The following is a 115,343-nucleotide window of genomic DNA, read 5'->3' on the forward strand; positions in this document are numbered from 1 at the left end:
AGGTAATATGTCCCTTTCTTGGCAAGCGCAAGCGCCTGCAGATCCCCCGTCAGGTGGAAAATAACTCCATAAGCATAAGTTTGACGCGACTTCATACGGGTATACTCACGATTAAAGCTCGGAGTGATCCAGCCCTTGTTCAATTCATTACAAGGCTGAACCGTATTTAATATCGTGCCATTGTCACAACGAAATGTCGGAAAATTACCTACAGGCGCTCCCTGTGCGCTGTCCATCATCCAATACGGTGCTAACCCGTCTGTAACGTGATTGAGCCAGTCTGCACCCAATGGAAGATCTTGCGCTGCATAACCCGATAAGCTGAAGGTTGCCAGCATGATGCCGAGAAGGTTTCTTCGCATAATAATAACTTAATCTTTTGAATTTTAGCTATTATAAGCAACTATATGCTCACACATTGCCAACACAGTCACATCCATTTGAATTAGTGACGATGCATAAGACCGTCCCCTTTACCGACTAAATTAATAAAGAGACACATCGACAAGATAAGGCAGGGATAGCGTAATTATTAAGACGATATAAATAGCTTAAAAGTATTTTTGAGTTATTCAAATTCAATAAGAAAAGTATTAAGTACTATAATCCATAAAGACCTCACCAAATAAGGTTCATAAAAATCCAACAGACACACTTACCGACCATAATATGAAACTATCGACTTATATTGAGAGAGTGAGAAAATAAAACGAAAACTATCTTTTTAGTTACAATATCAATTCTGACTTTGGTCGGCTGTGGTGGGAGTAATAATAGTCAAGGTGAAAGCTCAAGTGGCGGCCGACCAATATCTCCATTAGTCCCGCCATCACCCAAACCGCCTACAGCGCCAGTTCTTCCCGAAAAACCAGAAGAACACTGTAGTATCAACAATATATATCGAGAACAGAAACAAGAAAACCCACAGTTAATTCAGTACCTTACCACTATGACTGTGAATAAATGCAATAATATTGACCATGAAAAAATGACACTACCAAGAGTAAATACTGACTCGAGTATTAATAACGCGTATGAACTGAACTATTATTCAGCAGTCTCCGAGTATGACACTTCAGGCCAACCAAAAGTATATAGTGGTTATTCAATGTTTCGCACGTATAGAAATGGAGGCGACTCGTTTGGTGCAGAGATCTGGCCTATGAAAATGACAACGTCTACCAAGACCGAGATTCCAGCAGATGCACTATCACTCGGGGCGAGTAAGTGTGAGTTTTCTGCAAACCTTGATTTGGAAGCTTTAGTTATAAACGGGCAATTTAATAGTTTTAGAAATACCAAAAGAGGTGGTTTAGCGTCTTTTATATGTTTCGATGATAACAACCAAACGATATATTCTGTAAATGGGGAGATTTATTTTACTAGTGCGGGGGAATACGATACAGCTCATCCTAGCTATAATGAAATTTTGGCAACTAATTGGAGTCTGTACGGTTTTCAAGCATTTCGCAACAAATTTGCCAATGCTAATTTATTCGCATCTCCATCGGAATAAAAGGAAAGCTTTATCTAGGTTATTTTTGGTTATTGGCAGCAACTCATTTTTCTCCGCCAAAATATAAACTATCTATAATCCTTAACGATGTTAGTGAATATAAAAATAAGGGCTAGCAACCTAGCCCTTTAATCATTAATGATTCGCTACGTAATGTTCTACCTGAGCACGATAGTCAGCCTTTAGTGCATCGCTGATAAAGCTGCCATTAATCGCATTAATGGTGAACAGTGCCAGTTCTTGCTTGCTCATCGGGTGGGCATGGCTGACCGCTAAGAAGTTATCTGTCATGTAACCGCCAAAGTAAGCAGGATCGTCAGAGTTAATAGTAACTGCTACGCCTTTTCGAAGAAGTTCGGCGATATTATGCTGTTCCATTCCATCAAACACGCGCAGTTTAATGTTAGAAAGCGGGCATACTGTTAGTGGCATTTTACTGTCAATTAATGCATCGAGTAACAGCTCATCCTCTACACAACGAACCCCGTGATCAACACGGCTAACACCAAGCATTTCTACAGCATCCACAATGTTTTGCGCAGGGCCTTCTTCGCCAGCGTGTGCAACCGTCAGCAAACCTGCTTCTTTGGCTTGTTGGAATACTCGCTTAAACTTTGCTGGCGGGTGACCTTGCTCGGAAGAGTCCAGTCCTACCCCAATGATTTTATCTTGGTGATTCAAAATCGATTGTAAGGTTTCTATCGCGCTTTCCTCTGAAAGATGGCGTAAGAAACACGCAATAATTTGCGAGGTAATGCTTAGCTGCTCGTGTCCGTCTTGCATCGCGCGGTGAATGCCATTGATAACGGTGTCGAAAGGAATACCACGATCTGTGTGCGTTTGCGGATCAAAGAAGATTTCAGTATGGATAACGTTATCGGCTTTGGACTTTTCTAAATATGCCCAAGTCAGATCGTAAAAATCTTGCTCGGTACGCAGCGCGTTTGCACCTTGATAATAGATATCTAAAAAAGACTGTAAATCTTCAAACTCGTAAGCTTTGCGAAGGGCTTGTGGGGATTGATATGGAATATCGATGTTATTTCGTTTTGCTAATTCAAACAGCAATTCTGGCTCTAGTGAACCTTCGATATGTAAGTGCAGCTCTACCTTTGGAAGACCCTGAATAAATGCGTTCATATTCTCATCCATCTTTTCTTATGGTTATTGTGGATACAATTACTCTAAGAATAGGCACAGATTTGAAAAAATGAACGCCATTACAAAGAGTAAGATCCACTGCGATCTCAACTCTTCGTAATCAGCACTTTGAGGGAGCTGGTAGAGACCCCCAAACCATATCATTGGGGTTATACGAAGCAAACGTCAGTGATTATACGCCAAAAGAGCCGATTGACTAGCTCCAATGTGTTCTATTTTATTGGAGTGAGATTATTTGAGAGATGACTAGGATGCAGGTTAATGATGGGATCTTATTAGATGCGACCTGGGGATTAGAAAAGCGCTGTTACGGTCGCTGTATACATATAGATAGTGAAATATTTTCATCGAAAACCGGATACATAGCGCATCATGAAAGATGCCCTCTTTCATGATATAACAATTTAAGCTATTGTATTTAAAGTCATTTATAATAAAACATCGCCTTATGAATCAATTTGATAAAAACAAAATAATTACCCTCGATATTCAAGATCCACAACAAATCAACGCTGCTCTAATTCAATATCAAACGCTCCTCAATACTGACCAAGCTTTTAATAATCAACAGTTTGACGTGGAGTTCACACTTAACAGTTCTAACGAACAGCGCCGCTTACAGCCCAGCGATGCGGGACAGAACCTTGGGCTACTAAAGTCCGCGCTAGATAAAGGTCAAGAAGGTGGTTCTCACTACTATGACCATGAGATCACCGACACCACTGAAACCTATATCTCGGAGGTGATCCTATTTGCTGCCGCACTCCAATATCCTGAAATTAAAGACACTATTGTCGATACCGCTAAAGCCATTGTTGCTTATACTCGCCGCATGAACGATACCAGTGAAATGTGGATTGATGACATGCGTGTATTTGGTGTCGAAGCGCTGTATATGCTGGCAAGCTCCGATCTGCAATACACTTACCTTCTGGGGCAGTTTTTCATCCCCTATTGGGACGATGAACATGCCACCCAATATGAAAGCTATCTTGCTTCATTATTAACAAAGCACGGCTGGCAGCCCACACTTATTAAAGCCTTTATTTGGTGTGACAACCCTACTTTTAGAACTGGGATGTTCAAGGATGATCCCTATAGCGATGCCGTCACCTATCAGCCTTTAGGTGAATACTTAAAGGAAAACCCAGATCAATACGACAGCTTTAAGCAGATGGTGATTGAGCGTTTTCAGGCCAAGCCCGTATTGTTGTCTAGCATAGATACCACAGAAGAAGAGGATGAAGATTTTAGCCACCATCATCCAGTATTATGGCTGTATCAGAGTCTCTTCTCACACTCTGATTTTTACGACGAAGATGAAACGCTAGATGCCTTTGTGCAGCAAGCATTCATGGCCAGTACGCTGGAAGATGAAGCTTACGATCTAGAAGCCCATATTCGAAGCCAAGTGACAGATACCTTGGTGAAAGCCTCTGAAAATGCGCTAAAAGAACGTGCAGAGTATCTCGCCTATCTCGCCCGTGACGAGCGTCAATACGAACTCAATTTTGGCACCCAGGTACTCAAACCGCTCATTCTCGCCATGCCGCAAGGTGAACAACTTTGGTGTTATATCGAAAACGGCGAAGACCGCAGTGCATTAGATGCCTTAGAAGAAGTTGAGCTAATTCCGCTCGCCAAGGCGCATGCACCTGAAATGTCAGCTCAAATTGAAGATCACTTGTGCAGCTTTGAATATAACAACCAAGGCGTTACCGAAGAATTAAATAGTATTCTAGATTTAGTCCGTGGGGATCTACTAACAGATCACTTTGGTGAAGAGTCGACCATTGAACATGAAAATGGCTTGATCACGACCTTAACTGTCACCGCAGACAACGATAAAGGTCGACTGGAAGCACGTCGCCAACAATACCTGCGTGTCATCGATGTCTTTTATCACGCGCTAGGTAAACGTGAACTTCGCAAGTACATGATGGAATCACTCACAGAAGGTGATGAAGAGTCCCTACTGTCACGTCAAGACTACTACCGTCGCTATAGCCAACTACCAGCACCTGAAGCAACCACGTCAGATGCTGACAATGAACCTCTCGAACCTGCGCTATCGCGTGATGTACAGTCTATCTTCAGTAGCTTCACCGATAACGATGAGATGCTGTACAGCAAACATTTTAAGCATGTCGATAAGGTACTGCGTACCTCTCGCGAACTCTGTCGTCCTACGCACTGGCCTGAACCTCACATGGGCTTTATGGCGCTGGCAAGTTACCAGCTTCACCACGATTTCAATGAAAACCTAGGCGATGATATTACCGAGGCACTATTTCACTACGTAAACGAACACAATGTTTGGGAAATGGCCGCTTCGCACATAATAAAAGAAGCCTTCATTCAAGGGGCGTACTACTGCCCTGAAGATAAAGGGCTAAGCGAAACAGATGTTGCTCGCATTAAAGCCTATTTTATGGCTGACAAACCAACTGAGAGCCAAGAAAGTCTATTGGCACTGCTTGAACCACAATTATTCCGCGATGATTGCTGCCGCCGCAGTAATATCTACCTGAATAAATACAGCGAATACCAATCAGGCTACAAGTTATTCCAAGACCACGATGAAGACTTCCAGCGCTTCACCTTGATTGCATTCTGGCTACGTCAGCTGCCATTGCCTTTACGTGCACAAGCCGATCGCCTATGGCAATTTATCATTACCCTTGCCCCTGTTCGTACCGCACGGAATATCTTGCGCGCCTACTCAGATGATTCGTGGGATATAGAATTTGAGAACATACTTGATGATATCAACATCCAAGAACAACTCGAAAAAGCAGGGATTAACAAGGGAATACTCAGTGCTTATGAAATGAATCGTCAATTCCATGATACCAAGCGTTTTAAACATTGGATCGATGTATATAGCGAAATAACCAGCACTGAAACCAGCATGTTCGGCAGCATAGATCGTAAGAAAGCCGAAGCCATGCGTGACGGCTTACAATACATCAACGAACACACCAAAATTGAGTTCTTGCACCATGCATCGCTCAAGTACCCTGAGATCCCACTTGATATCAACCACGACTTCAAACGTGCACTCAAAATCATGGTACAGCTGAATATTCAGTCTTGGGAACAAGCGTTGGCCTGCGAGTTTGGCAAAGGCTGCTTATTCATAGGTGATGGCGATAAGACACCAGCGAAACTGCGACTACCTATCATCGCAGATCAAGATACGGTTCACGACCAACCTTGTCATATGGATGGCATGAGTTGGATGGCACTCACCGTGGTGCAAAAACGCCGTAACGAACAAGGCGACGATCACCATGTCATTTTGATGGCTGACCATGAAGTTCCCCTTGAGGCCTACCTTGAATCACTACCTCGCGGGCCATTGCTGATTTTCGCAGAAGATGCCGATAGCCAAGCGCTACTTACCCGTATCGCTGAACTACAAAATACTAAGGCAAGAATCGAACATATCGTCGAGCAAACCTTAGAATACCTAGCAGGCGAAGTCGATTTCGACAGTATAGCTTCACTTTATGCAGCGCAGCTGTCAGACGAATATTTCAGCCCTAACGCTGAAGAATACACCATGTACGGTTTGAACCAATTCATCTGGACGATGGACCAAGTGCGCCGTGATCGTTTCGCCAAGTTACTGTTCAACCATAACTACCGTGGCTTTAAAATTATTGAAGGAAACTATGAAAAACCATGGTTACACCATCAGCTCAGCCAAGAAGATATTGACTTTGACACCTACCTTGAACGTATTCGTGAATATGACAACGAAGCAACAGAAACTGGACTGCGTTTCTTACTAAATTGGCTAATAGAACTGGAAGTAAACCCAGCCCACCTTACGCTATTTTGTATTAAACACGCCAACTTCGAAGCGTGTTGTGAATTTATTCACGACCATGCCCGCGGTGATTTGAGCCGAAGAAACTCAAATCTAGCAAGTTTCAAAAAAACCTTGGCCTATCTACATGCAGGTCGACGCGCACAACTACCTGAGATTTTAAGCCAAGCAAGCGATGCCGCTATCTTGATGGAACCTCTCACTAAAGATCGTTCGCGCGCAGTAAAAGAAGCCGTGGCAAATTACAGCCCTGTATAACGCGATAGCTTCATTTAAAACGCCCTTGGCTTAATCAAAACCAAGGGCGTTTTTTATTTCTTCACGGTTTCGGAAAGACCAAGACGAGACGACTTTACCTCACCCACTCTTTACTAAGTCTCACCCTAATCCCATTGATATTAAAACTGCCCGCTTCGCCTAGCCCGCGACCGTCATCATCGCCATTGGTTAAGACATTGTAGTTAGATTCAAAAACATCCCCTAAACGGTTGTACCCTAGCTCGGGATACCACCAGCTTAAATCCGCGACGACCACATTCAGTGCCAGATCAGAGTCTAACTTCAGCTGCTGGTAAATCGCTTGACCACTCTCGGCTTCTATTCGTACGCTGTCACCCTCAATAAGCCCAAGCGACAAGGCCGTCTCTGGGTGAACGCGTACTAATGGATTGGGGTGGGCATCACGCAGCGCAGCGATTTGGCGGCCATGAGAGAACATGTAATGTTTTGATTTTGCCGTGGTAAGAAGCAAAGGATAGCGCTTATTACTCGCAATTCGCATGGGCTTAAATGCGGGTAATGGATCCGCACCTATCTGCACCAATGTCTTGCTATACAGCTCAACTTTACGGCTAGGCGTTGGAAAGCCATGATGCAAATATTTACGATACTGCTTAACAGGTGGCGTGGGATCCAACCGTTGTTTTGCTTTCAGCGCAGTAAAATCCACACCACTTGGCTGCAAGAATAGGTTCCAATACGCATCATCTTGAAAGTATTTAAATGGGTCTTGCTCTAACAGCCTGTCATACTTCGTTTCAAAGACACCCAACGCCTCACCGATAGCTGCAATAATCTGATGATCGGGTTTCGCATCACCCACTTGTCCCAACTTAGGTTGATAACGAATGGCGCCATCGTTACCTTGTGTTAAACCTTCGTATTCCATAAAACTTGCCGCAGGAAAAACGATATCAGCCATCATCGCTGTTGGCGTCATAAATAGCTCTGACACGGCTAGAAAGTCTAATGCTTTAAGCGCCTGATGCACTTTATGTGTATCTGGCCAGCTTAGTAATGGATTCGCACCAACCACAAATCCTGCTTTCACTGGGTTTTGCTCATCATGCAAAATGGCATCCGTGATCCCTTGATTCGTCGCTCGGAAATATTCAGGGATAACAGGTGTTCCTGCGCTTTGATCCCGCTCAACTTGTGACAGGGTGCTGACTTCTTGATCATCGTAAGGCCAGCGACCGGTTATCAATGAAGTATCTTGATTGTGAAATTGGCCGCCAGGCACATCTAAGTTACCCGTGATAGCCATCAACATGGCGATAACTCGGTTCACTTGAAAACTGTCACTGTTATGATCGAGTGCATTACCGCTCACGATCACCGCAGGTTTAGCTTGCGCATAGGCCCGCGTTGCTGCCTGAATTTGGCCTATCTCTAACTGTGCATCTTGTGCCAATCGATCAAATGAATAACGATTAAGCTGCTGTTGAAGCCATTCAAAACCTATGCACCAATTAGCGACAAAGTCATGATCATAAAGATCTTCTTCAATAATGACTTTAAGCATCGCCAGTCCTAGAGACAGATCAGCTCCCGGTGCAATACGTAGCCAAAGATCGGACTGCTGAGCATGCTTCGTTTTTTGCGGATCAATACAGATAGAGCGAGCGCCCGCTTTGAGTGCTCGCTTTAAGGTTTTGACCTCACTAAAACGCGTGTGGTACTTGTTAACGCCCCAAAACATAATGCACTGTGTTTGGTCGTTAATATCATGGCTTGGGTTATACCCTAACGTATATTCACGACCCAGTTTGGTCGGAGCCCAGCAGACAGTTTCAGGGCCGACAATATTGGCAGTATGCATCCCATTAGCAAGCCGCAATAACTGAGTATTAATAAAGTCTTTCGAATGCCCGTAAGCCAGAAAGACACTGTTATCGCCCCACTGCTGCTGAGTCTGCGCTAATCGCTCAGCCGTATAGTTTATCGCTTGTTGCCAACTCACCGCTTGCCAATGCCCATCTCCTCGCTGACCGATTCGCATTAATGGCTGTGTTAGGCGATCAGGGTGATTCATGATTGCTAACGCATTGTGCCCTTTACGGCATAACTGTCCTTGTGACACGGGGTCATCAATATCACCCATGATTTTCTGACACCCATCCAAAGACTCGATGATTTTTAACTGGCAGCCGCCACCACAAAGCGCACAACTGGTCATTGTGACTTTTTCATCTTGTTGCTGATTAAGCGTGCTAGGCTCCGTAGCTAATGAATTCAACATAGTCGCCTCCAATCAGTTCGTGATGTCTTTAGGCACACTGTAGCCCTGTGCAGGTTCATACTTAATAAGCGTACGTCCCATACCAACGAGCAACAGAGAGACAATGGGTGTAAGCCACACATACACGGCATAAGGCGCATAAACCAACGGACTAACCCCTAGCGTCGCCGTCATAAATGCCCCAGCAGTTGTCCACGGCAATAACATACCTGACGTCATCGAACCTTCACTAAGCAGGCGACTGAGCATTTCTGGCTTAAAGCCACGTTGGGCATATACCTCTTTGTAAAGGGAGCCATTGAGGATCATCGATAAGTAGACTTCACTGGTTGTGACATTCCCCAGCACGCAGGTACACAAAGTGGTGAACACCAAACTGACATTACTTTTCAGCTTGGGAAGGATCTTCTCAAGCATCACAGTAAGAAAATGCGCCTTCTCAAGTAAACCGCCCATACAAAGGGCAATAAACGCCAGCGAGAAGGTCCACATCATGCTTTGAATACCACCACGGACTAGCAGCGTATCAGCCAGTTCATAACCCGTTGCATGAGTGAAACCGTAGTTAAGAGCCGCAAAAATGTCGTGTAGGCTATTGCCTTGTACAACAGCTGCAACCACACCACCGACGATGATGCCGCAGAACAAAGCGACTTGAGAGGGAATTTTAGCGAAGGTCATCGCCAAGGTGATCACAATAGGTGCTAGCACCAAGAAATTCATGTCGAAGGTTTGGCTGAGTACATGCTGTAATTCGATAATATGTTCAGTGCCGCCCGTTTCAGAGCCTGCATAATATGCGCCCATAAAGTAATAAGCGGCAGCAGATAATACCAATACGATACGGTTAACTTTACTGACTGCTTTTAAGTGATCACTGACTGTGGTTCCTGCTGTCGCCGACGATAAAATCGTGACATCAGAAAGTGGCGATAAATTAACACCAAACACACCACCTGAAATGATCATCCCTGCAATCACAGGTAAAGGCACACCTAAGCTGATACCCATGCCAATTAGCGCGACACCTATGGTTGAAGCTGCGCCCCAGTTGGTGCCCGTAGCATAGGTGATACCACAACAGACCAAAAAGCCAGCAGGTAAAAAGAGTGCGGGAGAAACAATATCTAAACCATAATAGATCAAGGCAGGAATTGTACCCGCAAGAATCCAGATACCGATGATCATGCCGATAAGCAGAAAGGCAAACATAGCCCCCGTTGCATTTTTTAAACTATTGCCCATGATCTCAATTTGCTGATCGAGGTTATAACCACACCGCCAGCAAAGTAACATAGTGAGAACCACAGAAATAATCAGCAAGATATGAACATCGAGATGAAAAACCATGATGCCAATAATCAAGGATACAGTGATGAATGAAAGCAGAAATACGGCTTCGCCAAAAGATGGGAGGCGGACACCTTCTCTTTTATCGATAAGTGATGAACGATTTTCCACGGTCATTTCCTTTGATGAAAAGTTGGAAAATCAATTCTAAAGAGCAAGGAAACAATAACCGTGACTTAAGGTGTTGTTTTTGAAGACTTTATATTGAAACCTCTATTTTGTTATACAAATCACTGAATATCGCCTCAAAAATCAGTTTATTAACAATATCGCCCTCAAAACAATCACACTAAGTTAAATCAATAACAACTTCACTCTGGCTACAAAGTCTATTCCCCCTCAGTTTAATTACGGCAATTTATCGTAAAACTTGTAAAGTCAAAAAAAACACCGCTAGTAGAAACGGTGTTTGATTCATTTGCTTGCGCAATAAATTAGTTTGCTTGAGGCTGTTCGTCATCCTCTAAGCCATCAGCATATCCCTTCGGTGGTGGTGTCCAACCACGTTCCGAGCGGCTGTGCTTATCACTTCGATCAATTTTCATTTCTTCCGCCATCACTTCTTCAAGGCGAATAAATAAATCACGGTAGTTATTATCAAAACGGTCACCTTCGGAATCATCTTCCCACACGGCATACAGCTTGTCTGATTTACGATCTTCAACACGCTTGTAAGTCGCTTTTTGCTGCTCAACGAAGAAAGGATGCAAGCCGAGCGACTTCATCGCATGTCCGCCAATTTCTAGCGCTGAATGGTACGTTTCTGATTCAATAATATCGGCTCCCGCTTGGCGCAAGAGATAACCATGACCACGGTCGAAAGAGCGGGTAATAATCTTAACGTCTGGATAGGTATGCTTAACGTATTTGACCAATTCAACGCTGTGCTCGTGATCATCAATCGCAACCACCAGCGCAGCTGCATGTTCAATGCCTGCTGTATGCAGTAAATCTGGTCGGGTTGCATCACCATAGTAGGCTTTCGTTCCAATTTGGCGCACCATATCTACTTGATTGGCTTGATGATCCAGCACTACGGTTTTCACTCCATTGGAAACCAATAAGCGATTAACAATCTGACCAAAACGACCGATACCTGCAATAATCACAGTGCCTTGATCATCAATCACATCGGTTTCGCGATCATTCGATGTTTTTTCAAACCGCGGTAAGATCACTTTATCAAACAAGATAAATAACCCCGGCGTTAAGAACATAGACAGCGCCACTACCAACGACAAGGTCTGCGCGACGTCAGCAGGAATAACATGATTTTGCAGCGAGAAACTCAGCAACACAAAACCAAACTCACCCGCTTGTGCCAAACTCAGGGTAAATAACCATCGGTCACTGCCTTTGATCTTAAAGATCAATGCAAGGCTATAGAGCACTAATGCTTTTATCAGCATCACGCCAAGTGTCAGCCCAATAATCAAACCAAAATCATCAAACAATACGCCGAAATTAATCCCCGCACCAACGGTGATAAAGAACAAACCAAGCAGTAAGCCTTTAAAAGGGTCGATGTTAGATTCCAGTTCATGACGAAACTCACTGTTCGCCAATACCACGCCCGCAAGGAAGGTTCCCAATGCAGGCGATAAACCCACTAAGCTCATTAGCGCAGCAATGCCAATCACTAACATTAAAGCGGTGGCGGTAAAGATTTCACGCAAGCCAGAACTAGCCACAAAACGGAACAGTGGCCGGCTCAGATAATGACCGCCAATCACGACCACTATGATAGACCCCGTGATCACTAAGCCATATGCCCAACCAGGTAGACCTGCGACTAAACTGAGCTCTTCATGATGCTGTGCCGCTGCGCCAATCGCTGATTGCGCCTGAGCAACCAAATCAGGTAAGGCCAGTAACGGAATAAACGCCAACATAGGAATAACGGCAATATCTTGGAACAAGAGTACTGAGAAGGCATTCTGGCCGCCTTCCGTTTTCGTTAATCCTTTTTCATTAAAGGTTTGCAGTACGATTGCGGTAGAAGAAAGCGCGAAAATAAGACCGATCGTTAATGCGATTGTCCAAGGTTGCTCAAAGTACAAGGCAAGCCCAAACACAACCGCAGTGGTTCCCCCCACTTGCAGGCCACCAAGCCCCATTAAGCGATTACGCATCGCCCATAGCATCTTGGGTTCTAATTCTAGCCCTACTAAGAACAGCATCATCACCACGCCGAACTCGGCAAAGTGCTGAATGGTTGTGGTCTCTTCACCAACTAAGCCAATAATGGGCCCAATCACCACACCCGCAATCAGGTAACCCAGTACAGAGCCTAAGCCCAATCGTTTCGCTATTGGCACGGCGATAACAGCGGCAGCTAGGTAGATAAAAGCTTGCAGAAAGATACTGGTCATTTCACCGCCTCCATCATACGAGGATCATCATTTAAATAATGATTTAACTTTTCGAGCTGAGATGCACGTTCACGATCTAAATCTCCAGCAACCAACAGCTGTAGCAAATGACGCCATTCAGCAAGGTGGTTATCAATACGATTTTCTTCTAATGCGGTACGTGAACCAAACAAAGCTAAAGGAGGCAAGTAATACATGCCTGTTAGGCTCGCCATTTGCTCCAATGGGTACAATAATTGGCGAATCGTAAAATGGTTATACCCTTCGGCACGGTATGCATCTACTTTGGCACCCGCAGTAAGCGAACAGAAGAATGTCTTGTCTACTAACGCATCCCCACCAGTTCCGTAAGCAAAGGTATATTCCAACACAAGATCTTGCCACTCTTTCAAAATTGCAGGGGTTGAATACCAATAGAGTGGGAACTGAAAGATGATTACATCGTGCTCACGTAAGCGCTTTTGTTCTCTATCGATGTTGATATTGAACGTAGGGTACTCAGCATACAAATCGACAGTTGTTACGCCACTGACTTTCTTCGCCACGTCAAAAAGGGGAAGATTAACCTCAGAACGATGCTGAGAAGGATGTGCGAAAAGCACCAATACCTTTTGGGTCATAATATCCCTTATTATGTTGCAGAAATGCCTATCAAAATTGCTAGGCCTAAAGCCTAAAGCCTAAACCAAAATATGAGTCCAATAATCACATATATGGTAAGTGATAACTATAGGACTTAATGGGGGCTGAAATAAAAAAGCCTCAGTGCGATAACACTGAGGCCGAGAGCTCGTTCACAAAGCAAATAACTTAACGTTGGAACTGTTTCATCAAACGGCTCAAGCCTTCTAAACGCTCAACCAAGCACTGGGTACTTTCTACGGCTCTGTCACTCACCGAAGAAGTCGCAAAGGACAGCTCGTTAATTTGCTCAACATTACGGCCAATATCGTCAGACACACCAGCCTGTTCTTCAACCGCCGCCGCTATTTGATGGCTATTGTCTGTCACGCGATTCAGCATGTCGTTAATTTGGCTTAATTGATCGCCCGTTTCTAAAGCTTGGACTCGACACTGCTCTGATAAGTCGCCACCGCGCTCGACTGCATTCACTGCTTGCGCAGCCGTCTGCTGAAGATTCGTAATCATGGCCTGAATTTCTTCTGTCGATGTTTGGGTTTTCTGCGCTAACGAGCGAACCTCATCCGCCACAACCGCAAAGCCACGTCCAGCTTCTCCCGCCCTTGCCGCTTCAATAGCAGCATTAAGTGCCAATAAGTTAGTTTGATCTGCAATTGAGCCAATCACATCTAAGATGCTTTCAATCTGACGGCTACTGTCTGATAGCGCATTAATCACTTGTTTAGAGTTATCCAATTCGCTATGCAGTGCTTGCACTGAGTCAATCGTCTCTTGCACACGTTGCTGGCCGCCTTCCGACATAGATTGCGCTTGCGAAGTAAGCTCTGATGCTTGCGCTGCACTTTCAGCAACTTCTCGGATCGATATCGACATCTGCCCCATCGCCACCCCAACTTGCTCAGTGGCTTGTGTTTGACGAGCTAAATTAGTTTTAATCTCTTGGGAGTTCGCGCGCTCATCTTCTGCGGAAATCAAAATATCAGCAGAGGTTTCACTCGCACGACCAACAATGGCGCGTAGTTCTGCTTGGCGCATACGCAGCGCTAATTCAACAGCGGAGTAATCATCTTTACGGCCAGTATAAACCGCTTCCATCAACGGGTTGTCGTAGGCTTTGGCTGCCAATTCATTAATCGCGGCTTGGCGCTGACCCATCTTGCCTGACAAGCCAAGCGCTAACGATGAGATTGCTAGTAAACCAACAGAAACTAAATTGAAATCAGAAGCAAACATTTGGTAAGCCGCTAGTCCCATAGTCGCGATAAGTAAGCTATTTAAAATATAACCTTGGCGCAAACGAGGGCGCGTTGCCACACCTGCTTTTTGATTATGCTTTATCTTGCTATAGATCTCAGAAGCACGATTAATCTCATCACGCGATGGTCGGCTTCGAACCGATTGGTACTCTACAACCCGCCCTTTATCATCAGTAATCGGTGTCACAAAAGCAGAAACCCAGTAATGGTCACCATTTTTACAGCTGTTCTTTACGACTCCCATCCAACTTTTACCAGACTGGACGTATTGCCATAATTGAGCAAACGCGGCCTTAGGCATATCTGGATGACGAACCAAATTATGAGGTTCCCCATACATGTCTTCAGCTTGATAACCTGCGACATCGCAAAAATGCTGGTTGGTATACGTGATATGGCTTTGGGGATCTGTCGTAGAAATAAGGTTAAGCGACGAGGAATACTCGCGCTCTTTACCATGAGAGTGGGTGTCTTGAAGTGGCGTTGTTTGATGCATTACCAGCCCTTGGGTATATAATATTCTTGCAAGCAGATCTGGCTCACCTGCGATTCATAGCAGATAAAAAAACATAAGCAACAACCTGCACACAAAAAGAGAAACTGTGACGTTACTCCAGCTTTATATACTAAACACAAGTAAAAACAAGTCACTAATGGTGCAAATTAAGTTTGGAGAATTTGATTGACTCAATATCAACCATCTTATTTATACATTAAAACAGCATGTGAATAAACTGCGCATGCTCTTGAGATTTTGTATCTACAACGTAAGCAATTATAAACAATGGTTAACGTCAAACACAATTAGATCACATCAGATTTAATGACTATTGGCTCAGCATTCTCAGACTTGTTTAGTAGCGCTTTTAACTGAGGGATATGTGGCAACATCGCGTCATAGCCTGCAGACATTGCCGCTTCACGCTCTTGTCGGTTACCAAAATTCACTAAACTATCATCCCAAGGTGTAGGCCTTACAATAATGTCTGCACTATTTGTTTCTTTTCTTGAAGCATCGCAGCTTTGCAGCCAGTAAGTATTTGCAATAACCTTAGCGGCGCTGTCTGTCAGCGGTGGCGGTTGGCTACAAAATACATCTATACCAATCACAATATCGGCCTTCATTTGGCGAGCAGCGTAAACAGGCACTGGTGATAACACACCGCCATCAACTAAAATATCGTTATTGTTTTGAACAGGAACAAATACGCCAGGTACACTCGACGACGTTTGCACTGCTCGGCCCACATCACCATGAGTAAACATCACACTACGCTTAGTTGTTAAATTAGTCGCGACGATCCCTGTTGGTATTGGTAAGTCAGCCACATCATCATAACTAATTTGCTTATTTAGCCACTTGGCCAATGCGCGCCCTTTGATTAAGCCTTGTTTAGATACATTAAAATCCGCAATTTCATGTTCAGCAAATGAATACATAATCTGTTCAATTTCATCGTACTCCTTGCTGCTGTATAGCACAGCGGCTATCGAACCGACGGAAGTACCAGTGACGATATCAGCTTTAATACCCGCTTCATCAAGAGCTTTCATTACGCCTAGATGCATCATGCCGCGAGCAGCACCACCGCCAAATGCAATCGCTAAGCGTGGTCGTTGTGCCTTATCGTAGCTAGTGCCCACTATACTGTCAGATTGTTGTACCTCTGAAGGCGGCACAATATCTTTTGTTGTGAGCGCATCGTAATAATTTGTGGTCCCACACCCGCTTAAACCAACGGCAAAACTTGTAGCCAAAAACCACCTTTTTGCTGAACGGTAAGATGGTTTAAATGGTGCACATCGCTTGGCTCGCTGGTTATTTGTCATTATTCTGCCTTAAAAGGATTAAATCTTGCTCGTCTTGTTGCTGTGCAAAATCAGCAATTTTTTGAAAATGAATGTGTTCTATGCGCTGTTCCCACAATGCGGGAGGGACATGCGAGAACGTCTCAGCATACCCATCATCAACTTCCAGTACTAAGCGTGCGACGTCGTCAAGCTTCACACCCTCTACTTCGCTTGGCAGTGATAATGGTGTGGGGGAAGCTTGAGTAACTAACGGCGATAATTCGGATGACGCTAGCAAAACCGTATCGCTACCGATAGCGGTCTCATTAACCAAGCCCTTATCTAAACCGCTTTCCAAACCATTCTCTAAACCAATAACATGCGGAGTTTGATGATCGCCCATCGTATAATGACGTTTCAAAATCATATACTTGCTTGGAATCGATTCTGTTGAATCCCACCAATGGCCGTCAACCAAAGCTAACGCTTGTTTAGCTTGATCCGTATTTACCGCCCCTAGCTGTTGCAAGCTAGCGGCAATCCACAATGTTAAGTTCTGATTGTATTCGGTTTCGTTCAGCATTCTGTGCTGCTCGATCAGTGCAAGAGTTAACTTTGCCCCTAGCATGTTAGAGTACAAATCTTCAGGCGAATAAGCCGAAATAGTTTCAGGCCATTGCGAGAAGCTGCTGTAACCGTGCCACTGAGCAATTTCATGTGATTCTGCTTTGAAGTAAGCAATACGCGCTGCCATATTGGCCGCTATATGCCACTTTTGTGATTGACTGAAGCTTGATACATCAAATGCTTTCATTTCCACATAACGTGGACCTAATTCGGCAGGTAACTCAATACGGTGTTCAGTCCCTAAATTAGCCAACATCTCAAAGAACAGTCCGATAGTGTCATCGGCACTGTCCCGTACATGGGCTAAATCAATAAAGCCCCCTTGTCGGGTATATAACAAGCCATTATTTTCGCTACCCGCAACACCAGATGCCGAAGCCGAGGCAGGCGTGTAGTGATAAATGCCACTCGCAAATTTATGTGGACCCATTTCATCGACGCTAATTACGTTATTTAAACGAAAAAATGGGATTGGCAGTGGTCCAACTTGCACCTTTTGCATATCACCAAACGCGCAGCAAGGGCGGACATTATCCGGTACCGACAAATCTGGTAACTGCGATGTTGCAATTAGCCACTCCTCGTGGCGAAATTCTTCTCCCGATAACATGGCTTGAACATGATGCTCAGAGGGCATCAAATGAATTTGCCACGCTTCTTCTGTTGCACAGCCATTGAGCGATTGGATAAAAGTGAAGATCAGCAGTGACTTAACGCTAAGATTTATCATTGTTGATTAAAATGCTTCATTTATTGCAAAGTAAAAACCGCTTTCGCCGTTGCCAAATCCCATATCCAAACGAAGATTTACACGCTGCTTAATTTCAAATCGATAGCCAACCCCAACAGTCGTTAGCCATTTTTCTTGCCCTAGTTCACTAAGTTGATCTGACAATGTGCCAGCACCGACCCAGTAAACCATACCGTGTCGACCACCAATTGGCTGACGATATTCAACTTGAGATATCATCATATTACGATCACGATAATGGCCTTGCTCATAACCACGAAGCGCACTCCCACCACCCAGTAATGCCATTTGGTCCCAACTTACATCACCAAAATTTGCTTCAAGTAAGGCTTGCCATGCAATGACACCGTCTAATAAATCCGGGGAGTAATAATCACTGTAATTGACCGCCACGCGATCAAACTCATGATCGGAACCCAGTGAAGCACTGAAGTGGGTATAGTCTAACTTCACCAAACGCCCTTGCGAGGCATTTAAAGCAAAATCACGCGAGTCGTAGGCTAAAGACATGGTTACACCGGCACTGAATTGCTGATCAGGGAAGCCTGCCTGCGATTGTCCAACCCATGGCTTTTGTGGATCTTCAATTTCAGCATCTGATGCTTCATTTTTTGAAAATTCAATCCCTAAACCAACATAAGTGTACTGCATGACTTGTAACAGACCCTTAACGGAAGCTGCATAAGTTCTACGGGTATAATCGACACGATCGTTATTCAGACCCGCATTCATACCTACGCCATAAAAAACGTCGGGGGAATCCATGAGCTCTGCGTCGATAAATAATCGATATTTGTCATGGGCAAGATAGTTAGTGTTACTAAATGAAAGGCCGTAAGCACCATTAATCGAACCAAATCCATTAATAGTGACTGAACTAGGCTGTGTCACTGTATCGGCAAGATCAGGTTTATATAACCCCACCGCCGATACACCGATACCAAACTTTTTTTCTGGCGTGTAAAACGGCCCAGGCATGACACTCCAATCAACCCCTTTATCAGGGTTAAACTGGCCATCAGCACCAAGTTCAAGCAACATCTGGTTCAACCAAGCTTGATAGCGTTCGTAGGTTGTCAGTTCTTTCTCTTCAGCGTAGACAGATAATGAGCAGGTCGCCGCGAGGAGTAATGCGAGTGTGTGTTTCATAGTTCACTCACCTAAAATCGTCGGCCAAGGGCGAAAAATAAAGATTCACGCGCACCAAATCCAGCCTCGATTAGTACATCCCAATCACGGTTGAACGCGTACTGCATACCCACAACATTATTCCAGTTACTACTGGCATGCTGGCTTACTTCAAAACCTGCATTCTCATTACCCGCATCTTTGGCAATCTTATCAGCTGCAGCAACAACGACAGATGGCAAACCTAAACTCGCAATATCACCAACTAAGAACTGATCAACTTTTTGATACATAACACCAGTGAAAACGCGCAATTCACGGCCACCGTCGTACTCCCAGCGATAACCCACACGCGGTGCGGCAACGAAAGTACGAATATCGCCCTCAATGGCAGAAATACTGGTGTAGGTGTAGTTCATATCCAGCAAGGCAAACCAGTTGCCCACACCACCCGCTAGCGTTGTACCTATACCGTATGTACCACCATCCATTTCCAGATTGAACATAGTATTTTCAGGCAACTTATCACCGACGGCATTAATTACACCGCACAGTAAATTGGGGCCATCAAATTTACTGCTATCACAACTAACAGAGTTGATCTTCGCTTTACTCTCACCTTGGGTATAGCCAATGATGCCATAGACATTCATGAACGGAAAAACCCATACATCAGCACGAACGGTAATGTTCGATCCGGTAAAAGTGGCATTTTTAGCATCAATATCAATAGCTTCAAGCATTGGGGCCCCTGTTAATTCAATACTATCAACAGTAACTGGGTTGCTCATGTCCATGTAAGAAACAGAGATGCCATAAGGCTTTGGCAAGGTATAGCCCAATTTTTCAGCTTCGTTACCCCAAATAGGGAAAAAGGAATCTTGTGCGAAAGTCGTTGGGGAGGCTAACAAAGCGAACAGCAAGGCAACAGCGGGTGTTTTCAAAATTTTATCTCAACAAAAATAACATTCACCTTCATATACAGCTTTTTATTGTGGTATAAGGTGTTGTTTTTACAAGTTATTATATACGTGAACATGTTCACTCTCGCTCGTCATATACCAAGCGATGCGGATTAGAATTCAGCAGATTAATTAATCAAAATAACGCAAGTGGAAAGTAGGCTAAGGGGCAGTTCAACATTTAATTGAACGCTTGTCGATTAAAAAAAAGAGTATGGCCTTCAACTTATTCAGTAAACGAATAATACAGCCAGTTTCATGGTTTGACCAGTACGTAATTATTTGCTTTGCAAAAAAATGTAGTGTAACAATTTGATAAATAATAAAAAAGCCCACTATTATATTGTGGGCTTGAATGTTTTCAATTGTTACGATTTATTTCTTGAATGATAAGAACACTGTTGAAAGTGGAGGTAAATCAATAACAATGGAATTGTCTAATCCATGAGAACTAACAACTTGTGTTGGCGTCACAGCATTAACGGCAACACCACTACCCCAATACTCTTCGCTGTCAGTGTTAATTAGCAATTCATATTGACCCGCTTGCGGTACACCTAAGGTGTAGCCTAAACGAGGCACTGGCGTAAAGTTTGAAATAACTAAGACTTTATCGCCATTCAATGCAAAACGTTCATGGGCTAGAATACTTTGTTCAGCATCATCCATTAGGCGCCACTCAAAACCTTCTGGTGAACAATCTTGCTCATGCAGTGCAGGAACTGAGGTATACATCTTGTTTAGATCACGAACCAAAGCTTGCGTGCCACTATGACGTGGGTACTCTAACCAATGCCACTCTAGTTGGCCTTCATGTGCCCATTCAGCACTTTGAGCAATTTCAGTGCCCATGAAGTTTAGTTTCTTGCCTGGCTGACCATACATGTAGCCCAAATAAGCACGTAAGTTGGCTGTTTTCTGCCATTCATCGCCCGGCATTTTGTCCAGTAGTGAACCTTTACCGTATACCACTTCATCGTGGGATAAAGACAGCACATAGTTTTCACTAAACGCATAGACAAGTGGGAATGTAATAGTATCGTGATGATACTTACGGTTCACAGGCTCTTCTTGCATGTACGATAAGCTGTCATGCATCCAGCCCATATTCCATTTAAATCCAAAACCTAAACCGCCCATATCTGTTGGTTTTGACACCCCAGGGAACGCGGTAGATTCTTCTGCTATGGTCATGGCGTTTGGATAATGACGGTAAACTTCTTCGTTCATCCAACGTAATAAGCTAATAGCGTCGTAGTTCTCGTTACCACCGTCGTGGTTCGGGATCCATTGATCATGCTCACGCGAGTAATCGAGGTACAGCATAGATGCAACAGCATCCACACGTAAGCCATCAATGTGGTAATGCTCAAACCAAAACAATGCATTAGACACTAAGAAACGACGAACATGATCACGGCCGTAATCATAAATGTAACTTTGCCAATCTTGGTGCCAGCCACGACGAGGATCAGACTCATTATACAAGTCTGTACCATCAAACTTGGCTAAACCATGATCATCCGATGGGAAGTGCGCAGGCACCCAATCAAGAACGATACCTATACCCGCTTGGTGGCATTGATCAACAAAGTATTTGAAATCATCTGGCGAACCGAAACGACTTGTTGGTGAAAATAAGCCAATTGGTTGGTAGCCCCATGAACCATAAAATGGATGCTCAGAAACAGGCATCAATTCAATGTGGGTGTAGCCCATTTCGACAATGTATGGAAGCAAGGTTTCAGCTAATTCACGATAAGTTAGAAACTCACCTTGATCGTTACGACGCCAAGAACCTGCATGCAACTCATAAAAAGACAATGCTTCTTGGTGCTTTGCAGTAACAGGACGTTGTTGCCACTGCTTATCTTGCCATTGGTAGCGTGATTGGTCGTAAACTTCAGAAGAAAAAGATGGGTACTGTTCCGATGCATAACCCCAAGGATCGGCTTTATGCGGCAAACCATTACCTTGGCTGTCTTTCAATTCAAATTTATAGCGTGTGCCTTCTTCAAGGCCAGGGATGAACAGCCCCCACAAGCCATCATCAAGACGTTGTAATGGATGACGACGGCCATCCCACGCATTGAATTCACCCACAACACTTACCGCAGAGGCATGTGGTGCAAATACCAAAAAGCGAACGCCAGAAACAGGCATGTTAGCCTGCTGTAGGGTAATAAGCTGTGCACCCATCTCGCAATGCATTTGCGAAGGCGTCTTCAGCGCATCTCCTGCTGGCAAGATAGAGTGAAATTGGTAAGGGTCGTGAATAGTTTGCTCACCCTGAGGCCAGCAAATATGTAGTTGATAATAAGCAGTGGTTAAATCCACATCACCCTCTAAGATGAAGCCACTATCAGCTTCACGGGTTAATGGGTATTTCTCGCCGTTTTGTAGCTCGACGGTTACGCTTTCAGCTCCTGGTATCCATACCCTTAAGGCTATACCGTTTACATCATACTGTGGGCCGAGAAACGAAAACGGGTCTGAGAATGCAGCTCTTTCGAGCTGCAAATATTCCTTATCACTGCGGGTCACTTGGGTGGTGTCCAACGCATTACTCCTGATTAGTGTTTGGACTAGCTTTTGCTCGTGTTTCTGTTAAACGACGAGTCAGGTCAATGATATCCTGGCGGGTAAATAGATCGTCCAAAGTAGTAGAAAGCTTACGACGCCAGTTTGGATATTCATTCACCGTTCCTGGAATATTGACTGGTTTATCCATTTCCAACCAGTCTTCCAGTTGTAGGCTTAGCAATGCACTTGAGCTCGATGCAAGGTGAAGTTGCATGCCTTCACTTAACGAACGGTCCATCGGTACATATGCAGCATTATGCCCTACACCTTGTGGAAGGTAACCGTGCCAGCTCAAACTATCAAGGATTTTTTGCTTACTTTCAGCTCGGCTGTCAAATAAGCCATTAAGTTGTTCTTCATCAGGGTATAAACCCAGTTCTGCACCCATTTTAAGGTCATCACAATGCCAGAAACCACGAAGGGTTGGCATGTCATGTGTACACAATGTTGCCATTGATTGACTAGGGTAATGACTTGGTGAGTAATAACCACCATCTTCAGATGTTTCGAAGAAAAATACCTTGTAAGAATGAATGCCAGCATCTGAAAGTTGACCAACAATCTCATCAGGCACTGTACCTAGATCTTCACCGATGACAGTACATTGGTAGCGATGTGATTCTAGCGCAAGGATCGACATCATATCTTCAACGGGGTAATACATATACGCCCCTTCCGTTGCCGATTCACCTTTCGGAATCCACCATAGACGCAATAAACCCAGTACGTGGTCAATACGCAATGCACCACAGTTACGCATATTGGCACGCAGTAGCTGTACAAACGGTTCGTAAGACATTTCTTGGAGTACTTGTGGGTTTAGTGGTGGTAAGCCCCAGTTTTGACCTAGAGGACCTAAGATATCTGGCGGCGCACCAATACTAACATCTTGGCAAAGCGCACCATTATCTGCCCATGTCTCGGCACCTGAATCACACACACCTACCGCTAAATCACGGTAAAGGCCCATGGCCATGCCTTTTTCTTCTGCCAGTTCGTTCACTTCTGCTAATTGACTATCCGCCAACCATTGCAGATACATAAACAACTGAACATCTTTACCATTTTCTTTGATAAACGTTTTAACTTCAGCATTATCAAAATGACGTAATTCTTCAGGGAATACAGGCCAGCCCCACGTATTATCATCTTGTTTTTTCAAATGCGCATGTAACGCATCGAAAGCGGCTTGATGAAGTAAGCTTTCGCCGCCATCTTCAACAAACTTCAAAAAATTGTCGGCACGCGCCGTTTTTTTACTTATATGACGCTCAACAAAAGTGTCGAACAACAATGGAAGTACTGCCATTTTCAAGCAAGAAACTTCACTGTAATTCACCCAATTGGTTTCGCGAGCTTCCACTAAACGCTGTTGGAATTCAGGGCTGCCAACAAGCTGCTGAGCTTCATCACACTGTGCAAACTCGGCAACAGAGCTAACATCAATGTACATTAGGTTTAACCAACGACGTGATGATGGGCTATACGGACTCGCGCCTTCTGGGTTCGCAGGGAACAAAGAATGGATCGGGTTTAAACCAACAAAATCACCGCCACGTGCAGCAATATCAGCTACCAGTTGTTTTAAATCGCCAAAGTCACCAATACCCCAGTTATGGTTAGTACGTACGGAGTAAAGCTGAACACTGGTACCCCAAAGCTTCTTCTCATTAACAAGCGCTTCCTGCTTATAACAAGACATTGGCGTAACAATCAAAGTCATTTCAAACGGTGATTTACGGCGTTTACGGAACAGTTCAAGTTTGTGGTAACCCCATGCAAGATCGTCGGGTAAAGCAAACGTTAGCTCCCCACCATCTTCACGGTCATCTTTCACTAACTGAGACTGTAACCAGCCTTCCATCACCTCACCTTGTTCTGTAGTTAGGCGCCAGCTAAAATCGCTTACGCGTGCGCTAGCACCTAGCTGCAAAGCAATGTGCATTGCTTCACCACTTCGTACTACTTTCACAGGTGCAAGTACATCTGGACGGTGTTTCTTGCGTGCTGACTCGAGCAATGCTTCGTCATTCTTGGTGTCGTAACCTAAAGCCATTAGTAAGCGTCGAATGGTTTCGTCTTTTACTTTGGCTTCATCACCCCAGGCGCTGACGTAGCTGTCGGCAATTCCCACCATTTCAGCAACTTGTTTTAATGCTTGATTGTCTTTCATCGTTATCTCCGTTAGCGGCCCTTGGGCCGCTACGATGTTTATTTTTGCTGATAAAAAGGTTTTTAAACCGGGCTGTTAATCACCGTATGCGATTAACGTTTAACCGCTTTTAATTTCCAGATGTTGTTTACGTAATCACGAATACTACGGTCTGAGCTGAACTTACCAACCAGTGCTGTGTTCAGAATTGCTTTACGTGCCCATGTTGCTTGGTCACGGTATTCCGCATCAATGCGAGCTTGCGCTTTTACGTAGTCAGCAAAGTCAGCTAATACTAGGTACTGATCGCCACCTTCAAGTAGGTTTTGACGAATCGCAGCCAGTTGACCTGGGTTACCCGGAGTAAACTCATCTGTATCCAATACATCTAACGCTGCACGTAGCAGGCTGTCTGCATGGTAGTAACGGTAAGGGTCGTAACCCTCTTCTTTTAGTTTCAATACTTCGTCTACTAGTAAGCCGAAGATAAAGATATTTTCATCGCCCACTTCTTCGCGGATCTCAACATTGGCACCATCCATCGTACCGACAGTTAATGCACCGTTCAGCGCCATCTTCATGTTACCTGTGCCTGATGCTTCTAGGCCGGCAGTTGAAATCTGCTCTGACACATCTGCTGCAGGAATAATGATTTCAGCAAGGCTTACACGGTAATCAGGAATGAATACCACTTTTAGTTTTCCGCCAAGGCGTGGGTCGTTGTTTACTTTTTCTGCCACTTTGTTGATGGCAAAAATGATGTCTTTCGCTAATGCATAACCCGGTGCTGCTTTCGCTGCAAAGATAAATACACGTGGGTGCATATCAAATGTCGGATCGTTCACTAAGCGGTGATATAGCGCTAAGATGTGTAGCAAGTTCAAGTGCTGACGTTTGTACTCGTGCAGACGTTTGATTTGCACATCGAAGATAGCATTGGTATCAAGCTCGATATCCATGTTATCCAGAACCCAGTCAGCCAGACGTTGCTTATTATCTTTTTTCACTGCCATGTAGCGTTTTTGGAAAGCTTTATCTTCCGCAAACTTAGCTAAACCAGACAGTTTATCGAGGTTAGCAGGCCAATCTTTACCTACTTTCTCATTAACCAATTCCGTTAAACCCGGGTTACAGAACTTCAACCAACGGCGAGGTGTTACACCATTCGTTACGTTCTGTAGGCGGCCAGGGAATAACTCGTTGAATTCAGGGAATAGATCGCGCTTAACCAACTCAGAGTGAAGTGCTGCTACACCGTTAACTGCGTAAGTACTCACTACACATAAGTTCGCCATGCGTACCATGCGTTGTGGGCCTTCTTGAATAATAGAAAGCTTACGTTTTACTTCGTTATTACCAGGCCATTTTGCTTCAACTTCCAGCATAAAGCGGTGGTTGATTTCAAAAATGATTTCCATGTGACGTGGCAGCATGTCTGCGATCAGTTTCTCGCTCCATGTTTCTAACGCTTCAGGTAGTAGCGTATGGTTGGTATATGCAAAAACTTTCGAAGAAATTGCCCATGCCGCATCCCAACCTAATTGGTGCTCATCAATCAAGATGCGCATGAGTTCAGGAATAGCAATTGTTGGGTGAGTATCGTTTAGCTGAATGGTTTCTAGTTTCGCAAGATCTTCAATGCTATGACCCGCCGCCGCGTGACGACGAAGGATGTCCGCTACTGAACATGCACAGTGGAAGTACTGTTGCATTAGGCGTAGCATTTTACCTTGGTCATGATTGTCATTCGGGTAAAGGACTTTTGTTACGTTACCCGCTTCTAGTTGACCGTATTGTGCACCTACGTAATCACCGTCGTTAAAACGCTGTAGGTTAAACGGTGCAGGTGAACGACATTCCCACAGACGCAGTGGGTAAACACTCTTGTTGTCATAACCTACGATTGGAAGATCCCATGCAACACCTTCTAGGTTCATTGCAGGTACCCAACGACGTTGAGCTTCACCTTTTTCGTTAGCCTGCGTTTCTACATGGCCAAATAAACCAACAGATTGCGCTAATTCAGGGCGTACCACTTCCCAAGGGTAACCTTCAATTCCACGCCATGCGTCAGGTGTTTCAACTTGATGGCCATCTTCAAATGATTGACGGAATAGACCGTACTCATAGTGCAGGCCGTAACCTACAGCTGGAAATTCTTGTGCTGCCAGTGAATCCATGAAACACGCAGCCAAGCGGCCAAGGCCACCATTACCGAGTGCTGGATCGCGTTCTTCTTCTAGCAGATCAGTTAAATTAAGACCTAGTTCTTCAACGGCTGCACTGACTTCGTCGTACAAACCCATGCTGATTAAGTTATTGCCTGTTAGACGACCAATTAGAAATTCTAAAGAAAGGTAATTAACGCTACGTACATTTTGTTCAGCAACGTGCTTTTCAGTTTCAAGCAGGCTACCAGTGCTGATTTCAGCTAATGCTTTACCTACAGCTAAGTACCAGCTACGTGCATCAGCCGTTTCTTTGGTTTTCGCGTACGTCGTCAGTAAATGCTTCTCTACTGAAGCTTTAAATAATGCTTTATCAAATTGTTGTGCTTGACCACGTGTTGTCATGGTTCATTCTCTCTCTAAGATTATCTCAACTGGAATCTATGCTGCCTGTTATCCCTAACGAAAGCATCCTCCTGAATTTTGGGACTAGAGGGAGGAGGAGGAGGGGCGTAGGTCAGTTAAGTACGTACTTTTTGTGACTCAAACCAAAGTTCAGGGGGGAGAGAGCATCATCCAATGAAAATTAATGCAATATGATTCACACTTTAATCTCTAATTTTCACGTGCAGCGGGATGATGATTATTCTAATTGAATTGGAATATTTGTGATTTGGTTCATAAATCAAGGGATGAGAAAGCGATGTTCTGGTTACATTGCCCTTTTGCTAGGTAAAGTATTGGGGAAGATCAAATGCCGCACTATTCATTTAAGGCATGATTTTAAGGCCAAATGAGCATAACAAGACCAAGGAAGTGAAAGGTCGTTACGTCACTTTCCCCAATAACAAGAATTATATTGTGGTCATATTCAGAGTCGAAACAACGGATTAGACAAAAGAACTATGTGGATACCATCGAAACTAACGCGCCCGGCGCGCCTTCATAATGCCATTCTCCGTCCTCGCTTGCTGGATCGTCTTAATCAAGCACCGTTTTACCGTCTGGTACTTTTCCGCTCTCCAGCGGGCTACGGTAAAACCACTATGGCAGCACAATGGCTAAACGATCACCCACATACTGGGTGGTTGAACATTGATGAAAGCGATAACGATACATTTCGATTCGCGAACTACTTCTTACAATCCATAAACAAAGCCACTAATGGCGCCTGTTTAAAAACACAAGCAATGGCTGAACGCCGTCAATTTGCTTGCTTATCGACGCTATTTAGCGAGCTTTTCGGCGAAATTGCCGAATATAACGCCCAAACATATTTAGTATTAGATGACTACCATGTCATCAACAATGAAGACATTCATGACGGTATGCGTTTCTTCCTTAAGCACATGCCGGACTGCCTCACCCTTGTCGTCACGAGCCGAACGCAACCACCACTGAGTACCGCTAACCTACGTGTGCGTGATTTATTGATTGAAGTAGACAACGAGCACTTAGCCTTCGATCAAGAAGAAACCCAACGCTTCTTCCAAAAGCGTGTCAGTGAAGAAATTGAACTCACAGTACTAAATTCATTGCGCGAGCAAGTTGAAGGTTGGCCATCAGCACTACAGCTGATCGCCCTTCATGCCCAACAAAAACCGAATCACTTAGCAGAATCTGCCGAATCAATGGCAAGCTTTAATCGGGGCCACTTGTGGGATTACCTTGCGGAAGAAGTATTTGATCAACTCGATCGCGATACTCAGCAATTCTTATTGCAATGCTCAGTATTAGATATTTTCAATGCGCAGTTAGTGACTGACTTAACAGGCCGTAATGATGCACTGGCAATGCTAGAGTCACTGAACCGTTTCGGTTTATTCCTTAACACGCTTGAAAGTAACGATAACTGGTATCGCTTCCATAATTTGTTTGCAGAATTCCTTCGCCATCAGCGTTATTCCCAGATTCCGCAACAACAATCAGAACTGCATACACAAGCAGCTTACGCTTGGCTAAAACAAAAAAGCCCGCAACAAGCGCTGATCCATGCGCTAAAGAGTGAGAATCAAGATCTGATTGTTGAAGTACTGACAGACTACGGCTGGAACATGTACCATCACGGAGAGTTGAAATTACTAGAGGACTCTATTGCTTCCTTAACAACGGACAAACTATTCTCTTCCCCTCGCCTTGCTCTCCTTCGCGCATGGCTGGCACAAAGCCAACACCGTTATAACGATGTGGGTGATCTGATTAATGAAACCAAAGCACAATTAAGTAAGCACAGCATCGAATTAGATGATGCGCTGCAAGGTGAATTTAACGCACTGCTAGCACAAGTTGCGATTAACCAAAGTAAGCCTGAAGATGCGCTACTTTTATCTGAGCAAGCATTAGGGCAGCTACCTTCTACCACTTACCGTAGCCGCATTGTAGCGACCTCGGTTGTAGGCGAAGTCCACCACTGCCTCGGTAATCTCAGCCGTGCATTGCCGATGATGCAACAAACAGAGAAAATGGCACGTCAGTACCATGTTTACCATCAAGCACTTTGGGCGCTACTGCAACAGAGCGAGATTCTGGTGGCCCAAGGTTACATTCAATCGGCTTATGAACTATTAGATCAAGCCTTCAAGCTGGTAAAAGAGCAACACCTTCAACAAGTGCCACTGCATGAGTTCTTGCTACGCTTACGTGCACAGATCCTATGGTGTTGGAACCGCTTAGAAGAAGCTGAAGAATGTGCCCATAAAAGCCTAGAAGTGTTAGCACCTTTTGATGAAACCAAATCATTGCACGCCTATTCCATGCTGGCACGTATTGCGATCACTCGGGGTGAACTCGATAAAGGCGCACGCTATTTAGACCTGTGTAACTGCCTGGTAGAGCGTTCTGAATACCATATTGACTGGCGAGCAAATGCTGATTTTGCCAACATTCTTTACTGGCAAGCAAAAGACGATAATCAAAGCTTGGCTGATTGGCTAAAACAGGCGGAGCGTCCTGAAGGTGGGTGTAACCACTTCCAGCAGCTACAATGGCGCAATATTGCCCGAACGCACTTGACGCTCGGCGAGTATGACCAAGCGCATGAAATTTTACTTTCCCTGCAAGAAGATGCGGGAAAGTACAATTTAGTCACAGACAAAAATCGAAATCTTGTGGTACAAGCGGTATTAAGTAAACGTCAGGGGGAACGTGATACTGCACTTTTATACCTTAAAGAAGCATTACAACTGACCAATAGTACTGGCATGATTGGTAACTTCTTATGCGAAGCGAATACCATCTGCGACCTACTAAAAGAGTTAGTCGATACGCGCCAATTAAGTGAGCTTGAACTTCATCGTGCACAACAACTGCTACGTGAAATGACGAGTAAAGAACGAAACCGTTCCGTTCATTTTGATGAAAGCTTTGTCGATAAACTACTGACACTCCCCGATGTACCGGAGTTAGTACGCACTAGCCCACTAACACAGCGTGAATGGCAAGTTCTAGGCTTAATATATACGGGTTATAGCAATGAACAAATTGCATCTGAGCTAGATGTTGCATCGACAACCATCAAAACTCATATCCGTAATTTGTACCAAAAATTGAATATCGCCAATCGCCAACAAGCTATTGAAACCGCTGAACGTTTACTTGGATTGATGGGGGTTTAACTCCCCCCCCCTTCTTGCACCACAAACTAGGTTAAGGATAACCACTTGATAGAATGGGCTACTGATCGCCTTTGGTACTACGACATGCCGCTCAACGTGAGCGGCATTCCTGTGGGTGCCCGTATGACCGTTATTCGGCTCAACAATAAAAAACTGCTTATTCATTCTCCGATACAGCTCACGACTAAATTACAGTTAGCACTGAGCAAATTGGGGCAAATACATGCCATTGTTACCCCCAATATTAATCATCACCTTTTTCTGTCTGAATGGTGGCTTGCCTACCCTGACGCTTACTTTTTTGCCCCTCCAGGGTTACAACAAAAGCGCTCTGATTTGATTTTTGATGATGCCCTGAGCGCGACAACGCCTGCATTGTGGCGTAATCAGCTATTACAAACGCTGATTAGGGGGAGCGACAAAATGGAGGAAGTGGTGTTTTGTGATCCACAATCGCACACCCTAATTGTGGGTGATACCTTAGCTTGGATGAAAGACTGCACCAACCCACTTTCAATAGGCTTAGCTTTACTCAATGGCTGCTATCAACAACCAGCAATGCCACTCTATTGGCGGTTATCTTTTCATGACAAAACGCGGTTGCGTCAGTCACTGCAAGAGATCTTAACCTGGCCATTTGACCGCATCATTCTTGCTCACGGCCGAGTCATCCCTGAAAACGGCAAACAGTATTTTGCCGATGCTTTTGCATGGGCTCTTAAGCCAACAACGGCAACCCATTAACTGCCAGTGTCAGGCACAGATAAGGCGTATAAACCTCATTACAAATGAAGCGCTGAACATAAAAATAGCGGGCTTATTTGCCCGCTATCAACTTCACAATGCGAAGTTTCTCTCCCGAATAAAATGACCCAGAGCTAATACAAAATCGTTATGACATAGGACCAATTAAGGTTGGATTGGTTTTAATACCGCTCCACTCATACCAGCCGCCATCATAAACGCTGATATCTTTCCAGCCCATCACATAGGCATAGAAGAAGGTTTCTGACGCCCGCCACCCCGTACCACAATAAAAAGACACTTTCTGATTACGATCGATTTCCCATTGATGCCAGAAATGTTCAATCTCGTCAGCGCTTTTCATGGTCTCATCGGGGTTACGAAAATCCTCAAGGCTATTAGCATCACTGCCACCATGTCCCCATTTTGCACCCGGTATACGCCCTTTTGGCTTAATATAGCTATAACCACTGATTTTGCCTAAGTACTCATCCCAAGTACGAATACTGACTAACGAATTCGTTTTTGGTGAGCCATCAAGAATGGCTTTCGCCTCAGCGATATCAATGATCAATTCAGGATTAGCAGGAATATCTCGGCCAAAATCTGCCACTTTCTCTGCGGTTTGCAACATAGGCTCTGACGTGAAGCCAGCACCAACCCATGCCGTCCAACCACCATTCAGTAGGCGTACATCTTCAACACCTGCGTACATCATAATACTCGCAGCACGCGCGGCCGCCATATTATTGCGCCCATACAAAATCACGGTAGTGTCGTAACGAATACCTAAATCTTGCAGCAAGGCCGTGAGTTGCTCGTTACTAACACGATTCCAAAGCGGCTTTGTTTCTATATTATTGGTATTTAAATACTGTGCTGTAGGTATATGTGAAACAAGGTATTTTGTCGGCGGTCCCCAAGCAACCTCAACCAGTTTATAGTCGGTTTGAGGAGCATAAAGTGGTTGCTGTCCATCAATGACTTGTTTGAGCCACTCAGGTCCAACAAGCTGCTGAAATTTGGGTAACGCAGTAAGTGAGCCAGAATAATTTGAGAGCGGCTCTTCAATTACAGATACCGATGTAAATCCTTGGTCAGCCAAGGCTGTCACCATTTTTTTGCTAGCCGCTTGGTCGCAATACAAATAGGTAGGCTTATCTGCATTTAGCTGTTTTTCCACCAGTAGTTGGTTAAGCGCCGAGGCGTCAATTCTGTCCAACCACTGGGCATCAAAATTGACCGCATTAGGGTAATGACCGCCTAGCTTTGAGCCCGCTTCTGGCCATCCGTTATAAAAATTACTCGAGCGACAATCAATCACTTGCTTCGCTTCATCAAGGGTTTCAGATAACTGATCAAACGTCATTGCTTGAAGCCCAAAACTAGAAAAAACAATAACGGATATCAGCGCTTTCCTCATTGTATTCATCAGCCAACCTTACTTTACTTATTATCACTCTGCCTGAGTGATATAAATTGAAAACCTTGCTAATTATAATGAAACAAAGCACATATTATGGCGATCAGCCTCTCAACTTCATAGCAAGCAAAACTTTAAGCCTAAACATGAGACATAAGCGAGATTAAGTATTGATTACTAGTTCTTGGTTGCTGGTTGTTGGTTGTTGAAAAATCGACGAAATAATGAGGGATAAGCGAAATATCGATAAAACGGAGGGAGATAGAAAAGAGCACTACTCACCTTAGGCTTTCATGCTCAATAAATCATTTTTAAGTTGTGACGCTAGCTAAGAAACTCCGTTTCAACTAGACGTGCTTTGGCTGCATCCAAATCTTCTTTTGCCACTAAGATAATAGGACCAGTACACCCCATACCTGTGCGAGCAAAGATCTTCACTTGCCACAGTGCTTGGCATGCATCTTCGATTTCTAAAATATCAATGCCACCAATATCTGTGTCAGTCACCTTTTCAGGTGGTGCAATTACAGCTTCAGTTGTTTCTACTTGCGTTTTTGGCTGGCAGTATTTTGCTAAAGTACTGTTTAAGCCTGATAAGGTTGCTGCTTCCCATTCCTCGTCAACGCGCTTCATCACCTCTCCTTTTGCTGCATCTGCGCATAATCTCATGGCACCAGCCACAACAGGTGCACCCGATGCTCGAGAGATAATGTTCACTAGCTTCCCTGCCGTACCTTCACCCAACCCAGGTCCATAACCGAAGCCAGAAGCTTCATAGCTACCACCTGTAGTGAACGAAGAAAACATTTTCATCAGCAAATTGCCAGTTAGACTATCTGTCACCATCACATCAGGCGTACCTTGCAGCAAATCATTACCGCGCATGGCAATCCCGCCATCGGCACGTCCTGATTCTGCAAAGTGAATGTCATAACCCGCTTGTTGAAGTTCACGTAATCCACGCTCACATAACGCTGCACCGTCAATATTCAGCACACCCACAGTCGGTTGCTCAATACCCGTCGCTTTTGCTAATGCAATACCATACAAGGTATTTTTGAGCATCGCCGCTTGGCGGTTGGTATCTGTAGTCCCAGTCGTAGACGCAATGATCATCTCGCGTCCAGTGCTCGGAGTTACTACTTTACCCATGGTGCTCACACCAAGAGGGAAGGCATAATGCAAAGTGACACAACCGTCGATTTGCTTCTGCTCAAACAAGCTTTCCATCACTTGGTGACATTGGTTTAAATCCTCTGCAGGGTGGCATTCAAAACCACACTCAGGATCATTACATCCAATTAGCACAGGTTCGATGTCGCTGTGCTGTCTTGCAACTAACTGAGCACCTCGAAGCAGTTCTTGTGGGCCGTGTTCGCTGCCGATCAGCGTGAGAGCAATTCGGGTTTTCTTGCCAAATTGTCCACTTAGCAGGCCATCCGCCATTGCTGAAAACGTGTCGGATAGTTGTTGATTGATATTCGCCATCGCAACCTCCGATTACTTCTCGCTCTTCGCGTTTAGCAAGTTCTCAGCCACATCGCGCATTGCTTGCGCCACAACCTGTTTCACTTGATTCTCATCAAACACTTCATCTTGCTTGCCGCTGTTCTTCTGAACCACGAAGCTCAAACCATCAAACAAGTTAGTCATACGCCCTAAGAACAAGCTGCCTTTACCCACCATCATGAAGTTTTTAATTTCATCATTAAGGATCATGTCACGGCCAAAGCCAAGGAAAGGAACGCCTGATGGAATGTGCCCTTGCGTTGGTGCAAAGCCCGTCATGCCATGTTTTTCAACAAACGCTGGCAACTGAGTGCGTTCCATCTGCCCTTCTTTCACCGCTAGCGCTGCAATCATTTTGTAGTTTGATTCCGGCACATTACCCGCGCCCGCAGGTTTAGTGATCTCTGGGTTTTGCATCTCCACCGAGTACTTGTCGATGTCTGTCATCTTCATGCCTGCAGCTTTAAGTGGCGCAGCAATCAGCGCAGTCATAACCGCTTGAGGCGATGAACCCGTACCAATTTGGTGACGACCGATGATGTCAGAGTTAATTTCTGGACTAACACCGTCATTTTCAGTCACCATGCAAGCAAAGCCCGCAATGCAATCTTCTAACACTGGCATGTTATTTTTAACATGGTCACGGCCGTTCATACCGAGTTTCGCTACTGCGCCACCCGCGACAACCATCACATTCTTAAATATGCCAGACTTAACCAAAGCAGAAGCTAGCATCATGGCATGCGCTGGTGCCGCACAGAAACCACGAACGTCCGAACCTGTCGCGCTATTACAGCCAATAGATTCACCGATGGCTTTTGCAAAGTTGCCACCACCACGCTGGTTAATGTCACCACATGCTTCTTCAGAACACTCAATCAAGTAATCGACTTTATCGAGATCAATCCCCTGCTGTTTAAGGTGCATTGCCGCCATAACGCCAGATGCTTTAGTGCAGAGGTTTTCTAGCATGATATGCGCAGATAAGTTTTCATCTTCATCGTGCGCGGCTTTCACACAACCGACAATTTCACCATTCATCATCAAAACTTCAGCATGATGATGCTCAAGCAAAGCTAAGATTTGATCTTTTGTGATGATCTGGTGACCAGCAAGCAGATCAACGTCATCGCCATACAACGAATGATGCGCCACTTGCCCGTGGTAAGTATCGATAAACTCTTGAGTCAGTTGCACCAAATTGAACACATCAACGTGGTTCAACATGGCATAAAATTGGGCTTGGTTATAAATTTCACCAAATTTACCTTGGTTGGCATTGTGTTCTTTATTTTCAAACCAAGGTTGAGGAATATCAGAGAGTTGTTGCGGTGTTAGGTTACCGATGTAACACTGGTTGGCAGGATAAGAGACAACGTCTTCATATGGACGAAGGTGGTCTTTTAGCTGCTGAAAATAAGGGTCTGAAGGATCTTTTGCCCGCGCTTGTACTTGTACTGAACCGTGTTGAATCAATACATCTGGGGTGTGGGCGAGCACGTAGCTCACACCTTTAATTACTGCGTATCCCATTGTTACTCCTGCATCCGAGCCGGATAAAAGGTTCGAACCTGCCTAAACAAACAGATCCGAACCAGCATTGAGATATACTTATGCTAATGCAGTTTCGCTGCGGTATTGTTGCATTTCCGCTTTGATAGCATCGACATCAAGTACCATTTCCATCATTCCAACTTGCTCTTCATAGACAGTTGGATCAACGGCATTTTTAACTTCGTCTTCCACCACGTGATAACAAGAAAGTCCTAACTGGACTCCCGCCAATGGTCCTGCAAAAGTCGGATCACCTGTGGTGACAGTTTCACATGCTAGGCCAGAAGCTTCTGCTTCTGCGCCGCCAAGAATCACAACGAGATTCTCTGCGCCTTTTTCCTCAGCAAGTGTTTTAATCCGCTTTTGATTTTCCAGATCCATTGCGCCAGCGCTTGTTCAGACGAAACATTCTGTAGTAGAGAAAGCAACGTGAGCACCTGTAGTCTTCATGCAAGCTTCGATTGCCTGACCAGGTACGCCATCGCGGTCTCCAAGAATGATCACTGTTTTATTAGCGAACACAATCTTTCTCCCGATTAAACATACTTTCCGAATTGCTCACGATACTCTTTGACCTCTGCCACGATGGCATCGACATCAAGTACCATTTCCATCATGCTTATCTGTTCGTCATAGACGCCAGCATCCACATTTTCTTTAATTTCCGGCTCAACCACATGATAACAAGAGAGTCCTAACTGGACTCCGGCTAATGGACCGGCAAAAGTAGGATCGCCGTTAGTAACGGTTTCACACGCTAGGCCAGAAGCTTCTGCTTCCGCGCCACCAAGTACGACTACCAGATTCTCTGGGCCAAACTCGTCAGCAAAACCTTTGATCCTCTTTTGATTTTCCAGATCCATAGCACCTGCGCTGGTTCAGACGAAACACTCAGTTGTAGAGAAAAGAACATGCGCACCAGCAGATTTGATACAAGCTTCAATTGCTTGTCCTGGTACACCGTCTCTGTCTCCCAAGATAATAACTTTCTTATCTTTGAGCATTGTTCACTCCAAGGGTACAGATTACTACGATCATGCTTATCAGCTTATGGACGACCACGTACTGAGTTCACATGGATTTTATAAAGCACTTTCTTTCTTACCCTGCTTTCATCGAAAGCCATGTAGAGAAAGCGAGGCTTATATTTGCGCCAACAGGCCGTTGCCTATTAAATACAAATTCATTGGGTGTAAATCAGTTACACCTACTTATACTTTTATGCTGTTTCAGCGATGTAGCTTTCTACTTTGTTCGCAACATCTTCCATTTCTAGCTCTTCGCCAGAAAGGTGTTCAATCTTTTCACCATTTTTGTAGAAAACAAATGAAGGAAGACCCATCACTTTCTGCGCCATCGCCAAGCGACGGTTACCTTGAATATTCAGTTTGCAGAATTTGATCTCGCTGCCATATTTTTCAGCTAATTCCATTACTTCTGGCATCAGTTCAATACAGCGACCACAACTTTCGCTCCAGAAATCAACCAGTACAACGCCATCTACTTTCACTTCAGCATCAAAGTTATCTTTATTTAGTTCGATCATTGCGTTTTCCTTAATACAGAGTATCTAACTCAGCAATATCCTTAACATTCACTCGCTTGGCTTCCTGCCCAGCGTCAAATCGGATCACAACTGGCACATCTGAAACCGAGAAACGGTTCGCAATATTTTGGCTTTTATAGGTATCTATAGTGACAACACGCTGATCTGGCTTATCTTTGCAATCTTGTTCTAGCTGATTAATCACAGCTAAACTTTCTTTGCTTAGTGGATTCCAGAACGCCACCATTGCCGTACCGCCAAACTCAGACACAGATTTGCGCCAGTTTTCTTCTTCTTCGATATAACGGTCTGCCGCGACTGCCGCAATTGCGCCATCACCGGCTGCGGTGACTACCTGACGAAGGAATTTATCAACGACATCACCCACAGCAAAAATACCGGGAACATTGGTTTCTTGTTTTTCATTGGTGATGACATAACCTTGTGGGCTTAATGCCACTTGGCCTTTAATGAAATCTGTTTTTGGCACTGTGCCAACAAACATAAAGACACCATCAGCAGACAGCTCTGTGATCTCTCCTGTTTTTAGATGCTTAAGCTTCACACCGCTAACAAGTTCATCACCGCAGATTTCTTCAACCACAGAGTTCCAAACAAACTCGATTTTATCGTTAGCAAATGCTTGCTCTTGGGCTGTGCGATCAGCATCAAGAATGCCTTGATCATGCAGCACGATCATGGTGACTTTATTAACAAACTTGGTGAGGAATACAGATTCTTCAACCGCTGTATTACCGGATCCTACAACGACAACATCAAGCTCTTCGTAAAAATCAGCATCGCAAGTTGCGCAGTATGAAACACCTTTACCACGGAACTCTAATTCACCCGTGATACCTAGAATGCGCGGTGTAGCACCCGTTGCAACTATGATGCTCTTGGTCTGATAAATTTCGCCTTTGCTCGTTGTTAGCGTCTTAATAAAGCCATCATTAGCAATTGTGATTTCAGACACGAGTCCGCGAGCAAACTCCACACCAAACTTATTACAGTGTTCACGGAACATATCCATAAGTTGTGGACCTGTCGCTTCCACAATACCTGGGTAGTTTTCCATTTCACTGGTTGTCGCGGCTTGGCCGCCTGTATTTCGCTTATCTTCAATGATCAGGGTTTTCATTTTGCCACGAGCAGCATAAACCCCGGCTGACATACCACCAGCACCGCCACCAATTATGATGACATCGTATAGTTCAGACATATAATTCACCGATTGCTATTTCACGACTACATGCCCTTTCACCCAAAAAGGAATAATAAGGACATATCAAAACAAATCAGTTCTGCGACAGCTTCTCTAATAAGGTGGCAAGTATTTATAACTGTGAACCAAATCACTTAGACTTTAATAAGCTGTTAGTTTGACTCTGAATAGCAAAATATAGCTATCTACTACCCAGATATAATCTCTTCTGCTTTTAACTTGTAAGTGATTATAATTAGTAATGTTTATTTTTTTGTGAGCAAAGCCTAATTACAGCATAAAACTCTTCACGATATAAAAATATGATACTTAAATCATAAACCAACGATAACTATAGTTATGTATCTTTAGCTTTAAAGAACCAAATTGAATATCAAGCACTATATTTTGACTATCATAAGAAATATTTACGCCTATAGTCATCAATTTCACCGTCACTTAATATAAAAAAGACAATCTGTAAAGAAGGAGTCATTAAAAAAACCAACTATTTAGATTAATATTAATATCCCTCACTGCCATTAGTAAAATTAATGACTAACTATAAAATATCTATTCTTTAATGATTTTATATTTTACAACATTAACTGTATCAATCTCTTCGTCTTATTTTATGCGCTTGAATCAAATAATAACCTTGTGTTTTGTTTACTTTATTTACTTACACTTTTTTACAACCCTATTGATACCAATTGGTTTTCATGAAAAATATCAGTAAACAATCACCTAGATTGATTTTCATTGCCAAGCCTATAAATAATAAAGATTTAGATTTTTAATTTACAAAACACTCAATTAACCAGTGTTTAATTTTGTAATTTTATACCAATAAGCAGATCGCTCTCACAAACGCACGTATATTCAGAATGATAATCTCCGCTACGAATCATCATTAACAAATGCGGAGTAAGGCAATGGAAACGCTTAAGTTCACTAATGGTTGGCTCGATCTCGATAAAAAGAGAATTGATGAAATAAACCTTTTCAATGAAGGTTATAAACACTTTTTAGATCAAGGGAAATCAGAAAGGCAGTGTGTGACTGTCTCAATTGCTCAAGCAGAACTGCACGGCTTCCGTCCTATTTCTGAATTTGAACAATTAGTTGCTGGCGATAAAGTGTATTTCATAAACCGCCACAAAAATGTGGTACTGGCTATTATTGGTCAACGCCCAATCAGTGAAGGAATTCGCTATGTTGTTTCTCACATAGACTCACCAAGATTAGACTTAAAACCTTCACCAATCCACGAGAAATGCGAGCTCGCACTGATGCGAACTCACTACTATGGTGGCATTAAAAAATACCAATGGGCATCTCGTCCTTTAGCGTTGCACGGTATCGTTGTGACTAAATCAGGCCGTAAAGTAGATATTGCAATTGGTGAAGATGACAGCGATCCCGTTTTCACTATTCCAGACTTGCTTCCACACCTAGATCGCAAAGTACAGCGTGAGCGCAAAGCGGATGAAGTACTTAAAGGTGAAGAGCTTCAAATCGTTGTAGGCTCAATACCTATGACCTTTGATGATGACAAAATTAAAGATACCGTCAAGCATCATGTCTTAACCAAGCTATTTGAAAAATATGAAATCAGCGAGCCTGATTTTATCTCAGCTGAACTGATGCTAGTACCAGCAGGTAAAGCACGCGATGTGGGCTTCGACCACGGCATTATTGGTGGCTACGGACAAGATGATCGCATTTGTGCTTACACTTCACTCGAAGCTATTTTCGATATCGATACACCAGAGCAAACCGCAGTGTGCTTCTTAGTAGATAAAGAAGAAATTGGTTCAACGGGTGCCACAGGCCTTGAATCACGTTACTTAGAATTCTTCACCGGTGAACTACTCGTTCGTCAAGCCGGCGGCCAATACAACGACCAAATGCTCCGTCGCTGTCTATGGCAATCGTACGCATTATCTTCAGATGTCAATGCGGGACTTAACCCTCTATTTGAATCAGTTCACGACGTACAAAACGCCTCAAAACTGGGCTATGGCCTGGTATTGACCAAGTACACAGGTCATGGCGGCAAAGTCGCATCCAATGATGCTGATGCAGAATATGTTGCCGCACTTCGTCGTATTTTCGATGACACTGAAATCAAGTGGCAGACTGGATTATTAGGAAAAGTTGACGAAGGCGGCGGCGGTACAGTGGCTAAATACCTTGCGCACTATGGCATTAATACCATAGATGCAGGGGCTGCGATTCTATCTATGCACTCTCCGTTCGAACTGTCTTCTAAGTTCGATGTGCATGAACTCTACCGAGCTTACAAAGCTTTCTACCTGCAGGCGCTATAACCTTAGCATCATGGAGATACGATCATGAAAAAGCGTCATCCGTTAACCTTTTACATTCTCTGTTCATGCCAGTTTTGGTGGGCTCTGTCCTTCTATAGCCTATGGGCAATCTTGCCTGTGTTCTTAGGTGACGAACTGGGTATCGACCAGAAGACCTCGTTCGCTACTTTTGGGGCATTTGCCGCTTTAGGTGCTGCCATGTTGTTTGTCGGTGGTTGGTTAGCCGATAAAATCTTAGGGGCCAAACGTACTTTGGTATGGGGCTTTGCCTTCCAAGGGATTGGCTATTTTATCATTGCTTATTCAGCAATAACCGCTCAACCACACTTTGTGTTTGTTGGTTTAGGTACAGTTGCAGTGGGTCGAGGCATAGGCAGTGTTGCTCCACCAACCATTATTGCTTCCGCTTATGAGAAAAATGACCCTCGTCTTGATGGCGCATACACCCTGTTCTACATGGTCAATAACATTGGTGCGTTCATTGCTCAATTAGGCGCACCGATCATGGCTTATAGCATTGGTTGGACATCTGCGTTTATTTTGTCTGGCATAGGCATGGCCGTTAACGTGATCACTTACTTCTTATTGAATAAGAAAATCACAGACGCCACCGAAGCCGACAAACGTGCGATTCCATTTAAGACCAATTCGCTGTTTTTGTGTGGCGCACTGATTGCCGTTGCAACGGCCAGTTACTTGCTAACGAACCTACCATTTGCACAACTAGCCCTCGCTATTGCTGCCTTGGTTATCCTTTTCTTGATCACCAAGGAAATGAAGAAAGAACAACCAACTAGCCGCAAGCGCATGATTGTTGGACTTGTTTTGATGGGGCAAGCACTGGCATTCTTTGTTCTGTACAACCAAATGCCAACGTCGCTCAATTTCTTTGCTATCAACAACGTCGAAGCTGAGATATTTGGCATAGCCATTAACCCCGTTTCTTATCAGTCATTTAATCCATTATGGGTTATTTTCCTTAGCCCTGTGCTAGCCCATATCTACACGACACTAGGGGAAAAAGGTAAGGACCTCTCCATGCCGGGTAAGTTTGCTCTCGGTATGCTGATCTGTGCTTCAGCCTTTGCCTGTGCTGGTTTCTCTCAATACTTTGGTGATGAAAATGGCATGCTCAATCCGTTCTGGATTGCTGCACCGCACTTCTTGTTTGCCATAGGTGAACTGTTGATTTCTGCACTAGGTTTATCAGCGATTGCGAAGCTTTTCCCAAGTCGGATCCGTGGCTTTATCTACGGGGCCTGGAACATGACACTAGCTTTAGCGTCGGTCGCAGGGGCTTGGGTCGCAGGGTTATCCTCGAGTGGCGATGTCGAAATGACACCGGTAGAAAGCTTGGCGTCTTACGGTAACTACTTCTACATGCTTGCCATTGCATCTGCTGTTGTCGGCGTTGTATGTGTCTACCTTGCACCACGTCTTAACAAGCTGATTGAAACCGATGTCGATGAAGACATTGAGCATAAAGACGCTCAAACAGCGTCATAAAAAATCTTGGGTTCAATGAATCATTGAACCCGAGTCTTCAAAGGAAATAATAATAAAAACAGTACAATAAAAAGCCGCATACTGACCCTATGCGGCTTCGTTATATTTATAATGCTGGTATCTACTCGTTATCTTGCTTCATTAAAAGCAAATCACTTTATCGGCCTGCAGTGTCCACATAGACAAATCGTCCAGCGTACCAATTTCAGCACCTTCTATCAGTGGAAGATCGCTGATCCCTCTGGCGTTACAACAGGTTTTGCAGAGCTTCACTTCTGCACCTTGTGCGATTAGGATTTCCAACATTTGTTGAACGTGATACCCCTCACCTGGAGACTGTTTTGGTAGCGCGCAACTCACCGAGTCTGACATCAAAAAGACGTTGATTTTCGTCTTAACTTCTTGCTCATTGAGGTTAATTGCCAGTCTTAAGCCATTAAACGAACGCTCTGAACCGTATGGCGCATCATTTAATACAAATAGCAATGTTTGTTCATTAACCATTATTCTAGAGTCCTTCTTTAATGCAAATAGAGATGGTATGAAATATCTTTAACGAAGGTGTTATTGGCTATTGTACCTGTGTTTTTCATCGCAAAACTTGCAATACATCAAACAGCTTAAATGGAAGACCTTATTTTCAATCACTTAATTTAACAAAATAATAAACCATTACTCACTGACACTTATTTAACCAATTTACCTTACTGGTTATCTATCATTTAAAAACACGAGATAAGCCATAAAAATGCACCGCCAGAAGGCTTATAATTAAGGCGTAGCATTGTGCCGATTAAATATCATCAAGGAACATCATGAGAGCTGATAGATTAGAGATCATTACTAACAACCCAAGTATAAAAGTTGATAACAGTGCGATAACGATTATTCGTAAGAATACGGTTAATGATGTTTTAACTTTCACAAGGGACCAAGTCCACCTCGGGTATAAAGTTGTTTCACACCCTCTTGCTGGTAGTGTGAAGCCACACGAAACACCTTATCGAAGCATTGTCATTTACCGCGATAATAATTTAGACATGGATTCACTCAATACTATTGAACAAACAATAGAAAGATACCAAGTGCTCTGTAAGGCTAAGCCTGAATTTCTCAACCTTACCAGTGAAAACATTGAACAAGACTTCCCTAAAAAACAAAGTTCAGACTTTAAATTTATAGACTGCCAATTAATTAAGTCATGCCTGAGCGCTATCAACGCCAGCCTATAAATTATTAACACGCAACTCTCATACCCAAGTTAGTTTTATGCGCTTGGGTATTTTTATTCCCGTTAATAACAATCGATGCTAATAAAAAAGCCAGCTGTAAAATAGCTGGCTTCTTTTTTTAGCGTGTATTAAATCTAAAATACAGTTTGTTCATCAATCTTGGTTTGTAGTGCGATTACCGCTTTTTCTACCAATTGACGACGCGTAAATTTCTCTTCGCGTGGCTGCATTTTTGGATCACCCAGTGGATGAGGGATCGCAATAGTAGGAATAATACGGTTTGCACCTACTGTTTTAGAGATAGGAACAACAGTCGCCATATGAACTACAGGCATTACTTTTTCAATTTCTTTAACCATCGTTGCGCCGCAACGTGTGCAAGTGCCTCAAGTGGAGGTGAATATTGCTGCGGTTACACCAGCTTTCTGTAGCTTCATCGCAATCTCTGCACCATATTCTTTCGCTTTCGCTACCGCAGTACCATTACCGACTGTGGTGTAGAAAATGTCGTGCAGACTACCGATCACGCCTTCGCGTTCCATGTCACGTAGTACATCAACTGGCAGTACGCGGTTCGGGTCTAGGTTACAAGCAACTGGGTCATAACCACCGTGCGCGGTTTCATGGCTTGCTTCGGTAAGTGTTTCTAGCCCTTCAATGCTGTACTCGCCGTACTTAGATGCACTTGATGACTCGATGTGGTCTGGGTTACCTTTTGGTACAACACCACCAGAGGTCACTAAAGCAATCTTCGCAGTGCTCATCATCTCAACAGGTGGTTGAGGATCAACACGGTCGAATACTGGCATTGGATATTCAGTTGTAAACTCGCCAGCTAATTTATTAATCAGCAAGTCAACAGCACGTTCAGAACCACGCTTATCAGCGAAGAAGTTAACACGAATACCGCGTGGCATGTAGCCCGCTTCTTCAGGCGAACCAAGCTCACCATTAGTTTCGATATAGCGGTTAACCAAGCCAACCATTGCAGGTACAGCTTTACGCATACTTGCAGCACTGTTTCCTGTCTCTACCATGTAAGCGTATTGGCGGAATAATTCGTAACCAGGGTTTTCAACGTACATGCCAGAAATGGTTGTGATACCCATTTTATGCGCCACTTTCGCGACTGTACCACAAGCCATACCGTAGCGACCGGCGTTAAACGCAGGGCCTGCAATAATAAGATCTGGCTGAACTTGCGCAAGGATCTCTTCCAAGCTGTGGCAGCATAAGCTTTCATTTTCGTTGAAGTATGAATCGCCACAAATAATGGTATGGGAGATCTCAGCTTTGTCTTTCAGCATAGTGCCAAATTGCGCACCAACACCGACAGTGCCTTCAACCACTTCCATTGGAATGTGAGCCATTTCTTCACCACCCTTTTGGGCAAAGAACTGGTTGAGATAATAAACGACTTTCAATGTCATGTGTGTATCCTCGCTTAGCTGGCTTTTGTAGTGAGCTTATGGAAACCAAGCTCACAAGTTGCACCGATGATGGCTTGAAGTTCAACCGTGATTGAACCATCGTCATGCAAGCTGCCGTTGAAACCACCCGCAACAACATCTGCGTAGCGGTCATAACCGATTACTTTATCCATCGCTGGTAGCGTCACTAACTGGTTAGCATTACCGTTGGTAACCACAGCGTCTGCGCTCTTATGGGAATCCGCTAGCGATTGGCTTTCACCGTTTTGACCTGCGTATTCATCCGTCAGCAAAACAGTTTGAATGCCTGCTGCTTCAAGTTTTGAACAGTTCATGATTAAGTCAGCATCTGGGTTACCAAAGCCTTCTTCACTCACGATTGCAGCATCCCAACCCATTTGCTTCGCAAGTTTCACAACGAAGTTAGATGAACGCTCTTTATCACGCAGTGTGACGTTTTCATTAGTAACGATAACGCCCATGAAGTTGTACTTAGAACCGTGGTGACGGTATAAATCATAAATAACAGGGCTATTTTGGTGGATATAACTCGTGTTCTTGTCACAAGCAGATACACAGTTACCACTAATAATCGCACCATCCATCACTTCTGTTGGGTACATCAGTGTTGGAAGAATACCTTTAACATCAACACCATAATAATAAGTGTCATGCAATAGGCCTTGGCTTTGCAGCATATATACATAACCTACTTTTGGTAAGTTAGGGTACTCAGCTGCTTGCTCTAGCAGTGGCTTAGTCTCGTAAGTTTGAATTTCGTCTGGCTTAATATCTCGCGCCAATTCACCAATCCAACGACCCGCTTCTAAGCCAACCATACGTACCAAACCTTCATGATCGTATTGGTTACAGCTTTCATCAACTTCACATTGAATAACAAGATTCAAGGTTGATGAGAACGGAGTGTAATCCGCACCCGGACCACTCATATCGACGATGCCTTCTTGGAAACCAACGATTTCACCCGTTGTTACCACCGCCATACCTTTTAAGACATGGGTACGGCCTTCGCCAACCATCTCTTCTTCACCCAAATGTCGCCCAGGGAAAATATTACCGCCACCGCTTACTTTTACGCGAGGTTCAATGGCATCCTTTACTGGCATGATACGAATACTATCGCCGGGTTTAGCGATAGACAGCTCGATTGAGCGGATACGGTGATCCAATTCAGACAAGTGGCCAATTAAAGCCTGCTGATCAATAACCACAGTGTTTTCTTTCACTTCGCTTACTGGGCCAAATGCCAGATCACGAACATGGATGTTGCCTAGTTCGAGTTTCATGTGTTTCTCCAAACAAGCGTCAGTTGGGAGGATTTTTCTAGGAAGGTGAACGATTTAGCAAGGTAACCAGCCTCTTCCGAAGCTGGTCCACCTGATTAAACCGAATCCTAACTAACCTTTAAGCCAGTTCCTTCTTCGGCAAACCCGACAACCCAACAGGGTTCTTCATTACAGCTAAATTCTGTTAGTAACGCGTCCAAACAATCTCTTGGTACAGCAGCAAGTAGCCCGCCGGATGTTTCCGGACAACACAACTTACGCTGCCAACTTTCATCAAGGGCTTCTGCAAAGTCGATTTCATCGCGGTAAGCGTCGAGATTACGTTTAGCACCGCCAGGAAATAATCCTTGGGCTGCGTAATCTTCGGCTTCAGGCAAGAAAGGAACCTGTTCAGCCTTGAAGTGCATACAAATGTTACTTTTTTCGGCCATCTCATGGGCATGGCCCAATAAGGAATAGCCTGTCACATCTGTACATGCTCGCACTGGATAGTTGGCAAAAATTTCTGCAGCTTTACGGTTAAGCTTTTTCATATTGTCAGTAGAGGCTTTTATTGCCGCCTGACTTGCTTTACCACGTTTCTGTGCTGTCGAAATTAAACCTGTACCAATAGGTTTGGTTAAAACCAAAACATCACCGTTTTCTACAGCGGCCTTGGTTTGTACTTTAGAAGGATGGATCATGCCCATTACGGATAAGCCAAATTTTGGCTCGCTATCTTCAATCGTGTGACCGCCAACTAATACTGCACCAGCTTCACGGACTTTTTCCGCACCGCCTTTCAGAATTTGGCCAACCACGTCTTGAGGAAGATCCGGTGGAACACAAAAAATATTCATCGCCAATGTCACTTGCCCGCCCATGGCGTAGACATCACTGAGCGCATTCGCAGCAGCAATCGCACCAAAGTCGTACGGGTCATCCACAATTGGAGTGAAAAAATCCAATGTTTGGATAACAGCAACATCATCGTTGATTTTATAAACGGCAGCGTCATCACTTACCGTCAACCCAACCATCAAATTGGGATACGCTTGTTCGGGAAATAGGGGTGAAATGGACTGCAGAACCTGCGCCATGGCCTTAGGGCCTATTTTTGCTGCTCACCCCGCTTTTTTGGTCATCTGCGTCAGACGTACTTCTTCTGTCATCTCTAGATCCTTTACAGTGGACGGTAAGAGCACAATTCACATTTAATACTGTGCTCACGCTATATCTAAAAAGCGTTATAGTAGAAGCCGTGATCATCGATCACCTTTCCCCCTATATGATCTCTTCAGATCCTCTTGCTTTCAGTTTGATCTACGTCCTATATAAAGCGATACATTACACCACTAGGTTTAGTTCGTATTTCAAACTAAAAACGACATTCAGGTACACTTCTATGTATCAACTATGCCCTTCATGCAGCTATTAGTCTGATGACTCTATTAAGGGAGTCACTATAACCAATAACTTTTAACTAAAAAATTAAACTCTTGTTTCGTTTAGTTAAAAGCACTTAATTACATTAAGACATTATTTATGTATGCGTTCTTTTTTAAATAAAAGTTAATCTGTTTTATTTTTTGATTTAGCGTAAACCTCAAGTTGAATTCGATTATAAATCTCAAAGAATTAAATATTGTGATCTAAATCTGAAACAGAGCATAACTCGTATTTAATGTTTTAAAAGACAACTCATCACTCAAATTTCATATGCCATCGTTAAAAAACCGACCAAGATGTTAATTTAAAATAAACTCAAACTCACAATTTTAACAATAAACCAATAAGTGGCATTTGCTATTACCATACAGTCACCTACAATCATAGTTATCCATTAAGTCGTAGTAGCAAACGGTACTTTCTGCTCGTATTTTACTCACAAGCCTATCCCTATACTCCTTTCGGATTAATAAGTCTGTTAACTCAGTTACTTAATAGTAGTTAAGTTGCATAATTTTGTCAGTTTGGAGAAAACATCACAAAACACTCGCAAACCACTTTTAAGTCATTAAATTTTCTGATTATATTAGCACATCAAAACGCGGAAGCGGATGGGGTCTGGTGGCCCTCCCGGTCTTCAAAACCGATGTGAGCTGAATAGGCTTTGGTAGGTTCGATTCCTGCTCCTTCCGCCAATCAATTTAGAACCTTGAATCTATTTACACCATTCGGATTAGATTTATTTATATCAAGATATAAAATAAATAATGTTGGTAGAGGTATGATTCTTCTTGTCTTGTCATATTAGTTTCATTTAACTAGCCTCTATTAACAGATTCCAAATTGGAAACAATTTTAATAGGCTGTCAAATTACTTCTATGAAAAAAATATGACCGCCTATTTTAAACTTAGTCATCGCTGAGGTTATATATGGCAGTCAGTATTTTATCTTCAATCCCGCAAATAGAAAAAATCCTTCAGAAAGCATTTATTTCATCTTACATTGACCGACTAAGTCGTCCTATCGTGACCGATATTATTCGTGATGAAGTTAAAAGCTATAAAAAATATATCCTTAGTGCCTCAACTAGTGCTGAATTTTCGCTTGAGCAGCTTTACGATAATATCGAACATGCCTGTTGGGTGATGAATCAACAGCGCCTTCAGCGTGTGATTAACGGTACGGGTGTCATTGTTCATACCAACCTTGGTCGCTCTCCTATTAATGCTGAACTGTGGCAAAGCGTTGAAGACGTCAATACCCATTACAACAACCTTGAAATCGATCTATCAACCGGAAAACGCGGCAAACGAAAAGGAATTATTCAAACCCTGATGACACACCTTGTCAAAGGCGAAGATACCCTTGTCGTGAATAACAATGCCTCTTCTGTTTACCTTATACTGCACGAGCTGACACAAGGTAAAGAAGTGATAGTCTCGCGAGGTGAACAAATCCAGATTGGTGGCGGCTTTAGAATTCCCGATATTTTAGCGTTATCTGGCGCAAAACTGGTCGAAGTAGGCACAACCAATATCACCACAAATCAAGACTATCTTGATGCGATCACAGAAAACACCGCAATGGTTTTGATGATCCATACATCGAATTTCAAAATTCGTGGTTTCACCGAATCGGCTGACATCAAAGAACTTGCGAAAGAGTTACCGCCACACGTTATTTTAGCGGTTGATCAAGGTTCTGGTACAACCGTGGAAGATATGCCTGATGAACCAACCGTTGCCAGTTACATTCACGCTGGCGCAGATATCGTGTGTTTTTCTGGTGATAAAATTTTAGGTGGGCCACAAGCAGGATTAATCACAGGCGAACAATCGCTCATTCAGCGATTAGAGAAAAACCCGATGATGCGTGCATTTCGTCCGAGTCGCATTGTGTATTCTTTACTTGAAGAGCTAGCAGTAAGAAAGCTGAACCAACTTGAAAGTGGTTCAGGTGTTGCTGAAACCAAAAGCACCATGGCTGAAAAAAATCTCAAAGAACGTGCAGATCAACTGGCCGAAGGCTTTAACGATCGCGTACAAGTGATACGCTCAGAAATGACGGTGGGCGGAGGTTCATTACCCGATCAATCCACGCCATCATGGTCTGTTGAGCTTATACCTCAAAACACTAAATATGCCCGTTCACCTGAAAAACTTCTTAATCTTATGCGAGGCTGGCCGCTGCCAGTCATTGGTGTCATTAAGCATGACAAAGTGCAGCTAAATTTAGCCACCATTGACGACTCAGAAATTGCTTACCTCCGAAATCAACTTACGGAGGCCTTACAATGAGCTACGTCGTAGGCACTGCAGGACATGTCGATCATGGTAAATCGGCGCTGATAAAAGCATTAACAGGTATAGACACCGCCCACCTCCCGCAAGAAAAAAAGCGAGGCATGACCATAGACCTTGGTTTTGCTTACTTTAAACATCATGACGGCACACCCGTTGGTGTCATTGATGTACCCGGCCACGAGCGCTTTATCCGCAACATGGTTGCAGGGGTGTGGAGCTTAGATATGGTGCTATTTGTGGTCGCAGCCGATGAAGGCTGGATGCAAATGTCGACCGATCACTTAAAAGTCATCACATCGATGGGGATCGAAAACGTCACTCTTGTCATATCTAAATCCGACTTAGTTGACGCTGATATGCTGGCATTAGTCGAAGAAGAAGCGCTAGAGCAGTTTCTTGAAATAGCAGGTTTTATTCCTGACTCTGTCGTTGTTTCATCGCACACAAAAAAAGGCATAGATGGCCTTCGCCAGCATATTTGTAATCGGCTAGATAACAAAATAGAAGAAGCCGAGCTAACGTTTAATACCCACCAGCAACAAGCACATCTCTATATCGATCGTATTTTCACCGTGAATGGTTTAGGTACCACTGTGACAGGTAGCCTATGTGGCGGTGAATTCCACGTAGGCCAAAAGCTCACGCTGCAACCCTCCGGCGAAAAAGTACAAGTGAAGAGCCTGCAATCTTACCACCAGAATATTGATACGGCCGAGCCTGTATCTCGCGTTGCTATTGCATTAAAAGGCATTAAGAAAAAGGATGTTGAGCGAGGCTTCTGCCTAACTGACAATCCAGAAGCAGGCTTTGTGACCAATGACTTGATTGTACGTTTAGACAGTTTGTTGTTCGAGAACAAGTGCCGCAATAACAGTGAAGTAGAGGTCGCTTTCGGTACATTTAACTGCCTTGCAAAAATCTTTGTGTTCAAAGGCACTAATTTAGCACGCTTACATTTAAATGAATCTGCGTGTTGTTTTTGGAATCAACGCGCTTTGCTGATCCAACACGGTGGTAGCCGCATCCTCAATTGTGGCGCCATTGTCTGGTGTGGGCCAGTCATTAAACAGCACCGTACTAAGCTATACGAACTTCTCACCGCCATGCCAGAACACCCAACCTGGGAAGACTATGTCATGATCAATATGTCTTTGTATGGCTATGCAAAACGTAACCAAGATGAGGCAAATGAATTTGGTTACCTTACTTGCCGCGAGTGGCTGTTCACCGAAGAATTTAGCACCCACACCTTTAGCCTAATCGAGTCCATTTTTAAACAAGAGCACATTGATTTATCGGCGAATGAACTCAGTAGCAAACTCCAAATCCCAGTAGACGCACTGTCTGCTTTATTAGAACACTTAAGTAATGAAGGGAAATTACGCCAAGCTGGCGAGCTATTCTCACTCGGTACTGGTCGCAACGAAGCACAGCTCTCGCCAATCGCGAAACAAATTCTGACCAAAATGAACCAAGCAGGTAAACAAGGTTACGAAGCCGAGAAAGAAAAAATCCCTGGAGCACAAAAAGAACTGAGAAATCTCGTTCGTTTAGGATTTGCCGTCCCCCTCGAAGGCAAAATTTATTATGAAAAAAACCTCTACATGCAGCTTGTCACCGAGATGATCGAAGGGCTGGTACTGGATGCTAGATTCACAATCTCCGATGCGAAGGACCGCACTGGGTTATCACGCAAATACATGATCCCACTATTAAATAGAATGGAGCATGACGGTTGGATTAAGCGTATAGAAAATGATCGCCAAGTCATTAAAACCCTTGAATCTGCTATCGCATAACGCGGAATTGATCATCGAAGGAAAATGTTATGACCACAATCCAAGCCAATACAAATACTGACGCACAACAAACAACAGTTACTACACCGCCGCTCACATCAATGACTCGTAAATCAGGATGTGCCGCTAAAATTGGCCCCAAAGCAATGGAGCAAGTGCTCGCCTCGATAACGCCGATGTTTCCACAACAAGCGTGTCCCGAACTTATGGTCGGATTAACAGTTAGCGATGATGCGGCAGTGTACAAAATTAATGATGATGTCGCGGTTATTCAGACTTTGGATTTTTTTACACCAATTGTGGATGATCCTTATGATTTCGGTGCAATTGCCGCTGCGAATGCGCTTAGTGATGTGTACGCTATGGGCGGACAAGCTACCCTTGCTATGAATATTTTCTGCGTACCCGCTGGCCTACCACAAGAGATTGTCGGCCAAATCTTGACTGGCGGTGCTGAAAAAGTGCGAGAGGCAGGCGCTGTCTTAGTGGGCGGGCATACCGTGGAAGATGATGAACCTAAATTTGGTTTATCTGTCATGGGGATCACTCATCCCGATAAAGTATTGACCAAATCTAATGTACAAAGTGGCGATATTCTCGTGCTGACTAAACCATTAGGCACCGGCATTATTTCAACCGCAGCGAAACAAGGGAATGCGAGTGACGACGCATTAACAGCCGCAACAGACAGCATGAAAAAACTCAATAAAGCCGCGGCGGAAATCATCTCTCGTTATCCAATCAAAGCTTGTACCGATGTCACGGGTTATTCGCTACTTGGTCATGCGCTTGAAATGGCAGAGAAGAGCCAATGTTGCCTCCATTTTACCGCCACTCAAATTCCATTCTTACCTGAATCACAAGATTACGCGCGCGACGATATTTATCCATGCGCAGCAAAACGCAACCTTGATGCGTTTAAAGCAAGCATCACTTTTAACGATGATTTAGAGCCCATTTGGCAATACAAGCTATGCAGCCCCGAAACCTCAGGCGGGTTGTTGATCGCAGTGCCAGCTGATCACATCGACAAGGTTCTGGCTGAGTTTACTGATCGTAATGAACCATATTGGGTTGTTGGTCAGGCAGAAGCTGGTGAAGGGATCAAAGTTAGTTAGCTAATCAGGCACTTTTCCTACAAAACGTACAATACACCTACGAAACGACTTGAATCTCATCAAGTCGTTTCTTTTTATTTGTATGATGTATATCAAAATAGCGTATGACACTAGGCGTATAGTATCGCTGTAATATCAATCAGTTCATCTTTTGGAACTGATTGGTATCGATTTCTTCTTTCACGTATTTACGAGGATGTAACCGTGGACGCTTCCAAAATCTACTTACGCGATATATTAGGTTTAGGGCTAATTATCTTATCTGTGATGACAGTACTAGGGATATTATTCAGTGTACTGGCAGCACTTAACTACATCAGTCATGAAGAAGCAATGGCAGCAACTTACCTTAAAGAAGCCATTCCTTTGATGCTTTGTATTATTCCTGCATTACTACTTGGTAAATATATCAACAAACCTGCTTGGGTTAGTGCAACTGATGACTTTCGATTAAGTTCAGCTAAAAACCAATAGTCGAATTACGCAAGAGCTCATGTTCTCGCATCGTTCATTGACTGCATTGCAATAGTTAAACCTATATCAGGGCATAACTCAGCACCAGCGTTAAAACCGCTCCTTGATTGACGATATACTCCTTCCTAACGCGATCAATCAAGGGGCCTACAAAGCCCGTCGAGTATTTATCATAAACAGCTAACTCGCCTTAACGCCGAAAAAGCGTGTACCTTGTTGCAGCTAGTACGTAAAAAAAACAACAAAACATTACGCGATAGCACAAATCAAATTTGAGAGGAATTTTACAGTTAGGCGTGAGCAAAGAATACTGTTGCAAAAAGAATGGAAATAGATAATTTTGGCCCATAGACAATATATCTACGGGCAGTGACTTTAGTGACTAAGCAAAGAAGAGAGTATATTTCTTTCAATGTTAGTTAAGGTTTTCGTCGCCTCTAAAGCGGGTACTAAATTGTCAGGAAGACTTAGAAAATATCCCTCGTCAACATCAAAAAGTACAGCTGCTTTCTTTAGGACTTTCTTTGATGGTTTGTTCTTTCCGGTTTCAATTAATGACAAGTAAGTTGTTGTAATATCGAGATAGTCTGCGCATGATTTGCAACTGATCCCCTGGTTGAGTCTGTGTGCTCTTAAAATATATCCACTAATTATCATCTAGACTATTTACCATTACGCACGTCAGGCCATCGACAGTGTTAATGTCGTCAATAATATCAAATGCTGACTTAATAAAAGATTCACCGTCAATAGCAACAGAAGCATACATCCCATCTTCTTTTTCTTTAACGACTAATCCCGTTCTACCAATATCGCAAATTATTGAAATGGCAATGCTGTCGGCAGTTCTATTTTTATCATCGTATATTAAAATTTCGAAACTGAAAATCATGCTACCCCTTATAATATTTTTGTTCCATAAGGTTCCTATGCTCTACAGCGGCATTAAACGCGTCAGCTTCTTTTCGTCCATTCTTTCCGCCATAACCAAATTGCTTTCTTTTCTGGTTACCATCGACATACCAAGTGGTGTACCAATACGCGTAGACCCTTAACCGACCCGATTTTAATCTAACTTGTCGTTCACCATACCTAACACCTGTTATTCGGCTCTTAGATTTAGGCGCAACTTTCCCCTTCATTGGGGATGGCCTCATTGAAAGTAGCTTTCCTTCTTCCTTCCATTCCAAGCCCCAAAGTTCTTTACCCCTTCGATTACTGAAGTTTATTGCTCTTTGCATTGCCGCTTCTTCACAATCAAGAAAGTAAAAGGGTTTTCTTACCACTCTACTTTTACCTTGCGGGTGTGGGACGTTAGTCATAAAACTGGTAGGGTTTAAAGCATTTGGATGGTACGACAATCTACATGGGAGTTTTCTTATCATTTTATCTCCGCTATTACAGGAGGCAAACTGGCTATTTCATGCTGGATCGTTTTGTCATTTTCCGATTGTAATTTGAAATATATAAAAGAAGTTTCGAATTCTTGATCATACGTTATTCGTTGTGCTACTCCCATTGCTGCATTGTTTTTATAAATAACCCAATACTCAATCAAACCTTCATATACTGTTTCGATTGCAGTTTTGTATTTTGCCACGCCATCTTTAAAAGGAATCTCGCAATCTGCAAAAAAAATCTCGTCAGAACGACCGATAAGATCAGGGCAGTTTTGCGTTATGAAATAAAGAGTATATGCTTTCGCTTCTTCACTTAATTCATTTAAATATGATAAATGTATTAAACTCATAGTGATGACAATCCTTTACCGTTTAAATTCCACGGTATGTTGCGCAAAAGACACTTACATTACAACCGTTCAAAAATGAAATATTACTTCCCTATTTTACAGTGTTCCATTAATGAGAGGATGGAGTACAGTGTACGCCATTAATAACGAGGTAATTATGACTAATGAAGTAGATATTAGGTCGCTAAGAGCAAACCTTAATATTAGCCAGAAGGAACTGGCACACGACCTTGAATTAAGTTTAGATACCATAAAAAGTTGGGAACAAGGAAGAAGAAATCCCACAGGGTTAGCAAGGAAAGTGTTGCGCCTGATCGAGCAATACCCTTCACTCTATATAAAATTCAAAAATAACTGATGCCATCACCAATAGCACCTACATTCCAATGTAGATGCTATTGGTTATCACATGAGCATAGGCGATTTATTTTGAGGGAAAGAAACGATCTTGACGAGTATTTTGATAAACTAAATGGCACTAACAAAGACTTCGACTTTGAAGTTGGCGATAGTTTCATTAATTTCAACTACTTAAACATTTTTATTTACTTCACTTTGTTATTAATACTTAACTTTTTCATGTACTAATTGGAGGGTAAGACAATATTTATTACGCCGCCTTAAACAAATATCTCTTAATTAAAAATTTAAATGAATTAACTAAAAAGAGATATTATGCTTACATTTTACAAAGAAAACTGGTTTAACAATATTAAAGGGGATTTACTATCAGGAATTGTCGTTGCACTCGCTCTAATACCAGAAGCAATAGCCTTTTCAATTATTGCAGGTCTTGATCCTAAAGTTGGCCTGTATGCCTCATTTTCAATTTGTGTTGTCATCGCTTTTACTGGTTCACGATCAGGAATGATTTCTGCCTCAACAGGCGCAATGGCTTTACTGATGACCACCTTGGTCAAACAACATGGTGTCGAGTACCTATTAGCCGCGTCTGTTTTTACAGGTGTTCTTCAATACGGTATTGGGCTATTGAAACTCGGTGACTTGATGAGATTTATATCTCGATCTATCGTTACAGGTTTCGTTAACGCCTTGGCAATATTAATATTTATGGCTCAGTTACCAGAGCTCACCAATGTGACTTGGCATGTCTATGCGCTCACAGCGTGCGGTTTAGGCATCATTTACTTATTCCCGTATGTGCCTAAAATTGGCAAACTACTCCCCTCTCCATTGGTGTGTATTGTCGCTATCACGATATTCTCTGTCATTTTCAAGGTAGATGTACGTACCGTCGGTGATATGGGCTCATTACCTGACTCGCTACCCATTTTCTTGCTACCTAAAGTGCCATTATCATTTGAAACACTGCAAATCATATTCCCATATTCACTTGCGCTTGCTGTCGTGGGTGTCCTTGAATCATTAATGACGGCAAAAATCATTGATGACATCACAGACACACCAAGTAACAACAATGATGAATGTAAAGGTCAAGGCATTGCCAACATCGTTTCTGGCTTCTTTGGCGGCATGGCGGGATGTGCAATGATAGGTCAATCTATGATCAACATGAACTCTGGGGGTAGAACGCGATTATCAACATTATCTTCAGGTGTATTCCTATTGATCATGGTTGTATTCCTAGGTGACTATCTAAAGCAAATACCCATGGCGGCACTGGTTGCTGTCATGATAATGGTTTCTATCAGCACCTTCTCCTGGAAATCCATTCTTGATATTCGTCATCACCCGCTAAATTCTAACGTCATCATGATTGCTACAGTTATTTCCGTTGTCATGACGCACAACTTAGCGATTGGCGTTATTATTGGGGTTGTGATCTCAACGGTATTCTACGCTAACCATAGTCGTAAAATCATGAAAGTGACTGATGATGTCGTTATTCATAACGAACATACCATTCACAAAGTACACGGTCAGATTTTCTTTGCTTCCGCGTACAACTTCATTGATATGTTTAATTTTAATCATCCAACTAAGTATGTAACGATTGATTTAACTGATGCCCACTTTTGGGATATCACAGCAGTAGGCGCTTTAGATAAAGTCATAATTAAGTTCATGGATGCAGGAGCTGATGTTGATATTATAGGAATGAATGAAGAGTCTGATAAGCTAATCAGTAAATTTGCGATATTTGATAAACCCGATCTTTTAGCCAGTCGAACAATTGGGCACTAAATCAATAACTAATCAATAAAGCATAAATAAAAGGAGGGGGATCCCCCCCCTTTTCTATTTTTTTGAAAGAGAAATAACGTTAAATTTAACCTCATCAACTTCATCTGGACTCATATACAGTACCCCACCAAGAATAAAGCCATATACAATCTGACCGATTGTAATGATTTTTGATATTCCTTTATTTTCAATCGCCACTCTAAATGAATGCTTGAATTCGCTTTCATTCATTGGCAGGTATCCAATGGGGTTATAAGCATACATAACATCATTAAATTCAATGTAATTCATAAAAACCTTCTTATTAAACAGTATAAAGTCACTTCAAGTATTTGAAGCCTAACAATCATTTCAAGTCCGAATGATCACTTGATTTTCATCACCTTCTCATTGCTCCGTTATTATATTATTTTACATTTAATTTTTAACCTGGAGTTTTACATATTAAGGTTTGAATACTTAATCATTTAATATACTTTACTCATTTAAAAAGTCACTTTATCATAAACTGAAATCTATTAATAAATCAAAACATGACACATTGAAATATAAGTAACGAGTGGTAAAATAAATGCGTTTGAAAAGCTAAAATATCATTCTTGAAATCCTTATTTGCCCTGCTGCTACAGGGCATTTTTTTTACTTAATAGTATTCAAGAGTAAAAAATTTACATCATCACTAGGCTTACTATTTTTTATAAAATCAAAAATGAACGCTAAATGAATTAAGCACTCACGCTATATTCAATCCACAGGGTTCACACTACTCCTAACTTGTCCGATACCTTCCTTCCTAACACGGTCAAGTCAGGAGTATGTTATGAACCCGATCAGTATTGTTGTGATTACACTTAATGAAGAAAAACGCATTGGTCGTCTACTCGATGATCTAAGCAAACAAACCCACCAAGGTTTCGAAGTTATCGTGGTCGATTCAAACAGCGATGACAACACACGCACCATTTCACGCGGTTATGAAAAAGTCCTCCCTCAGTTAACCGTTCATAAAATGGAAAACCGTGGCACTAGCTTAGGTCGAAATACAGGCGCCAAACTGGCACAGCATGAACGCTTATTGTTTTTAGATGCCGATGTTCGCTTAGCACCCACCTTTTTAACTAATGCGCTGCATAAGTTAGAAAAGAATAAACTCGAAGTGGCTGGTGTATATATGGGGGCAGACGAACTCTCATTAACTTATCGCTTAGGCTATGGCGCGTTTAATGCTGGGCTTTGGGCAACTTCGTTCTTTTTCCCCACAGCAGTTGGCGCATGTATTTTTTCAACCAAGCGAGCACATCAAGAGATTGCGGGGTTTGATGAAAGTATCACCTTATGCGAAGACTGTGACTACGTTCGCCGAGCAGCCCAAACATGGCGCTACCGCATGTTACCCATTAGTTTTTGGTTCGACCCTCGTCGCTTAGAACAAGACGGTTTTTTTACCATGGGATTAACCTACCTAAAAGCCAATGTGCGTCGATTCTTTCTTGGTGAAATGCGTAATAACGAAATGAGCTATCAATTTGATCATTACCGTCAATCTTAATGCAGATTAAAGTAGGTGAAATATGGACTTTTCTTGGTGGTGGTTATTTGGGGGCAGCTTTTTTGATGCCTTGATAGGCCCTAACTTAGTAGTGCCCGGCGAACCCTTTTTTCTGGCTGCTGGGTACCAACTCAATCAAGGTTTTATCGCAGGTACTATTGCAGTATTAATTGGGGCTGTTTTAGGCGATCAGTTGAGCTTCCTTATCGGTCATAAAATGGGCGCGAAAGGCCAACGAAAACTACGGCGTCGGTTCCCTAAAACGCGTCGCGCCATTGCCAAAGCAAAAGTAGCATTAACACGCTACGGCTTCATTATTGTTATCGCAGCACGATTACTTGGACCTATCGCATGGGTAATGCCATTTATGGCGGGCAGCTATCGTATGCCATGGTGGAAGTTCAGCCTTTGCTCACTGATAGGAATCGCACTTGGCGTTGGTCAGTTTCTACTTGCGGGCGCACTCATGGGGCATGGGCTTAGCATGTTACCCAGCGTTACCAACCTATTGCTGTTCTTACAAGAGCATTGGTTGTTAATCCTCACTTGTGTTTTTGGCTTAATCGCAACCGTGATCTTTTATCGTCGCCAACAAGGTAAATGGCGCAATATAGTCAGCACTTGGATCATAAGTTTACTGCTGATGAATTACGTCCATTTTTTTATTAATGCCAATAGCATTGGCTTTGCTTTGATCAATGCCAGTTATGCACAAACAACCGCCAGCGATGATGCAGATCTTCAAGTAACTGAAATTGATCACTACGCGCAACTTAACTTTGAAGTCTATCCAGGATTAGCTCCCGTTTACCAAGCTCAGCCCATTAATTTGATTTACGTCGGCAATAACCCAGACAGTTTGATGCAGCAACTTGGCTGGAAAAAGAATAAAACCTTTTCCAGCGACAATATTTCATTAGGCCATTACTTTGATTTGATCCAAATGAAACAACCGCCTATTTCAGACTTGTATTGGAATCAACAACCACAATGGTCGGCATACCAGTTAGCAGGCGATTTACTGAAGCGCAGCCATGTACGTTGGTGGTATGGGGGAATTGATAAACGAAGTCAGCAGCCACTCTGGGTGGGTGCGGTCAGCTACGATAACAGCCTGAAGATTGCCCATTATAAAGGGATCATTACGATTCTTCATGCAATCGACCCTGACGTTGATGAAGAACGCGATCGTTTAATAAAATACAGTCTGAAGGCTGGTTGGCATGCAACGAAAGAAAGCCTGCTAATACCACAGGCTTTCTCTAAGAATCAACATTATTTTAGTGATGGAAAAGTAGCAATCATCCAAAATTACTGCGGTGTAGCAAACACCTGTGTCCAGTAAATATTATATTGTGAACCTGAGTTCATGTCGTATGCTGATCCCATTTGAGTGTAGTTGCTGCCCATGATGTTTTTGCAGTGGCCAGGGCTGTTTAGCCAAGTCGTCATTACGGTATCAATGTCTTTTTGGCCAGCAGCAATATTTTCAGCAACACTTCGCCATGCATAACCTTGATCTGTTACACGATCACTCGCACTTTTACCGTCTAACCCTGTATGGTTGAAGAAATTATAGTTCGCCATATTTGTCGAATGCACTTGTGCTGCTGATTGTAGCTTCGCATCCCAAGTTAGTGGCGCTACCGCAGGGTAAAATGTTGAACCACAATTGCGCCCAACAGCACGCGCTGCGTTTACCGCCGTTAGCATTTGATCGGCAAAGGTGCCGTCAGGATCTGGCATTGGTTCTGGTGTTGGTATTGGATCTGGTGTTTCTGAACCGCCGCCACCAGAGCCACCACTCCCATCGGAACCACTCCCACCATTATCACCTCCGCCAATTTGGCCAGATCCGCTATTACCATTGTTAGCGCTACCATCATTGCTAGATGAGCCGCCACAACCTGAAACCAATAACGCTGTAAGTAATAACAATGAAAATATTCGCATGGGTACATCCAATATAATAATGAATTTGACCACCAATCAATCATTTGCTAGTAAATTAATCTAATAATCACACAAAATATTGATGAATTGATGATGAAAAGCTGTCTATCTTTTGTGCGAATCACTATAAATGTTCAAAATTACGATGCAATATCATGCCACCAATTCTGCCATTTCTTGACAAAACACTGACAAACAAAATACATGAAAAATTACAGATATAGCTTTAAAATCAGCAAGATAAATGTGAAACAGTGATTTTTCAGACATTAGTGGCTAGATTTAATTACAAATGCGCAATTGTACGAATAACAAAAACCGCTAATACATTGTTGCAAATCAGAAACCTATATTTCCCGACACAAACATCCAAAAAGTCAGCTACGCTTCAACTATGCGACAATAATATGCAGGAGAGTGATCATGTACGACACATCTTCAATTCAAAATAATCGTCAATCCTCTAAGGTGCTTCATCAGCCTTCTACGGCATCACCGTCCATTGATATTCGATGCCATTCTCCGATGACACGAAAATACTTACTGAACGAGCTGAAAGCATTACGTCATCAATTACCTCAACATTGCTTCTCTGATGGTGATTATTGCCTAACCAATATTGTCGAACTCGATTTTCGTGCGGCACTTAATACCACCCAAAGCATTGCTCCTGATCTCATTGATAAAAAAACTATTTTTAAAATTGCTATAAATAACGACCTCAGCGAAGACATTCCACAACGCTTGGCTTTCTTAACAGGTAATTCCGATCATAGTAATGAAGTTAACCTAGCCCTTTCATCACACTTACTATTGAATGCAGTTTGCCAGCGCTATCAAGTGCAGCGATTAAACCCTATTCAGCAAAGCCTTTATTCCATTTGGCTTAATCAATTAGTTCATTTTGTCATTGCTCGCCAACAAGTCAGCTATTCCCCTCATAGAGTAAAATCTGCCACTAGCACGACAGAAAAAATCCCTGCTGATTGGGGGCAATTTGATCCCAACGATGAATATACCCAGCAATGGACGCTCGATACTGTGCTAACGAATTGCTATTACGAAGGCATCGCAACATTAACTCAGTGGCTTTGTGGCCAAGCAACACCTGAGCTGCTAGGTATTCAAGCTGCTAAACGTTTTTTTAATCATCATGTTCACCCAATTCAAAAAATCGCGTCACCTAACCTTGCTAACACCACCAATATTAATTGGATTATTTATGAAAATAGCGACATCTTGTATGCTTTCGCACTAAAGACGGGCCCTTGGATGGCACTAGAGTATGCAAGCCATCATCAAGATAGAAGCATCAGAAAAATCGCATTATCGCTACTAAATAAATATAAACATGAAGGAAGCTGGGGGATTAATTTGGAAGACAGAAATACATTTATACATACACTGATCCAACAAGATATTAATCATGTTGTACACAGTATAAAACAGTATCAATATCCGATATTGAAATATAGATAAGAGGGAAAGTCTCCCTCTCTATTATTAGTGCGGTTCTTCAAGGTATTAACATTTTCTCGTGCTAAGCAGCCAGATCATCACGTGTCACACTGACACCTTTAACCTGCGCGTAGATAGAATCCCCTACCTTTAAGTTCAGCTCGTCGGCCGCCCATAAGGTAATATTGGCCCACAACTGTGTTTCACCGATACGTAATCTTACTTCGACACGCTCATTGACCACATCGCGTTGAATTTTATCTATACGTGCCCGTAAAATATTACGGATACTGGTTTGTTTCGGCTGCTCACGAGTGAGTGAAACATCGTTTGAAAAAATACGCACGCGTATCCATTCACCCCGTGTTTTTTCTAGCCTATTCACCCATAAAAAGTCATGCTGACTCAACATCACTTGAGTAAGCGCATAATCAGGATGATCAAAGTTAACGCGTGCGCTCAGCAGTGAACTTTGTTCTTTCGCAGGCAACCAAGGACGCATCTCTGGTGAGCCCCATACGCTATTTACATGCCCTGACGCGACCACTTTACCTTGATGCAACATCACCATATGATCCGCTAAGCGTAAGATTTCATCCAAGCTGTGGGTGACATAAACAATCGGAATGCTAATTTCTTTTGCGAGGCGTTCTAAATACGGTAACAATTCTTGCTTTCGAGGTACATCTAACGACGCCAATGGTTCGTCCATCAGTAACATCTTAGGCTTGGTTAACAAAGCTCGGCCAATGGCCACTCGTTGCTTTTCACCACCCGATAATGAAGCGGGAAAACGCTCTAATAACGCTTCAATACCCAGCAAACGAACAACATCATTAAAATGTTGTTCATCCTTTTCAGGACAGCCATAGAGTAAGTTGCCTTTTACACGGTAATGGGGAAATAAACGCGCATCTTGGAACACATAACCAATCCCTCTGCGTTCTGGTGGCACGACAGTTTTTGTCGCACTATCGAATAAAACATGGGCCCCAAGGGTAATCTCCCCTGCATCAGGAACCGTCAAACCACTCAATAGATTTATAAATGACGTTTTACCAGCCCCTGACCGCCCAAAGATAGCCGTGATCCCTTCCATAGGTAACGAAACATCAATATCCAGTGCTAAATCACCTAGCTGCTGTGACACATTGATTGTTAGCATGGTGCCTCCAAGCGTTTACGTGCCGCTCGTGATAACCATTCAGATGCCAGCAATGAAGACAAAGCAATAACAATCGCAATTACACATAGCCGTGCAGCTTGGCTCTCTGCGCCAGGGGTTTCAATAAATGAATACATCGCGAGTGGGATCGTTTGAGTCTCGCCAGGAATATTCGAGACAAAAGTAATAGTGGCACCAAATTCTCCGAGTGCTCGAGCAAAAGCAAGTATGGTACCCGTTAAAATACCCGGGGTGGTTAACGGAAGCGTAATGGTCATAAATACGCGCAAAGGACTAGCCCCTAATGTTCTTGCGGCTTGTTCTAACTTGTTATCTACACTTTCAAGCGATAAACGTATTGAGCGAACCATAAGAGGAAATGCCACAACAGACACTGCCAACGCAGCACCTTGCCAACTGAAACTGAACGACACACCGAACCACGCATAAAGCCATTGGCCAACAAAACCTTGTCGTCCCATTGCAATCAAAAGTAAATAACCGATAACAACGGGTGGTAGCACTAAGGGCAAATGTACTAAACCATCCAATACTGATTTACCAAAAAATTGGCAACGAGCAAGTAACCACGCGCATAAAATGCCGAATGGCAGGCTAAAAAGCACTGCCACTCCCGATATTTTTAGACTCAGTAATAACGCCTGAATTTCGTATTCAGTTAACACTTACGACCTCAAAACCATATTTTTCAAACACTGCTTTGGCTTCCTCTGACTGCAAAAACGCATAGTATCCTTGTACTTCTGGTATCGCTTTACCTTTCACGATAGCCATAGGATAACGGATTGGCGCATGGCTGCTTTCTGGCAATTCAGCCACAATTTTCACTTTGCTCGAAATCTTGGCATCTGTTTTGTACACAATACCGAGATTCGACTCACCACGTTCCACTAATACCAAAGCCGAACGCACGTTATTCGCGCGCGCAAGTAAATGCAAAGCATCCGCCCACAAACCGTAATGCTCTAAGGCTTGTTTAGCATACCGCCCTGCCGGCACATGGTTAGGATCTCCCACTGCCATGCGAGTGCCATCTAACGCTTTTTCCAAATCCCATGCCGCCGAAACCTGCACCTGAGGATCTGGATATGACTTAGGTGCAACTACCACTAAACTATTTTTCAGCAGTGGCTTGCGGCTATCATTTTCAATTACTTGCTGTGTTTGAAGGTAATCCATCCATTTAACATTAGCTGAAATATAAATGTCAGCAGGTGCTCCCTGCGAGATTTGACGTGCTAATGCCGATGAAGATGCAAACGACAAACGACTCTCAACGCCTGTTTGGGTTTGGTAACGCTCAGAAAGCTCTGTAACTGCATTCGTCAATGACGACGCAGCAAAGATAGTGACCTGCTCTGCTGCATACGTATATTGACTGGCAACGACACTCGCAGCACAAACTAACCAAGTAAAATTTCTCTTCATCATTAACAAACCCATAAGCAAAAACGATATGTAGTTAAGTATACATCGAAAAGATTATCACAGTTAGTAAAACATAGTGAGATCAAAGAATGAATGACTCGAAAGTGGGCTTATCGTGGTAAATAATGGCGCAAAGAAAGCAATGTATCTATCTGAGTGGAAAGATAGTTTTTTAATTGCGTAACTTCAGGTTCAGACAGTGTCTCCCACCCCATGTGCTGCAACAACATATGCCTTGCTGAACGCACTAGTTGGACCTGCGCGAGTAAACTCAAGGCAAGTAGCTTTATTTCAGGATCTGATACATTTCGCTGAATAACAAAAGCTATTGGTTTTTCAAGTGCACTGAGTATTGATGCGAGAGATTCATTATAAAGGATTGAAAAAGCTTTACTGGGTAGTTGCTGTTCACGATAAACAAGCATCGCCCACGATGCAGTTTGCCGATTAAGCAGTAAATCTAGATTCGCACTTAGCAGTGCTTTAATCATATTAAGACAAGCATGGCGCTGCTTCTCAACCGTGTCTATCTGCTCAAGCTGAGAAAACTCACTTTCTATTTTCTTGAGCGCTGGCGCGAATCTCACCGCAAGTTTATGGCTGACATGGCGTATAACCGCAAAATAAAGCCCACGTTTTCCACCAAAATGGTAGCTAATTAACGCAAGGTTCACCCCTGCTTTTTTAGCTAATAAACGATTACTTGCGCCATCGTACCCCTTTCGACTAAACACACTGATCCCAGCTCGAATCAGTGTTAATCGAGTCGCATCAGTTTTGCTCTGCAATTTATTCTTGGTTATCTTACTTGGCGTTGACGTTTTTGCGTCCATCACTCTTCCCCCACGACTATAAGCAATTGCTGAATATGAGAGTACGCTCCGTGAAAGAGGCGAAATTAATATTTCTCAACATTAATCAATATTCACGACACTTAATTACAACTATAGTGCAAGATAAAACTTGATATCACAAAGACTTGGTTGCTAAAGGAGAATGTAGAAATAAAGTGAAGGATTGGGGGAAATTCCTTCACTTTGTCGCTATTATTTAAAGCATTGAATGGCTTTTTGATAATCAATGGGGGTGGAAAAGTCATGAGCCAGTTCACTATGAACAACAACACCCACTGTATTTAAACAAACCACAGCTCTAGCCGTAAACCCCTCTAAAATTGAGTTCGACAATTGGACACCATAATCAAATTGAAAAGAAGGAGAACGAAAGCAGGATGCTATTGTGACGTAATCAAGCCCTTCCATTTGACAAAAACGCATCATCGCAAACGGTGTATCAATCGAAACACAAAGTACTATTGTATTAGGTGTTCTCGTGACCAGTCGATTGAACTCGCGAACGCTATTAGCACATAGCGGTGTATCAATGCTTGGGAATATGTTTAAAATGACATTTTTCCCCATAAAGTTATCATTCGTAATCGGCGATAGGTTATCGGTCACTAATTCAAATTTACGGGCTTTATCCCCTTTTTTTAAAAAAGCACCCAGTACAGGTATCGATTGTTGCTGAAATTGAATCGTATTCATCGTTGTCTACTTAATTTTATTATGATGAATGAGATAACGTATTTGAAATAACAACTAACTCAGTACCATTAGCTTTTAATCGTACTTCTTGAAATTCACTTAACCGCATACTGTAGCCCGTCACTTCATTTATAAAACTTCCATTTTCTTCAATAGTGACCGTATGCTCGATAAACTGAAGCACTTCATACAGTTTGCTATCTTGGCTAAAAAAGAGTTCATTACGAAAAGAAGCCGCATTACCTATGAGTACAGGGATTAAATGGTTAATTGAATTAATATCAAAAATTATCATGGTTGGCCTGTTAAGGGCTGCTAATCACTATAATATAACAGCCCTAATAATACGGTCAGATTAGAAGAACCCTAATGGGCTATCTGAATAGCTCATCAGCAAGTTTTTGGTATTTTGATAGTGATCTAACATCATTTTATGTGTTTCACGACCAATGCCAGATTTCTTATAACCACCAAATGCGGCATGTGCAGGGTAAGCGTGGTAACAGTTAATCCACACGCGACCAGCTTCAATTGCGCGGCCCATACGGTATGCACGGTTAATATTGCGTGTCCATACACCCGCACCTAGACCAAACTCAGTATCATTCGCAATTTCAAGTGCTTCCTCTTCATCGCGGAAAGTTGTTACCGATACTACAGGGCCAAAAATCTCTTCTTGGAAAATGCGCATCTTGTTATGGCCTTTGAGGATAGTCGGTTTAATGTAGAAACCTTCTTTCTCTGCAGCTTCACCACCTACAAGAACTTTTGCTCCTTCTGACTTACCCAATTCGATGTAAGAAAGGATCTTGTCGAACTGCTCTTTTGAAACTTGTGCGCCAACCTGAGTATTTACATCCAGAGGGTTGCCTTGCTTAATTGTCTTCATACGCTCAAGCAAACGCTCGATGAATTTCTCGTAAATTGATTCTTGAATCAGCAGGCGAGATGGACAAGTACACACTTCACCTTGATTAAAGAAGGCAAGTAATACCCCTTCAATACATTTATCCAAGTAACTATCATCGTCTGCAAAAATATCTTCAAAGAAAATATTCGGAGACTTACCGCCTAGTTCAACTGTCGACGGGATTAGGTTATCGGCAGCACACTTAAGAATATGGTTACCCACCTCTGTTGAACCAGTGAAGGCTAATTTATTGAGGCGAGGACTTGTAGCAAGCGCATTTCCTGCTTCTTGACCATAACCGTTCACAATATTCAGCACACCAGCAGGAACAAGGTCACCAATCACTTCTGCCAATAACAAAATTGAGGCTGGCGTTTGCTCTGCAGGTTTAAGTACGACACAGCAACCCGCAGCAAGTGCTGGAGCCAGTTTCCAAGCTGCCATCAATAACGGAAAATTCCACGGAATAATTTGCCCGACAACACCAATAGGCTCAGGGAAATGATAAGACGCAGTAGTACTGTCCAATTCAGATGCAGACCCTTCTTGAGCACGGATACAACCAGCAAAGTATCGAAAATGGTCAACCACTAGCGGTAAATCCGCAGCCAATGTTTCACGAACAGGTTTACCATTATCCCAACTTTCAGCAACAGCTAAGTTTTCACTATGCGACTCAATACGATCGGCTATTTTTAAAAGCAAGTTGGATCGTTCTGTCACACTGCTTGCTGCCCATGCTTTTTTTGCATCATGAGCCGCATCAAGTGCAAGATCGATATCATCCGAGGTTGATCGTGGAATAAGGCAAATTAAAGAACCATCAACGGGTGAATAGTTTTCAAAATATTGACCACTTAGCGGTGCAACCCAACAACCATTAATATAGTTTTCGTATTTAGGTTTAAAGTGCACACTTGAACATTCACTACCAGGAACGGGATATAACATGGAAACCTCTTCTAATTCTATTTCTTGCACTTGTCTATTTTGTGAACATCTATTTATCAAAATTAGTGTCCTAATCAAAAAGCAGTAAAACTCAATGAATTTTTTATGGCATTAACGAGTCAATACCATCCCCAATTAAAGTCATTAAGTACGTTGTTTCATTTCCATTTAAAATGAGACAAAAATATATCGATAAGTGCGAAAAATAAGAAATGAAGTTTACTGAATAAATAAATGCATTAAAAAACAAAATCTTATCATTAAGTAATTACTCTAAAAACATATCTCTTAGCCATAATAAACGACTAATAACCCCTTAAAGAGTGGCAATAAGGCGTAATCAAATGTATGAAAAGGGATTAGATATGAAAATTAAGAAGGCATACGCAGCCACTGTGATAACCCCAATTTAAACACGCCTTCCATATAAAACTAAAACACGATTAAAAATAGGGTCTCACAAACCCGCGGCTTCTTTACTTCGAATACACCTAAAGGGCTATATGCTATAAATACTTAGAGCAAATTATGCGCTTATTTATTAGAGAGATCATATTTTCACATGATCACTTCAATCTGGTCGGTTGTTACTTTGTGTTAATAACAAGCAAAATGCCTTATTTTTCATACAAACAATTAGACACAGACATCAACACTGAATCCCCCACCAGAAACGCATATGCTTACCCTAACTATTGATAAGTTACTAAATACAAATGAAAAAATATTACAAGCAATGAAAAAACACCATAAATGCAATGGTTTACATTAGTCGAATGTAACAAGTAAAAAATATGCATGTAAAGTTATACATGGTTTTTTTATACCTCAAGTGTATAATTGTTTGCCCTTAAATAAGGTTCACACATTTGTGTTAATAAATGGGTAAATAAATGTGGCTATTAAATCCGCTAAAACGCTCGCAATTATCAAACTATGAAGCTGGCATTCACAAAAAATTAAAATCAACCGATTGCCAAATTTTAGAATTGCTTATCAAAAATGAAGGTCAAGCTGTATCCAAAGAAGACATTATGTCTAGCGTTTGGGAAGGGCGTATAGTGTCTGAATCCAGCCTCACTCAATCTATCGCTCAGTTACGTTTAATGCTAGGTGATAGTGGTAAAGAGCAAAGAATCATTAAAACCCTACCAAGAAAGGGTTATATGATATTACCGCATTTGGTGCAACTTGTACCTTTAAAAGTAGCTCCAGTTACAACAGAAGAATTACAACCATCACCCGAACTTCATCAAGTAACTCTAGAACCACCCCAAATACATTCACAAATCACCAATCGTAAAGGTCACCTTTTTAAGGCTTTTTATTCATACTTTTCAAACCATAAAATAGCGTTATATGCGGCCATCAGCCTCATCGTGATCAGCGTCACCATCGTTAATTTTTGGACTTACTCTGTGTTATTAAAAAAGAATACAGTAGAGAAAAAAATATGGTCAAAAACAACAATTAACAATACCAGTATCCATCTGAAAAACGACCCTAGAAGCAGTATTATTTTAGCCTTCTTTGCAGATGACAAAGTCAAGATAGCAGATAACATTAGTAACATATTGATCTCATCTAACCCACAACAACTTTATCTTTCCTGTATTTATACATCAGATAAACTAGGTGAGGATTTAACTCTTGATTTCACGCTTCCCATAAAATACCCATTCGACCAAATGAAAGGTTTGATCAATGAGAAATGCCGTTAAATATAGCTTATTAATTTATGTACTGGGCTCGCTTTCCGTCTTTATTTACATATTCCACTGTAACAAAGCATGTAATGAAGCCTTAATTAAAGATAATAATAATCAAACCTTTTTTAGCCAAAGAATTATTATTCACGACAAAGGGTATGAAAGGATTAAGCAATCTTCGATCATAGATACAAATGCACTTGGTTTTTATACCATAAACTCCAGCATCACTAATGGCCTTTCAGGTGAACGCTACAATAGCCGTTACTCTCTGAATATTTGGAGCGATAAGTTATTCTCGATCCAATTACAAGATAACAAGCTAGATCGTAAAAAAGAAAACGATCACAGCTCATCCCACGCCTATCTTGAGGAGTATTTTCATGAGGAATATTTTCAGGTTGTTTATAACAAGGGAAAAATAATGTGTAGCACAAGCTTAAGCACGAATTTTTTAAATTGTAGCAAAACGATCTATTAAAGGCATACGCGTTAGGTACGCGCTATAAAATACACCCTCATGATTCATGTAATTTGAATCCTTTCGATTTAAATCAAGTGGTGCGCTATGGATATTTGAGACAACGACAGGCGATCCACTCTGTATTAATGCTTCAAAAATAGCTGCTGTCGCGCTGAAATCCCAAAGGCTCCCTCCGCCCTTTTGAGGCTTAGGCAACTTAATATAAGCGGCAGGTGCGTTTTCAAGTACACCGATAGCATTCATCACAGCCCCTGATGTGTTAATAACTTCAAGGCTACGTATACCCACCAATTTTAGCTGCTCCGCTACAGCTTCCAGTAAGGGATTATAACGAGGATCTTGGCTAAAACTGCGGTCGATAAATAAGGTGAAAACATCAGAAGATATTGCGGGTGCTTTACCTTCTCGTTCAAGAAAGGTGTCATATGGTTGAAGTAACCAAGGTTGACCATTTTTAATAACTTGGCTGTTACTGGCATCGTTAATCGCTTGGTAAAGATCCCCTGTCGAGGGATTAAAAACAACGCCAATTGACGGTTTTCCTGATTTAGACACCAATGCAATAGAGACGGCATAGCCTGGCATATTTTCGATAAAGGGCAATGTGCCATCAAGCGGGTCAATACACCAAAAATATTCACTCGTTAGCCTTTCATGATCCGCAGCTTGTGCTTCATCGGCATTCTCTTCACTCAAAACGCCCAAGTTGTAATATTTAATACTTGGCGCTAATACCGACAAAATCAAGGCTTGGCTATTGATATCAACTTGCGTCACCACTTGAGCACTCAAACTGGATCCTGCACATTTACTATCAACATCCAGCTGCTTACGATCAAACTGTACGATGTATTCACCAGCGGTTAATGCGGCCTTCGTAGCCAGCTGTAATAGTTGTTCTAAATCCGTACTATTTAACTGCACGTTATCTTCCTAATTGCTCTAAAGCCTGTACCGTTAATGCTTCGGTATAGTCATTAATTTTCCAATGTTCAGGGCACCAACCCTTAACAAAGCGCTGGAAGTCAGCCCAAGCAACAGGAAATAACCAACGCCACTCTTGCTCTACACTTTGTGATTCAATATGAGGACAAAGTTCTTTTATCGCTTTTGATAATTGAGCAAAATAATAATCTAAATAAATAGGAACTTGCTGCTCTGCCTTAGAAAAATCAAGCACACTACTGAGCAACAAAATAACATCTTTCATACCACAGCCGTGGCCTACATACTGAAAATCCACAGCAGCAGCTTTGGCCCCTGTAGGTGTAAAAAAAAAATTGGCCAGCTTGGCGTCACCATGGACAAGCGTTTGATACTGAGCTTCATGTAAGGTGTTATCAATCAAGCTTGCAGCCTGTTTCAATCGTGTGTCTTGCAGCGCATGAAGTTCATCTGGTCGTGTTGCTAAATGCCAGTATGTGCCCGCGGGCCAAAGACCCGAGTACATCGTTAGGTTTGCGGGGGCAGAATGAAGATGTTGCGCATGGAAATAAGCGAGCCACGACAAACAAGCTTCGACATGGCATTGTCGCGGTGATGTCACAACGTCGCCATAACCTGCGGGGGCTAGGTCATCTAAAATCAACAAAATCGCATTGTCTAACCGTTCAACATACACACAATGTGGAACATGACACTGTAAATGGCTTTGGTTGGCAAAAGATTGGTACCAATTAACTTCAACGTGGTATGAATCTAACTTACGTTGGTGTGAGGTAACCGTGTTCCACCCTTTAGGATGACTTTTAGGTTGTGGTAACTCAATGTACTTAACCACAACAGAAGGTACGCCTGCATCGTTTAAAAAAGCACGGAATAACGTTCCATAACCACCCCATAACGTTTGAATAACTTGGGTGTGTGACACACTTGATGCCTGTGTAAATTGAGCGACAGATAACAGAAGTTGTTGGGAAATTGACATGATAATTAGTAAAAGAGCAAGAAAGAAAAAGAGCCTTATTCAATGACATTATGCTGCGACAGCGAATACCATTGAATAAGGCTCTCGGCCTTTAAACTTATCTTTTCTGCTAAAACTGCCCTTGCCTTTTTTCGCTTGCACAACACGTGTAGTAAATAGCTTACTTGTCACTGCTGCTTTCAGGGCATTGTCTCGAATGGTTCCGCGCCCTAAATCTGTTGCTGTTTCACTCACGGGTGTAGGTAATTGCACCACATCAACACCTTGATTGTTATGCGCTTGCTGCTTCGCTTTGCGCTTTTTAGATACCATAGGTATACCTCATATATTAATACGTTCAGCCTAAATTATGATTCAGGCACGCTAGATTGTACCTTATCCACCATATACTTTTTATACAATTTTAGAAACTCTAACACCATGCCCCTCGCTACATTATTTCGCTCGCAATTAATGAGAAAAACCACGCCCGTCTGGGTCACTGTATTAAAGAGCATTTCTGTTCTAATCCCTTTAACCCAGCCACCATGATGAATAAAACCAGACAGCCCTTGATAATCAAATGTTCGCCAACCTAAGCCATAATAGACATTACTGAGTTTGGCTTTATAGCGCATCTGGTTCGCCCGAATATGAGGCTTGTGCATAATCGAAAGCAAGTCAGGATTGAGTACCGCGGGTTGATGACCGAACTGCGCCAACATCCATTTGGCGAGATCTTGCGCACTGGCATTGATCCCCGCCGCCGCAGGAACTTGATAATAAGCCTCTTGCGGTTTAACCGCCGCGCACCCTGATTTAGTCTTCACATGAGGAGCTACCCTATCTTCATTACTGGTAAAGCCCTCAATACCGAAGGTTGCATGCTCCATTTCCAGTGGAATGAATATCTGCTCTTTCACAAAAGTAGGATAATCTTGCCCTGCTGCATGCTCGACCATTTCTGCAGATAAATTATAAATAATATTCTGATAGCCATAACAATCCCCAGGCTCACACACAAAGTTGATCCGTTTGATCATCTGAACAATGCGGGTGTAACTGACATTGTCTTCAAGCAAATCAGAATAGGCTTGAGGCACAAGTCCTGAGGTATGGGATAATAAATGACGTAGCGTGACCGCGCTCCCTTGCTGGGGATCACTAAATTCAATGTGCTCCAAGTAAGGCACTACATGGGTGTCCCAGTCGATTAATTGTTTATCAACTAATAACGATGTCGCAGCCGATGCAAAGGTTTTAGATATGGATGCCAACGGAAAGCGTGTTGAAGACGTGACACGTTGCTTACTACCAGCCTTTGCCACACCATAGCCGCGTAGTAGTCGGATTTGACCGTTAACAACCACTGCCAACGAGGCACCAGGAATAGATGTTGCTACAGCCTGCTTAACCCAATCATCAAGCGCGTAGACTATTTCATCTTTCGATGCACTGGTGGCGTTACCAGATGCCGCCATCATCAATAATGAAATAACACCAAAGCAAGTACGTCTTAAGCTTTGCACCACACACTCCTACAATGGCTCAATGTGCAGTAGAAAGTTTAGGTGTAAATCACCTCATACCAAGGCTTCGACTGTCTTAATAGTGAAACCCTGTGACTATTACGAATCGCTAGAGGCCATAAACTTAGATAAGAAAGTACCAATTTGGTCATACTTTTTATGGCTAAAATTACGGATAAGCTCTACTATGCATTTAGTGAACAGTGCTTTATTCGACTCACAAGTGTACGCTGAAAATGGCTATAAATTGACTAAGATAATAATACCCATAACTTTTAGTCAAATATTTAATATTTCCTATCACACTGAAATTAAAAGATTATCACTCATCGGATGAGCTTTTAAATGAGATCTGACGCACAAAATGGTTTTTGATATTCGTTGTAAGCCATTATACTAGCCAACCTCTGTCGAGGTGACATGATTTCTAACAAGGTTCAAATTCATGAAAGTAGTCGATTTTCTTAAGCAAAAGCGTGAAGCTCTAGCACACAATCCGTTTGAACTTAAAGACTGGCTATCTCCCTCTATCCGCGATTATTGGAGCGAATTCCTAGATAAAGCGAACAACAGTCAACTTGTTGCTTGGGGACGCGATCAAAAAATCACCGCATCTAACGATGCCATCGCACCAGAACCAGAAATCAAACCGACAGCCGTTATTGAGCTATCTGAAGAAGCTCAACGCGTAAAAGAAGAAATTGAAGCTAACCTAGGTGAAGAAATTCACGTGGGTGATTGGCTTATTGTTGATCAAGACCGCATTAACCAATTTGCGGCAGTCACTGAAGATCACCAATGGATTCATACCGACCCCGAACGTGCAACTGCTGAATCACCATTTAAAACAACCATTGCGCATGGTTTTTTAACCCTGTCTTTACTGTCTGTACTGACTGACAGTGTTGATCCAGCGAAGCAGACGTTCCCATCAGCGAAAATGACCGTTAACTTTGGTTTGAATAAAGTTCGCTTCCCGTATCCAGTAAAAGCGGGTGTACGCGTGCGTGCTCGTACTTCTATTCAATCTGTTACGCCGATTAAACGCGGCCTTGAGATTGTTCAAGAAATTAAAGTTGAAATTGAAGGTTGTCGCCGACCTGGTTGTGTCGCTGAATCTGTGATTCGTTTATATTTCTAATCACTCTCTTCACTGACACCATATCACTAAAAAGCAGAGATTATTCTCTGCTTTTTTGTACTTACAATTTCTCATCTCATCGTTCTTGTATTGCTAAGGTCGCCAATCGATCAGTAATCGCAGCTATTGCCATACTCACTGTAACTGGCATCCCGCCATGATACGCATGTAACGCATACACATTACTTTGCGCGAGTTGATAATGTGGAAGCAGATCAACTAAGTCCATTTGGTGCTGTTGAAAGATAAATTCAGGTAGGATCCCAATGCCAGCACTTTGCTTCAATAACCCCAAACACGCATGGTAATTATTCGTTCGATGTGTGGCGATAAAGTCATACGACAAGGTTGACTCTACCACCTCCTCTTCATAACTAACATTCACTTTACGGGTCATCATATGGTGAATTTTATCATGTTGCCAATGATGAGCAATATACGCTTGTTGCTCGATAGGTCCTTCTGATAACGTTTTATGGCCGCATAACACGTCACGAAATTGCCCTATCTTCCTTTGCTTTAAGTTACTGCTTGGCGATTCCCCCACCCTGATCGCTAAATCAATCCCTTCTTGGATTAGATCTGTCTTGCCATCATCAGAACGCAAGTCGAACTTCACGGCTGGAAATGTACGGAAGCAATCAGTCAGTGCTGGAATTACGAGATAATCCATTACCGCATTGGATGCAGTCACTGTGATAGTACCTTGGGGGACTTGTTGCTGATTTTGCGCATCTTGCCAAGCATTCTCTGCAATAGTGCGCATCAAACAGCATTGCTGGAAAAAGGCATCGCCAGCCACTGTTAGATGCTGTTTACGTGTAGTTCGAGTCAGAAGCGTCACGCCCAAGTCCAGCTCTAACTGCTTTAAATGCTGACTAACAACAGATTTCGACAACCCGAGTCTATCTGCTGCTTTTGTTATAGAGCCGGTTTCAACGATATGTTGAAACACGGCCATTTGACGATACCGAGACATATTGTCCTCTTTTACTAAACAGTATTTTCTAATTACTTTGTTTTTCCGAGTTAATTGTAACGCTAAAGTAGACTAAAACGAATAAACAGAGAAAACACCATGACTAATTCAGTTCTTAACGAATGCAAAGCGGCTATTTCACGTTGGCAGACTGCTTTTAACAACCAAAATGCAGCTGGCTGTGCCGAACAATACACACCAGACTCGGTGATGGATGCGCGTCCATTCGGCCGATTTGAAGGCCGTGAAGCCATCCAAGCATTTTGGCAAAACATCATGGATCAAGGCTTTAAAGAGGTTGATTACACCAATGTAACTTGGGATGCAGAAGGAGATGATGGCTTTATCCTCACCGCAAGTTGGACGATGAACAAAGCATTTGGTGCTGTGCACCGTGAATATTGGCAAATTCAAGCCGACGGAAAAGCACGTTTAGTCACTGATGATTTTGAAGTTCAGGGCGAGCGTTAAAGCTGTGATTATTTAAGAATATAAACACAAACACCGCACCCTGCATTAATATAAAGAATGCAAACTGCGGTGTCTGTCGTTAATCGCTCTTACTTAGCTAATAAGAGGTTTGAGTTAGAATCTTGAGGGCTTCACGCTGGCTCAAAGGTGCAAGTACAGCACTATGCTCACGTATGAATGTATTCACATAAATTGGATCTGTTTTAGAGTATTCACGCAATACCCAACCAATTGCTTTCTGGATAAAGAATTCTTTTTCATGCGCTAACATCAAAATGGTTTCTTCAAGCAATGGCAGGTTAGTGTCTGCTTTATGTCTAAGATGTGCTAATAAAGAAGCACGGCGCAGCCACATATTCTCGCTAGTTCGCCAAGCCATCAGCTTAGTTTCAAACTCGCGATGTTCTTTCACTAATCCGCCAATTAAATTTGAAGCAAGTTTATCAACGGTATCCCAATTGTCAGCCGTTTCTAACATTTCTTCATACACTTCAAATGCTTCTTGGGTACGAAATTTTTTATAGTATTCAGCTACATCCATCGCAAGATATAACTCTTCGCGATGCGTACCTGACCATAACCAAAGCACTAATCGACGGTAGTTAGCAAAATCATCGACCAGTGTATGCTCTCTTGCTTGTTTAAATACATCTTTTCGAGCGGGACTTTTTACACCATAAAATGGTTGTTGGATTTTCATGTATGCTTGCATAGCGATAGCATCATCTTTATTTGACACTTCCACTAGGCGTTGCTGCATGAAAATGACCATAGGGATCATTAGAGACATGGACTTTATTTCTACTTTATATAGTTTTTATGACGCCATTCTAAATGGGTTCTAACCACATTGGAAAGAATTTTACTCAGTAGAAAAGCCAACTTCATTATAAAGTTGGCTTCAAAAATCACGGTACAGCTGACTTAATTAATATTGAAGATCGACGGTTAAGCCCATTTCGGTCAAGTTTTTATCTTTAACCACTGGCGTCATTAAATTAATAACAGCACTACCTTGGCTTTGTTCTGGGTCATCAGCAGCACCATCACACGCTAATGCAACGTCATAACGACCGAAAGGAAGGTAACCAACAGCATATTTCCCTGTGCTTGGATCGACTTTTGCAGAGGTATAAGGTTCGCTCGAAGAACCTAAGTCACCGTAGTTATCATCCGTTCGAGGAAGGTATATATAAGCATACGCCTTAGTGAGGTCACCCTCTACAGCACATGAGCCTTTCGCAACCGTTCCTTGAAGCGTGGCGACATTCTCATTTTTCACTAAACGTAAACCACGGGGTTTTAACTGATAGCCGTGAGCGTTAGAAACCATGCTTTTTCGTAAATCGAACTCTAGTGTATACGCTTGAGTGGCATTTGCTGTTACATCAAAACCATCGAGCTTAAGCTCACCGCTTGGCACGCGAATATCGAGTTTATCACCAGTGGCGATCTCTTCTACATGTGAATACGGTGTTCCATCCGCATACACACCAGAGCTATCATTCCATGTAGACAACACAGATAAGCGCATTTGGCTATATTTCCCAGCCTCAAGCTTTTCATCACTCAGAACTTGTAGTGCATTCGCACCTTGGTAATCTAATAGATCAATCACCATAAATAATGGGTTACCCGCAACATCCTTCGGAATTTCAAGCCCATTAGGGATACACCCTTTTGAACTTTGATCGGCTACAAATGATGTTGTGCCCCACGCTGACTCAGAACCGTTATTGTGCTTCGCTGTAATTTGATCAAAAGCGACACAAACTTTACTCAATCCATCCACTGGAGCATCAGAGAAAGCGAGCGAAAAAGTCCCTTCATTACTTACATCAGAGCTTGAGTTACCACCACAGCCAGAAAGTACCAACCCTAACGCACTAACAATAAGCATTTTATTCATGAGATTTACCTATAAATTATCAATCTACATAGCTTAATACGTCAATATTTAAAGCATAGTAGCTGTATCTAAAAGGCATCATTCCTGACCTAAAGCTCACAAAAGGATGAGTAATACCATAAAAAAACAGGCAACAGCGTTAATAAAACATACACCAGTGTTTAAATAGTAACCGCTATTTCAAGGAGACAGATCAACCGAGACCATCAACTTTGCCTCCTAAAAAGATTAGAAACTCACCTTTCCACGCAACGATTTTGTCTGCCCACGTTGGTTTTTCTTATCCATACGGCGTTTTTGTGAATTGCGGGTAGGTTTAGTCGCTCGACGATTCTTTTGCACTACAGTGGCTGATAAAATCAGCTCTTTTAAACGATTAAGCGCATCTTCTTTGTTCATATCTTGCGTGCGAAATTGCTGCGCTTTAATAATGACCACCCCTTCTTTGGTGATCCTACTATCAGATAATTTCAGCAAGCGTTCTTTGTAAAAGTCAGGTAACGTTGAACGGTTAATATCAAAGCGAAGGTGAATGGCACTAGAGACTTTATTGACATTTTGACCACCCGCACCTTGCGCGCGAATAGCCGTGAGTTCAATTTCCCAGTCAGCAAGTTGGACAGTATTTGAGATTGTTAGCATTAAGAAGCCACTTATAATACGTGTATATATACGTATTATAAGTGGTTAATCGTAATAATACTTCCTTTACAGTAAGAAAGTTAAGATGGTTACTGAAAAAGTTGGGAAATGTTTATCGTACTGTATAATATTATATTTTCAATAATAATCGGGGGAGTGTCTGACGAATAAGCCGTTCAGCTTCAATTTCAACCTTAACAATTTTTATCACTCATATTCTCATAACACGCTTACAATTCAAACATTGATATTTACTCTTCCAAAAAAGTTTTTCAAATATATTTCTTCTTATTTTAACTACATTCGTACAGATACAAGTTGATTGCATTATTTCTTCAGGTGATTAATAAATAATTTGAAGTCATAAGTTATTAATGACTAAAGATAAAAAAGTCAAACTCCCTTTGACTCGGCTTATTAAATACACCCTTATGAACAATCCGCTTCAATAGTCATAACTACTTTTTGTTCACCTGCTTTTAGCTTACTAGCCATTTGAGTGGTCGTTAGCCAAAGCTGATAATCACCACTGGAGTCACTAGAGTATGTTTTACCAGCTGCAGTAGCAACTTGCATCGAATCTGCTGCAACTGCTCCATTTACGAATATTTTAAAATCAGCCTCGGTCGCTGCTCTTTCTGTAGTTACCGTTGGTACTAAATTAGCGCCACTATATGTTACTCTATTGATTTTTATCTTGTTATTTCCAGTGTTACTATTAACACCAAAAGTAACAGGAGTACTCCCTTTAGCCCCGTCCACACCAAATTCAGCTGTCACCACCTTCTCAGATGATTTAAATCCACAAATTTGAGCAACTTGACGAGAAAAAGTTAATTCAAGTGCACTTGCTACATTAGGCACTGCTACACTAGCTAAAAACATTAATGTCGCTGCAGTATTTATTCTTGATTTATTGTCAAAATTCATTGTTCTTCCTTTGGTTAATTACTTACAAATGTGTTTGATTTTAAGAGATTTTCTTGAGAAACCAATTGTTGTCTTAACATTTCAACTTCATGCTCCTTTGCCTCTAGTTCAAGCTCTCTCATCCTCTCTTCTTGTTTTAAAATTCTAAGACATTCAGATGGGCTTGGATTATTCCCCATCAAAGAAAAAGGAATTTCCACCTCTAAATATAAATGCTTATTGTTATTATAAATCTCATTCCAAGAATCGCGATTGTAGTTATTACTTCTTCCATTATTATCATTATTTCGAATTCCTGTTTTAATTCGAGATAAACTTTTTGAAGCCGAACATGAAGCCCCAGTATGAGACCTAACATCAAATCTCATCTCATTTGCTAAGGCATTTACACTTATTAACATTGAGCTTAATAGCAAACTTTTAAAACATATAAAAAAACCCAACTTAAATTTCATCATTTCATTTCACCTGGTGTCTTAACTTTAACCTTCGTGCATACAATCGTATTTATATTTAAATTATCACTCTTCATTTTCGTACAGATTTTTGTTGTTCCATTAAGGGCATTTAAAATGACATTAATATCAACCCCTTTATCATATCCTCCAGGTTGAATTGGTGTAGTTTCACCTAGTATTTTCAAAGTATTATCAGGCTTCTTAATAAAAACTTCAGCTGGAAATGCTTTACTGTTATTATTATAAACTCGAATCTTAACAGGAAACCTCATACCATGAGCTTTAAACCCCGCATCAACAACTACTGGAGAAACTCCATGAGCATTAACATTTAAAGGAACATTTAAAATAAAAAATAAAACTAATATTTTTTTAATCCCAATATTCGTGAATTTAAAAAAAGACATGAGCACGCAATTTTTAACCATCTTGTCCACCTAATTCCAACAAGTTGTTTCAAGGTCAAATTTAATTTCAATTATTTCTTTCGCCATAAATTCATGCGAATGATAATCTAACCGAATAAGCCATTTAAACTCCTGAGTAGGTTCACCCATTTGGTTATCGAAATGTTGCTTATATTTCCTTCTCTGATAAAATCTATACCTTACTAATCCACCACCAACAGGTTTTATCGTACCATTAGGTTCTATTGTATAGATTCGCACCTTATAATCAGAAATTGCCCTACCATTAATATCTTTTCCAGTTACTGTAATATTAGTAATAAAAAAGCCTGCCATTGTTTGATTAGTTGAAATATTGAACCCTGAATAGTCATTAGGATCTGATGGTTGCTCTCCTTTAAACATTATTCTTGAACTAGACCTCACCCCTTTAACATCACATTCAACTAGAGAAGACGCGTGCGAAAAAACAGGTAAAAGTATTATAAAAAAGCACACTATCTTACTTAACATAAAAACCTTTTAATTAAGATACAATTATCATTTGAAATTTAAATATAATATATTTAGCTTTGATTAATATAAACTTTAGGTTTCTCATAAAAAAAACCTTGCTGTTTTGATATACCAAAACTGGAAAGCAACAACGATGTTTCTTTATCTTCAACACCTTCCACAATGACTTGAAGATTGAGTTGCTGACAAAGTGCCAAAATGGCTCTTAACATCTTTTGCTTTTTAATATTATGACTCATACCTATAACTAGGCTCTTATCAACTTTTATTGTATTAACATTTAATTTACTGATATAAGAGATATCACAATACCCTTCACCAAAGTCATCAATACTAAATTCAAACCCTCTGTCACTTAGTGCTGTAATTTTCTCATTAATAACAGTAAAATCTGAGATTAGTATTCGTTCAGTAATTTCTAATTTAATACGTTCCGCATACCTAAATTTTTTAGATTTAAAGTATTGATATAGAAAGTCACTCTCTAGCATTGAAGGTGAAATATTTACACTTAACCACTGTTGTTTTGGCAGCGTATCAAGCTCCTCATAAGCTTGCTCAAGCAAAGAACTTGTTAAAGCGTCAAGTAGCCCAAACTTTTCAATATAATGAATAAATCTATCTGGTAGAATCACATCATTATCATTTACCCAACGGGCTAATACTTCATAACCAAGAGCACAACCTGTCTTCGTGCACATTATAGGTTGGTAGTAAGGCTTAAATTCATTATTTGCTATTGCCTTACGTATAGAGTGTTTTTTCACTAAAACTTCAAAAAAACAACCATATAAAAAAGTAAAAAAACTGACAATCAAGTTCTCTCGGATCATCTTATTTGTCATAAAAACTCTTCTTTACAGCTTAAATTTAAGGTAAGTAAATCAATCACAGCTATATAAGCAGCATATATAACTTCAAATTCTTCAATACGACTCTGATTAATTTTACTTGCCATTTCACATTGTAGAGATGCAAGAATATGCTTTACAAGAGCAGTTGAATCTTTATTTTCTAACTTCATATTAAAACTCCAACAGATAGTAACTACCCATAGAAAAAGTCATGTTATGTATTATTAAAGTGATTTTTACGTAATCTAACAAATACTATTTTCACTTAAAAAAAATAAACCATCAACCACAATGATTGATATGTAACCTATATATTAAAAGTGAAGACATAAAGATCCAAAAAGCAAACACTATCCATTCAGGCCAATCACAAAACGATATACTAACGTTAATGTCATTTGGTTCAACACTAATATTACCAACCATATCCATATAGAGATTTATTGGTTTCACTATCATAGTAACCTTGCCTTAACTACAGTAAGGAATGCATTAACAATGCACCCGCTTCAAATCGAGAATAATAGTAAACCTTGAATTCATTTATTTTCAGTAAAGTTTTGAAAAATAAAATAACCAAATTAAATCAAGCACTTGAAGTAGAGTAATCAAACTAAAATACACTGCTTCTTTCAGGGTTGCATATGGGGAAAGAATTAAAATGAAAATTTTACTTTTATTATCATTTTTCCACTTAACGCCACCTAGCCCATTAGGGCTAATGGTTACTTCCGTAAATTTCACTAGATGGTAAATTATATTACATTTACCACCTAGTGCTTAATGTAATAACTTCAATTATTTATAACCAAAATGTTTAACTAACTATTCTGTGCCTTTTAGTCATTGTAACTATCGGTAAAGATTTCAATACCTGGACTAAAATCAAAATAAAACACAATGTTAACTAAAGTTTGTTATAAAAAATCAGTGTACACGTTAATGTTATTGACTGATGCAATACATTTTAAGACGGATTTTTGGCATGAAAAAGTGGCTATCAGCTGCCACTTTTATAAATAATATATTTATATCATACCCGACGATAAGGTAAATACACGGGCTCCCACATATAATGAGCAAGCTCTTGCTCTATATCTGTTTCAGGTAATTGATGATGAGGGTCTGTTGCTTTTATATTCGCAAGAATTCGCTTAGCAACCGTAATAGATACGTTTCTAAGTTCACTAATTCTTGGATAGACACAACCTTTGTCTAAATCATCTTGAGAAACTTCATCAGCCAGTGCATACGAAGCCGTCGTGAACATGTCCATCGTGACTTTTGTTGACTGCGCCACAATCGATGCTAATCCCACCCCAGGGAAAATAAACACGTTATTACCTTGGCCAATGCGGTATTCTCGACCATTGTAATTTACGTTATCAAATGGACTTCCTGTTGCAACAATCGCTTGGCCCTCACTCCACTGGTAAATATCTTCAGGCAGAGCTTCGCAATTTGCTGTTGGGTTAGAAAGTGGGAATACCATAGGGCGCTTGGTGTATTCCATCATCTTTTGAACATGCTCAGCTTTGAACGCCCCGCCAATACCACTCGTACCTAAAAGTACCGTCACAGGGTGATTATTAATTAACTCGGTTAACGATACTTTGCTTTCATGCTCGGTTTGCCAACCTTGCGCTAGCGATCTTGGTTTTGCGTAACGTTTTTTATATTCATCTAAGCCTTCTCGGTCTTCAAAGACTAAACCTTGAGAATCAAGTACAAATATCTTTTCGCGTGCAGCCGTATGTGAGCAACCTTCTTTTAATAAGCCAGCAAAAATTTGATCAGCGACACCAACACCACCAGCTCCGGCACCATAAACGACGTAGGTTTGATCCACCAGTGTTTCATTTTTAATCTTAACCGCGCCTAATATACCCGCTAAAACAACTGAACCCGTGCCTTGAATATCATCGTTAAACGACGGTAAATACTCTTCATACTCAGATAAATTATCAAAAGCGTTAGACTTACTAAAGTCTTCCCACTGCAAAACGGCTTTAGGGAAATTGCGCTTCACTTCATGCACGAACTTTTGAATAAACTGCTTATACTCTTCGCCGCGCATCCTTTTTCTTGGCACACCCAAGTACATAGGATCATCTAAAAGGTCTTGATTATCGGTTCCCACATCCAGCGCAATAGGTAAACAATGAGCAGGATGGATACCCGCCCCTAATGTATAAAGAGATAACTTACCAATAGGAATCCCCATGCCACCTACACCTTGATCGCCAAGCCCTAAAATACCTTGGCTATCAGTTACCACGATGATTTTGATGTCTTTACCTTGAAAATGGCGAGCAAGATCGCTCATCTGATCAACGTTATCTTGCGTAACGTATAAGCCCCGCGCTTTTTGATAACGGTGACTAAATTCTTGGCAGGCTTTACCCACGGTTGGGGTGTAGATAATCGGGGTCATTTCCTCAACATGGCGAGATACTAAAGCATAGAACAAGGTTTCGTTACGGTCTTGCAATGCGCGCAAAAACAAATATTTTTCAATATCTGTAGAGGCATTACGAAAACCGTCGTACACACGATTTAGCTGATCATCAAACGTTTGCACTTTTGGCGGTAATAACCCCGTTAGTTGAAAGTCTTCACGCTCTTCATAGCTGAATGCCGTACTTTTATTTAATGTTCTATCATTTAGTAACTCAGTACCAGTAAGTGACACTGGACGAAATTCGTTGCCGTTTTCATCTTTCCACCTTAGGTATTTTCCTATGGTCATGGTATCCCTCCGCGCGATTAACGACTTGTGGTTAAGAAGTCATCATCTTATGCCTATGCCATCATAAAAAACGTGACATCATAACGAGTTAACAAGGTTTATCATGGCTAGAAGGTACTAACGTGATCTTAAAAGCACACTAATGAATACTAAGCTTAGGTTGCAAAAATTAGTATTCTTCGCCGTTAGGCTATACACTGACGATCCCTTTAATCATACTGATTTAATTCATATTTATGATGAACTTCGACGCACAGTTAACGCTTTCAGATAACGGCAAAATGTATGTGAATCCTCGCCGAATCGCGTTGCTCAAAGCGATATCTCAAACAGGTTCGATCAGCCAAGCAGCCAAACATGCCGAGATCAGCTATAAGGCTGCACATGATGCCATTAAAGATATGAATAACCGTGCTGAACACCCTGTCATTACCAGCGAAAAAGGCGGTAAAGGGGGCGGCGGCGCAACCCTGACCCATACTGGTGAGCGGTTAGTGCAAATGTATGATTTACTAGATCAAATTCAAGATATGGGCCTGAAAGCCTTAAATGATGATGAAGCGCCGTTACACAGCCTACTTGGCGTTATGAGTAAGTTCTCTTTGCAAACCAGTGCCCGTAATCAGCTTTTCGGTATTATTACCAAAATTGAAAACCATGAATTACACGATGTGATTTCCGTTGAATTAAAAGGCAAACAAACCTTACTCGCGACTATTACACATGGCAGTACTGAACGTTTGGGCTTAATTGTAGGAAAAGATGTAGTGGCACTCGTAAAGGGGCCTGCCGTGACGCTTTCATCAGATGTCACCAGCGACGATTACGATAATGTACTAGAAGGAAAAGTTAGCTCAGTATTACATGAAAAGCATACATCAGAATATCAGTTAGCCTTAGAGGGTGGAGATACTCTATGTGCATTCAATAAACACAGTGAAAGTGCAGTGTTAGATACCACTAATATTGTGGGTGACACTTGGTTTGCCCACTTTCATTCAAACCAAGTGATCATTGCAACGCTTAATTGATTCATCTGCATGGGATGAAGTCAAATACTGTTGCTAAATATGGCTAAACAGCTCTAGATAATCTTGCATCAAGTGCTCATGATTTTAAGCAAGATATCGAATCCTTATCAGGCATATCCTCTCTCGTAAGTGCCTTTCGTTATTCACAGCCGAATAATACGTAAGCAATGACGACATTGATATTTCGCATTATAAAATAGCTTTTCCCACCATTGGCGTTTTATCTTCATTACGTTACTACAGTCACATTTTGCACACATACCGCTATTACAACCTGTTCTACTACATATTAACTATTAAGCAATGCACATGCAGCACATCACGCTATTAATAGCTTACATAATAAAGAGTGGAGAGATTGAAAATGGACACTCTAATTTGACCCGTATCAAGTATTGTAAAACTTTGAATTAATTCGTATTTCAAAATAATTCAATACGGGAATAAAATGACACATTTTTTATTCATGACTATGTGTATACCATGGCTAAATAAAATTCTGGTTTCCGAGCCATCTAAAAATACAGTAGCGCTAGTGACACTAAAATAAGAATTGGTAGGGGGCTAGTTTACACAGCACTGTAAACAGAAGGGGGAGAAATAGAGCACTCGTCAGGCAGTACGTTAATCACGCTGGCCTGACTTTACACATAAACCAGAAAAAGGGCTGTAGCCTTCGCCACGCATTAAGCATTGCTCAAATTTTTTGTAATCGGTGTACTGGGATAAGATCAATAATAGCACTGATAACAATAGCCCTATAACTGCACCGACTGATAGCCACGAAAGTTTCTTTTTCATTCCATACACTAACGCCACCATAGAAACAGGTGCTACCGTAAGTGCAATAACCCACACATTAACAGTTAAAGCAAGAATCGACACGTTTTGACCAATATCCTAAACCATGAACAACAAGCAATGAACAAGCGTTCATTCAGAAGCAGAATAATAATCGCTTTTAGCTGCAACAAGCAAAGTTTGAATCAGATATTTTCAAAGCTTTACACTACTCTGACATAAATTCCGCAAATATTACCTTTTTCGCCAAACCTACAAACAAATAATAACCTCGATGCATATCAGGTTCCAATTCGGATTATAGAGAGCTGTGAGCATTATCGCTTTTTATTGCTTGCAAGCATTTCAAACCAGATCGATCTCACATTTTGTTACCAAAGAAAGTGCAAATCAGCCATTTTATCTCTACATTTCACCCATCGAAACGTTTGCGTAAACGTTTCGATGAATTAGAATTCAATTTAACGTGTTAAATAATATTCCTAAGAAACATGTTAGAGCATCACCACTATTTATAATTAAGGTGCACCCCATGAAAAAAAACGCACTCATCAATGCCGAGTTGTCATACGTAATCGCAACACTTGGTCACACTGATGAAATCACGATTTGCGATGCTGGCTTACCCATCCCTGACGAAGCACAACGCATTGATTTAGCTTTAATTCCGGGTGTTCCAACATTCATTGGCACTGTAAAAGCCGTGCTGAGTGAAATGCAAATCGAAGGCGTTATTATCGCTGAAGAATTCAAAAGCGTTAGCCCAGATCATCACCAAGCCCTTCTTGCACTCATTGATTCTGAACAATCATTATGTGGCAAATCTATCGCTATCAACTACATTCCACACGAAGCATTTAAAGTGCACACTCAAAACAGCAAAGCTGTGGTTCGCACAGGTGAATGTACCCCTTATGCCAACGTGATTTTTCAATCTGGCGTCGTCTTCTAAATCGCCTAGTTTTAAATCGCACAAATTTTTAGGTTGCTAACTAAGCCGCTTAATTAAAGTCGTAAGGAACGAACATGAATCAGCCAATCCTAGAATTACAAGGTATCGAGAAAGCCTTTCCAGGTGTAAAAGCCTTGGATCACGCTTGCCTGAATGTCTATCCCGGAAAAGTCATGGCGCTGATGGGTGAAAACGGTGCGGGTAAATCCACACTGATGAAGGTACTAACCGGCATTTACGCCATGGATAGCGGTGAAATTCGCTACCAAGGCAAGCCTGTTAACTTTAATGGACCTCGTCACTCTCAAGAAGCCGGCATCAGTATTATTCACCAAGAGCTTAATCTGATCCCTGAGCTGACTATTGCAGAAAACATTTTTCTCGGCCGTGAAAAAACCAACGCATTTGGTGGCATCAAATGGGCTGAAATGTACCGTGATGCTGATGCGCTTCTAAAGCGTTTGAATGTAAAACACCACTCTCGCCAACTATTAGGTGAGTTAAGCCTTGGTGAACAGCAAATGGTTGAGATTGCTAAAGCATTGTCGTTCAAGTCTCAAGTCATCATCATGGATGAACCAACCGATGCCCTCACCGATACAGAAACTGAATCGCTATTTAAAGTGATTAACGAGTTACGTAACGAAGGCTGTGGCATTGTTTATATTTCTCACCGCTTAAAAGAAATCTTTGAAATTTGTGATGATATTACTGTCCTTCGCGACGGTAAATTCATTGGCCAATGTGTGGTTGCAGAAACCAACGAAGATGGGTTGATTGAGATGATGGTTGGCCGTCGCTTAGACGAACAATACCCTCGCATTGAAGTAACGCATGGTACGACGTGTCTTGAAGTGACAAACCTAACGGGTGCAGGCGTTCATGATGTTTCATTCAAGCTCGATCGTGGCGAAATCCTCGGCGTCTCAGGCTTGATGGGTGCGGGTCGTACAGAACTAATGAAAGTGATTTACGGTGCACTACAAAGCGAATCGGGTGACATTAAGCTCGATGGCAAAAAAATCAACCCAATCAGCCCACAAGATGGCTTAGCAAATGGCATTGCTTATATTTCTGAAGACCGTAAAGGCGACGGCTTAGTCCTCGGCTTATCGGTAAAAGAAAACATGTCGTTATGCGCGCTGGAGCAGCTATCTAAAGGTGTACAGCTTAATCATTACGATGAAGTCACCGCTGTTGAAGACTTTATTCGCCTATTCAATATCAAAACACCGACTCGCGACCAAATTATTGGCAACTTGTCGGGTGGTAACCAACAAAAAGTCGCGATTGCTAAAGGCTTAATGACCCGCCCTAAAGTGCTGATCCTCGATGAGCCAACCCGCGGTGTCGATGTGGGTGCAAAGAAAGAAATTTATCAACTTATTAACCAATTTAAAGCTGAAGGCATGAGTATCATTTTAGTGTCGTCAGAAATGCCAGAAGTTCTCGGCATGAGTGACCGCATTATGGTGATGCACGAAGGCCGCATTAGCGGTGAATTTATGGCAACTGATGCCGATCAAGAAAAATTACTGGCCTGCGCTGTTGGTAAAAACATTGCGCAGAATGACGAGGTAGCAGCATGAGCAGCAAGGCTATGAACAAAGAACAAACACCAACCACAGGCTCAGCGAACAAGCTGTTTACCAAAGAGTGGTTAATTGAGCAAAAATCACTGATCGCATTGATCTTACTGATCGTTGTCGTGTCATTTTTGAATCCAAACTTTTTCACCGTCGACAATATTTTAAACATTCTTCGCCAAACCTCAGTGAATGCCATCATTGCTGTGGGTATGACGCTGGTCATCTTAACCGCGGGTATTGATTTAAGCGTAGGTTCGGTATTAGCACTGTGTGGTGCATTTGCAGCCACCATGATTGGCATGGAGATCCCTGCCATCATTGCGGTCCCAACCGCATTACTTGCAGGTGCCGCTTTAGGTGCTATCAGTGGTGTGATTATCGCTAAAGGTAAAGTACAGGCCTTTATCGCCACCTTGGTAACCATGACACTACTGCGCGGTGTGACCATGGTTTACACCGATGGCCGTCCTATTTCTACAGGCTTCACGGACGTTGCAGATTCATTCGCATGGTTTGGTACTGGCTACGCTATGGGTATCCCTGTGCCAATCTGGTTGATGGTTATCGTATTCGCTTCTATCTGGTACCTACTTAACCACACTCGTTTTGGTCGTTACATCTACGCACTAGGTGGCAACGAATCAGCAACTCGCCTTTCTGGCATCAACGTAGATCGCGTCAAGATTGGCGTCTACGCAATCTGCGGCCTATTGGCAGCACTAGCAGGCATTATCGTTACATCTCGTTTGTCTTCGGCTCAGCCTACTGCAGGTATGGGATACGAACTGGATGCGATTGCGGCTGTTGTACTTGGCGGTACGAGCCTTGCTGGTGGTAAAGGTCGAATCATGGGTACCTTAATTGGTGCACTGATCATCGGCTTCCTTAACAACGCACTAAACCTGTTAGACGTGTCTTCGTACTACCAAATGATTGCTAAAGCAGTGGTTATCTTGCTGGCAGTACTGGTCGATAACAAAAATAAGTAACACTTGAATCTTTTTAATCTTTGACTGAAACACCGAGCGGTGTTCCCCCTGATGTCGCCGCTCGGTACCCTGACCTGAAACTAAAAGGAATACAGAATGAAAAAGTTAGCAACCCTAATCTCAGCGGCAGTGCTGTCAGCGTCATTCAGCACTACAGCGTCAGCACAAGACACCATGGCAATGGTTGTTTCTACGCTGAACAACCCATTCTTCGTGACAATGAAAGAAGGTGCTGAAGCGAAAGCCAAAGAGCTAGGTTATGAACTCATTGTTCTTGATTCTCAAAACGATCCAAGTAAAGAACTTTCTAACATTGAAGACCTTACTGTTCGTGGTGTAAAAGCGATTCTGATTAACCCAACAGATTCAGATGCTGTCTCTAACGCCATTCGCATGGCTAACCGCTCTAAGATCCCAGTACTGACACTGGACCGTGGTGCAAGCCGTGGTGAAGTAGTCAGTCACATTGCATCAGACAATGTTGCAGGTGGTGAAATGGCGGGTAAATTCATCATGGAAAAAGTGGGTGAAAAAGCCCGTGTTATCCAACTTGAAGGTATCGCAGGTACTTCCGCGGCACGTGAACGTGGCGAAGGTTTCATGAAGGCAGTTAACGGTAGCGGTATGGATCTACTTGCTAGCCAGCCAGCCGACTTTGACCGCACTAAAGGCCTTAACGTAATGGAAAACATGCTAGCAGCGAACCCAGATGTTCAAGCTGTATTTGCCCAAAACGATGAAATGGCATTAGGTGCGCTACGTGCAGCTCAAGCGTCAGGTAAAGACATACTGATTGTTGGCTTCGATGGCACTGAAGACGGTATTGCTGCTGTTAAACGTGGCATCCTAGGTGCGACTATCGCCCAACAGCCTGACCTAATCGGTGCACTAGGCGTAGAAACTGCCGTTAAAGTGCTTAAAGGTGAAAAAGTGGATGCTTACATCCCTGTTGACCTGAAAGTTGTGACTAAATAATTCACTTAGTCATTATTGGAGGAGCGCATAATGCGCTTCTCCTTTCTATCAAAGTTCATTGTTTAGCGCCTTCGTTAACCTATGCATTTTGACCGCCATAACACTATTGGCTCAGTAGATACAAAAAAGGTCTCGATATGAATAAGTTAGTAGTTCTAGGTAGCGTTAACGCTGATCATGTTCTTCAGGTGGCATCTTTTCCGCGCCCTGGCGAAACGCTACACGGCCACAGTTACTCTGTTATCCCTGGTGGTAAAGGCGCAAACCAAGCCGTTGCAGCTGCACGCTTAGGCGCTGACATTGCGTTTATTGCTTGTGTTGGCAACGATAGCTTTGGCATTAATATCCGTGAAGCCTTTGCCAATGATGGCATCAACACGGACGCCGTTTTGATTGAAGAAAATACCCCAACAGGGATCGCAATGATCCAAGTCGCAGCCACGGGTGAAAACAGCATTTGTATCTCAGCAGAGGCTAATGCTTGCTTAACCCCTGAGCGTCTTACACCACATCACACATTGATCACCCAAGCCGATACTTTGTTGATGCAACTTGAAACACCCGTTGAAACTATTGAAGCGGCAGCTCGCATTGCGAAAGCAGCCAATACCAAAGTAGTACTAAATCCTGCACCAGCTCAGCCATTAAGTGATGACTTATTGCAACTTATTGATATGATTACGCCTAACGAAACGGAAGCGGAATTATTGACGGGTGTAAAAGTGGTTGATATGCCTTCTGCACAACAAGCAGCAGATGTATTACACAGTAAAGGCATCCCAACAGTCATGATTACGCTTGGCAGCCAAGGTGTTTGGGTAAGTCAGCAAGGTCAAGGTGAGCAAGTAGCTGGTTTTCGTGTAGAAGCAACGGATACAACAGCAGCAGGTGATACCTTCAATGGTGCACTATTAACAGGCCTTCAAGAAGGTAAAAGTTTGAATGATGCCATTCGCTTTGCCCATGCAGCAGCTGCTATTTCTGTAACACGTTTAGGCGCACAAACATCAATACCGCACCGCCATGAAGTAAAACGTTTCTTACTTGAACACTGTTAATTCATTCCCCTAGTCCTGTGTCACAGCAGGACTAAAATACTTACAGGGACATCGTATGGCGACCATTAAAGATGTTGCAAAACATGCAGGAGTATCAACCTCCACCGTCAGCCACGTACTCAATAAAACACGATTTGTCAGTGAAGATATCTCTACTCGCGTACGTGCCGCCGTAGAAGAACTCAGCTACGCCCCATCAGCATTAGCACGCAGCCTTAAAGTTAATCACACTCGTACCTTCGGCATGCTAGTCACAACATCGACCAACCCCTTCTTTGGTGAAGTCGTAAAAGGCGTCGAACGCCGCTGCTACGAACAAGGTTACAACCTTATATTATGCAACACCGAAGGCGACTTAGAACGTATGCATTCTAACCTCGACATGCTATTACAAAAGCGTGTTGATGGTCTTTTATTGATGTGCAGTGAAGTCGAAACTAATGCCTTTGATTTATTTTCTCGTCACCAACCCGTACCAACTGTGGTGATGGACTGGGGCCCAATCGATTTTCCAAGTGACAAAATTCAAGATAATTCCCATCATGGCGGCTATTTAGCGACCAAGCATTTAATCGCACAAGGCCATAGAGAGATTGGCTGTTTAACGGGGCCTCTTGATAAGTTACCTGCTCAACAACGCTTATCTGGCTTTGTTCAAGCAATGGAAGAGTCTGGCTTAACCATCAACAAAAACTGGATTGCTTCAGGTAACTTCGAGTGTGAAGGAGGCGAACAAGCCTTTAATGCCATTTGCCAAAACGGAAAGCTACCGACAGCGCTATTCGTCTGTAATGATATGATGGCAATGGGTGTTATCAATACAGCACACAAGAAAGGTATCTCTGTACCGGAAGAACTCTCTATTGTGGGTTACGATGACATTAAACTCGCAAAATACATCACGCCATCGTTAACCACGATCCACCAACCTAAACACCGTTTAGGCCAACAAGCCGTTGATACTTTGTTAGATAAAATTAACAACAAAACCACCTCAAATAAAGTGATCCAGCTAGAACCAACCTTAGTTGAACGCGATAGTGTCAAAAGCTTATTTAGCTAGACCTTTCAGAAATACCAAGCGAACAAAAGAGCCCTCCTCATTGAAAGTAGGGCTCTTTTAAATGCAGTGTGATCTTTCAATGAGACAAGATCAAATCAACGATTAAAGCATATTAATTCGCCGCCTCAACCTGCTCTTTTTCCTCTGCGTCACTATCTGTAATCAAGTTATTCAATTTCTTCGCCGTGACTAACATCAACACAGCCATAGCAAGGGCACCAATACCTATCTTCAGAAAGTAGCTCGCATACACAGGCAAGGTTTGCAACGAATCAACGCTACCTGATGACTCTGGTACCGCAATATACACCGCAAGGTTTGCTGCAATTATCGCCGAAATACCCAAGGTCAAGGTTCTAAAGCCAAGTGTAAAACCAATCATATGATTAGGAACTAACTGAGCCAGTACAGAGATACCCAACGCACTGATCAGCAACTCCCCTAGTCCTTGGAATAAATGCGTTAAGATCAGCCAAAACGCTGAAACTCGACCCGCTTCATCAGCCATGAAGCTTGCGCCATAAGATAGACACAAGAATGCCATCGAACAAAAGATCATCCCCATTGCAAACTTCAAGGGTAAGGACGCCCCATGGCCTTTGGCACTGGTTCTTTCATAAAAAATAGCAAGTAATGGGCTAAGAATAATAATCCAGAACGGATTGAGAGCTTGAGTGGATACAGGATCAAATGGAATACCTAAAAATTCATGGCGAGTATTATGGATAGCAAAAAATGTCAGTGATGTTGGCATCTGTTTATAAAGTATAAAAAACACCACTGAAAAACCCAATAGCACTAAACTTGCCATCATTTTTTTCTGCTGAGCCTTGGATTCTTTTCGCATATAATTAATAAAAAATGCAAGCGCGATACCTAACGCAATAATTAAGAGTAGTTGCATTAGCTGATAATGCGTTATTAGCCAACTGCCAAATAATGTTAAAGCTGTGAGGCCTAAAAACAATAACATATATGTTTTCAAACTAATGGTTTCAAAATCAGCTTGTGCACCAATATTTTTGACCAAGTTTCTTTTCCAAAGAAAAATAGAAATAGTAATGACATTCCACAAAGCTGCAATAGCAAACCCCGTTGCATAATCATATTTATGAGCAATAAGTGGTGTGATAACTAATGAAATACATGAACCGACATTAATCATCATATAATAAATGGTAAAAGCGCTATCGATTCTAATATCATCCTTTTTGTAAGCTTTAGATATTAAATTAGACGGACAGTTATTTGCTAATGCACGGCTAACCCCGCCCCCCGCAATGCCTATCATTGCCAGCGGAATACTACCAATTGCAGCAGCATAGCTTAGAATCAACAAGGTGATAACTATACCTAAGTTACCGATAATCAATGATCTTTTAACACCAATGACCTTATCGGCCAAGTAGCCACCGATGGCATAAATGATCGTTGAAAACGCAGAAGCTGCGCCGTTTATCAAAAAGGCATCCTTTTCTGACATACCCAAATCATTCACCATAAACACAGTGACAATAGCAACAAGGCCATACATAGATAACATGGCGGGCATTATAATAATGCACATTAATTTAAAAGCAGAAGGCTGACGGGAAAACGCGATAGACATAAAACTTCCTCATATTTCAGGCATAGAAGCCCGAAGTCCGTGATAATTAAAGACCTATATAAATATTCCTTTAGAAAGATGTACGTATTACTCAGTTTTCAATTAAATTATAAATCAGTTACTAACGACATTACTCCTAATTATATTTCTTTTATTAACCATTCAGAAGCATGTTATATCTTTTCATTAACAGCAATAGTGATGAAGATCTTATGATAATTATAAAACACCTACCTTGATCGCATATTTCAACAACTAGATTAATTAACAACAATGTTAATAATTAACGACCATAAACAGCTCCTATATAAATAGAACGGCTATTAAACTGCGTCTTTATAACATTAGTAGTTAGTAGCTTAATTAATTTAATAACTCATCGATAATCTTTTATTTAGAGTAAAACGATTCGGTGGTTTAAATCTGAATAGGGCGATATAGAGCAGTCACTAAATTACTAATGGGCTTTATGACACTTACGATTCATATAAATATTGAGGTAGTAGCCCCATAGGTACTAGGGGCTGCTAGAAATGATTCACTCAGCGACCGACTCATCTTTAAGCTGGATTCATGCTATAGCATGTTTAATTAATATCTTCTGCAACTTATCAAACTCAGGCATAGCTGATTTCAACGCATCCATTGCGGCAACTAAAGGCAGCATCGCTTTCTCTAAATCGTGCGGGTAACCTTCTGCAATATCGGTATGATTAAACTTAATCACGTACTCAACGTAGTACCCATCTGCCGATAACTTGAAGCCTTTTTCTATCAGTGAGGTGCTCTCAAATAACGCTTCTTTCAAGCGAGCTTTGAATGGGATCGCTTTCATACCTAAGGTTCGATAATTCGTACAGAAACGAAGCGCTAAGTAGTTGCTACTACCATTTAAGCCACAAATGTGAGAAATCCACTCATCGTCATTATCTTCTGACGGTTGAACAGAAAAATAAACGGAGCGCTCATCCTGAATGAGCCAAGGCGCAAAACTAAAATCGATACAAGCATGCTCATACAAATCAAAATCACACTCAAAATCTAAAGAAGCTTGGAATTGCGTTAATAGCTCCTTTATCTCTTGCGAAATCCGTCCTAAAACAACCTCATCGACTTCTGCAAGCACTTTCTTAGCGCGCTCGTGGTTTTCAATATTGGCGATAACTAGCTGAGCAAGATCTTGGCTATATTTCATATTTACCTCAAAAATTACGTATAAATTGGCAGTATTGGCCAAGTAGTTGGCGCGATTGCAGGTTTGAAGGAAGGTGCTCTAAAACGGTTAAAAAGCTTTTACGCAGCCCTTCCCATGTCACGCCATAGGTAAAAGGTGTTGTGTGGCACTTAATTTGTTTATCTGTCGTGAGATAAACCAATGCTTGGCTCGAATCCACCGCTAAGTGTCGACGCTTGGTTTGCAGCAATTGATGGTATCGTGCGAGTTGCTTCGCACCTTCTGGCGCATCAATTTTCACTTCCCAAAACATTAGCAACGAGTTTGAGAAAATCTCGATATCGATTCTGTCTTGAATTTCAGCAAGAGGCAGGCTTTCAGGACAAACACTGTATGGCCCACGCTCTAGGTGTAAAACATCCACCCCAGGAAGATGATCTTCAATAACTTGCTTGAGCAGCGCATAACCTAAAGCATGTGATGCATTCGCATCCAGCCACCAACTCAAGACAGCCGTATTTCGCACCTCGTCACGTTTTAAGCCACTGACCTCCCAGACATTAATCTCGCATCCTAGTGTAAACTCGTGCCGATACAAATGGCTCAGCGCGTCTGTATAACCTTGATATTGCGCTTTCCATCTTACGTCATTTACTTGCGATGCATGAGTGGGCTGTGGATACAGCTGAGAAACTCGTTGATAGTAAAGTGCTAGTTCGTCCAATTCAGTCTGCCGTTGAGCTTGCCTCTGCTCTCGTTCAAGCCTTGCAAACTCTGTAAAGTAATCGCTAAGCGTCATACATTGCATTACTCACTCCTGATATAAAGCCAATGCCGCATAAACATGTAATGACAGATCCTCAGGGTTAGCATGCAATGGAGCCTCTCCTGCAGGAAAGCAAGGATAGAAAGAAATATTTTCAGTCATACTGCTTACCATTGATTGAAGTGAGTCAAGAGAAAGACACGCTAGCCCAAGACTTGCGTCCATCGCTTCTAGCTGACATATAAAAGTGGCTCGCTGAGCCTTTGTCCAATTCAATGACTTTACCGATGATAGGTAAGCAATGGCCTCATCAAAAGCGGTTTCTTGCAGTTTTTCCATTGTTTGTGCACTCGAACATCGTAAATACAGGATGCCATACTATATTTAACTGTTAGACATTCCACAAAGATAAAATGTATTTGAATTCCAAGTAGGAAAACATAGCGGGGAAGTGTTGTAGACAAGTGCTCGCTAACAGCAATTAAAAGAGCGCCGCAGCGCTCTATCCAACAGTTTTTCATTAGTCGTACTGACGGCAACAGTCAGTAGCAAAAAATGTTAAGAAGTAGGGTTCTCTTGCGGGTTTGTTTTGAATGATCTTAGCTGCTCGACAATTTGCTCGGTAACCTGAGATAAACGCATGCCTTGTTGCTCTAATTCACTACAATCAAAGGCATTGGAACTCGACAACTGTTTCAGTTCATCAATCTCTGTCGCTACCTCTTTGACTAGCTGGCTTATGTACTTAACATCCACATTATCTTGTGCTCGATCTCGCCCTAATAGCGTTAAGATCCCTTCTATATTATCGCAGGCCTCTCGGACTTCATTTTGACTGGTTTGAGAATATTCCGATAATGTAGAAAGCTCTGAAGACTGTGCCTGCATCTGTTCACCCGCCTCGTTCACCGCCGTTAAGATCCCGCCAATGATCTGATTGATCTGATCTAAACTACTCTGGGTCGACATAGCGAGTTGGCGCACTTCATCAGCTACCACAGCAAAGCCTCGCCCATGCTCCCCTGCTCTTGCTGCTTCAATCGCAGCATTCAGTGCCAGTAGATTTGTTTGATCTGCGAGATTACCAATAACAGAGACAACACTTTCAATCGATTTAGTCTGATCAAGCAAAGATTTAAATTTCTCATCAAGGGCAATATTACTGTCCATGTAAGAACCAATGCTTTTTGCCATATCGCCCATAGCATCATTCGATTGCAATAAACCGGTACGTGTCTTCATGACCTGATGCTCTGTCGCTTCGGCTTTTGCTTGCAGTTCAGACGCAGTTTGATCAAGTTGATGAAATTGTGCCGTAACATTTTCGACTAAGACATCTTGAGCTTGAATACGTGCTGAGATATTACTTGTCTTGGTTGTTAATAAGTCAGCGACCTCGTCAGTTTTCGCCGCTTGCTGCTGAATACCAATCAACGCATTATTTACATTTTGGCGAAACGAGTTAATCACAGTTAACACAGCACCAAGCTCGCTGTTATAGCGGCTATCGACATCACAAGCTACCGAGAGATCTTTATTTTCAAAGCGATGCATGTATTCAGTCACACGCTTAAGTGACTCAACACCCCAGTATTTTTCATCAATATCATGGATAACCAAAACGGCGACAATAATGTATTGGAGAATTTGAGAAAATAATGCTTCAGTGAAGAATGTGGCATTGATAAAAAGCGCCAAAGCACCGACCCAGTGGATAAATCGCATTCTAAGAAAAAGAGAGCGCATAGAAGACCTTACTTAAGTTGCATTTTAAATGCATGATATTTTATACCACATAAAAATACAATAACTTAAGCCAAGATCATCATCTTAACTTATTGATACACAAATAAAGACAAGGTGATTATCATCCTCGACGTAACTAAAAAGAGCGCTGCCGCGCTCTTTAATAAATACCTTTTTATTAATCGTTAAATGACCAATCCCCCATCTATCTTCAACGTTTGGCCTGTAATAAAGGAAGAGTTGTCACTCGCTAAGAAAAGTGCACCATTGGCAATATCTTGTGGCTTACCCATACGTTTTAGTGGTGTTTTTGCTGTCATAAAATCGAGCACCTTCTCAGGTAAATCGACCGTCATTGGGGTTTCTACAAAGCCAGGAGCAATACAGTTAGCACGGACTTGCGCACCTTTACGTGAAAACTCTTTTGCCCAACCTTTAGTCATCGCAATCACGCCACCCTTGGTTGCGGCGTAATTACTTTGGCCGATATTACCATCTGTGCCGACAACCGAGGACATGGTAATAATAGATCCCTTACCCGATGCCATCATTAAAGGAGCGACAGCTTGTGTCATATTAAACACACCTTTAAGGTTTACATCGGCGACCATATCCCATTCATCTTCGGTCATTTTATCAATCAAATTATCACGCGTGATCCCTGCATTGTTAACGAGTACATCAACAGTGCCGAACTCTTCACTCACTTGTTCAATAAAGTGAGTTATTGAGGGTCTATCACACACATTAAGTTCAACGATGCGAACATTCGTGTAAGTTTGCGCTAAGTCTTGCATCGCGCTGGCATTCATATCGCAGACAAACACCATTTTTGCTTCGTGCTTGGCAAAAGTTTCAGCAATACAGCGGCCTATCCCCTGCGCAGCGCCTGTCACAATACACACTTTATTCGTCAGCATAACTCCATCCCTTATACATAATTGAAAAACAAGTCGTTCAAAAACAATTAGTTCAAATGCAACAACGGCACATTTCTTATTACCTGATAATAGTTCAGTTATGCAATTTGATTACCAACATTGATGCAATTCAGATTTTCATATTTATTTCTATTGAAGTTGCTGCATATGTTCACAGAGCAGAGATGAAATATTTTTGCAATAAGATGCATACTCATTTTTTGCTATAGTAGACCGTTGGCAAATTAAATTTACCGTTATTGTTCACAACAATCACATTAGCAATGGAAGGCAACATGTTAGACAAGGTGGTTTTTTTTCTTCATGTCATTAGAGCTGGCTCCCTCAGTGTTGCCGCTAAACAATATGGAATATCGCCCTCTGCAGGCAGCCGTTGGCTTAATGAGCTCGAAGAGAATATGGGGGTCAGTCTAGTCAAACGGACAACTCGTAAGATCAGTCCAACCCAAGCTGGGCAACGTTTATTTGATCGCTTTAATCAAATACACGGTCAAATCAACGAGGTATTCGATGAAGTACAGAACCTCAGCCATGAAGATCGTGGGACCATCCGTATTGCCAGCACCCCGCTGTTTGCCAAACACTATCTCGCGACTATCATAGGGGAATATGTTCAAATACATCCTGATATCAACTTCTTAGTCATAGAAACGGCTTTTGATGTTGATCACACTCATGAGGTTGATTTTGCCGTTCGTGCCAATGCGACCTATCGCGGCTTTCAAGACAAAGATAGCTTATTGGTCAAACGTACTTTACTGCAAGAACCGCTTATTGCCTGCTGCTCCCCCAGCTATATAGAACAGTTTGGCGAGCCTATCTATCCATTAGATCTCAAACAACACCTTTGCTTGTATGCCACCACCTTGGTGGGCGGTAATAAATGGATTTTTGAATTAAATGGTGAGTCTAGTTCTGTTGATATTCCGCAAACTGTTGAGGCTGACGATAGCGAGATCCTCCGTAATATCGCAATTGCAGGTGGAGGGATCGCCTACTTACCTTATTGCTTGATAGGAAAAGAGATCGCGCTCGGTAAATTAGTCCCTATTTTAACTAACTATGCTACCAGCAAGTTCGAGCTAAGTTTGTATTTCAAGCCACGCCGACACATGCCAACTCGATGCGCTAACTTCAAAGAATATTTGATTAAGCGGGCGCCTGAAATAGACTTAGAACGGAAAAAAGGAATTACGCATGCCGATGGCAAGCCACTTACGCAATTGGCTTAAGGCCACCCACCAGCAAGCCACTTCTTTACCCTTATCACCGAAAATCGTGCGTGATGGATTAGCAACATTAACGAGGCAGTACACAAGCGACAATATTAATATGGCCGCTATCGTTAACTGTACTGTGGCTCAAAGCAATATTCACTGCCGCATTTACCAACCAGAGCTGAAACCACCCCACCAAGCTAATGCGACCCACTTACCCGTTATTCTCTTTTTACACGGAGGGGGGCATCTATGCGGCAGCATTGATATTTACGATGCAATCAGCCGACAACTTGCCAGCTGCAGCCAAGCGATTGTCGTCACAATTGGCTACCGATTAGCCCCAGAGCACCCTTATCCTGCCGGTATTGATGATGCTTTGCACAGCTTACTTCATATTCATGAAACGCTGACCACTATGGGGGTTCCATTTACGAACTCGCTATCGCTAGTTGGTGATTCTGCTGGAGCAGCTATGGCTGCGACACTCGTACAGCAGCTGCAATATCAGGAAAAAGAACTTATTCATAAATTAGTGCTAATTTACCCAAGCTTAGACTACACACTAAGTGCGCGATCATTAGGGGTACATGGGGAAGGTTACTTACTAGAAAGTAAGAAAATTGAATGGTATTTCGATCAGTATTTTACTGAAAATGATGATCGCCATGGTGCCTCTCCTCTATTCGGGAAATTAACTCATGCTCACCCTGAGACCTTAGTGCTTACTGCGCAGTACTGTCCGATCAAAGACGATGGTCGGCGCTATTATCACCGCTTGTTGGCGCATCATGTTAAGGCGTTTTATCTTGAACAACCAAACTCAATACATGCTTTTTTAAATTTACCCGATTTAATGCCAGAAGCCAGTTCACACACCTACTCGGCTATCGCTAAATTTCTGAGCTAGTACCATCACGAACAAACGGGGCGTGCTTACCCATAAATCAGACTTAATCAGCTAAACCATATTGCTTATTATTTATTATATTTCGTAAATGACAGGCAATAAAAAACCGGACTAAAAAGCCCGGTTTCATTATGTAGTCTACTTAAGCGTTAAGCTTATGCGTCGCTACGTGGTTTGCGGTCTGCATTGCTACGACGGTTGCCGCCTGCATTGCCACCAGCGTTGTTACCGTCACGGTTACCACGGTATCCACCACGGTTGTCGCCACCACGGTTACGGTCGAAACGACGCTCGCCGTTACCACCTTCACGACGCTCACCGTTGCCGCCTTCGCGACGACCACGATGACCATTGCCACCGTTACCACGGTTACCGCCATCACGACGACCACCACCGTTACCACCACGGTGCTCGCGAAGTACTTCACCTTCAACAACAACAGCTTTCACATCGTTTTGACGGATACGTAGCTTTTTAAGTTGCTCAGATACTTCAGCAGTCATCTTCTTAGGAAGTTGAACGTAAGTGTGCTCAGGAGCCAGTTTGATTGCGCCGATGAACTCTTTGCTTAGGCCTAGTTCGTTTGCGATTGCGCCAACGATATCTTTAACCTGAACACCTTGCTCACGACCAACCTGCAGCTGGTAAGTATCCCAGTCAGCATTGTTGTATGAACGACGTTCACGACGTTCGCCACGCTCACCGCCGCGTTCACCACGCTCACCGCGTTCGCTACCACGACGGTCACGACGTTGCTTTTCACGTTCGATAGCAGCAACCATTGGGTCTGGACCGTTGTAGAACAACGGACGGTTACCTTGTTGACGCTGAAGAAGCATTGCAGCAAGTGTTGCAGCATCTACTTCGATAGATTCTTGTAGCTTCGCAACAAGCTCAACAAATGCATCAACATTTGTTTGCTCTTTTTGAGCAGCTAGTTCTTCACCTAAACGGTTCAGACGAGACGCAGCAACAAGATCGCGGTTAGGAAGTTGGATTTCTTCCATGCGAGACTTAGTTACACGCTCGATAGTGCGAAGCATACGGATTTGGTTAGTACGAACAAGAAGGATCGCCTTACCGTTACGTCCAGCACGACCAGTACGGCCGATACGGTGGATGTATGATTCTACATCGAATGGGATATCGTAGTTGAATACGTGTGTGATACGCGGCACATCAAGGCCACGAGCAACAACGTCAGTTGCAACTAGGATATCGATAACACCACGTTTGATGTGATCAACAGTACGCTCACGTAGAGACTGAGGAATATCACCGTGAAGTGCAGCAGCTTTAAAGCCACGAGATGATAACCAGTCAGCTAGGCGCTCGGTATCTTGACGAGTACGTACGAATACGATTGACGCGTCTGTTTCTTCAGTTTCAAGAAGACGGCTCATTGCTTCGTCTTTCTCTACGCCTTTAACAACCCAGAACTGCTGCTCTACTTGAGAAACAGTGCGGTTTTCACCAGCAACGTCAATGCGCTCAGGGTTACGTAGGAAACGGTCAACGATTTGCTTAACGATTGGAGGCATAGTTGCCGAGAACAATACACGCTGAGCAGAAGCTGGCGCTTGTTCCATGATCCAAGTTACGTCGTCAACGAAGCCCATTTTCAACATTTCATCTGCTTCATCAAGTACAAACGTACTTACTTCATCAAGGTGCAGACGATCACGTGAAATAAGGTCTTTAACACGACCAGGAGTACCAACAACAATGTGAGCACCATTTTTAAGCGCACGCATTTGATCAACGATAGATGCACCACCGTAGATTTCTAGTACTTTAAGGCCCTTGATGTTTTGACCAAGAACTTTAATTTCTGCAGCAACCTGAATTGCAAGCTCACGAGTCGGAGCCATAACAATAGCTTGAGGCTTGTGCTGAGAAAGGTCTACTTTATTCAGAACAGGAAGTGAAAACGCAGCCGTTTTACCAGTACCTGTTTGTGCTTTACCTAGTGCATCAACACCAGTAAGAAGCAACGGAATAGATGCAGCTTGAATTGGCGTTGGTGAAACAAAGCCCATAGAGTCAAGTGCGGATAGTAGTGTGTCGGCCAGTTCTAACTGGCGAAATTCTGTAACAGATTCTTGCATTGGGATCCCAATAAATAATCTAACGTAAAACGGGGCCCCTTCTGCTTTAAGAGTTCTGCAACAGCAACCACAAGCATGGGCCTCGACGATAAGAGGCGCGTATTCTGCGCCATTACTTGATAAAAAGCCAGAAAAAATTGAACACTGTCACAAATTGACTGTTAAATGCCCATTTTGAGACGATTAAGGCTATCAGTGCTGTAAAAGTAGCCTTGTTCTTGCTAGGAGCACGGGATAAACCAAGCTTTAACAAACAATTATGCAGCGTGTAAGATCAAAAAAAACCTCCCTAATATACTTAGAAGAGGTTTTCTAAAATCAATCTGATTGATAACAGTGTAGCGCAGTATACATTAACAACACTTTTCTACTATCACAAACGCCTACTATTACGATTTAATCATTTCGTTACACGAACCAAATGCATATGACGCAAACCATAACCTTTAGTGCTCATTTGATTAAAAGCAGTCTGAGTCACGCTGGCTATACATAAAGCGAGTCACAAAGAGATATTAAATAGCCTCGGCTAATTACATACTTCTTTTTTACCTTCCCACTGTACCGTGCAGTTTCGTCCTTTCGTTTTTGCTTTATATAGTGCTTTATCTGCCAAGGTCATTAGGGCTTCGCTCATACTAAACTCCCCCGCTGGCGTCACCGTATGGATTCCTACACTGACAGTCACGACATGGCTATTTGCTGTAAAATGAGGAATTGCCAAATCTACAATAGCCCGTCTAATATCTTCAGCTACCATAATAGCCATATTTTTATCTACGGTTGGTAATAAGCACGCAAACTCTTCGCCACCATAACGACAGACTACCGACTTTTTATGAACCTCCAATTCACTTTCGATTCGCGACGCTATCATCTTAAGGCAGTGATCACCTTCTAAATGGCCATTCGTGTCATTGAATGACTTAAAGTTATCAACATCAATCATCAGTAACGTTAGCGGTACACGCTTGTCTTTTGCTATTTGCCAATAACGAGACAACCGAAGATCAAAAAAGCGCCTATTTGCAATCCCCGTTAAACCATCTTGCATCGATAACAGCTCAAGGCTGCGATTAGCCTCTTCCAGAGCGCGGTTAGTGGTTTGTAGTTCTTGTGTTCGCCTAATGACACGTTTTTCCAAATCAATGTTTAATTCTTTTATCGAATCATAATGACGACGTATCACAATCTGCTGACCTATCGCCGCACCAAACAGTTTTAAAATTTCTTTTTGATGCTCAGACAACGCACGTTGGTTAATTAGGTTATCAACAGCCACCCAACCAATGCATTCCGTACCGTTCCACATCGCAATCATCGCATTCCAACCAATGCCGACTTGCACCTTTCCAAAGTACAAAGGTGCATTTTCTTTTACAACAACATGGTTTTTATGACTCAGAGCTTCATTAACAAGTGGATGATCAGGGATCTGGCTATAAAAGCTCTTTCTATCCACCAAGTCTCCATCTGGTGATGTACCGTACGTACCTAACATTAAGTTCGATTCAAAGTCAGTCAGAAAAATAGCCATTCTATCTATGCCTAAATAAGCACGTCCAAGTTCAATCGCTTGGCGATAGAGGGTATCAAGTTGAGTCGCCTGCGATAATTTCAACGTGACTTCATGCAGATTACGCATTAGCCCCAAATAATCAGTTATCGATTGTTTCCGTACTTCTAACTCGGCTTCTATACTACGACGCGTAATATTATGGTGAATCACTTCCTGCTGTAGTACCCGAGCACTAATGTCGGATGCCAACACCACTAACAATTTTTCAACATAGTGAATGCTAGCTTCAAAACGGGCTGAGTTAGCCGTTTCTGCATAGATATACGCTACATTGCGCCCATGCATTTGAATGGGCAGTAAAATCTGACACCACAGGCTATCTTCAATATTCCATAATGCTTTATACGGCTTATTGACGTAGGCACGAACAAACTCATGATTCTGCTTCGCCTGTTCAAACAGGCCAGTGGGTACACCATTATACTCGGTCATTAATAATGGCTGATTGTAGTACCTGTAATCAGATCGCCCGACCCAACTCGCAAACACATAGGTACGATCATCTTGTTCAACCAATAATGTAATTGAATCCAGTTTTAAATCTTTGTGCAGTGATGACATTAAGCAATAGCACCACCGCTCCATATTTGCTTGCCGTGCAAGCTGTTCGACTAAATCATTTAGCCCCGTAATATCACAGACAGTCATAAATCACCCTAGCGCCAAAGCATGCCAATCAACATAAACATGTCATCAGTTTCACGGCGACAACCACTGAGCTTATAGCTACAGGGCTCTCAGTGACACTTGTGTAATAACCTATTCAGATTGGCATTGTTTTTTAATTATTGCGGCTCTTATTGAGTCTTTACATCTGTATTAAATAATCAATAAAGACAGCGGCCTATGCAAAGTATTGCGGTTGCCTTTAGTATGAACTAGAAACTTTTGATTAGTTTGTGAAGTCAGAGCAAACGCTATGCCATAAAGACGATTGATACGACATAAATATGTCACCTGATGGCGGCATTTCCTTTCATTAGCGATAATTCACACCATGTCAGCAGGTATGTTCTTAATAATAGGTCGAATAATATTACTCAATCACTGCTGTAGTTTGTGCCGTTTACGATAAATCCGTATAGTGTGATGGTTCACATTCTGAGACCAGGTAAAATGTTTCAAGACAACCCACTACTAGCCCAGCTAAAGAAGCAAATTCAAGAAACCCTTCCAAAAAAAGAAGGGACTATCAAAGCCACTGATCGCGGTTTTGGCTTTTTGGAACTCGACAACAGTAAAGACAGTATTTTCATCCCGCCAACATACATGAAGAATGTTATGCATGGCGATCGTGTAATTGCTGTTATCCGAACAGAAAAAGAGCGCGAAGTTGCTGAACCACAAGAGCTTGTAGAGCAATCGCTAACGCGCTTTATTGGCCGCGTTAAATTGATTCGTAGCCGCTTGCATATCATGCCTGATCACCCGCAATTAAAAGATGCTATCAAAGCGCGTGCAATCAAAGGCCTTAACCCAGAAAGCCTAAAAGAAGGCGATTGGGTTGTTGCAAACCTGAACAGTCACCCACTTGATACAGCGAATGACGCTAAGAATAAGGCGTTCTCTTGTGTAGTAAGTGAAAAAATCACAGACAGTAATGACAAAATTGCCCCTTGGTGGGTAACGCTTGCTCGTCATAACCTACCTAATGCAGAGCCTGCACCACAAGAGAGCTGGTCGATGCTAGATGAAGGTCTTGAACGTCAAGACCTGACTCATATTCCTTTCATCACTATTGATGGCGAATCAACCAAAGATATGGATGATGCGTTATATACTGAAATGAAAGAAGACGGTAGCTTCGACATTACTATTGCGATTGCCGATCCAACATCGTACATCGAAGTAGATAACAAGATGGATAAAGAAGCACGCGAGCGTGGTTTCACTATCTACTTACCGGGTCGTAATATTCCAATGTTACCGCGTGAACTAAGCGACGAGCTTTGTTCATTGATGGAAAATGAAAAACGCCCTGCTATTTGTTGTCGCGTTAATGTAAGCAAAGAAGGCGTGATCAGCGATGACATCACTTTCTTCGCGGCTTGGATTCAATCTCACGGTCGCCTTGCGTACGATAACATCTCAGATCTTATCGAAAACGGTGAATGTGAAGGCTTCACTCCAAGTGACGTTATTCGCCAGCAGATTGATGCACTACACACTTTCGCAAATGCGCGTAGTGACTGGCGTGCAAACAACGCTGTTGTATTCCCAGATCGTCCAGATTACCGCTTTGAACTAAGCGAAGATAACGATGTGATTGCGATTCACACCGATCCTCGCCGCACTGCAAATCGCATGGTTGAAGAAGCGATGATCACCGCTAACATCTGTGCGGGTCGTATACTGCGTGATAAGTTTGGCTTAGGTGTCTTTAACACCCATGCTGGTTTCAATCCTGAGAAAATTGATACCGCAATGGAATTCCTAACCAAAGCAGAAGCACCATTTACTAAAGAAGAAATTGAGACCTTACCCGGTTTCAGTGCACTTCGTCGTTGGTTGAATGAGCAAGACACGACTTACCTTGATAACCGACTACGCAAGTTCCAAGCATACAGTGAAGTGGGTAACCTACCTGCGCCTCACTATGCGATGGGACTGGATGTATACGCGACATGGACATCACCTATCCGTAAGTACGGTGACATGATTAACCATCGCCTATTAAAAGCCGTTATTACGGGTAACGAGTCAAGCCAAAAGCCTGACGATACCGTGGGTGATGAAATTGCCGCACACCGTCGTTTCCATCGAATGGCTGAGCGTGACGTTTCAGACTGGCTATATGTGCGTCTACTATCAAATGCAGTGAAGAAAGAAACCATCTTTACCGCTGAAATTTTTGATATTAACCGTGCTGGTATGCGAGTTCGTTTACTTGAAAATGGTGCCGCAGCCTTTATCCCTGGCTCATTGATCGTTGATAATAAAGAACGTATCGAATGCAGTGGTGAGCTTGGCGTCATTAATATTGATAAAGTACGTGAATATCAACTTGGCGATAACTTTGAAGTGAAGTTAGCTGAAGTTCGTACTGCGACCCGTCAATTAGTTGCTCGCCCTGTTCAACAGTATCCAGCGCCTAAAACTGAAAGTTCGGTTGAAGAAAAAGCCTAACCCCTTACAGTTATGAACAAAAAAACCGACACAATGTCGGTTTTTTTATACCTGCAACTTAGATAAAGACAGCGATTTACATAGCATTCAATATGCATCGTATTCTTCTGCATTGCTAAACGCGTTAAATCATCCCCCCAATAGGGATTATCTCGTCTCTACGCTGATTTGCTGTTACCCTTATCAAAAAACTTATAAGAGTTAATATCAGCCATGTCAAACGTTGCTCAAGTCGTACAACAATGGTTGGAAGATGTCGTAATCGGCCTAAATCTATGCCCATTTGCAGCAAAACCCAATCGCAATAAACAAATCAAAATTCATGTCAGTGAGCATAGCGATGAAGCTGCACTGCTTGAAGACATTTATCAAGAACTACGTAACCTTGATGAAACACCTGTCGCTGAGTTAGAAACAACCCTAGTCGTTGCACCCAATATGCTGGCTGATTTTGACGACTACAACCAATTTCTCGATTTAGTCGAAGGCTTAGTGGTACAGCTTAATAAGCAAGGGACATATCAAATCGCGAGCTTCCATCCAGACTACCAATTCTACGGAACAGAAGCTGATGATGCAGAGAACCTCACCAATCGTTCTCCTTACCCAATCTTCCACCTGATTCGTGAAGAAAGTATGGAGAAGGTACTCAAGCATTACCCTGATCCCGAAGGTATTCCAGAGCGCAATATTGAGTGTGTAGAAAATCTAACAGCAGAGCAAAAGCGTCAGCTGTTTCCTTACCTTATCAAGTAATTCACCAATTTGCCGATAAACAACTAGCGAGGGAGATAACCCTCAACATTCTATCTTTTGATCATCTAACACTACTTTATTAGTCATCAACTTAAAGAATATACACCAGGGGAATATTTCTAATATTTACTCGCTAGTGAACCGTACATAACGAGAAACATTATGATTTGGATAAATACCCGCTAGGGAATACGATTGCATGCTGCCACTATCGTTTGATGTATTTAGAAGCGCAGGGTTTCGATTTGGGTTACCAGTTTGTTTAGCACTGAGTACCCTTTTCCTACTAGAGTACGCACAATATACGCTTGTTACGTATCAGGCATTACTTTTCACGCTTCCCTATGTTTTGTTCGCACTCGTTGTTTTACTCAGCCAACCGTTTAATCAAGGCCGAACAGGACTAACCGCACTCTTGATGGGTGTGGCGTATTATTTCATTCAAAATTACTTACAAGCTCCACTTTCTAATAACGAAACTAAGCTTATTTATGTATTACTGTCTGCATTGTTGCCACTGAACTTGCTACAAATACATATACTGCCAGACAAAAGGCTACATTCGCGGTTTGGAGGGTATTACCTGCTCTTTATTGTGATGCAAATTGCCTGGTCAGCCCTCGTCGTTAATCACTTTAGTCATAGTGATCTAGACTGGCTATGGGACAGTTACTTATTTGCAATCCCCAGCTTCTCTCCTATGCCTATCGTACTTTTTCTACTTTCGATAACCATCACACTGAGCAGCGCATCAACCATACTGAAACGTAACTTGGGGTCGGATCAAACCGTATTCGTTAGTTTATTGTTCTCCTGCATGACATTTGTTCTATTTCAGTTTAGCTTCATATCAAGCACGGCATTCTCTATTGCGGCTCTGATTCTATTGCTCAACCTCGTTACTTGTAGCCATGAATTAGCCTTTGTAGACCAACTGACTGGCATACCTGGTAGACGTGCATTAGAAACAGAATTAAAGCACCTAGGACGTACCTATACCCTTGCAATGCTTGATGTTGACCACTTTAAAAAATTCAACGATACCTATGGTCATAAAACAGGTGATGATGTTCTCAAGCTAGTCGCGCAAATAATGAAAAACACCAAAGGTGGTGCGCAAGTTTTCCGCTATGGTGGTGAAGAGTTCACCATTATGTATAAAGGAAAAGAAGCGAATGAATGTAAAGCTTTCTTAGATGATCTTCGCCAAGAAATTGCAGCCTATGACCTGATAATTCGCGATCACTCCACCCGCCCTGACAATGCAAAGAAGGGAGAGAAAATGCGGAAAAAAGAAGAAAAAAACAACTCAACCAATGTTACCGTCAGTATCGGCATCGCCGACAGCTTCCCAGATCATAACCCAGATAATGTCCTTAAAGCTGCTGACCAAGCCTTGTATAAGGCCAAGCAGAAAGGGCGTAATCGTGTAATGTTATAAATTAATTAAGGCAAAGGAGTGCCTTAAAAACGACAATAGTCATCCAGATAATACGCCGACTCCCTCATACCAAATCCGCTGGCTTTTCATACAGAAAAAAACACACCACATCCCTTCATACCGATGACATAAGCATGAGTGAACGAAGTAAAAACCAATCGCACTTTACTGCTGGCAAATAGTTTTCACTCACCACATACTGCGTGTTTTGTTTATAGTGGTTCGAGATTTTACGGATGAAAAAGTTACTTCTTATCTCCCTTTTTGCAGCCCCAACTTTTGCTTCAAGCAACATCAACGACAACTTCAGCCACATTGGTTTTGGTTATAAACATACGCGTTATGCGACAGACGCAATGGCGCCCTACTATAACGATAAATACCAAAATGAAGAGTGGAAAAACCTTGGTGGTTTTTACCTAGATATTAAAGCTGAGATTATTGCTGGCGTCTATTTTGAAGGTTATGCTGACGCTACTACACGATTCAGCTCTGATATCGATCAGTGGCAAGCAGGCTTGGGCTTTGCCCCTTACAGAAGTCCATTCTTTAGTATTCCGATGAGCTGCGGCGTGGTGAACTACAGCGCGTCTCGTGACAATACGACAAGCAACTCAGAACTTGCACCATACTGCCAAGTGGGTGTGCGAACACAAATTGCCAACCACTGGAACCTCAGCGTTGATGTACAGCAGCAGATGTTTAAACAATCACGCCAAAGTATCTCTTTTGATAACACCTTCCAATTTGGTCGAGTCTTTGGTTTAGTCGCAGGCCTTGAGCTCGCAAACCGCCATAAAACAGAGATCGGCTACAAATTTGGTATGCAATTTTCATTTTAGCTTTCGTTGTTATAAACCGTACGCATAAAAAAACCCGATGAAAACATCGGGTTTTGGTTACCAATAAAACCTATCTTATCTTAGTTAACTAAGAAAGCATCAGTCCAGCTATGCAGCAACGCCAATATAAAGGTAAGTACGGTATCTTAACAGATCGGCGACCAAACCATTAGTTAAGCCCTATACTTGGGAGTGGCTTCCCTCTAAGTGAAAAAGGTCAGCCTTATTATTATTCGAACCATATGCAACTATTCCGCAAGGCCATTAATTTATAAAATCAATGAGTTAGCAGGCTAGAATAAATACTGTCTAAGAATTATAGTAGCAGTCTAATCGACTATATAAAACAAAATAATTCAGATTAACCGATGCTTTTATCATCACTTAGTTAGTGTGTTATCGCTGCGATAAGTTCCCAACCAGTACCATAAACCAATAAAAAAAACCTACGCTTACTCTTTAAAATACACCCAATATGTTCGCTTCATGCCATCCCTTGCGCCATCAAAGAGACAAACAAGCTGTGAGCACCACCTCCTTTCTGAGTAGCGAAAACATGCTACCATTGCCAATTAAAATACATCGTTCATTACAAAAGGAAGTTGAATGAAGTTCACCTTTTTCTCAGTATTTACATTGCTAACAGTTTGCGCATCTGTTGGTGCTGAAGAAGTCTACAACCCTATTTTCACTGACAATGAATATGCTGATATCGTTATTATCGATGACGACTTTGATGCGTTTTCTGAAGTTAGTATGATCGAAGATGACTACCCAGAAACTATTTTTATTAAAGATGACGGCATACTTATCGATTGCAGCGTTATAGAGGATGAGTGCATTGTGTATGAGTGAGCATGTCAACAAAGCCATGCTAAATGAAGATTTTTGAAAATAAATAATGGTGTATTAATAAGAGTGCCGAGACCTGCTATGAAGGTGAGCTACAACAAGTATTATCGCCACTGTTTTTCCAAAACAAAAAACCCGCTAGATAGCGGGTTTTTATCTACTGTTTACTGCCTAATTATCCTTTCACGCCACCAGCTGTTAAGCCACCAACAAGGAACTTCTGAGCCATCAAGAACACAAGGGTAATTGGGAGCGCAGAAAGTACTGCTGCTGCTGCAAAGTCACCCCACAGGTAGTTCTGAGGGTACAAATATTGCTGCATACCAACGGCAAGAGTGTAAGAACCCACATCACGTAGTAGCAGTGATGCAACCGGTACTTCTGTTACCGCTGCGATGAACGACAGAATGAATACAACAGCAAGAATTGGCACAGACAATGGTAATAGAACCATGCGGAATGCTTGCCACGGTGTTGCGCCATCCAAAGCGGCCGCTTCTTCTAATGAGCTATCGATAGACTCGAAGTACCCTTTGATTGTCCATACGTGTAGCGCTATACCGCCCATGTAAGCAAATACAACACCACCATGTGTATTCATACCAAGGAACGGAACGTAAGCACCTAAACGGTCAAACAATGCGTACAGTGCGACAAGCGCCAGTACTGCTGGGAACATTTGGAAAATAAGCATTGCACGAAGAATCAATGTTTTTCCTACAAACTTCATACGCGCGAAAGCATAAGCACAGGTTGTTGACAGTGTTACGATACCAATCGCTGTTAGGCCAGCGACTTTTACCGAGTTCCACAGCCAAGTCAGTACAGGGAACGGTGGTGGTGTCACAGTGCCATCTGCATGCTCAACTGTAATACCTAATGCCAATTTCCAGTGTTCTAACGATGGGTTACTTGGAATTAACTCACCTGAAGCATAGTTACCTTCACGGAATGAAATCGCGATAACCATTAGCAGCGGAAACATCATAATGCCAAGGAAGATCCACATGCCAATGTGCGTTGCCCACAATCTGTATTTCAATGATTTCGGTTGAACCATAGCCATATTCTGTATCCCTTACTCAGATTCAAGCTTAGTGAATTTCATGTTCAGTAACGACAGACCACCAACCAATAAGAAGATGATTGTAGCGATTGCACCTGCTAAACCAAAGTCTTGACCACCAGCGCCTTCAAACGCAATACGGTAGGTGTAACTTACTAGCAAGTCGGTATGACCAGCAGGCACACTGGTACCAATCATATCTGGCGCACCGTTGGTCAATAACTGAATCAATACGAAGTTGTTAAAGTTAAACGCGAAGCTAGCAATCAACAGCGGGATCATCGGTTTAACAAGCAATGGCATTGTAATATTAAAGAAATTATCAATCGGACCTGCACCATCCATTGCGGATGCTTCATACAAATCTTCTGGAATTGCCTTTAGTAGACCCATAGCTAGGATCATCATGTACGGATAACCCAACCAAGTGTTCACAATGATAATCATGGTTTTCGCTAAGAACGGGTCGGTAAACCATGCTGGGCTTAATCCAAATAGCCCTTCTAATACTTGGTTTATTTCACCAAAACTTTGGTTAAACAAACCTTTGAATATCAATATTGAAATAAAGGCTGGTACAGCATAAGGCAAAATCAGTAATACACGATAAACACCACGGCCTTTTAATGCTTCCCAAGAAACAATTTGAGCAAGCACTACACCCACAGCAAGTGTCAGTATCACTGTCAACGCCGAGAATAAAATTGTCCAAATAAAGATTTTAAAGAATGGGCCTTGGATACCTGGGTCGGTGAATATACGGGTAAAGTTATCCATACCAATATTAACAATGAAACCCGGTGATAGCGCTTCACCAACGAACTCACCATTTGCATCAATTTGTTGATAATGACCAATATCCCAATTAGGTTTTAATGTGATGTTCTCACGTTGGTTAACCAGTGTTTCGCCATCATCTTGTAACAGATAGAGAGGGGTAATTTCAGCGAAGGTACGCAAGCCAGACATTTTAAGCTCTGAACCTTCAGCGGTTGCTAATGTAATCTCAGAAAGTGCAGCCCTGTTACTAATAACCGTTTTCAGCGGCGCTTTCTTACCTTCTGGTACTTCACTAGGAGCCAATAAAACATCGTCTGTAGGCAACTGAGCAAGGTCAATATCGCCCGTCACATACCACTGGCCATCATCTTCAACCGCAATGCTGTATTTGCCATCTTGCTCATACATAGTGAACTTGTAACTGTCACCACTTTGGAAGCTTTGTTGAAGTAATACACTCTGAGCACGATCAAAATTGAGTTGGTTAGTACCACTGTAGTTAGTAAATGCTAACCCAATGGTATAAAGCAAAGGGAAAATAATAAATAAAATCATCCCAGCCACACCCGGGAAAATATAACGGTGGGCATAGGTTTCTTTACGCGCAAAAACATATACGCCTAGCGCGGTAACAAAAAGTGTTAATAATGCAAAAGCGTATTCGCTGCGAGCATACATTAGAATCGTGGCGTAGCCGTTGATTAGACTGACTAATCCTAACGAGGCCCACTTCAACCATTTTTTATGGTCAAGGCTAGTTTTTTTTGAATTTTCCATATCGGAAGCGTCTATCGCCATGTCGGCAGTTTGATGAGACTGCATTAGTGATCCTCACAGTACTTCTTTCGAGGGGAAGCACGCTTCCCCTCGGGATGGGTGGTGTTACTTGGTAATACGTTCTGCAACAGTATTTAGTGCGTCATCAACAGATTGACGACCCGTTACTACGTTACCGATAGCCGCTTTTTCTGCGTACCAGAATGCTGACATTTGAGGAATGTTCGGCATGATTTCACCATTCATCGCATTGTCCATTGTTGCGGCAATAC

Annotated in this window: 99 protein-coding genes, 1 tRNA gene and 1 riboswitch (2 of these 101 running past the window's edge); of the genes, 35 read left to right on the forward strand and 65 right to left on the reverse strand. The window is 42.3% G+C overall.

Translation table 11 applies throughout. The annotated features are described in order from the left end of the window. Positions 1-362, reverse strand: the beginning of a protein-coding gene (locus tag OCU87_RS22455; protein WP_390960972.1) for an AGE family epimerase/isomerase. The gene continues 1,084 nt to the left of window position 1, outside the view; 362 of the gene's 1,446 nt are visible here — the first part of the coding sequence; its start codon is at positions 360-362; its stop codon lies beyond the left edge, outside the window. A gap of 800 nt (positions 363-1,162) precedes the next feature. Here OCU87_RS22455 and OCU87_RS22460 point away from each other — a divergent pair. Beyond that, positions 1,163-1,516 (forward strand): hypothetical protein, encoded by a 354-nt coding sequence (locus tag OCU87_RS22460; RefSeq protein ID WP_261858559.1) that lies wholly within the window; start codon positions 1,163-1,165, stop codon positions 1,514-1,516. A gap of 135 nt (positions 1,517-1,651) precedes the next feature. Here the strand turns inward: OCU87_RS22460 and OCU87_RS22465 are convergent, their stop codons facing one another. After that, the gene (locus OCU87_RS22465) at positions 1,652-2,656 is read right to left on the reverse strand and encodes an adenosine deaminase (RefSeq protein WP_261858560.1); all 1,005 of its coding nucleotides are present in this window, start codon (positions 2,654-2,656) and stop codon (positions 1,652-1,654) included. A gap of 98 nt (positions 2,657-2,754) precedes the next feature. After that, positions 2,755-2,854, reverse strand: a riboswitch (purine riboswitch). Positions 2,855-3,125: 271 nt separating this feature from the next. On the opposite strand from OCU87_RS22465, the gene OCU87_RS22470 reads away from it, so the two are divergent. Then, positions 3,126-6,770, forward strand: a complete 3,645-nt coding sequence (locus tag OCU87_RS22470) for a hypothetical protein (RefSeq protein WP_261858561.1) — start codon at positions 3,126-3,128, stop codon at positions 6,768-6,770. Between the two features lie 94 nt (positions 6,771-6,864). On the opposite strand, the gene OCU87_RS22475 is transcribed toward OCU87_RS22470, so the two are convergent. The 12 genes from OCU87_RS22475 to OCU87_RS22530 all read right to left on the reverse strand — a co-directional run bounded on the left by OCU87_RS22475 (position 6,865) and on the right by OCU87_RS22530 (position 27,220). Further along, positions 6,865-9,033, reverse strand: a complete 2,169-nt coding sequence (locus OCU87_RS22475) for a molybdopterin-containing oxidoreductase family protein (RefSeq protein WP_261858562.1) — start codon at positions 9,031-9,033, stop codon at positions 6,865-6,867. Between the two features lie 12 nt (positions 9,034-9,045). Next, positions 9,046-10,494 (reverse strand): Na+/H+ antiporter NhaC family protein, encoded by a 1,449-nt coding sequence (locus OCU87_RS22480; RefSeq protein ID WP_062692610.1) that lies wholly within the window; start codon positions 10,492-10,494, stop codon positions 9,046-9,048. A gap of 323 nt (positions 10,495-10,817) precedes the next feature. Continuing rightward, positions 10,818-12,755, reverse strand: coding sequence for a monovalent cation:proton antiporter-2 (CPA2) family protein (locus tag OCU87_RS22485; protein WP_062692609.1), 1,938 nt, complete (start codon positions 12,753-12,755; stop codon positions 10,818-10,820). After that, the gene (locus OCU87_RS22490) at positions 12,752-13,378 is read right to left on the reverse strand and encodes an NAD(P)H-dependent oxidoreductase (protein WP_094956655.1); all 627 of its coding nucleotides are present in this window, start codon (positions 13,376-13,378) and stop codon (positions 12,752-12,754) included. The genes OCU87_RS22485 and OCU87_RS22490 overlap by 4 nt, the downstream gene beginning before the upstream one ends. 187 nt (positions 13,379-13,565) lie before the next feature. Next, positions 13,566-15,149 (reverse strand): methyl-accepting chemotaxis protein, encoded by a 1,584-nt coding sequence (locus OCU87_RS22495; protein ID WP_062692605.1) that lies wholly within the window; start codon positions 15,147-15,149, stop codon positions 13,566-13,568. 308 nt (positions 15,150-15,457) lie between these two features. After that, positions 15,458-16,411: a patatin-like phospholipase family protein gene (locus OCU87_RS22500; protein ID WP_162267780.1), complete on the reverse strand. Its 954-nt coding sequence runs from the start codon at positions 16,409-16,411 to the stop codon at positions 15,458-15,460. 61 nt (positions 16,412-16,472) lie between these two features. After that, the gene (locus OCU87_RS22505; protein WP_261858563.1) at positions 16,473-17,801 is read right to left on the reverse strand and encodes a DUF4056 domain-containing protein; all 1,329 of its coding nucleotides are present in this window, start codon (positions 17,799-17,801) and stop codon (positions 16,473-16,475) included. Between the two features lie 6 nt (positions 17,802-17,807). Beyond that, positions 17,808-18,971, reverse strand: coding sequence for a BamA/TamA family outer membrane protein (locus OCU87_RS22510; protein ID WP_062692601.1), 1,164 nt, complete (start codon positions 18,969-18,971; stop codon positions 17,808-17,810). A gap of 11 nt (positions 18,972-18,982) precedes the next feature. Then, positions 18,983-19,894, reverse strand: a complete 912-nt coding sequence (locus OCU87_RS22515) for a hypothetical protein (protein ID WP_261858564.1) — start codon at positions 19,892-19,894, stop codon at positions 18,983-18,985. A 393-nt stretch (positions 19,895-20,287) separates the two neighbouring features. Continuing rightward, on the reverse strand, positions 20,288-22,471 hold the full coding sequence (gene glgB, locus OCU87_RS22520; protein WP_261858565.1) for a 1,4-alpha-glucan branching protein GlgB: 2,184 nt from the start codon (positions 22,469-22,471) through the stop codon (positions 20,288-20,290). Between the two features lie 4 nt (positions 22,472-22,475). Next, positions 22,476-24,668, reverse strand: a complete 2,193-nt coding sequence (gene malQ / locus OCU87_RS22525; RefSeq protein WP_094956642.1) for a 4-alpha-glucanotransferase — start codon at positions 24,666-24,668, stop codon at positions 22,476-22,478. A 92-nt stretch (positions 24,669-24,760) separates the two neighbouring features. Beyond that, on the reverse strand, positions 24,761-27,220 hold the full coding sequence (locus OCU87_RS22530) for a glycogen/starch/alpha-glucan phosphorylase (protein WP_062692599.1): 2,460 nt from the start codon (positions 27,218-27,220) through the stop codon (positions 24,761-24,763). A gap of 500 nt (positions 27,221-27,720) precedes the next feature. Here OCU87_RS22530 and malT point away from each other — a divergent pair, with 500 nt between their 5' ends. Together malT and OCU87_RS22540 are read left to right on the forward strand one after the other, a co-directional pair. After that, positions 27,721-30,429, forward strand: coding sequence for an HTH-type transcriptional regulator MalT (gene malT / locus OCU87_RS22535; RefSeq protein WP_261858566.1), 2,709 nt, complete (start codon positions 27,721-27,723; stop codon positions 30,427-30,429). 45 nt (positions 30,430-30,474) lie between these two features. Then, positions 30,475-31,173 carry a DUF4336 domain-containing protein gene (locus OCU87_RS22540; RefSeq protein WP_261858567.1) on the forward strand — a complete coding sequence of 233 codons (699 nt, stop codon included), beginning with the start codon at positions 30,475-30,477 and terminating at the stop codon, positions 31,171-31,173. Positions 31,174-31,321: 148 nt separating this feature from the next. On the opposite strand, the gene OCU87_RS22545 is transcribed toward OCU87_RS22540, so the two are convergent. The 7 genes from OCU87_RS22545 to trxB all read right to left on the reverse strand — a co-directional run bounded on the left by OCU87_RS22545 (position 31,322) and on the right by trxB (position 38,427). Then, positions 31,322-32,605, reverse strand: coding sequence for a sulfurtransferase (locus OCU87_RS22545; protein ID WP_261858568.1), 1,284 nt, complete (start codon positions 32,603-32,605; stop codon positions 31,322-31,324). Between the two features lie 315 nt (positions 32,606-32,920). Further along, the gene (gene grdD, locus OCU87_RS22550; RefSeq protein WP_261858569.1) at positions 32,921-34,084 is read right to left on the reverse strand and encodes a glycine/sarcosine/betaine reductase complex component C subunit alpha; all 1,164 of its coding nucleotides are present in this window, start codon (positions 34,082-34,084) and stop codon (positions 32,921-32,923) included. 12 nt (positions 34,085-34,096) lie between these two features. Further along, complete coding sequence (grdC, locus tag OCU87_RS22555) at positions 34,097-35,638, reverse strand: glycine/sarcosine/betaine reductase complex component C subunit beta (RefSeq protein ID WP_261858570.1); 1,542 nt, start codon at positions 35,636-35,638, stop codon at positions 34,097-34,099. Positions 35,639-35,716: 78 nt separating this feature from the next. After that, on the reverse strand, positions 35,717-36,181 hold the full coding sequence (gene grdA / locus OCU87_RS22560) for a glycine/sarcosine/betaine reductase complex selenoprotein A (RefSeq protein ID WP_261858571.1): 465 nt from the start codon (positions 36,179-36,181) through the stop codon (positions 35,717-35,719). Between the two features lie 14 nt (positions 36,182-36,195). After that, complete coding sequence (gene grdA / locus OCU87_RS22565; protein ID WP_083541044.1) at positions 36,196-36,663, reverse strand: glycine/sarcosine/betaine reductase complex selenoprotein A; 468 nt, start codon at positions 36,661-36,663, stop codon at positions 36,196-36,198. 215 nt (positions 36,664-36,878) lie between these two features. Then, positions 36,879-37,205: a thioredoxin TrxA gene (gene trxA, locus OCU87_RS22570; RefSeq protein ID WP_261858572.1), complete on the reverse strand. Its 327-nt coding sequence runs from the start codon at positions 37,203-37,205 to the stop codon at positions 36,879-36,881. Positions 37,206-37,215: 10 nt separating this feature from the next. Further along, positions 37,216-38,427, reverse strand: coding sequence for a thioredoxin-disulfide reductase (gene trxB, locus OCU87_RS22575; RefSeq protein ID WP_261858573.1), 1,212 nt, complete (start codon positions 38,425-38,427; stop codon positions 37,216-37,218). 917 nt (positions 38,428-39,344) lie between these two features. On the opposite strand from trxB, the gene OCU87_RS22580 reads away from it, so the two are divergent. Both OCU87_RS22580 and OCU87_RS22585 read left to right on the forward strand, forming a co-directional pair. Next, entirely contained in the window at positions 39,345-40,742 is a 1,398-nt protein-coding gene (locus OCU87_RS22580) for an aminopeptidase (protein WP_261858574.1), read from the forward strand. A gap of 24 nt (positions 40,743-40,766) precedes the next feature. Further along, a complete protein-coding gene (locus OCU87_RS22585) occupies positions 40,767-42,248 on the forward strand; it encodes an oligopeptide:H+ symporter (RefSeq protein ID WP_094958908.1) in 1,482 nt (493 codons plus the stop codon). A 141-nt stretch (positions 42,249-42,389) separates the two neighbouring features. Here OCU87_RS22585 and OCU87_RS22590 read toward each other — a convergent pair whose 3' ends face one another. After that, positions 42,390-42,752: a DsrE/DsrF/TusD sulfur relay family protein gene (locus tag OCU87_RS22590; RefSeq protein ID WP_062692586.1), complete on the reverse strand. Its 363-nt coding sequence runs from the start codon at positions 42,750-42,752 to the stop codon at positions 42,390-42,392. 311 nt (positions 42,753-43,063) lie between these two features. On the opposite strand from OCU87_RS22590, the gene OCU87_RS22595 reads away from it, so the two are divergent. After that, on the forward strand, positions 43,064-43,480 hold the full coding sequence (locus tag OCU87_RS22595; protein ID WP_261858575.1) for a GrdX family protein: 417 nt from the start codon (positions 43,064-43,066) through the stop codon (positions 43,478-43,480). 134 nt (positions 43,481-43,614) lie between these two features. Here the strand turns inward: OCU87_RS22595 and OCU87_RS22600 are convergent, their stop codons facing one another. From OCU87_RS22600 to selD (OCU87_RS22610), 3 genes are all read right to left on the reverse strand, one after another. After that, positions 43,615-44,910 carry a glycine/betaine/sarcosine/D-proline family reductase selenoprotein B gene (locus OCU87_RS22600; protein ID WP_083541043.1) on the reverse strand — a complete coding sequence of 432 codons (1,296 nt, stop codon included), beginning with the start codon at positions 44,908-44,910 and terminating at the stop codon, positions 43,615-43,617. Positions 44,911-44,924: 14 nt separating this feature from the next. After that, positions 44,925-46,217 (reverse strand): glycine/sarcosine/betaine reductase component B subunit, encoded by a 1,293-nt coding sequence (locus OCU87_RS22605; protein ID WP_261858576.1) that lies wholly within the window; start codon positions 46,215-46,217, stop codon positions 44,925-44,927. Between the two features lie 107 nt (positions 46,218-46,324). Further along, on the reverse strand, positions 46,325-47,368 hold the full coding sequence (selD, locus tag OCU87_RS22610) for a selenide, water dikinase SelD (RefSeq protein ID WP_094958731.1): 1,044 nt from the start codon (positions 47,366-47,368) through the stop codon (positions 46,325-46,327). An 880-nt stretch (positions 47,369-48,248) separates the two neighbouring features. On the opposite strand from selD (OCU87_RS22610), the gene OCU87_RS22615 reads away from it, so the two are divergent. From OCU87_RS22615 to OCU87_RS22635, 5 genes are all read left to right on the forward strand, one after another. Further along, positions 48,249-48,340, forward strand: a tRNA-Sec gene (locus OCU87_RS22615). Between the two features lie 236 nt (positions 48,341-48,576). Next, positions 48,577-49,944 (forward strand): L-seryl-tRNA(Sec) selenium transferase, encoded by a 1,368-nt coding sequence (gene selA / locus OCU87_RS22620; RefSeq protein ID WP_261858577.1) that lies wholly within the window; start codon positions 48,577-48,579, stop codon positions 49,942-49,944. Then, positions 49,941-51,749, forward strand: a complete 1,809-nt coding sequence (selB, locus tag OCU87_RS22625) for a selenocysteine-specific translation elongation factor (protein WP_261858578.1) — start codon at positions 49,941-49,943, stop codon at positions 51,747-51,749. Before selA ends, selB begins: the two co-directional genes overlap by 4 nt. A gap of 101 nt (positions 51,750-51,850) precedes the next feature. Beyond that, on the forward strand, positions 51,851-52,867 hold the full coding sequence (gene selD / locus OCU87_RS22630) for a selenide, water dikinase SelD (RefSeq protein ID WP_261859352.1): 1,017 nt from the start codon (positions 51,851-51,853) through the stop codon (positions 52,865-52,867). Between the two features lie 204 nt (positions 52,868-53,071). Beyond that, complete coding sequence (locus tag OCU87_RS22635) at positions 53,072-53,341, forward strand: D-fructose-6-phosphate amidotransferase (protein WP_094958691.1); 270 nt, start codon at positions 53,072-53,074, stop codon at positions 53,339-53,341. A 375-nt stretch (positions 53,342-53,716) separates the two neighbouring features. Here OCU87_RS22635 and OCU87_RS25090 read toward each other — a convergent pair whose 3' ends face one another. From OCU87_RS25090 to OCU87_RS22650, 4 genes are read right to left on the reverse strand one after another with little or no spacing between them, the layout of a single operon-like run. Continuing rightward, the gene (locus tag OCU87_RS25090) at positions 53,717-53,998 is read right to left on the reverse strand and encodes a helix-turn-helix domain-containing protein (RefSeq protein WP_062692572.1); all 282 of its coding nucleotides are present in this window, start codon (positions 53,996-53,998) and stop codon (positions 53,717-53,719) included. Next, positions 53,988-54,233, reverse strand: coding sequence for a hypothetical protein (locus OCU87_RS22640; protein WP_062692570.1), 246 nt, complete (start codon positions 54,231-54,233; stop codon positions 53,988-53,990). The genes OCU87_RS25090 and OCU87_RS22640 overlap by 11 nt, the downstream gene beginning before the upstream one ends. Before the next feature lies 1 nt (position 54,234). Beyond that, positions 54,235-54,726: a hypothetical protein gene (locus OCU87_RS22645; protein ID WP_094958690.1), complete on the reverse strand. Its 492-nt coding sequence runs from the start codon at positions 54,724-54,726 to the stop codon at positions 54,235-54,237. Then, complete coding sequence (locus OCU87_RS22650) at positions 54,723-55,091, reverse strand: hypothetical protein (protein WP_062692566.1); 369 nt, start codon at positions 55,089-55,091, stop codon at positions 54,723-54,725. The genes OCU87_RS22645 and OCU87_RS22650 overlap by 4 nt, the downstream gene beginning before the upstream one ends. A 157-nt stretch (positions 55,092-55,248) precedes the next feature. Between OCU87_RS22650 and nadS the strand changes: the two genes are divergently transcribed. Both nadS and OCU87_RS22660 read left to right on the forward strand, forming a co-directional pair. After that, positions 55,249-55,449 carry a NadS family protein gene (gene nadS, locus OCU87_RS22655; protein WP_241149089.1) on the forward strand — a complete coding sequence of 67 codons (201 nt, stop codon included), beginning with the start codon at positions 55,249-55,251 and terminating at the stop codon, positions 55,447-55,449. A 317-nt stretch (positions 55,450-55,766) separates the two neighbouring features. Continuing rightward, positions 55,767-57,257, forward strand: a complete 1,491-nt coding sequence (locus OCU87_RS22660; protein ID WP_062692562.1) for a SulP family inorganic anion transporter — start codon at positions 55,767-55,769, stop codon at positions 57,255-57,257. 54 nt (positions 57,258-57,311) lie between these two features. Here the strand turns inward: OCU87_RS22660 and OCU87_RS22665 are convergent, their stop codons facing one another. After that, positions 57,312-57,548, reverse strand: a complete 237-nt coding sequence (locus tag OCU87_RS22665) for a hypothetical protein (protein ID WP_261858579.1) — start codon at positions 57,546-57,548, stop codon at positions 57,312-57,314. A gap of 529 nt (positions 57,549-58,077) precedes the next feature. Here OCU87_RS22665 and OCU87_RS22670 point away from each other — a divergent pair. Then, positions 58,078-58,806 (forward strand): glycosyltransferase family 2 protein, encoded by a 729-nt coding sequence (locus tag OCU87_RS22670; RefSeq protein ID WP_062692559.1) that lies wholly within the window; start codon positions 58,078-58,080, stop codon positions 58,804-58,806. A gap of 22 nt (positions 58,807-58,828) precedes the next feature. After that, positions 58,829-60,151, forward strand: a complete 1,323-nt coding sequence (locus OCU87_RS22675) for an LssY C-terminal domain-containing protein (RefSeq protein WP_261858580.1) — start codon at positions 58,829-58,831, stop codon at positions 60,149-60,151. Here OCU87_RS22675 and OCU87_RS22680 read toward each other — a convergent pair. Then, positions 60,118-60,759, reverse strand: a complete 642-nt coding sequence (locus OCU87_RS22680) for a CAP domain-containing protein (protein WP_261858581.1) — start codon at positions 60,757-60,759, stop codon at positions 60,118-60,120. The genes OCU87_RS22675 and OCU87_RS22680 overlap by 34 nt on opposite strands. A gap of 423 nt (positions 60,760-61,182) precedes the next feature. Between OCU87_RS22680 and OCU87_RS22685 the strand changes: the two genes are divergently transcribed. After that, entirely contained in the window at positions 61,183-62,238 is a 1,056-nt protein-coding gene (locus tag OCU87_RS22685) for a hypothetical protein (protein ID WP_062692557.1), read from the forward strand. 61 nt (positions 62,239-62,299) lie between these two features. Here the strand turns inward: OCU87_RS22685 and modC are convergent, their stop codons facing one another. The 7 genes from modC to exaC form a co-directional block, all read right to left on the reverse strand. Beyond that, positions 62,300-63,382: a molybdenum ABC transporter ATP-binding protein ModC gene (gene modC / locus OCU87_RS22690; protein WP_261858582.1), complete on the reverse strand. Its 1,083-nt coding sequence runs from the start codon at positions 63,380-63,382 to the stop codon at positions 62,300-62,302. Continuing rightward, positions 63,376-64,068, reverse strand: coding sequence for a molybdate ABC transporter permease subunit (gene modB, locus OCU87_RS22695; RefSeq protein WP_062692553.1), 693 nt, complete (start codon positions 64,066-64,068; stop codon positions 63,376-63,378). Before modB ends, modC begins: the two co-directional genes overlap by 7 nt. Beyond that, complete coding sequence (gene modA, locus OCU87_RS22700; RefSeq protein WP_094958254.1) at positions 64,058-64,831, reverse strand: molybdate ABC transporter substrate-binding protein; 774 nt, start codon at positions 64,829-64,831, stop codon at positions 64,058-64,060. The genes modB and modA overlap by 11 nt, the downstream gene beginning before the upstream one ends. A gap of 110 nt (positions 64,832-64,941) precedes the next feature. Then, a complete protein-coding gene (locus tag OCU87_RS22705) occupies positions 64,942-65,664 on the reverse strand; it encodes a CerR family C-terminal domain-containing protein (RefSeq protein WP_261858583.1) in 723 nt (240 codons plus the stop codon). A gap of 213 nt (positions 65,665-65,877) precedes the next feature. Then, complete coding sequence (tpx, locus tag OCU87_RS22710; RefSeq protein ID WP_062692548.1) at positions 65,878-66,378, reverse strand: thiol peroxidase; 501 nt, start codon at positions 66,376-66,378, stop codon at positions 65,878-65,880. Positions 66,379-66,397: 19 nt separating this feature from the next. Further along, positions 66,398-66,673: a hypothetical protein gene (locus tag OCU87_RS22715; RefSeq protein WP_062692547.1), complete on the reverse strand. Its 276-nt coding sequence runs from the start codon at positions 66,671-66,673 to the stop codon at positions 66,398-66,400. 60 nt (positions 66,674-66,733) lie between these two features. Further along, positions 66,734-68,239: an acetaldehyde dehydrogenase ExaC gene (exaC, locus tag OCU87_RS22720; protein WP_062692545.1), complete on the reverse strand. Its 1,506-nt coding sequence runs from the start codon at positions 68,237-68,239 to the stop codon at positions 66,734-66,736. Between the two features lie 893 nt (positions 68,240-69,132). Here exaC and OCU87_RS22725 point away from each other — a divergent pair. Continuing rightward, positions 69,133-69,960 carry a winged helix-turn-helix domain-containing protein gene (locus OCU87_RS22725; RefSeq protein ID WP_062692544.1) on the forward strand — a complete coding sequence of 276 codons (828 nt, stop codon included), beginning with the start codon at positions 69,133-69,135 and terminating at the stop codon, positions 69,958-69,960. Continuing rightward, entirely contained in the window at positions 69,944-70,429 is a 486-nt protein-coding gene (locus tag OCU87_RS22730; RefSeq protein ID WP_261858584.1) for a hypothetical protein, read from the forward strand. Before OCU87_RS22725 ends, OCU87_RS22730 begins: the two co-directional genes overlap by 17 nt. Here the strand turns inward: OCU87_RS22730 and OCU87_RS22735 are convergent. Genes OCU87_RS22735 through OCU87_RS22750 form a run of 4 tightly spaced genes read right to left on the reverse strand, consistent with a single transcriptional unit; the run spans position 70,403 to position 73,867 of the window. Next, entirely contained in the window at positions 70,403-71,356 is a 954-nt protein-coding gene (locus tag OCU87_RS22735) for a 3'(2'),5'-bisphosphate nucleotidase CysQ family protein (protein WP_261858585.1), read from the reverse strand. The genes OCU87_RS22730 and OCU87_RS22735 overlap by 27 nt on opposite strands. Before the next feature lies 1 nt (position 71,357). Next, entirely contained in the window at positions 71,358-72,359 is a 1,002-nt protein-coding gene (locus OCU87_RS22740) for an ecdysteroid 22-kinase family protein (RefSeq protein WP_261858586.1), read from the reverse strand. A gap of 48 nt (positions 72,360-72,407) precedes the next feature. Continuing rightward, entirely contained in the window at positions 72,408-72,671 is a 264-nt protein-coding gene (locus OCU87_RS22745) for an alternative ribosome-rescue factor A (protein ID WP_261858587.1), read from the reverse strand. A gap of 35 nt (positions 72,672-72,706) precedes the next feature. Beyond that, the gene (locus tag OCU87_RS22750; protein WP_261858588.1) at positions 72,707-73,867 is read right to left on the reverse strand and encodes a serine hydrolase domain-containing protein; all 1,161 of its coding nucleotides are present in this window, start codon (positions 73,865-73,867) and stop codon (positions 72,707-72,709) included. Between the two features lie 445 nt (positions 73,868-74,312). Between OCU87_RS22750 and OCU87_RS22755 the strand changes: the two genes are divergently transcribed. Next, positions 74,313-75,008: a MaoC family dehydratase gene (locus OCU87_RS22755; protein WP_062692538.1), complete on the forward strand. Its 696-nt coding sequence runs from the start codon at positions 74,313-74,315 to the stop codon at positions 75,006-75,008. Positions 75,009-75,084: 76 nt separating this feature from the next. On the opposite strand, the gene OCU87_RS22760 is transcribed toward OCU87_RS22755, so the two are convergent. Continuing rightward, positions 75,085-75,987, reverse strand: coding sequence for a LysR family transcriptional regulator (locus OCU87_RS22760; RefSeq protein WP_062692536.1), 903 nt, complete (start codon positions 75,985-75,987; stop codon positions 75,085-75,087). 99 nt (positions 75,988-76,086) lie between these two features. Between OCU87_RS22760 and OCU87_RS22765 the strand changes: the two genes are divergently transcribed. Further along, positions 76,087-76,458 (forward strand): YybH family protein, encoded by a 372-nt coding sequence (locus OCU87_RS22765; RefSeq protein WP_062692535.1) that lies wholly within the window; start codon positions 76,087-76,089, stop codon positions 76,456-76,458. 97 nt (positions 76,459-76,555) lie between these two features. Here the strand turns inward: OCU87_RS22765 and OCU87_RS22770 are convergent, their stop codons facing one another. The 10 genes from OCU87_RS22770 to OCU87_RS22815 all read right to left on the reverse strand — a co-directional run bounded on the left by OCU87_RS22770 (position 76,556) and on the right by OCU87_RS22815 (position 84,923). Then, positions 76,556-77,248 carry a DNA alkylation repair protein gene (locus tag OCU87_RS22770; protein ID WP_062692533.1) on the reverse strand — a complete coding sequence of 231 codons (693 nt, stop codon included), beginning with the start codon at positions 77,246-77,248 and terminating at the stop codon, positions 76,556-76,558. A gap of 138 nt (positions 77,249-77,386) precedes the next feature. Beyond that, positions 77,387-78,367, reverse strand: a complete 981-nt coding sequence (locus tag OCU87_RS22775) for a DUF4382 domain-containing protein (protein ID WP_261858589.1) — start codon at positions 78,365-78,367, stop codon at positions 77,387-77,389. 228 nt (positions 78,368-78,595) lie between these two features. After that, entirely contained in the window at positions 78,596-79,009 is a 414-nt protein-coding gene (gene arfB / locus OCU87_RS22780) for an alternative ribosome rescue aminoacyl-tRNA hydrolase ArfB (RefSeq protein WP_062692530.1), read from the reverse strand. A gap of 429 nt (positions 79,010-79,438) precedes the next feature. Then, complete coding sequence (locus OCU87_RS22785) at positions 79,439-79,939, reverse strand: hypothetical protein (RefSeq protein ID WP_261858590.1); 501 nt, start codon at positions 79,937-79,939, stop codon at positions 79,439-79,441. Between the two features lie 14 nt (positions 79,940-79,953). Continuing rightward, positions 79,954-80,397, reverse strand: coding sequence for a hypothetical protein (locus OCU87_RS22790; RefSeq protein ID WP_261858591.1), 444 nt, complete (start codon positions 80,395-80,397; stop codon positions 79,954-79,956). Next, positions 80,394-80,825: a hypothetical protein gene (locus tag OCU87_RS22795; protein WP_261858592.1), complete on the reverse strand. Its 432-nt coding sequence runs from the start codon at positions 80,823-80,825 to the stop codon at positions 80,394-80,396. Before OCU87_RS22795 ends, OCU87_RS22790 begins: the two co-directional genes overlap by 4 nt. A gap of 9 nt (positions 80,826-80,834) precedes the next feature. After that, on the reverse strand, positions 80,835-81,209 hold the full coding sequence (locus OCU87_RS22800) for a hypothetical protein (protein ID WP_261858593.1): 375 nt from the start codon (positions 81,207-81,209) through the stop codon (positions 80,835-80,837). Positions 81,210-81,370: 161 nt separating this feature from the next. Further along, positions 81,371-82,165: an EAL domain-containing protein gene (locus OCU87_RS22805; RefSeq protein ID WP_261858594.1), complete on the reverse strand. Its 795-nt coding sequence runs from the start codon at positions 82,163-82,165 to the stop codon at positions 81,371-81,373. Next, a complete protein-coding gene (locus OCU87_RS22810) occupies positions 82,162-82,344 on the reverse strand; it encodes a hypothetical protein (protein ID WP_261858595.1) in 183 nt (60 codons plus the stop codon). Before OCU87_RS22810 ends, OCU87_RS22805 begins: the two co-directional genes overlap by 4 nt. An 863-nt stretch (positions 82,345-83,207) precedes the next feature. After that, the gene (locus OCU87_RS22815) at positions 83,208-84,923 is read right to left on the reverse strand and encodes an NAD-dependent malic enzyme (protein WP_261858596.1); all 1,716 of its coding nucleotides are present in this window, start codon (positions 84,921-84,923) and stop codon (positions 83,208-83,210) included. 236 nt (positions 84,924-85,159) lie between these two features. Here OCU87_RS22815 and OCU87_RS22820 point away from each other — a divergent pair, with 236 nt between their 5' ends. Then, on the forward strand, positions 85,160-85,954 hold the full coding sequence (locus tag OCU87_RS22820) for a TOBE domain-containing protein (RefSeq protein WP_261858597.1): 795 nt from the start codon (positions 85,160-85,162) through the stop codon (positions 85,952-85,954). A 624-nt stretch (positions 85,955-86,578) separates the two neighbouring features. Here the strand turns inward: OCU87_RS22820 and OCU87_RS22825 are convergent. Next, on the reverse strand, positions 86,579-86,839 hold the full coding sequence (locus OCU87_RS22825) for a hypothetical protein (RefSeq protein ID WP_062692528.1): 261 nt from the start codon (positions 86,837-86,839) through the stop codon (positions 86,579-86,581). Positions 86,840-87,287: 448 nt separating this feature from the next. Between OCU87_RS22825 and rbsD the strand changes: the two genes are divergently transcribed. From rbsD to OCU87_RS22855, 6 genes are all read left to right on the forward strand, one after another. Next, positions 87,288-87,707 carry a D-ribose pyranase gene (gene rbsD / locus OCU87_RS22830; protein WP_062692527.1) on the forward strand — a complete coding sequence of 140 codons (420 nt, stop codon included), beginning with the start codon at positions 87,288-87,290 and terminating at the stop codon, positions 87,705-87,707. A 74-nt stretch (positions 87,708-87,781) separates the two neighbouring features. Continuing rightward, positions 87,782-89,296, forward strand: coding sequence for a ribose ABC transporter ATP-binding protein RbsA (rbsA, locus tag OCU87_RS22835; protein ID WP_261858598.1), 1,515 nt, complete (start codon positions 87,782-87,784; stop codon positions 89,294-89,296). Further along, positions 89,293-90,285, forward strand: a complete 993-nt coding sequence (gene rbsC / locus OCU87_RS22840; protein WP_094958541.1) for a ribose ABC transporter permease — start codon at positions 89,293-89,295, stop codon at positions 90,283-90,285. The genes rbsA and rbsC overlap by 4 nt, the downstream gene beginning before the upstream one ends. Before the next feature lie 96 nt (positions 90,286-90,381). Then, positions 90,382-91,260 carry a ribose ABC transporter substrate-binding protein RbsB gene (gene rbsB, locus OCU87_RS22845; protein ID WP_261858599.1) on the forward strand — a complete coding sequence of 293 codons (879 nt, stop codon included), beginning with the start codon at positions 90,382-90,384 and terminating at the stop codon, positions 91,258-91,260. A 137-nt stretch (positions 91,261-91,397) separates the two neighbouring features. Beyond that, positions 91,398-92,318 carry a ribokinase gene (rbsK, locus tag OCU87_RS22850; RefSeq protein ID WP_261858600.1) on the forward strand — a complete coding sequence of 307 codons (921 nt, stop codon included), beginning with the start codon at positions 91,398-91,400 and terminating at the stop codon, positions 92,316-92,318. Positions 92,319-92,373: 55 nt separating this feature from the next. Continuing rightward, positions 92,374-93,381, forward strand: coding sequence for a substrate-binding domain-containing protein (locus OCU87_RS22855; RefSeq protein WP_261858601.1), 1,008 nt, complete (start codon positions 92,374-92,376; stop codon positions 93,379-93,381). A gap of 112 nt (positions 93,382-93,493) precedes the next feature. Here the strand turns inward: OCU87_RS22855 and OCU87_RS22860 are convergent, their stop codons facing one another. The 6 genes from OCU87_RS22860 to fabG all read right to left on the reverse strand — a co-directional run bounded on the left by OCU87_RS22860 (position 93,494) and on the right by fabG (position 99,596). Continuing rightward, on the reverse strand, positions 93,494-94,990 hold the full coding sequence (locus OCU87_RS22860) for an oligopeptide:H+ symporter (protein WP_261858602.1): 1,497 nt from the start codon (positions 94,988-94,990) through the stop codon (positions 93,494-93,496). 571 nt (positions 94,991-95,561) lie between these two features. After that, complete coding sequence (locus OCU87_RS22865) at positions 95,562-96,185, reverse strand: hypothetical protein (protein ID WP_094957085.1); 624 nt, start codon at positions 96,183-96,185, stop codon at positions 95,562-95,564. A gap of 7 nt (positions 96,186-96,192) precedes the next feature. Further along, positions 96,193-96,972, reverse strand: a complete 780-nt coding sequence (locus OCU87_RS22870) for a PD-(D/E)XK nuclease family protein (RefSeq protein WP_094957086.1) — start codon at positions 96,970-96,972, stop codon at positions 96,193-96,195. Between the two features lie 3 nt (positions 96,973-96,975). Further along, positions 96,976-97,269, reverse strand: coding sequence for a hypothetical protein (locus tag OCU87_RS22875; RefSeq protein WP_094957087.1), 294 nt, complete (start codon positions 97,267-97,269; stop codon positions 96,976-96,978). 219 nt (positions 97,270-97,488) lie between these two features. Beyond that, complete coding sequence (locus OCU87_RS22880; RefSeq protein WP_261858603.1) at positions 97,489-98,676, reverse strand: methyl-accepting chemotaxis protein; 1,188 nt, start codon at positions 98,674-98,676, stop codon at positions 97,489-97,491. Positions 98,677-98,861: 185 nt separating this feature from the next. Beyond that, entirely contained in the window at positions 98,862-99,596 is a 735-nt protein-coding gene (gene fabG / locus OCU87_RS22885) for a 3-oxoacyl-ACP reductase FabG (protein ID WP_261858604.1), read from the reverse strand. Between the two features lie 296 nt (positions 99,597-99,892). On the opposite strand from fabG, the gene OCU87_RS22890 reads away from it, so the two are divergent. Together OCU87_RS22890 and OCU87_RS22895 are read left to right on the forward strand one after the other, a co-directional pair. Continuing rightward, on the forward strand, positions 99,893-100,849 hold the full coding sequence (locus OCU87_RS22890) for a LysR family transcriptional regulator (protein WP_261858605.1): 957 nt from the start codon (positions 99,893-99,895) through the stop codon (positions 100,847-100,849). Next, the gene (locus OCU87_RS22895; RefSeq protein WP_261858606.1) at positions 100,815-101,744 is read left to right on the forward strand and encodes an alpha/beta hydrolase; all 930 of its coding nucleotides are present in this window, start codon (positions 100,815-100,817) and stop codon (positions 101,742-101,744) included. Before OCU87_RS22890 ends, OCU87_RS22895 begins: the two co-directional genes overlap by 35 nt. Before the next feature lie 155 nt (positions 101,745-101,899). On the opposite strand, the gene OCU87_RS22900 is transcribed toward OCU87_RS22895, so the two are convergent. Together OCU87_RS22900 and OCU87_RS22905 are read right to left on the reverse strand one after the other, a co-directional pair. Continuing rightward, the gene (locus tag OCU87_RS22900) at positions 101,900-103,852 is read right to left on the reverse strand and encodes a DEAD/DEAH box helicase (protein ID WP_094957092.1); all 1,953 of its coding nucleotides are present in this window, start codon (positions 103,850-103,852) and stop codon (positions 101,900-101,902) included. Between the two features lie 529 nt (positions 103,853-104,381). Further along, positions 104,382-106,079 (reverse strand): sensor domain-containing diguanylate cyclase, encoded by a 1,698-nt coding sequence (locus tag OCU87_RS22905; protein ID WP_261858607.1) that lies wholly within the window; start codon positions 106,077-106,079, stop codon positions 104,382-104,384. Between the two features lie 468 nt (positions 106,080-106,547). Here OCU87_RS22905 and OCU87_RS22910 point away from each other — a divergent pair, with 468 nt between their 5' ends. The 5 genes from OCU87_RS22910 to OCU87_RS22930 all read left to right on the forward strand — a co-directional run bounded on the left by OCU87_RS22910 (position 106,548) and on the right by OCU87_RS22930 (position 112,451). Further along, positions 106,548-108,557 carry an exoribonuclease II gene (locus OCU87_RS22910; RefSeq protein WP_261858608.1) on the forward strand — a complete coding sequence of 670 codons (2,010 nt, stop codon included), beginning with the start codon at positions 106,548-106,550 and terminating at the stop codon, positions 108,555-108,557. Between the two features lie 213 nt (positions 108,558-108,770). Further along, on the forward strand, positions 108,771-109,313 hold the full coding sequence (locus tag OCU87_RS22915) for a DUF1415 domain-containing protein (protein WP_261858609.1): 543 nt from the start codon (positions 108,771-108,773) through the stop codon (positions 109,311-109,313). A gap of 199 nt (positions 109,314-109,512) precedes the next feature. Beyond that, positions 109,513-110,754, forward strand: a complete 1,242-nt coding sequence (locus tag OCU87_RS22920) for a GGDEF domain-containing protein (RefSeq protein WP_261858610.1) — start codon at positions 109,513-109,515, stop codon at positions 110,752-110,754. 236 nt (positions 110,755-110,990) lie between these two features. Continuing rightward, positions 110,991-111,596: a hypothetical protein gene (locus OCU87_RS22925; protein WP_094957097.1), complete on the forward strand. Its 606-nt coding sequence runs from the start codon at positions 110,991-110,993 to the stop codon at positions 111,594-111,596. 606 nt (positions 111,597-112,202) lie between these two features. Next, positions 112,203-112,451, forward strand: coding sequence for a hypothetical protein (locus tag OCU87_RS22930; RefSeq protein WP_261858611.1), 249 nt, complete (start codon positions 112,203-112,205; stop codon positions 112,449-112,451). 172 nt (positions 112,452-112,623) lie between these two features. Here the strand turns inward: OCU87_RS22930 and malG are convergent, their stop codons facing one another. The 3 genes in view from malG to malE are tightly spaced (at most 60 nt apart) and all read right to left on the reverse strand, a layout consistent with a single transcriptional unit that may run on beyond the window. Beyond that, on the reverse strand, positions 112,624-113,514 hold the full coding sequence (malG, locus tag OCU87_RS22935) for a maltose ABC transporter permease MalG (RefSeq protein ID WP_062692501.1): 891 nt from the start codon (positions 113,512-113,514) through the stop codon (positions 112,624-112,626). Positions 113,515-113,526: 12 nt separating this feature from the next. Next, entirely contained in the window at positions 113,527-115,116 is a 1,590-nt protein-coding gene (gene malF, locus OCU87_RS22940) for a maltose ABC transporter permease MalF (protein ID WP_390961007.1), read from the reverse strand. Positions 115,117-115,176: 60 nt separating this feature from the next. After that, positions 115,177-115,343 carry the 3' portion of a maltose/maltodextrin ABC transporter substrate-binding protein MalE gene (malE, locus tag OCU87_RS22945; RefSeq protein WP_062692498.1) on the reverse strand. It continues 1,015 nt past the right edge of the window, so 167 of the gene's 1,182 nt are visible here — the last part of the coding sequence; its start codon lies beyond the right edge, outside the window; it ends in the stop codon at positions 115,177-115,179.

Origin of the sequence: Photobacterium sanguinicancri, from assembly GCF_024346675.1 — a bacterium.
Classification (GTDB): Bacteria; Pseudomonadota; Gammaproteobacteria; order Enterobacterales; family Vibrionaceae; genus Photobacterium; species Photobacterium sanguinicancri.

What these genes read in the sequence shown, in the direction of transcription:
- rbsC (WP_094958541.1), top strand. Translation starts at nt 89,293, where the DNA reads ATGAGCAGCAAGGCTATGAACAAAGAACAAACACCAACCACAGGCTCA.
- grdC (WP_261858570.1), bottom strand. Translation starts at nt 35,638, where the DNA reads ATGGGATACGCAGTAATTAAAGGTGTGAGCTACGTGCTCGCCCACACC.
- OCU87_RS22470 (WP_261858561.1), top strand. Translation starts at nt 3,126, where the DNA reads ATGAATCAATTTGATAAAAACAAAATAATTACCCTCGATATTCAAGAT.
- OCU87_RS22740 (WP_261858586.1), bottom strand. Translation starts at nt 72,359, where the DNA reads ATGTCAATTTCCCAACAACTTCTGTTATCTGTCGCTCAATTTACACAG.
- OCU87_RS22775 (WP_261858589.1), bottom strand. Translation starts at nt 78,367, where the DNA reads ATGAATAAAATGCTTATTGTTAGTGCGTTAGGGTTGGTACTTTCTGGC.
- OCU87_RS22785 (WP_261858590.1), bottom strand. Translation starts at nt 79,939, where the DNA reads ATGAATTTTGACAATAAATCAAGAATAAATACTGCAGCGACATTAATG.
- OCU87_RS22460 (WP_261858559.1), top strand. Translation starts at nt 1,163, where the DNA reads ATGAAAATGACAACGTCTACCAAGACCGAGATTCCAGCAGATGCACTA.
- OCU87_RS22760 (WP_062692536.1), bottom strand. Translation starts at nt 75,987, where the DNA reads ATGTCTCGGTATCGTCAAATGGCCGTGTTTCAACATATCGTTGAAACC.
- OCU87_RS22855 (WP_261858601.1), top strand. Translation starts at nt 92,374, where the DNA reads ATGGCGACCATTAAAGATGTTGCAAAACATGCAGGAGTATCAACCTCC.
- OCU87_RS22920 (WP_261858610.1), top strand. Translation starts at nt 109,513, where the DNA reads ATGCTGCCACTATCGTTTGATGTATTTAGAAGCGCAGGGTTTCGATTT.
- OCU87_RS22685 (WP_062692557.1), top strand. Translation starts at nt 61,183, where the DNA reads ATGTACGACACATCTTCAATTCAAAATAATCGTCAATCCTCTAAGGTG.
- OCU87_RS22800 (WP_261858593.1), bottom strand. Translation starts at nt 81,209, where the DNA reads ATGTTTAAAGGAGAGCAACCATCAGATCCTAATGACTATTCAGGGTTC.
- OCU87_RS22705 (WP_261858583.1), bottom strand. Translation starts at nt 65,664, where the DNA reads ATGGACGCAAAAACGTCAACGCCAAGTAAGATAACCAAGAATAAATTG.
- OCU87_RS22465 (WP_261858560.1), bottom strand. Translation starts at nt 2,656, where the DNA reads ATGAACGCATTTATTCAGGGTCTTCCAAAGGTAGAGCTGCACTTACAT.
- OCU87_RS22790 (WP_261858591.1), bottom strand. Translation starts at nt 80,397, where the DNA reads ATGATGAAATTTAAGTTGGGTTTTTTTATATGTTTTAAAAGTTTGCTA.
- OCU87_RS22485 (WP_062692609.1), bottom strand. Translation starts at nt 12,755, where the DNA reads ATGACCAGTATCTTTCTGCAAGCTTTTATCTACCTAGCTGCCGCTGTT.
- OCU87_RS22915 (WP_261858609.1), top strand. Translation starts at nt 108,771, where the DNA reads ATGTCAAACGTTGCTCAAGTCGTACAACAATGGTTGGAAGATGTCGTA.
- malF (WP_390961007.1), bottom strand. Translation starts at nt 115,116, where the DNA reads ATGCAGTCTCATCAAACTGCCGACATGGCGATAGACGCTTCCGATATG.
- OCU87_RS22715 (WP_062692547.1), bottom strand. Translation starts at nt 66,673, where the DNA reads ATGATAATTTTTGATATTAATTCAATTAACCATTTAATCCCTGTACTC.
- OCU87_RS22765 (WP_062692535.1), top strand. Translation starts at nt 76,087, where the DNA reads ATGACTAATTCAGTTCTTAACGAATGCAAAGCGGCTATTTCACGTTGG.
- OCU87_RS22870 (WP_094957086.1), bottom strand. Translation starts at nt 96,972, where the DNA reads ATGCAATGTATGACGCTTAGCGATTACTTTACAGAGTTTGCAAGGCTT.
- selA (WP_261858577.1), top strand. Translation starts at nt 48,577, where the DNA reads ATGGCAGTCAGTATTTTATCTTCAATCCCGCAAATAGAAAAAATCCTT.
- modA (WP_094958254.1), bottom strand. Translation starts at nt 64,831, where the DNA reads ATGAAGAGAAATTTTACTTGGTTAGTTTGTGCTGCGAGTGTCGTTGCC.
- OCU87_RS22890 (WP_261858605.1), top strand. Translation starts at nt 99,893, where the DNA reads ATGTTAGACAAGGTGGTTTTTTTTCTTCATGTCATTAGAGCTGGCTCC.
- fabG (WP_261858604.1), bottom strand. Translation starts at nt 99,596, where the DNA reads ATGCTGACGAATAAAGTGTGTATTGTGACAGGCGCTGCGCAGGGGATA.
- OCU87_RS22805 (WP_261858594.1), bottom strand. Translation starts at nt 82,165, where the DNA reads ATGACAAATAAGATGATCCGAGAGAACTTGATTGTCAGTTTTTTTACT.
- OCU87_RS22590 (WP_062692586.1), bottom strand. Translation starts at nt 42,752, where the DNA reads ATGGTTAATGAACAAACATTGCTATTTGTATTAAATGATGCGCCATAC.
- rbsA (WP_261858598.1), top strand. Translation starts at nt 87,782, where the DNA reads ATGAATCAGCCAATCCTAGAATTACAAGGTATCGAGAAAGCCTTTCCA.
- OCU87_RS22725 (WP_062692544.1), top strand. Translation starts at nt 69,133, where the DNA reads ATGTGGCTATTAAATCCGCTAAAACGCTCGCAATTATCAAACTATGAA.
- OCU87_RS22645 (WP_094958690.1), bottom strand. Translation starts at nt 54,726, where the DNA reads ATGATAAGAAAACTCCCATGTAGATTGTCGTACCATCCAAATGCTTTA.
- exaC (WP_062692545.1), bottom strand. Translation starts at nt 68,239, where the DNA reads ATGTTATATCCCGTTCCTGGTAGTGAATGTTCAAGTGTGCACTTTAAA.
- OCU87_RS22495 (WP_062692605.1), bottom strand. Translation starts at nt 15,149, where the DNA reads ATGCATCAAACAACGCCACTTCAAGACACCCACTCTCATGGTAAAGAG.
- OCU87_RS22820 (WP_261858597.1), top strand. Translation starts at nt 85,160, where the DNA reads ATGATGAACTTCGACGCACAGTTAACGCTTTCAGATAACGGCAAAATG.
- OCU87_RS22895 (WP_261858606.1), top strand. Translation starts at nt 100,815, where the DNA reads ATGCCGATGGCAAGCCACTTACGCAATTGGCTTAAGGCCACCCACCAG.
- OCU87_RS22605 (WP_261858576.1), bottom strand. Translation starts at nt 46,217, where the DNA reads ATGAAACTCGAACTAGGCAACATCCATGTTCGTGATCTGGCATTTGGC.
- OCU87_RS22665 (WP_261858579.1), bottom strand. Translation starts at nt 57,548, where the DNA reads ATGAATTACATTGAATTTAATGATGTTATGTATGCTTATAACCCCATT.
- OCU87_RS22660 (WP_062692562.1), top strand. Translation starts at nt 55,767, where the DNA reads ATGCTTACATTTTACAAAGAAAACTGGTTTAACAATATTAAAGGGGAT.
- OCU87_RS22910 (WP_261858608.1), top strand. Translation starts at nt 106,548, where the DNA reads ATGTTTCAAGACAACCCACTACTAGCCCAGCTAAAGAAGCAAATTCAA.
- OCU87_RS22640 (WP_062692570.1), bottom strand. Translation starts at nt 54,233, where the DNA reads ATGATTTTCAGTTTCGAAATTTTAATATACGATGATAAAAATAGAACT.
- selB (WP_261858578.1), top strand. Translation starts at nt 49,941, where the DNA reads ATGAGCTACGTCGTAGGCACTGCAGGACATGTCGATCATGGTAAATCG.
- grdD (WP_261858569.1), bottom strand. Translation starts at nt 34,084, where the DNA reads ATGGCGAATATCAATCAACAACTATCCGACACGTTTTCAGCAATGGCG.
- OCU87_RS22530 (WP_062692599.1), bottom strand. Translation starts at nt 27,220, where the DNA reads ATGACAACACGTGGTCAAGCACAACAATTTGATAAAGCATTATTTAAA.
- OCU87_RS22730 (WP_261858584.1), top strand. Translation starts at nt 69,944, where the DNA reads ATGAGAAATGCCGTTAAATATAGCTTATTAATTTATGTACTGGGCTCG.
- rbsD (WP_062692527.1), top strand. Translation starts at nt 87,288, where the DNA reads ATGAAAAAAAACGCACTCATCAATGCCGAGTTGTCATACGTAATCGCA.
- OCU87_RS22875 (WP_094957087.1), bottom strand. Translation starts at nt 97,269, where the DNA reads ATGGAAAAACTGCAAGAAACCGCTTTTGATGAGGCCATTGCTTACCTA.
- OCU87_RS22595 (WP_261858575.1), top strand. Translation starts at nt 43,064, where the DNA reads ATGAGAGCTGATAGATTAGAGATCATTACTAACAACCCAAGTATAAAA.
- OCU87_RS22650 (WP_062692566.1), bottom strand. Translation starts at nt 55,091, where the DNA reads ATGAGTTTAATACATTTATCATATTTAAATGAATTAAGTGAAGAAGCG.
- OCU87_RS22505 (WP_261858563.1), bottom strand. Translation starts at nt 17,801, where the DNA reads ATGATAAATCTTAGCGTTAAGTCACTGCTGATCTTCACTTTTATCCAA.
- OCU87_RS22475 (WP_261858562.1), bottom strand. Translation starts at nt 9,033, where the DNA reads ATGTTGAATTCATTAGCTACGGAGCCTAGCACGCTTAATCAGCAACAA.
- OCU87_RS22545 (WP_261858568.1), bottom strand. Translation starts at nt 32,605, where the DNA reads ATGAATACAATGAGGAAAGCGCTGATATCCGTTATTGTTTTTTCTAGT.
- malT (WP_261858566.1), top strand. Translation starts at nt 27,721, where the DNA reads ATGTGGATACCATCGAAACTAACGCGCCCGGCGCGCCTTCATAATGCC.
- malG (WP_062692501.1), bottom strand. Translation starts at nt 113,514, where the DNA reads ATGGCTATGGTTCAACCGAAATCATTGAAATACAGATTGTGGGCAACG.
- selD (WP_261859352.1), top strand. Translation starts at nt 51,851, where the DNA reads ATGACTCGTAAATCAGGATGTGCCGCTAAAATTGGCCCCAAAGCAATG.
- OCU87_RS22675 (WP_261858580.1), top strand. Translation starts at nt 58,829, where the DNA reads ATGGACTTTTCTTGGTGGTGGTTATTTGGGGGCAGCTTTTTTGATGCC.
- trxB (WP_261858573.1), bottom strand. Translation starts at nt 38,427, where the DNA reads ATGTCTGAACTATACGATGTCATCATAATTGGTGGCGGTGCTGGTGGT.
- tpx (WP_062692548.1), bottom strand. Translation starts at nt 66,378, where the DNA reads ATGAATACGATTCAATTTCAGCAACAATCGATACCTGTACTGGGTGCT.
- malQ (WP_094956642.1), bottom strand. Translation starts at nt 24,668, where the DNA reads ATGAAAGACAATCAAGCATTAAAACAAGTTGCTGAAATGGTGGGAATT.
- OCU87_RS22865 (WP_094957085.1), bottom strand. Translation starts at nt 96,185, where the DNA reads ATGAAATATAGCCAAGATCTTGCTCAGCTAGTTATCGCCAATATTGAA.
- nadS (WP_241149089.1), top strand. Translation starts at nt 55,249, where the DNA reads ATGACTAATGAAGTAGATATTAGGTCGCTAAGAGCAAACCTTAATATT.
- OCU87_RS22670 (WP_062692559.1), top strand. Translation starts at nt 58,078, where the DNA reads ATGAACCCGATCAGTATTGTTGTGATTACACTTAATGAAGAAAAACGC.
- OCU87_RS22905 (WP_261858607.1), bottom strand. Translation starts at nt 106,079, where the DNA reads ATGACTGTCTGTGATATTACGGGGCTAAATGATTTAGTCGAACAGCTT.
- OCU87_RS22680 (WP_261858581.1), bottom strand. Translation starts at nt 60,759, where the DNA reads ATGCGAATATTTTCATTGTTATTACTTACAGCGTTATTGGTTTCAGGT.
- trxA (WP_261858572.1), bottom strand. Translation starts at nt 37,205, where the DNA reads ATGATCGAACTAAATAAAGATAACTTTGATGCTGAAGTGAAAGTAGAT.
- arfB (WP_062692530.1), bottom strand. Translation starts at nt 79,009, where the DNA reads ATGCTAACAATCTCAAATACTGTCCAACTTGCTGACTGGGAAATTGAA.
- OCU87_RS22770 (WP_062692533.1), bottom strand. Translation starts at nt 77,248, where the DNA reads ATGTCTCTAATGATCCCTATGGTCATTTTCATGCAGCAACGCCTAGTG.
- OCU87_RS22930 (WP_261858611.1), top strand. Translation starts at nt 112,203, where the DNA reads ATGAAGTTCACCTTTTTCTCAGTATTTACATTGCTAACAGTTTGCGCA.
- rbsK (WP_261858600.1), top strand. Translation starts at nt 91,398, where the DNA reads ATGAATAAGTTAGTAGTTCTAGGTAGCGTTAACGCTGATCATGTTCTT.
- OCU87_RS22810 (WP_261858595.1), bottom strand. Translation starts at nt 82,344, where the DNA reads ATGAAGTTAGAAAATAAAGATTCAACTGCTCTTGTAAAGCATATTCTT.
- OCU87_RS22745 (WP_261858587.1), bottom strand. Translation starts at nt 72,671, where the DNA reads ATGGTATCTAAAAAGCGCAAAGCGAAGCAGCAAGCGCATAACAATCAA.
- OCU87_RS22815 (WP_261858596.1), bottom strand. Translation starts at nt 84,923, where the DNA reads ATGACCATAGGAAAATACCTAAGGTGGAAAGATGAAAACGGCAACGAA.
- OCU87_RS22755 (WP_062692538.1), top strand. Translation starts at nt 74,313, where the DNA reads ATGAAAGTAGTCGATTTTCTTAAGCAAAAGCGTGAAGCTCTAGCACAC.
- OCU87_RS22900 (WP_094957092.1), bottom strand. Translation starts at nt 103,852, where the DNA reads ATGCAAGAATCTGTTACAGAATTTCGCCAGTTAGAACTGGCCGACACA.
- rbsB (WP_261858599.1), top strand. Translation starts at nt 90,382, where the DNA reads ATGAAAAAGTTAGCAACCCTAATCTCAGCGGCAGTGCTGTCAGCGTCA.
- OCU87_RS22795 (WP_261858592.1), bottom strand. Translation starts at nt 80,825, where the DNA reads ATGGTTAAAAATTGCGTGCTCATGTCTTTTTTTAAATTCACGAATATT.
- OCU87_RS22585 (WP_094958908.1), top strand. Translation starts at nt 40,767, where the DNA reads ATGAAAAAGCGTCATCCGTTAACCTTTTACATTCTCTGTTCATGCCAG.
- OCU87_RS22925 (WP_094957097.1), top strand. Translation starts at nt 110,991, where the DNA reads ATGAAAAAGTTACTTCTTATCTCCCTTTTTGCAGCCCCAACTTTTGCT.
- modC (WP_261858582.1), bottom strand. Translation starts at nt 63,382, where the DNA reads ATGCTAACAATCAATGTGTCACAGCAGCTAGGTGATTTAGCACTGGAT.
- OCU87_RS25090 (WP_062692572.1), bottom strand. Translation starts at nt 53,998, where the DNA reads ATGATAATTAGTGGATATATTTTAAGAGCACACAGACTCAACCAGGGG.
- OCU87_RS22880 (WP_261858603.1), bottom strand. Translation starts at nt 98,676, where the DNA reads ATGCGCTCTCTTTTTCTTAGAATGCGATTTATCCACTGGGTCGGTGCT.
- OCU87_RS22860 (WP_261858602.1), bottom strand. Translation starts at nt 94,990, where the DNA reads ATGTCTATCGCGTTTTCCCGTCAGCCTTCTGCTTTTAAATTAATGTGC.
- OCU87_RS22580 (WP_261858574.1), top strand. Translation starts at nt 39,345, where the DNA reads ATGGAAACGCTTAAGTTCACTAATGGTTGGCTCGATCTCGATAAAAAG.
- OCU87_RS22510 (WP_062692601.1), bottom strand. Translation starts at nt 18,971, where the DNA reads ATGAAACACACACTCGCATTACTCCTCGCGGCGACCTGCTCATTATCT.